This is a genomic window from Curtobacterium sp. UNCCL17, assembly GCF_000686685.1.
Lineage (GTDB): Bacteria > Actinomycetota > Actinomycetes > Actinomycetales > Microbacteriaceae > Curtobacterium > Curtobacterium flaccumfaciens.
In genome coordinates, this window is the sequence record NZ_KK366002.1 from 563,192 (window position 1) to 675,462 (window position 112,271).

The following is a 112,271-nucleotide window of genomic DNA, read 5'->3' on the forward strand; positions in this document are numbered from 1 at the left end:
GACGAGGCGTACCGGGGGCAGGGGTTCGGGCGTCGGTTGGTGCTCGCCGTCGCGCACGGGATCCGGGAGCGTGGGGAGATCCCTCTGATGCACGCGGCCGCCGGCAACACCGGGGCGATCGGGCTGTACCAGCACCTGGGGTTCCGCCTGCGGGACCGTGGGGCGCCGCGGTTCGTGCGGGTGCCGGACGGGAGCGATCGGCCGGCCGGGAGCGGCAGTTCGGGGGGTTGACTGCCCCGAGTGGCGCTCCGCACACTGTCTTGGTCGCCGGGGGACCTCGGCGCGTCATGACAGGAGAACCATCATCGTGAGGACGTCGTCGTGGACCGCAGGTGCGGTCACCCTCGGTATCGCGCTGGCCGCGGTCGTCGTCTCGACCGGCCCGGGTTCGCCGGCGGTCGCAGCGCCGGCGTGCAACGGGGACCGTGTCACCCTCGAGCAGCTCGCGAGCGGGTGCGCCGTGGCCACGCCGACGATCGTGCTGCCCGACGGCCGGCAGTTCGTCGTGCCGGAACCGGGCACGACGGTCTCCGCGTTACCGGTGGCCGCGTCGGGCGTCGACGACGGCGGGGACGTGTCGATCACGAACACCGGCCGTGCGGGTGTCGCGGTGCGCGTCGACGATGCCTGGTCCGGGTCGGCGGCCGCCGTCCGGCAGGAACGCCAGGCGCTGCGCGACCGGGTGGCCGCCGCGGTCGTGTCACGCGGAGCGGCAACCACGTCGGCCACGAAGGCGGCCACGAGCTGCACCAACACCTCGTACACCCGGCTCGGTTTCCGCTGGGCGGGCCCGGTGAACTGGAGCTACAACCCGAACAACCAGAAGGTCACCGGTCCGTCGGCGATCGGGGCCGGAGCCGACGCCTGGACCGGGCCGGTCTCGTCGTGCGGCCGGACGATCACGTCGACCGCCGACCAGAAGCACCTCGGGGTGCTCAAGCAGGCGATGGGCGTCACCGCGACCGGTGGCTGCGGAGCCGCGAACGCGTCGAGCGTGGTCGGGTGGGGGTCGCTGCCGAAGGACACCCTCGGCGTGACCTGCGTGTGGTCGCGCTCCGGCACGGCCGTCGAGACGGACCAGCGGTACTCGACGTCGGTCAACTGGTCCGCCGCCGCGACCTGCTCCGGGGCACGGTTCGACCTGCGTGGTGTCGCCACGCACGAGTGGGGTCACGCCTACGGGCTCGGGCACACGGCCGCGAACAGCGGCCTGGTGATGAAGCCGTCGGTGTCGACGTGCGAGACGAGTCAGCGCGGCCTCGGCCTCGGCGACCTGCTGGGGATCGACGCGATCTACTGATCGGGGCGCCTTCGTGGATTCTCTAGGATCGACCCATGTCCACGACCATGCCCGGCTTCGGGACGGAGCGCATCACGCAGCTCGGTCTGCGTGACCGCGTCTACGACCGGGTGCTCGAGGTCCTGATGGGCCACGACGTCGAACCGGGCATGCGGCTGTCGATCGACGGCCTCGCTCGCTCCCTCGGGGTCTCGCCGACCCCGGTGCGCGAGGCGCTGGTGCAACTCGAACGCACCGGCCTCGTCACCCGTGAGGCGAACAAGGGGTACCGGGTCTCCCCGCCCCTGGCCGGCGACCAGCTCGAGGCCCTGTTCGACGCCCGGCTCATCGTGGAGAGCGGCGCCGTCGAGCTCGCGGCCCGCGGTGACGTCGACGGCCTGCGCGAGCGACTCGCGGCAGCGCTCGACGAGCAGGCTGCGGTGGCCGTAGAGGTCGCGTCCGTCGGGGCTGCGCACGCCCCGGAGGAGCTGATGGCCCGCTTCTTCCGCAGCGACTGGCAGTTCCACCAGCTGATCTTCGACGCGACGCGGAACCCGTTCCTCGAGGAGATGTCCGAGATCATCACGACGCGCGTGCACCGCATGCGCCAGATCGTCGAGGGTGGTGGGGACGACACGGATCGCGCCGTGCAGGAACACCGGGCCATCCTGGAGGCGCTGGCTGCGGACCCGACGTCGGCCGTCGCCGCGATGCGGCTGCACATCGACGCCGTCCGGTTGCGTTCGCGCGCGGACGCGTCGCACACGAGCTGAGGAAGCGGGGTTGCGTTCCAGCGACGTGCGAGTATCTTTCCTATAGGAAAGAGGTTCAAAACTGAACCACCACGACATGCAAGGGAGCATTCCGTGACCACTCCACAGGACTGGGTCGACCAGGATTGGGACCCCACCACCTGGACGTCGGAGACCTGGCCGATCGCCGCGTGCCTGCACGGGTTCGCGCAGGTCACCCGCGACGGGACGGCCTTCCACGACGCCCCCGCCGAGGTGTGGGACGAGGTGTTCGGGCAGATCGAGGCCGTCGGCTTCTCGCTCGCCGAACTCGCCGACAGCCACATCCGCCCCGCAGACCTCGAAGCCTCGCGCCGCGACGAGCTGTTCGCCGTCGCGAAGTCGCACGGCGTCGGGATCCCGTCCGTGCACCTGCAGCGCAAGAGCGTCATCCAGCCCGGGCACGAGGACGAGAACCTGGCCTACGCCCACCGCACCATCGACGCGGCGGCCGAGTGGGGCATGCAGGTCTTCTCGACGGGGCTGCACCAGCCGTTCACGGACGCGCAGAAGCGCGCGCTGTGGTTCTGGACGGCACCGGGCCCGAAGGACCCCGACGACCCCGAGGTCTGGGCCGCCGCGGTCAAGCGACTGCGGGAGCTCGGCGAGCACGCTGCGAGCGTCGGGCTGCCGATGGCGCTCGAGCTGTACGAGGACACCTACCTCGGCACCGCCGACAGCGCGGTCCGCCTGGTCGAGGAGATCGGTCTCGACAACGTCGGGTTGAACGCGGACGTCGCGAACCTCATCCGTCTGCACCGTCCGGTCGAGGACTGGCGGGAGCTCTTCGCGAAGACGATGCCGTACACGAACTACCTGCACGTGAAGAACTACACGCGTGACGAGGCCGGCGACGGCAGCTGGGCGACGAGTGCGCCGAGCACCATGGAGACGGGCCTCATCAACTACCGCCAGGTCCTGCGCGACGCCGTCGCCGAAGGGTTCCGCGGGATCGTCATGACCGAGCAGTACGGCGGGGACAGCCTCGGCGTCTGCGCCACCAACCAGCAGTACATCCGATCGGTCCTCGCGACGACGAAGCTCGACGCGACGGCGACCCCGACTGCAGCAACCAGCACCGAAGGAGCAATCCGATGAGCACCCTCGACATCGCCGTCGTCGGGTCCGGCTACATGGGCGGTGGGATCGCCCAGGTCCTCGCCCTCGCCGGCCACACCGTCCGGATCGCCGACGTCTCGGCCGAGATCGCCCAGCAGAACCTGGAGCGACTGCTCACCGAGACCGCACAGTTCGTCGCCGACGGACTGTTCCCCGAGGACGCCGTCGAACGGGTCCGCGCACACCTGAGCGCCGCCGAGTCGATCGAGGCCGCCGTCGCCGACGCGGACTTCATCGAGGAGGCCGTGCCGGAGAAGCTCGAGATCAAGCACGCGACGCTCCGCCGCATCAGCGAGGCCGCCCGCCCCGACGCCGTGATCGGCTCGAACACCTCGACGATCCTGATCGAGTCGCTGGCCGAGGCGGTCGTGGGCCCGGAGCGGTTCCTCGGCGTGCACTTCTCGAACCCGGCACCGTTCATCCCCGGCGTCGAGCTCATCCCGCACCCGACCACGAACGAGCACGCGATCGAGGTCGGCGAAACCGTCGTCGCCGCGACCGGCAAGCAGTCGGCGCGGGTGAAGGACTCGACCGGGTTCGTCCTGAACCGCCTGCAGTACGCGCTGTTCGAGGAGGCCACGAAGATCGCCGACGAGGGCATCGCGAGCCCCGACGACATCGACACCATCGTGCGGACCACGTTCGGGTTCCGCCTGCCGTTCTTCGGCCCGTTCGCGATCGCCGACATGGCAGGGCTCGACGTCTACGCGTTCTGCTTCGAGTCGCTGCAGACCCGCTGGCCCGAGCGCTTCGCCACCCCGCCGTCGCTGCAGCAGCACGTGGACGCCGGTGAGCTCGGCACGAAGTCCGGCGCCGGGTACCTCGAGGTCCCCGCCGACCGCACGCCCGAGCTCGTCGCCTACCGGAACAAGGCGTACGTGGCGATGCAGAAGCTCCTCGACGAGCTCGGCCCGGCACCGATCCACTGAGGCGGGAGGGACACCATGAGCGACCAGAACCAGTCAGCCGGCCAGCACCGGGACCGCACCGTCGTCCTCACCGGGGCCGCCTCACCACGGGGCATCGGCCGCGCCACCGCCCACCACCTGGCCGAGGCCGGGTGGGACGTCGGGATCATCGACCTCGACCAGACGGCGAGCGAGCAGGTCGCCGCCGAGATCCGCGAACAGCACGGCGTGCGGGCCGTCGGCGTCGGGGCGAACGTCGCCGACGAGTCCGCCGTCCGTGCGGCCTTCGACACGATCGAGGCCGAACTCCGGCCGATCACCGCACTCGTGAACCTGGCCGGGGTCTCGTCCGCGCACGCCTACCTCGACCTGCCCGAGGGGGAGTGGCACCGGGTGCTGTCGATCAACCTCGACGGTGTGCACTTCGCCAGCCTGCGGGCGGCCGAGTCGATGGTGCGGTCCGGCTACGGGCGCATCGTGAACCTGTCGTCGGTCTCCGCCCAGCGCGGCGGCGGCACCTTCAGCAAGACCCCGTACACGGTGGCGAAGGCCGGCGTGATCGGCCTGACCCGTGGCCTGGCGCGCGAGTTCGGCCCGCGCGGCGTCACGGTCAACGCGATCGCCCCCGGTCCGATCGACACCGACATCATGGGCGGCACCCTGTCCGAGGAGCGGAAGGCCGAGATGGCCGCCGACGGCGTGCTGCCGCGCATCGGCACCCCGCGGGACATCGCCGCCGCCGTCGCGTACCTGATCAGCGAGGACGCCGGGTTCGTCACGGGCCAGACGCTCAACGTCGACGGCGGCCTGTACATGCACTAGGGCCAGCCGCCCACGGAACGCGCGCCGACCGGGCGACGCGATCCGAGCCTCCCATCCGGACGACCGAAACGACCGCCGGACGCCAGAACGACCGCACCGTGCTCGCAAAGGAGCGAACCCGTGTCACTACCCCCTGCCCCCGCGCTCGGGTCGACGAACGACCCCGGCCTGAAGTCCGCCATCGGCAAGGCGACGAAGCACCTCATGCCGATGCTCGTCATCCTGTACTTCGTCGCGTTCCTCGACCGCACGAACGTCGGCTTCGCCGAAGAGGCCCTGCGCGTCGACCGTGGCATCTCGGACGCCGCCTTCGCCCTGGGCGCCGGCATCTTCTTCATCGGCTACGCGATCTTCGAGATCCCGTCGAACCTGCTGCTCAAGCGGTTCGGTGCGCGCTTCTGGCTCGCCCGCATCGCCGTCACGTGGGGCATCGTCGCCGCACTGTTCGCCTTCACGACGAACGACACGATGTTCATCATCCTGCGCTTCATCCTGGGTGTGACCGAGGCCGGGCTGTTCCCGGGCGTGATCATGTACCTGTCCGAGTGGTTCCCGAACAAGGTGCGCGTGCGCATGTTCGCGATCTTCTACCTGGCGCAGCCGTTCTCGCAGATGATCGGCGCCCCGCTGTCCGGCGGCCTCATCAGCGTCGGTGACCAGGTCACGCCGTTCCACGGCTGGCAGGTCATGTTCGCCGGCGAGGGGATCCTCGCGGTGCTGGCGGGCATCGCGGCCCTGGTGTTCCTGACGAACAGCCCGCAGCAGGCGAAGTGGCTCGAACCGGGCGAGAAGGCGTCGCTCACCGCGGCCATGGAGCGCGAGGACACCGCCCGCAGCGAGGACGGCCCGAAGGGCATCTGGCGCGCGATGGCGAGCGGGCGCGTCTGGTACTTCACGATCATCTACTTCTGCCTGCAGGTCGCCGTCTACGGCACGACGTTCTACCTGCCGCAGCAGGTGTCCTCGCTGCTCGGGCAGGACGTCGGCTGGCAGGTCGGTCTGGTGTCCGCGATCCCGTGGCTCGTCGGGCTCGTCGCCTGCTACCTGATCGGGTCGCGTGCGGACTCCGTCGGTCGCCGTCGTCGCTGGGGCACCCTGTTCTACGTCACGACCGGCCTGTCGATCCTCGGCTCGGCGTGGGCGGGTGCGAACGGGCAGCCCGTGCTCGGCATCCTGTTCATCACCCTGGCCGTCGCGAGCTTCCTGGCCGTCGGCCCGATCACCTGGGCGTACCCGACGGCGTTCCTGACCGGTGCCGCAGCCGCCGCGGGCATCGGCCTGATCAACTCGCTCGGAAACCTCGGCGGGTTCGTCGCCCCGATCATGCGCACCGCGATCAACGAGGTGGTGCCCACCGACAGCGGTGCGTTCGGCATCGTCTCGCTCGGCGTCCTGGCGTTCGTCGCCGCGGTGATGATCTTCTGCACCAAGTTCTTCCGCGGGGCCAAGGCCGACGAACTGCTCGACACCTCGCACGTCCGCACCACCGACCCGAAGGGCAGCAAGCGATGACCAGACTGTTCAACGACCCGGCGGACTTCGCCGACGAGGCGACCGACGGCTTCGTCGCCGCGAACGAGCGGTGGGTGCGCGGGGTGCACGGCGGGGTCGCCCGTTCCACCACGAGCCCCGACGGCACGGTCGCGGTCGTGATCGGCGGCGGCTCGGGGCACTACCCCGCGTTCGGCGGGCTGGTCGGACACGGCCTGGCCGCCGGTGCCGCGATGGGCAACCTGTTCGCCAGCCCCAGCGCGCAGCAGGTCACCGGGGTCGCGAAGGCCGTGGAGCACGGTGGCGGGGTGCTGCTCAGCTACGGCAACTACGCCGGTGACGTCCTGAACTTCGACGCCGCGGCCCGCACGCTCGAGGCCGACGGCATCCCGGTCCGGACGGTCCGCGTCACCGACGACGTGAAGAGCGCCCCGGCTGACGACCGCGCGAAGCGCCGCGGCATCGCGGGTGACCTCTGCGTCTTCAAGGTGGCCGGCGCCGCCGCCGAGCGCGGGGACGACCTCGACACGGTCACCGCCGTCGCCGAACGGGCGAACGACCGGACGCGCAGCTTCGGCGTCGCGTTCTCCGGGTGCTCCCTGCCCGGCGCCGAGGAACCCCTGTTCACGGTGCCCGAGGGCCGGATGGCGGTCGGCATGGGCATCCACGGCGAGCGTGGCATCGACGAGACGGACGTGCCCACCGCCGACGGGCTGGCCGAGCTGCTGGTGTCCCGTCTGCTCGACGAACTGCCCGACGGCGTGGCACTCGAGGGCCAGCGTGTGGTCCCGATCCTGAACGGCCTGGGCTCGGTCAAGTACGAGGAGCTCTTCGTCGTCTACCGCTCGGTGCAGCGGCGCCTGGCGGACGCCGGGGTCGTCATCGTGGAGCCCGAGGTCGGCGAACTCGTCACGAGCTTCGACATGGCCGGGGTCTCCCTGACGCTGTTCTGGCTCGACGACGAGCTCGAGGAACTCTGGGCAGCACCCGCGGACACGCCCGCCTACCGCAAGGGCGGTGCGGTCGCCGAACAGCGGGTCGACCCGTCCACCGTGGCGGCGGACGCCGAGGGCGTCGGCATCGGCCCGGCGACCGACGAGTCCCGTGCGGTCGCCGAGCAGGTCGCCGCCGGCTTCGCCGCGGTCCGCGCCGTCCTCGACGAGCACGCCGACGAACTCGGGCGCATCGACGCCGTGGCCGGTGACGGCGACCACGGCATCGGGATGCAGCGCGGATCGCACGCCGCCGACGTCGCAGCCGCCGACGCGGTCACCCGCGGTGCCGGTGCCGGCACCGTCCTGCTGGTCGCCGCGGATGCCTGGTCCGACAAGGCCGGCGGCACGTCCGGTGCGATCTGGGGTGCCGCCCTGGAGGCACTGGGTCGCGTGGTCGGGGACGAGTCGCGTCCGTCGGGTGCCACCGTCGCGCAGGGGGTCCGCGCGGCCACCGAGGCCGTGCTCGCGTTCGGCGCCACCGTCGGTGACAAGACGATGGTGGACGCCCTGGTGCCGTTCGACGAGGTGCTCCGCACCCGGCTCGAGGCCGGGGCGGCGCTCGCCGAGGCCTGGGTCGACGCCGTCCGTGCCGCTCGCGAAGCCGCCGACGCCACCGAGTCCCTGGTGCCGAGGATGGGCCGGGCGCGCACCCATGCCGACCAGGCCGTCGGCACCGCCGACCCCGGTGCGCTGTCCTTCGCCCTCGTCGTGGAGACGGTCGCCCCGTGATCACCGTCGGGGTGTCGCTGAAGACGTACTTCTCGCACGCCCGGACGCTGTCGTGGGCGGCCGAGGTCGCCGACATCGCCCGGCGACACCCCGCGGTGCGCTCGGGTGCGGCGTCGCTCTTCGTGGCGCCGACGTTCCCGGCCCTCGTCCCGGTGCGTGAGCTGCTGACCGGCACCGGTGTGCAGCTCGCCGCGCAGGACCTGTCGTGGGCCGACGCGGGCGCGTTCACCGGCGAGGTCTCGGGCGCCGAACTGCGGGAGATCGGTGTCGACCTGGTCGAGATCGGGCACGCCGAACGGCGCTCCCTGTTCCACGAGGACGACGCGACGATCGCGGGGAAGGTGCACGCGGCCTTCCGCAACCACCTGCGTCCGCTGGTCTGCGTCGGGGAGCCGGACCGGGCCTCCGATCCGACGGAAGCGGTGGCGGCGGTGACCGCGCAGCTCGACCGGGCCGTCTCCACCGCCGTCGCGGACGGTCTCGCCGGACCCCTGACCGTCGCCTACGAACCGGTGTGGGCGATCGGCGCACCGGCACCCGCACCGGACGACCACATCGTGGCGGTGCTCGCCGGGATCGAGCAGCACCTCGCCACCCGGCCCGAGTTGCACGGCAGCACCGTCCTCTACGGCGGCAGTGCCGGACCAGGCCTGCTGACCCGGGGGCAGGGCCGGATCGGCGGGTTGTTCCTCGGACGGTTCGCCCACGACCCCGCAGCGGTCCGGGCCATCCTCGACGAGGTCGCGGCGCTCAGCTGAGCTGGTCGCGGACCGGCCGTGGGGCGCGACCGAGCAGTTCGCCGAGCAGCGGATCGGTGCCGGCGAACAGGCCCCGCTCGGCGGCCTGGTACATGCCGAGCAGGAACGCGACCATGTGCGGGTCCTGCCCCGCTGCCAGCGCACGGGCACGCCACTCGTCCTCGCCCAGGGCCTCGAACCCGATTTTCCGACCGGACACCTCGGACGCCTGCCGAGCCAGGTCGGCGAAGGTCGGCGCGTCCGGAGCGGTGAGCGTCACCGGCCCGTCGAACGGCTGGTCGGCGAGCAGGATCGCGGCGGCTGCCTCGGCGGCGTCCTCGCGGGCGGTCCACGACACCGGGCCGTCGACGGGGACGGACACCGTGCCGGTCTCCTGCCACGGGCCCGTCATCCAGGCGGCGCTGTGCGCGTAGAAGCCGTTCCGCAGGCTCGTCCACGGCAGCCCGGAGTCGCGGAGCAGGTCCTCGGTGGCGGCGTGGTGCGCTGCGGGCACGAAGGGCGAACCGTGCGCGGCGCCCTGGTGGCTCGTGTACAGGACCCGGCCGACGCCGGCGTCGACGGCTGCGTCGACCGCGGCGCGGTGCAGCGCGACGGCGTCGGCGGCCGGGTCGCTCGACGAGACGAGCAGGAGCTGATCGGCGCCCGCGAAGGCTGCCGGCAGGGTCTCCGGTTCGGCGTAGTCGCCGCGGCGGACCTCGACGCCGCGGTCGGCGAACCGCTGTGCTCGGGCCGGATCACGGGTCACCACCGCCAGGTCGGACGGCGCGAGGTGCTCGAGCAGGTGGTCGGCGGTGGCGCCGTTGAGGGCTCCGGTGGCCCCGGTGATGACGATCATGACTTCTCCGTATCGGTGGAAACAGTGTGCTGGTAGCGCTGGTAACACAGTGATAGCACAGATCCGTTATCGTTGTTCCGTGATCGAGCAGGGAAGCCAGCGCGACGAGACGCGTGCGCGCATCGTCGAGGTCGCCGGCACCATGCTGCGCGAACGCGGTGCCGCGGCCGTGACCACGCGGGCGGTTGCGGACGGCGCAGGCGTCCAGGCACCGACCATCTACCGGCTGTTCGGCGACAAGGACGGTCTGCTCGAAGCGGTCGCCGAGCACGCGATGGCGACGTTCTCGGCGATGAAGGCCGACGCCGTCCGGGCTGCTCGTGACGAGGCGACCGACCCCGTCGAGGACCTGCGCACCGGGTGGTCGATGACGATCGGCTTCGGGCTGGCGAACCCCGACCTGTTCGTGCTGTTGAGCGACCCGGAGCGCGGCCGTCGGTCGGCAGCCGCCCGCGCCGGTACCGCGCTGCTCGCCGAACGCATCCGGCGGGTGGCCGAGGCCGGACGACTGGCCGTGCCGGAACACCGCGCGGTCGAGCTCGTGCACGCGGCAGGCACCGGTGCGGTGCTCGCGATCCTGGCAGCTCCGGCGGACGAGCGGGACCCGTCACTCGCCGATGACGTCCTCGACGCGGTGCTCGGGCGGATCCTCGTGCCGAGCGGGCCGACGACGGACGACGGTGGCGCGGCCCCAGGTGGTCGCGGTCGGGGGACCGACGCCGTGGCGAGCGCCGCGATCACGCTCCGTGCCGCAGCGCCCCGGCTCGATCGACTGTCGGCAGCCGAGCGGACGATGCTCGCGGAGTGGCTCGACCGGATCGCCGCGGACTAGTCCTCGCGGGCGCCCGCCAGCCCGTGGTCGTGTGCGTAGACGACGAGCTGCACCCGGTCGCGCAGCGACAACTTGCCCAGGATGCTCGAGATCTGGGTCTTCACCGTCGACTCGGTCACGTACTCCCTGGTGGCGATCTCGGCGTTCGACAGGCCGCGGGACGCCCACCCGAACACGACGCGCTCCCGCTCGGTCAGGGTCGCGAACTCCGGCGGCTGCGGTGCGGGGGCCCGCGCCACGTCGGTGCCGAACAGCTGCGCGAGGTCGTTCGGTGCGATGACCGAGCTGCCCTCGTGCACGGCCCGCACCGCGGCGAACAGGAACGGCGGCGTGGTGTCCTTGAGCAGGAACCCGCTGGCGCCGAGCCGGATCGCGGTCGCCGCCGCCGGGTCGAGCCCGAAGGTGGTGAGCACGACGATGCGGGGCAGTGGGCCCGGGACGGCGCCGGAGTAGAGCTGCCGGACGGTCTCCACGCCGTCCATGCCGGCCATCCGCATGTCGAGCAGCACCACGTCGGGGCGCACCTCGGGGATGAGCGCGAGCGCTTCGGCGCCGTCGGAGGCCTCACCGACCACGCGCATGTCGTCCTGGGCGTCGAGCACCACCCGGAGCCCGGCGCGGAACAGCGCCTGGTCGTCGGTGAGCAGGATCCTGATCGGTTCGGTCATCGGACGGGTCCCCCTTGGACGTCGAACGGGATGCGGGCGCGTGCCGTGAACACGTCGTCCAGCACGGCGGCGTCGAACGACCCACCGAGGGCGCCGAGGCGCGAGTCCATGCCGTCGATCCCGCGGCCCGAGCCGGCGGTGGTGCCGTCTCCGGCGACGTTCTCGACCTCGAGCACCAGGTCGGCGTGCCGCCAGGTCTCCCGCACGACGACCGGGTTGCCGGGGGCGCCGTGGCGCAGGGCGTTCGTGAGCATCTCCTGCAGCACGCGGCGGGCGGCGGTGCCGGTGTCCGGGCGCAAGGCCAGCGGGACCCCGCGCACCGTGCGGTCGACGTCGACCCCGGCGTCGCGGATGCCCTGCACGATCTCCTCGAGCGAGCCCGGGCCGGTCGCCTCGGCGGAGCCGTCGATGTGCCCGAGGACCTGTCGGACTTCGACCAGGGAGCTCCGGGCGGTGCTCGCGATGGTGGCGCTGACCGCTCGGATGCGCGCCTCGTCGTCGAGGAACGGCACCGAGTCGGCCTGCGCGATGATGACCGCGAGTGAGTGGCCGACGACGTCGTGCACGTCGCGGGCGATGTCCGCGCGGATGCGTTCGGACTCGGCGACGTCGATGGCGCGGGTGGCGGTGGCCTCGGCCTCGGTGGCGACGGCCTCGGCACGTGATGCTGCGGCCTCGGCGTCGGCACGGCGCTCCGACTCGCGGTCGCGGGAGCGGAAGGCCCGGACGGCGACCCCGCCCGCCCAGACCCCGAGCAGCGCGGTCACCGGGGCGGCCATCGCCAGGAAGGCCTGGTCGCGCGGGCCGTTGATGAGCACGAGGAACCGGAAGCCGGTCGACGCCAGGTAGACCGTCGCACCGGCCCCGGCGACGACCGCGAGCACGCCGGAGACGACGACCTCGGTGCGGGTGCCCACGACGGCGGCGGTGCCGATCACGACGAAGAGCGCGAGGTCCACCAGCGACGGGCGCTCGCCGCCGCCGACCTGGATCACCCCGAGGACGACGACCATGGCCATCGCGGCGGACGGGGAGATGCGACGCAGGGCGATCGCCACCGAGGCCGACAGCACCGCGGCGAGGCTCGCGTGCTCGAGCTCGAGGTCGATGGGCAGCAGGAAGACGAACGCCGCCAGGGCCGCCCAGGCCACGTCGACGGCGATCGACCGGGTGGCGAGCGGCCGGAGGAACCTGCCCCGTTCGGTCACGAGAGCGATCCTCCCATGCCGTACCGGCGTCACGCGGGCGGGGTCATGGCCATGAGTGCGATGACGGTGGTGACCACGATCGCCGCGCAGAGCAGCAGGGTGGCGATCGTGTGCTTGGTCGAGGTCTGCATGCTCCCAGCCTGCGCAACCGGACGGCCGAGGGCATCGGGCGGTCGACCGAAGGGACTCGTCCTGCCGGGTGAAGCCGACGGTGGACCCCGATCCGTCGAACGGCGCATCCGGGACACCCTCTGCGTGATCCGGCCACCTTGGACGGCTGCTCAGTGCCCCCGGCGAACCATCGGCCGTGCAATCGCTCGATCGACACGAAGGAGCACGATTTGTACTTCCACAAGCAGGAACTCCAGTTCACGGCAACGCCCGACAAGCCCGACGCGATCTACGCCCGCAAGCTGCAGGAGGTGCTCGGCGGCCAGTACGGAGAGATCTCCGTCGCGCTGCAGTACCAGTTCCAGGCGTGGAACATGCACATCCCCGGCAAGTACCGCGACATGGTGTTCGGCATCGGCGCCGAGGAGATGGGCCACGTCGAGATGCTCGCGACGATGATCGCGCAGCTGCTCGAGAAGTCCCCGCTCGGCATCACCGAGGACGCGCTGCAGGACGACCCCACGGTCGCCGCGATCGTCGGCGGCACCGACGTCCAGCACGCGATCGTCGCCGGTGCGGGCGCCCGTCCGGTGGACAGCAACGGCAACCCCTGGCAGGGCTCGTACATCACCGCCAGCGGCAACCTGCTCGCCGACTTCACGGCGAACGAGAACGCCGAGATGCAGGGTCGTGTGCAGGCCGCCCGGCTCTACCACATGACCGACGACCACGGCGTGCGGGACCTGCTGTCCTTCCTCATCGCCCGCGACACCATGCACCAGAACATGTGGGCGACCGCTGCCGCCGAGCTGCGCGAGAAGGGCGTCGAGGGCTTCCCCGTGCCGAGCAACTTCCCGCAGTCGAAGGAGAACCAGGAGGTCAACTACCAGTACCTCAACTTCTCCGACGGTGCCGAGGCGAAGAACGGCCCGTGGGCGAGCGGCCCCTCGTTCGACGGCAAGGGCGAGTACTCGTACCACGACGGCCCGACCACCTCGGTCCCGATGCCCCCGCCCACGCACCCCGACGTCCGGCTCTACGGCACCACCGAGCTGCCGAACGTCGTCGAGAAGACGGCAGGCCTGGTGCAGGACAAGCTGAACAAGGAGTAGTCCCGACGGTCGCCCACGCGACCCACGGATGACAGGAGGCCCGGCGCACGACGTGCACCGGGCCTCCTGTCCGTCAGGTGGTCACCGCACCGACGGGGCGGGCCCGCCCACGGTCATCAGCGCCCCCGTCTCGGGTTCTTCGTCGCGGGGTGCCTCGAAGATGCCCGAGTAGGCGCGGACCGCGCTCCACCCCGCGATCAGCAGGGCCGTGCCGAGGACCGCCGCGACCCAGGGCGCCAGGAGCGACTGCTCGAACAGCCGGGGCACGGCGACCCAGGTCAGGAACGTGCCGGTCAGGCTGCCGGTCGCCCCGAGGAGCACGGCGGTGCGCCGGTCCAGGCTCGTCAGCGCGAGCGCCGCGGTGACGACGAGGACCGCGACCACCGCGTTCAGCAGGACGGACGTCATCGCTCAGCTCCTCACTCGGCGGCGGCGCCGGAACCGACCGCGAGCTGCTCGGACGCGCCACCGACGGTGACGGCGATCTTGCGCGGCTTCGCGGACTCCTTGACGGGGATCGTGACGCTCAGCACGCCGTTGTCGTACCCGGCGGTGATGCGCTCGGCGTCGAGGCCGTCGCCGAGCGTCAGCTGCCGGACGAACGTGCCGGGCTGGCGCTCGCGCGTGAGCCACTGCGAGCCCTCGGGGGCGCCCAGGGTGCGCTCGGCGCGGATGGTCAGGACGGAGCCGTCCACGTCGATGTCGACGGAGCCCGGGTCGATGCCGGGCAGGTCGACGTCGAGGACGTAGTGGTCCCCGGTGCGGTACAGGTCCATCGGCATCGAGCGCGGACCGGCTGCGGTGCCGAGGAGCGAACCCGCGAGTCGGTCGAGCTCGCGGAACGGGTCGAAGTTCATCGTCATCGAAATCAACTCCTTCGTGGTTCTCGTTGAGTCCCCTCGACTCAACTGCCACCGTTTTAGCACTCGACCCTGATGAGTGCCAAGAGATCGCTCGGAGGACGCCGAGAACTCAGCCGAGCAGGGGCTCGAGCCGCGCGACCGCCGTCCGCAGGTGCACCAGGGCCTCGCCGGGCGACTCCACCCGGGCCGCGGGCGCGGACAACGTCAGCCCCGCCACGAGCTCACCGCGCTCGCCGCGGACGGGCAGTGCCAGGCACCCGAAACCCCGCACGAAGGCACCGACCTGCGACGCCGAGGCGCCGCCGGCCGCGTGCAGCCGCCCCATCGCGCTCGACCCGGGTGCCGATCGCAGGGCGGTCGCGTCGAGGAGCGGGAAGTCCGGGTCGACGTCGACGTCGCAGATCCCGTCGGCGTCGTACCGGGCCAGGTGCACCCCGGCGCGGACTGCCGAGCGCACGTCGGACAGCACGGACCGGACGGCGCGGGGGAGTGGTGGGACAAACGGGGCCGCGGCCGGGGCGACACCGGCGAGCTCCGAGACCTTGTGCCCCAGTGCGAAGCCACGCAGGTCCGGCAGCCGCACCAGGTACTCGTCCTCCACGAGCAGCGTGATGAGCCGGTAGGTGGTCGCCCGCGGCATCCCGAGCGCGTCCGAGATCTGCTGGGCGGTGACGCCGGGCCCGGCGTGCGCGACCGCCTCGAGCACCGCGAGGGCGTTCTGGATCGCCTTCGGCTGCCGCGCGCGGAGACCGGGTTCGCTCACCGCACCCCCGTCCCGTGGCCGGGTCCGGCGGACGACCGGGAGGCGCCCAGCAGGTCCGCCTCGACCGGCACGTCGTACACCGCCCGGCTCCGACCCCGTCGCCAGGGTCGCCGACGGGTCGCCACCAGGAACGCGACGACGACCGCGGTGACCGCCCCGACGGCGAGGACGACGGCCGGCCACCGGGGCGATGCGGCCTCGACCCCGGCGTAGGTGAGCAGCACGGCGGTGAGCAGGACACCGGTCGTCACCGCGGTGGTCGCCACCCCGGTCGTCAGCTCGCCGATGCGTCGCAGGAACACCGGAGCCGCGAAGCACGTCATCGCGTACGCCGTCAGGTACCCGAGTGCCGCGACGACGAGTTCGGCCTCCATCAGGGACCAGGTCGGGATGCCGGTGAGGAGCCCGAGGACCGGCAGCGCGGTCAGCACCGAGCATGCCAGCACCCCCGCGACGAAGGGTGTCCGGAACCGGGGCGACGCCCGCCCGAGGGCGGCCGGCAGCACCCCTTCACGGCCCATCGCGAACAGCACCCGGACGAGCGCCGTCGTCGAGGCGATCGCGCACGCGGCGAACGAGGCGGCGATCCCGAGGTCGAGCGCCCACCCGACCCACTGCATGCCGAAGGCCGTGGCGAGCTCGTTGACCGGCGACGCGCTCGTGGCGAGGTCGGCGCCGATCGCGGCGAACCCGGTCTGCTGGGCGGCAGCGCTCACGACGTAGAGCACGCCCGCGACCAGGACGGTCCACGAGATCGCGCGGGGGATCGCCTGGAACGGACGCCGGGCCTCCACACCGAGCACCGACGCGCTCTCGAACCCGACGAAGGCGGTGACCGCGAGCGCCGTGCCCACCGCGAAGGGCGCCGGTGCGGTCGGGCCGAGTGCGAGGGCGGACGTGTCGACGGGCTGCAGCCGTGCGACCAGGGCGACGATCAGCACGACGATGACGGCGACGGACAGGGTCTCGACGAGCAGGGTGAGGCGCGTGGACAACCGGACCCCGAGGGCGATGACGGCGAACACCGCGGCACCCATGGCGGTGATCACCACGACCGTGACCAGGGAGCCGGTGCCGGCCGTCGGGACGAACCGGGACAGCAGGTAGTCGAGGTAGTAGCCGCTGCCGGTGAGCGAGAACATCGCGATGAACCCGTAGCCGAGCAGCAGTGCGGCGCCCGCGACCACACCGGCCGCCGGCCCCAGGCCGAGCGAGACGTAGGTGTAGAGCGAGCCGGTGCCCGCCACGCGTCGGACGAACTGGTTCACGGTGCGTCCGACCAGGAACGACAGCGCCATCGCGGCGAGCAGGGACCACGTCGCGCCCTGCCCGGCGACGGTCGCGACCAGCACCGGGATCGTGGTGGCCGCCGCCGACGGTGCGACCGCGGACACCGACTGCGCCAGCACGTCGACCGGGCCGATGCTCCGCCGGGACAGCCCGTCGACGGGGGAGCGCGTGCCGATGCCCGGCACCCGTGGCGGGTCGGCGATGGCACGGTCGAGCGCGGTCATGCGGCAACGGTACGGGGGCTGCGTTGCCCCGGTGTCTCGGTCGTGTTTCGCGGTGGTCTCGGGCAAATGAGACGCCTCGCCCGGGCCGTCCCATTCGGGTGCGTGCGGGTTTCACACCCGTGGAACGGGGGCGCAACCCCAGCGCGGGACCGTGGTCCCACCCCGACCCAGTCACCCGAACCGGAAGGCCACGATGTCCAGCATCACGAAGGACCCCGCGTCACTCGGAGCCGTACCCGCACCGCAGCGGACCATGCGCGGCTCGCTCGGCGTCACCGCGATCGTGTTCATGGTCGTCGCGGCCGCCGCCCCGCTCACCGTCGTCGGCGGTGCCGCCCCGCTGGGCATGCTGCTCGGCAACGGCGTCGGGTTCCCGTCGCTCTACGCCGCGTCCGCCGTGATCCTGCTGCTGTTCTCGGTGGGTCTGGCGGCGATGACCCGGCACCTGCCACGACCCGGCGCCTTCTTCACGTTCGTGGGCCACGGGCTCGGTCGTCCGGCCGGTGCGGGAGCGGCCACCCTGGCGCTGCTGACCTACACGACGATCCAGGTCAGCGTGCACGGCTACATCGGGTACCTGCTCGGGGTGACCGTCACGGGCCTCGGTGGGCCGGACATCCCCTGGTACGTGTGGTCCCTGGTCGTCGTGGCGCTCGTCGGGGTGCTCGGCTACCGGCACATCGACCTGTCGAGCAAGGTCCTCGGCGTCCTGCTCGTCGGCGAGGTCGGGATCGTGCTCGTCCTGGTCGCCGCGATCGTGTTCCGCGGCGGTGCCGACGGGCTCTCGCTCGCGCCGTTCGAACCGACCCACGTCATGTCCGGCTCACCCGGCGTCGGCCTCATGTTCGCGATCGCGGCGTTCATCGGGTTCGAGGCCACCGCGATCTTCCGCGACGAGGCGAAGGACCCGGAGCGCACGATCCCACGGGCCACCTACACCGCCGTCATCGGCATCGGGGTGTTCTACACGCTGGCGTCGTGGGGACTCGTGATGGCCTGGGGTCCGGACGGCGTGCTCGCCGAGGCCGCGAAGGACCCGGGCGCGCTCATCCTCACCACGGCGGCGCGGTACATCGGCACCGCGGGCGAGGCCGTGATGAACGTGCTGCTGCTCACGAGCATGTTCGCCTGCGTCCTGTCCTTCCACAACGTCATCACCCGGTACCAGCACTCGATGGCGAACGCCTCGCTCCTGCCCGGTCGTCTCGGCACCGTGCACCGCAAGCACGAGTCGCCGCACACCTCGAGCGTCGTGCAGACCGTCACCGCCGCCGTGCTCATGGTCCTGTTCGCCGTCCTCGGCCTCGACCCGGTCCTGCAGGTCTTCAGCTGGTTCGCCGGGGTCGCCACCCTGGGCGTGGCGATCCTGATGGCCGCGACGAGCCTCGCCGTCATCGTCTACTTCCGCCGGAACCGCGCCGACCGCCGCATCTGGAACACCGTCATCGCCCCGGTCCTGGGGTTCGTCGGGCTCGTCGCCTCGGCCGTCCTGATCTGGGCGAACTTCCCGACGCTCGTCGGTGACGTCGACGGTTCCGGAGCGAGCGTCTTCGGTGTCGTCAGCACCGTGCTCACCGGCCTCGTCGTGGTCGTGCCCGCCGTCGGCGTGCTGCAGGCCGTGGTGCTGCGACGGCGCGACCGCCGCCGCTACGACCAGATGCTCGACCGTCTCGCCAGCGACGGCTGACCGACCCACCCGACCCGCGCCTCCAGACCGAACCGAAGGAACCACCAGCATGACCCTCACCGATCCCGTCACCGCCACCACCCACCCGCTCGCGAACCTGAGCCCCGACGAGTTCACCGCCGTCCGCGACGTCGTCACGGCGCAGCCGGACTGGACCGACACCACGCGCTTCGTCTACGTCGGCCTCGACGAGCCGCACAAGCAGCAGGTCCTGGCCTGGCAGGCCGGCGACGGTCCCCTGCCGGACCGCCGTGCCCGCGTGATGCTCCTCGACATGGCGACCGGACGCTCCACCGACGGCGTCGTCTCGATCACCGACCGGATCGTCCTGTCCACCGACGTGCTCGACGGGTCCCGTGGACAGCTGCCCGTCCTCATCGAGGAGTTCGACGCCGTCGGCGAGATCGCGAACGCGGACGAGCGCTGGGTCGCCGCCCTGGCGAAGCGCGGCCTGACGCCGGACGAGGTGAAGTGCGTCCCGCTGTCGGCCGGGTACTACGACTACCCCGAGGAGGAGGGGCGCCGGATCCTCCGCGTGCTCGCCTTCCGCCAGGACCACCCCGCCGACCACGTCTGGGCGCACCCCGTGGACGGCCTGTCCGTGTACGTCGACGCCGCCAACCGCGCGGTGACCCGCATCGTGGACGTCGCGGAGATGCCCGTGCCCGCCACGTCCGGCAACTTCGACGACCCGGCGGTGCAGGGCGAACCGCTCGACCTCAAGCCGATCGTCATCACGCAGCCCGAGGGGCCGTCGTTCTCGGTCGACGGCGAGTTCGTCGAGTGGGCGAACTGGCGGTTCCAGGTCGGGTTCGACGCCCGAGAGGGGCTCGTGCTCCGGCAGCTGTCGTGGCAGGACGGTGCGCGGCTGCGGCCGATCGTCTACCGGGCCTCGATCGACGAGATGCTCGTGCCCTACGGCGACCCGTCGCCGGTGCGGTTCTGGCAGAACTACTTCGACACCGGCGAGTACCTGTTCGGACGCTTCACCAACTCGCTCGAGCTCGGTTGCGACTGCGTCGGCGAGATCAAGTACTTCGACGCCGTCCTGGCGGACGAGCTCGGCAACCCGCAGACCATCCGGAACGGCATCTGCATGCACGAGGAGGACTTCGGCACGCTGTGGAAGCACGGGGACATCTACACCGGGTCGCAGGAGGTCCGGCGCTCCCGTCGGCTGGTGATCTCGTTCTTCACCACCGTCGGCAACTACGACTACGGGTTCTACTGGTACCTGTACCTCGACGGCACGATCGAGTGCGAGGCGAAGCTCACCGGAGTCCTCTTCACCTCGTCGTACCCGGGTCGGACGGAGTCCGGTGCGGACTACCCGTACGCCTCCGAGGTCGCGCCCGGCCTCGGCGCCCCGTACCACCAGCACCTGTTCTCGGCACGGCTGGACATGATGGTCGACGGGCTGTCGAACGCGGTGGACGAGGTCGACGCCGTCCGGGTCCCGGTCGGCCCGGGCAACGAGCACGGCAACGCGTTCACGAAGTCGGTCACCCGTCTGTCGTCCGAGTCCACCTCCGGCCGTCTCGCCGACGCGTCGAAGGCCCGGACGTGGTTCATCTCGAACACCGAGGAGCGCAACCACCTCGACCGCCCGACCGGGTACGTGCTGTACCCGCAGGACGCTCCGGTGCTGCTCGCGGACGACTCGTCGTCGGTGGCCGCACGCGCCGAGTTCGCGCGGAAGCACCTGTACGTGACGCAGTACGACCCGGCCGAGCGCTTCGCCGCCGGTGACTTCGTGCACCAGAACCCCGGCGGGGACGGCGTCGCCCGGTACGTGCAGGGGGACCGTCCGCTCGACGGCGAGGACATCGTGCTGTGGCACACCTTCGGTCCCACGCACTTCCCCCGGCCCGAGGACTGGCCCGTCATGCCCGTCGACTACGCCAAGTTCACGCTCAAGCCGTACGGGTTCTTCCCGCGGAACCCGGCCCTGAACGTGCCGGCGTCGATCGGGGCGTCGGCCGGGTCGCACTGCTCGCACCACGTCTCCGGCGCCGTCGAGGCCGCACACGACGCAGCCGAGCACCAGCACGACCACGGGCACGACCACGGGGACGGGCACTGACGTGACCGACCTGCTCGGGCTCGCGGCCATCGTGCCGGCGTCGGCCGGGGCCTGCTGCACGGTCGGGGCCTGGCGCCCCGGCCGTGCGGTCGACGTCGTCGCCGCGGTCGCGATGGTGGCGGCGATGGTCGACGGAGCGTTCGGACCCCGGGTCCTGCCGGGTGTCCTGTGGTTCCTGGTGCTCGCGTTCCTCGCCGTGGTGGTCGCCGGGGTGCACCGGTTGCAGTCCACGTCCGCCTGGAGGCGCGGGTCGGCTCAGCCGCCCGGCGCGGCCTCGGCGCACGGCCGGTACGGGCGGCTGCACGCTGCCCTGGGCCTGCTGGTGATGGGTGCGACGGGAGTCGGCATGGCGCACGACGCCGGCGCCGCGGGGATGCACCAGCACCTCGGGGTGGTCGCGGTGACGTGGCAGGTGGTGCTCGGCGGGTTGACCCTCGGGTACCTGGTGCTCACTGTCCACATGCTCCGTGACGGCGTCCGGCGACGATCACGTGCGCTGCCGCTGGTCGAGACCCTGGCGATGGGTGTCGCGGTCGCGGTGATGTCCGCGGCGATGGTCTGAGGCGCTCGCCGGTCGCCGGGTGCCGCGTGCCGGTGGCGGTCCGTCCTGCTCAGCGCGCCAGGAACGGGTCGATGACCGCCCACGTCGCGTCGGGGGCCTCGAGGTGGGGCAGGTGCCCGGCCGCCGGGACCTCGGCGAACACCGCACCCGGCACGGCCGCCGCCACCGCGCGACCGTACGCCGGGGTCACGACCCGGTCGCTCGCGCCGAACACCACGAGCGTCGGCACCCGCACGGCACCGAGCCGACCGAGCAGCGTCGGGTCGCTCATCGAGCGGCCGGCGACGACCGCCATGGTCTGCCCGTTCGACCGCTGCACCGCGCGCTGTTCCTCTGTGACGGACGCCGGGTCCTGGTACCCCCGCTCGGGATCGTGCCAGGCGACCTCGGCCAGCCCGCGGGCATCGAGGGCGAAGAAGTCGGCGATCGGTTCGCCCTCGACCACCGCACCCACGCCGTCGATGTCGAGGACGGTGCCGACGACCCCGGCGAACCGGTCGTCGGCAGCTGCCTGCACGGCCATCTCGAGGGCGATCCAGCCGCCGATGGAGGACCCGACCACCACGACGTCCTGCTCCCCGGTGGCGACGAGCTGCTCGAGGTACGCGGTCGCCAGGGCCGGGACGGAGTCGATCCCATCGGGGCGCGGGGTGCCGTCCCACCCGGGGTGCGTGGGGGCGACGACGTGGAAGGCGGGTGCGAGGTGCGCGACGATCGGCGCGACGGTCCGGGGGCCGCCGCCGCCGTGCAGGACGAGCGCGGTGTGGGTTCGGGTGTCGGTCATGGGTTCTCCGTATCAACATGTTTATGTACGAGTGTTGATACCGTAGCACCATGCCGACCGACCTCGAAGCCCTGGGCCACGCCGTCAAGCGGGCGCAGTACCGCAACCACCGCACGATGGACGCCGCCCTGCGCGACCTCGGCGTGACGCTCGTGCAGTGGGACGCCCTGCGCGCGATCGACCGGATGCCCCGCGCCTCCGGGCACGACCTCGCCGTCGCGACGTTCCAGAGCGACCAGGCCTTCGGCACCCTCGCGAACCGGATGCTCGACCGTGGTCTCATCACCCGGACCGCCGGACGCGGCCGCCGGATCGAGCACACCGTCACCGAGGACGGGCGGCGGGTGCTCGACGAGGGGCACCGCATCGCCGAGGGGGTGCTCGACTCCCTGTTCGCACCCCTCGACGAGCCGCGACGGGCGGCGCTCCTGCAGCTCCTGACGACCCTGACGGATGCCGCCGAACCGTTCGGCGCGCAAAACGTACACAGTGCGAATGGTTCGTTGAACTGATCGTTCACTTCGTGAAAGAGTTCAGGCGTCCGCAGGGGACACACGGCAAGCAAGAAGGGCGGGACAGGACATGCACAGCACGTACTCCGGGATGCCTCGGACGGCACGGATCGGTGGCAGCCACACGCGCGTCGGTCTCACCGACCCGGCGATCATCGACGCGTACGTCGAGCGGCGCATCCAGGACCCCTCGCTGCTCGCCGGTCGTCCCGAACCGTCCTACGCGGACTTCTTCAGCACGCCTGCCGTTTAGCAAGGAGCGCATGACCCCATGCCGTTGACCGTCGTCCGTCGAGAGCACGTCCACCTCTACGCCCGCGAACCCGAGTCCGGGGTCGCGAAGACCGCCGTCGACGCGCTGCTGCGCCTGCAGCACGCCGAGGACCAGCAGATCGAGTCCGCCCGCATCGAGAGCGGCCTGTCGAAGAACGAGTTCCTCGCCGTCCGGTACATGCTCCAGGCGCACCGGGACGGCCGGACGATGGGCCCGAAGGACCTCGCCGTGATGCTCGCCGTCTCGAACGCCTCGGTCACCAAGATCGTCGACGGGCTCGTGCAGAAGGGCCTGCTGTCGCGCACGGCGCACCCCACCGACCGTCGTGCGCAGGTACTCGCCCCGACCGCCCAAGCCGCCGAGAAGATCGACGCCTCGTACGCGCGCTTCCACGCGGCCGTCGTCGACGTGCTCGAGCAACTCCCCGACGCGGACAACGCCGTCCTCGCCGACTCGCTCACGAAGATCGTCGACGCGCTCGCTGCGGGCACGCCCGCGCCGGTCGACGAGTACACGGTCGACGACCAGGACTGACGCGAGCGCGCCCGGCTGACGCGACCCGGCGGGTGTGACGCGACCCCGATACGGACGGGAGGCCCGTGGTGCGCCCGCCACGGGCCTCCAGTCCGGACGGTGGCGAGAAAACCTTCCAGCGGTAAGTTGGGTGCATGACCCACCCCGCGGACGACGCCGACGCGGCCCAGCCGCGCCGCGGCGGGTACCGCAAGGGCGCTGAGCGGCGCACGCAGATCCTCGACGAGATGATCCGCATGGTCGCGGAGCAGGGGGTCGACGCGTCGTCGCTCCGCTCGGTGGCCGAGGCCCTCGGGATCACGCACGCGGCACTCCGCCACTACTTCCCGAGCCGCGACGAACTGCTGCTCGCCGTCTACCGGGAGCACGAGGTCCGCGAGCAGGGCGCGCCCGACCGGATGAAGTCGGCGATCGGCGACATGCGCGAGAGCGCATCGCGCAACCGGGCCGTGCCGGGGCTGGTGCAGCTGTACACGACCCTCGCGGCCGACGCCGTGCAGGAGGGCCACCCGGCCACACGCGACTTCATGCGTGAACGCTTCGCCCGGCTGCGCGCCGAACTCGCCGAACTGATCGAGGCGGACCAGGCGAGTGGCCGGATCCGCGCCGACCTGGACCCGGTCGACCTGGCGAGCCTGAGCATCGCGGCATCCGACGGGCTGCAGGTCCAGTGGCTGCTCGACCCGGACGCCGTCGACGGCGAGCGGGTGCTGCGGCTGCTCGAGCAACTGGTCCCGCCGGTGCGCTGAGCGGCCACGGGGTACGCCCAGACCGCCGGTGGCACAGCGACCGGCCGGTAGAAGGGCAGCATGACCACTTCCACGCGCACCCCGCTCGGCGTCACGCTCGTCGACGGGGGCGCCAACGTCGCCCTGTTCTCGAGCACCGCCGAGCGGGTCGAGTTCTGCACCTTCGACGACGACGGCACCGAGCACCGCACCGAGCTCCGCAACCGCACCGGCTACACCTTCCACGACGTCGTCCCCGGCGTGAGGGTCGGCACCCGCTACGGCTTCCGTGTGCACGGCGCGTGGGACCCGGCGAACGGCCTCCGCCACAACGGCGCGAAGCTCCTGCTCGACCCCTACGCCACCGCCGTCGACGGCACCTACGAGTGGGGCCAGGCGCTCTTCGGTCACGACATGGACGAGCCCGAGCAGATCGACGAGACCGACTCGGCCAGCGCGATGCCCAAGTCGGTCGTCGCCGACCGATCCTTCGACTGGGACGGTGACACCCTGCTGCGGACCCCGCTCGCCGACACCGTCGTGTACGAGGTGCACGTCAAGGGCTTCACGAAGCAGCACCCGGACGTCCCCGAGGAGATCCGCGGCACCTACGCCGGCATGGCCCACCCGGCAGCGATCAAGCACCTCACCGACCTCGGCGTCACCGCGGTGGAGCTGCTGCCGACGCACCAGTTCGTGCAGGACTCGACGCTCCTCGACAAGGGCCTCCGCAACTACTGGGGCTACAACAGCATCGGCTTCTTCGCGCCGCACGACGAGTACTCGTCCGCAGGCACCGCCGGGCAGCAGGTCGCCGAGTTCAAGGAGATGGTGAAGGCCCTGCACGCCGCGGGGCTCGAGGTCATCATGGACGTCGTCTACAACCACACCGCCGAGGGCAACCACATGGGCCCGACGCTGTCCTTCAAGGGGATCGACAACCAGTCGTACTACCGGCTGGTCGAGGGTGACGAGGCGAACTACTTCGACACCACCGGCACCGGCAACAGCCTGAACGTCGGGCACCCGGCGGCCCTCGGACTCATCATGGACTCGCTCCGCTACTGGGTCGAGGAGATGCACGTCGACGGCTTCCGGTTCGACCTGGCCACGACGCTCACCCGCCAGGACGGCGAGGCCGAGAAGCACTCCGCGTTCCTCGACATCATCCACCAGGACCCCGTGCTGCGCGAGGTCAAGATGATCGCCGAGCCGTGGGACACCGCCGGCTACCAGGTCGGCGGGTTCCCGGCCGACTGGTCCGAGTGGAACGGCAAGTACCGCGACGACCTGCGGGCTTTCTGGCGCGGCGACGAGGGCGCCCTCGGCGACGCCGTGCAGCGGGTCCTGGGCAGCCCGGACGTCTACGAGGGCTCGCGGCGCTCCCCGCTGTGCTCGATCGACTTCGTGACCGCCCACGACGGTTTCACCCTGGCCGACCTGACGATGTACGCCGACAAGCACAACGAGGCGAACGGCGAGGACAACAACGACGGCGAGAGCGACAACACCTCGTTCAACGGCGGCATCGAGGGGCCGACCGACGACGGCGCGGTGAACGACTACCGCGACCGGCAGCGCCGCAACTTCCTCGGCACCCTGCTGCTCTCCGCCGGCGTGCCGATGATCCTGGGTGGTGACGAGCTCGCCCGGTCACAGGGCGGCAACAACAACGCGTACTGCCAGGACGACGAGATCTCGTGGTTCGACTGGGCCGCCGCCGACCAGGACCTGCTCGCCTTCACCACGGCGGCCATCGCGTTCCGTCGGCGGCACCAGGCCCTGCGCCCGGAGTGGTTCCGCACCGCGCCGGGTGACTCGGAGTCGACGGTGACCGTGCTCCGTGCCGACGCCGCCGGGTTCGAGGACAGCGACTGGGCGGACGGCGGCAACCGGGCCGTGACGCTCGTGCTGCACCAGGGCGACGACACCGTGGCCGTGCTGCTGAACGCGTCGGACACCACGGTCGAGTTCACGCTGCCGGAGCGTCCGGGTGGGGGCAGCTGGTCCCTCGGGCTGTCGAGCGACCCCGACCAGGCCGTGGTGGGCGACGCGGCGACGCTGCTCGTGCGCGACGCGTCCTTCACCGCGCTGGTCTGACGGGCGCGTTCGTTCGCGCGGGGGCGTCGTGATCGTCGCTCGTGTCGTGGTCTTCGCTTGGTGAGCAGCAATGGTCGGGTCCCCGTTCGGGACCCGACCATTGCTGCTCACGAAGTGGTGCGCGCGGCGCTCCTGGGTGCTCCTAGGCGTTCGCGCCCGCGGTCAGCACGGCTGCCGCGGGGTCGAAGTCCTCGGGGAGCGGCGGGATCGCGTCCACGGTCGACGTGATGTCGACGGCGGAACCCGACTCGGCGGCGTCACGGATGCCGAGCAGCACGTCGAGCACGTGCAGCGCGACGGCGCCGGAGGCACGCTCGGGGCGGTCCTCGGCGATGGCGCGGGCGAGCTCGACGACACCGGTGCCACGACCCCAGGTGGAGCCGACGGCCTCGAGCGTCTCGGGCTCGTCCTGCCCGTAGCGCCAGAGCTGCGACGAGCCCTCGAACGTGTTCGGGTCCGGCAGCGAGATCGTGCCGAGCGTGCCGTTGATCTCGACGAAGCCCATGCGCGGCAGGGCGTGCTGGAACGAGAACGTCGACTGGGCGGACTGCCCGCCGGCGAACTCGATCAGGGCCGCGTGGTGCGTCGGGACCTCGACCGGGAACGTCTCGCCGGCGCGGGGGCCGGACGCGATCGTGCGACGGTCGAGCGACTTCGACGAGACGGCCTGCACGCGCGAGGCGGTGCCGAACGCGTGCACCAGGGTCGTCACGTAGTACGGGCCCATGTCGAACAGGGGGCCGGCACCGGTGGCGAACAGGAAGTCCGGGTTCGGGTGCCACGCCTCGGGTCCGGGGACGTGGAACAGCGTCGTCGCGGACAGCGGCTCGCCGATGTCACCGCGGGCGATGGCCCGGAGCGCCGTCTGGATGCCCGCGCCGAGCACGGTGTCCGGAGCGGTCGCGACACGCAGGCCCTTGGCCTTCGCCGACTCGAGCACCGCGGCGGCCGACGCGTGGTCGGTCGCGATCGGCTTCTCGCTCCAGACGTGCTTGCCGGCGTCGATGATCTGCTGGTCGACCTCGGCGTGTGCGGCCGGGATCGTCAGGTTGATCACGATCGAGATGTCGTCGCGGGCGAGGAGCTCCTCGACCGATCCCGACGAGGCGACGCCGTACGCCGCCGCCTGCTCGGCGGCACGCTCGAGCAGCACGTCGGCGACGAAGCGGACCTCGACGTCGGCGAACTTGGTCAGGTTCTCGAGGTACTGGGTGGAGATGTTGCCGGCACCGATGATGCCGATCCCGACACGGCTCACTTGTCGTTGTCCTTGAGCCAGGCGAGGGACTCGGTGATGCCCTCGAAGACGTCGCCCTTGTACGCGTCGAACTCGACCACACGGATCGCCTGCGGTGCGGCGGCGAGGATCGCGGTCACGTCGACGTCGCCCTGACCGGCCGGCGTCTGGTTCTCGAAGGCGCGCTGCAGCGCCTCGGGCACGATGAGGGCGCTCTCGGACGAGGGCAGCGCGGTGCGGATGTCACCGTCGACCTTGCCGTCCTTGACGTGGATCGCGACGACACGGTCGCCCAGGCCCTTGAGCACGGCGGGGGCGTCGGCGCCACCGACGGTCGCCCAGAAGGTGTCGACCTCGAGGACGGTCTCCGGCGACAGCTGTGACACGAACAGGTCGTAGACGGTGCGGCCGTCGACCTTGTTCGTGAACTCCCACTGGTGGTTGTGGTACCCGAACTGCAGGCCACGGCCGGCGGCCTCGGCGGTCAGCTCGTTGACGCGCTCGGCGATCTTCGCGACGTCGTCGGCGGTCTGCCAGCGGTCGGTCGGGATGAACGGGTCGATGACGGTGCGGATGCCGAGGCGCTCGGCGGCGTCCCAGATCGGCGCGGTGTCCTCGGCGTCGATCACGGCGACGTGGCCGGACGGAGCCTTGAGGCCGGTGGCCGCGAACGCACGCTCGAGGTCGGTGGCGCGCTCGACGAACGCGTAGGGCTCGACGTTCTCGTACCCGATCTCGGCGACACGGGCGATGGCCTTGTCGAGGTCTTCGGCGATGGCGTCGCGCAGCGAGTACAGCTGCACAGAAGTGGTGGGCATTGCAGAGGCTCCTTCGATCCTGTCTGGGTGTCGCGGCCCGTCGAGGAGCGATGCTCCGCGGCGAGATCGATGACGACGCTACCCCAAAAACCACCCGGTGTGTAGTTTTTGCTGCCCCGTGTGACGCGGCCTGGATGGCCCGCGCATCACGGCCTGCGACGCGACCGGTGTTGCAGACAACACGTGTCGATGTATGCTCGCGTCGGAAAAACCTTGTCAGGCAAGGTTTTCATCGACTCAAGGAGGCGTCATGAGCACACCCGAACCCGGCAGCCCGGCACTGCTCAACCCGGAAGAGGGCATCACCCAGCCCGTCAGCACGGTCAAGGTGGGCATCGGCTACCAGATCGCCCTGTTCCTCGGGCAGTTCGGCCTCTTCGTCGCGCTCATGGCGCCCGTCTACGTGAGCATGCAGCTCAAGGCGCAGGCCCTGGTCGGCGACGACGCTGCGAACGTCATCGGCTCGGTGCTGCCGATCGGCGCGTTCGGTGCGCTCATCATGAACCCCCTCGCGGGTGCCCTGTCCGACCGCACCCGCACGCGCTGGGGCCGTCGTCGCCCCTGGCTGCTCAGCGGTGTCGTGGTCTTCGCGATCGCCCTCGCCTGGATCGCCTACTCGCCGGACGTCCTCAACCTGACGCTGGCCTGGCTGCTCGCCCAGCTCGCCGCGAACGCCACGCTCGCCACCCTGCTCGCGAGCTTCGCCGACAACGTGCCGCAGCTGCAGCGTGGCCGGTCCTCGAGCATCATCGCGCTCGCGCAGAACATCGCCGTGCTCGCCGGCACCTACCTGTCGGTCTTCTTCGTCGCGAACCTGCCCGTGCTGTTCATCGCGCCCGGCATCCTGGCGATCATCCTGGTCGCCGTGTACGCCGTCGTCGCGCGGGACGACCTGCCCACCTACAAGCTCAAGAAGTTCACGTTCCTGAACCTCATCGCGTCGTTCTGGACGAACCCGGTCAAGAACCCGGACTTCGCGTTCGCGTGGTGGTCGCGCTTCCTCATCATCTTCGCGACCTTCATGTTCACGACGTACCGCCTGCTCTACATGGAGCAGCACCTCGGCATCGAGAGCGCGAAGGAGGCGACGGCCGCCGTCGCCTTCGGTGTCCTGCTCTACACGATCGCGCTGCTGGTCAGTGCGGCGCTGTCCGGCTGGGCCTCGGACAAGCTCGGTCGCCGCAAGGTGTTCGTCGGTGGCTCCACGGCGATGTTCGCGGTCGGACTCATCGTGCTGGCGCACGCCGACACGGTCAACGGCTTCTACGTCGCCGAGGTCATCATGGGCTTCGCCTACGGCATCTACTCCGCGATCGACACCGCACTCGTCGTCGACGTCCTGCCGAACGCGGACCGTCCCGGCAAGGACCTCGGCGTCATCAACATCGCCAACGCGCTGCCGCAGTCGCTCGCCCCGGCCGTCGCCCTGTTCTTCCTGAAGATCGGGTCCGGGGACGCCGCCGACAACTACACGCTCATGTGCTGGGCCGCCGGCGCGATCGCCATCATCGGCGCACTCGTCGTGATCCCCATCAAGCGGGTGCGGTAGCGCCCGTCGCGCAACGCGACCAGGAGACGGACTGGAGGCCCGTGGCGACGCCGCCACGGGCCTCCCGTCCGTCTGCCTGGTTGCGTCAGCGGGCCCCGATAGCGTGACCCACATGCTCGACGCCACGCCTGCCCCGTTCGACACCCCCGCCGGCCGCATCGTCGGGACGGTCGACGGCGACGTGGTGCGGGTGCTCGGGATCCCGTACGCGCAGGCCGAACGGTTCGCTCCGCCGCAACCGATGCCACCGTTCGCGGGAGAGCTGCACGCGTCCACCCCGTCGCCGGTCGCACCGCAGCCGCACGAGGAGTTCGTCGACCTGCTGCTCAACCCGATCCAGGGCATCGAGGTCGACGAGCACTGCCAGCGACTCTCGATCACGCTGCCCGCCGACGTCCGGCCGGGCGAACAGCTGCCCGTGATGGTCTGGATCCACGGCGGCTCGTACGTCATCGGCGGCGGCGACCTGCCGATCTACGACGCGCGCGACCTGGTGACCGAGCAGCGCGTCATCGTGGTGTCGGTCACGTTCCGGCTCGGCGTGCTCGGGTTCCTCGGTGACGGCGAGAAGATCCCGGCCAACCTCGGGCTCCTCGATCTGGTCGAGTCGCTCCGCTGGGTGCGCGCGAACATCGCGCCGTTCGGCGGCGACCCCGACCTGGTCACCGTCTTCGGGCAGTCGGCCGGCGGGGACGCGGCCGCGCACCTGATGATCAGTGCCGGTGCCGAAGGGCTCTTCCGCCGCGCGATCATCCAGAGCGCGCCGCTCGGGCTGTCCCGTCGTCGGGCCCGGATGAACCGCGCGATGGTCCGGGCGGTCGGCACCGTGCACGCCGACACCCCGCTCGAAGACCTGCTCGACCGGCAGGCACTCGGTACCCGGGCCGCCGCGCCGTACGGACTCGCCGCCGGCATGCCGTTCGGCACCCAGTACGGGTTCGCGCCGCTGCCCGCCGAGCGTGACCTCGACGCCGCGTGGAGCCGGGTCGCGCCCGACGTCGACGTCCTGATCGGGTCCGGTTCGGACGAGGCCGGCATGTACGTGCCGCTCGTGCCCGGCCTGCGTCGGGTCACCCGGTCGCGGGTGCTGCGGTCGGCCCTGCGGTGGTGGGTCGTCCGTCCGCTGTCCGACGTCATCTACGGACGCGACGCCCGACGGTTCACCGAACGGCACCGACGCGCCGGCGGCCGCGCGACCTCGTACCGACTGCACCGCGGTGTCACGAGCGCCCCGACCGGAGCCGTGCACATGAGCGACCTGCCGCTGCTGCTCGGTGGCCGCGAGGCCTGGGCCGGCACCCGGTTCGTCCCCGAACGCGACTGGCCCGAGGTCGAGCGCCGCGGCCGGGCCTTCCGGGCGATCTGGGTCGACTTCGCCCGCACCGGCGAGGTCCGGGCCCCCGACGACGAAACGCTGACGTTCGACCGCGGCTGACCCAGAGCGGGTGACGGTGGCCGCGCCCCCTGAACTGGCGGTCGCGGGCCGCTGACCGGCCCCGCACAATCGTCAGCATGCCCACGACCGACGTCGACCTCCGCGCACGCATCGTCGCCGGGGCGATCAGTGCCTACCGAGCCGGGGACTTCCACCGTGTCGGGCCCGACGAGGTCGCCGAGCACGCCGGGGTCACCGCCGACGAGTTCCATCGGGCGTACCCGACGTGGGAACTCCTGGTGGTCGCGGTCATGGACAAGTGGAACAACGGCAGCCGGCGCCAGCTCTGGCCGATCGCGGAGCGGGACGGCACGGTCGCCTACCTGCGAGCCCGGCTCGCCGCGGGCGTCGAGGACCCGGCCCTCGTGCGGCTCCGGGTCGCGGTGCTCAGCGCCGCCTCGAACCCCGACCACCCCGCCGCCGGGTGGTTCCGCGCGCAGTACACGCGGGCGTTCGAGGACGTCACCCTCGCCCTGGTCCGTGACGTCGTCGCTGGCCGGGAGTCCCGTGGCGCCTCGCCCCGGCACGCCGCCGAGCAGCTCATGGCGCTGTACGAGGGGCTCCAGCTGCAGTCCGTCATCCGGGACGACGGGGAACCGCTCAGCGCCTTCGACCGGGCGGTCGCCCGGATGCGCGTGGGCTGGGCGGCGGCACGCGTCGACGCCTGATCCGGGTCGGGCGACCACGTCGGGTCCGGTCGGCACCATGCGGGCCCGGGGCCTCGAGCGGCGAGCGGTCACGACTCCCCGCGCGTGCAGCGTCGCGTGGTCGTGTTGCGGCGTCTGGCGGTGCCGCAAGCAACGGTTCGTGACCGCTCGGCGGGCAGCCATCGGGGTGTCCTGACCGCGCGTCGGCGTGGACGTCCCGGTGGCACGCCGGACGGCCGGGAGGCCCGTGGCGGCGGCGACTCGCGCCTCCCGGCCCGCGGGGTGGTCGCGACACACCGCGCGGGCTGCCTCGCGTGGTCACGTTCCGTCGTTCGCGGGCGGCGGGGCCGACGGTCGGTGACCGCTCGGCGTGCGGGACGCGGGGGTCGTGACCGGTCGGCGGGCTGGTGGAGCGTCCGCCCCACCCCGGTCCACGGCCTGGAGGCCCGGCGCGGCTGGCAGACGTCGGTGCACCCACCTGGCATGGTCGGCCCATGGAGTACACGGACTACGACACCCGGCTCGCCGCCTACGGCGTGATCACGGACGGTGACCGTGTGCTCCTGGCGAAGCTGCGCCACCCCGATGCGGGCACGTGGACGCTGCCGGGCGGCGGGGTCGAGTTCGACGAGACCGTCGAGCAGGCCGTCGTGCGGGAGATCCGCGAGGAGACCGGGTACGAGGCCCAGGCCGGTGCCCTGCTCGGGGTCCGGCACCACATCGTCCCCGCGGAACGCCGCATCCACGCCAACGGCCGGCCGATGAAGGCCGTGCAGGTGGTGTTCCGGGCGACCATCACCGGGGGAGCCCTGCGGCACGAGCTCGACGGCTCGACCGACGAGTCACGGTGGATCCCCGTCGCCGAGCTCCCGCACCACCGCCACGGCCTGCTCGTGCCGATCGCCCTCGGCTGGGCGGGTGCCCTGTCCCGCTGATCGCATCACCCGGCCGTCAGGACGGCGAACTGCGATGGGACGTCGGCCGGTTGCTGCGCCGCCGACTCGGCCTGATCGTTCATCGCTCACCCAGCAGGGCGGAGATGCTGTCAAGCCAGTTCTGCGTGAGGTACTCGTCGGTGAACAGGTCGCGCCACTGCTCGGTCGGCGCGAACTCCCGCTCGTCCAGGTTCCACTCTGCGCGGACGCGTTCGTGCTCGGCGAGGAGTTCCTCGCGGGTCCATTGCCGTCCCAGCACCTTCGTCATGGCCGTCCTCTCGTCGGTGAGAGGACGGTAGGACGATCAGCAGCGCCGACGCGAGCTTTCGGAATACAACATGTTCACTCCTCGATGACGCTGAGGACGTTGCCCGACGGGTCGGTGAACCAGGCGATGAGCGGGCCGCCCTTCCGGTTCACACCCCGGTCGTCGGTCATCCCCTCGTACTGCAGGAACACGACGCCCTTCGCGGTGAGTTCGTCGACCGCGGCGTCGATGTCCGGCACCGGGAAGTTCAGCACCGTGAAGGCCGCCGGTTCGTGACCCGGCCCCTTCGGGTAGACGAGCACCTGGTGTCCGCCGCCGAGCTGCAGGAAGAGCATGCCGTGGTCCTCGGTGACCTCGACCCCCAGGACGTCCTCGTAGAACGCCTTCGCCTCGGACACGTCGCGCACCGAGAACCCGCTGAACGCCTTCGTCGCATCGACCATGCGGCAAGTGAACCACTGCGGTCCGGCGTCGGTGCGCTCTGCGAGGATGAAGCCGTGAGCGACTCCGGCACGACCGTCGACCAGGCCGTCGAGCGCGCCGTCGAACTGGCCCGTTCGAGCCACCGCACCGTGCTCGGGATCGCCGGAGCACCGGGCGCCGGCAAGTCCACGCTCGCCCGCCGCATCGTCACCGCCGTCGACGACCGCCTGGGTGCGGGCACCGCGGTGCAGGTCCCGATGGACGGCTTCCACCTGTCGAACGCGGCGCTCGACGCCCTCGGCCGGCACGACCGCAAGGGCGCGGCGGACACCTTCGACGCCGACGGGTACGTCGCGCTCGTCCGCCGACTCGTCGCCGCCGCCGAGGACGTGGTGTGGGCACCGGACTTCGACCGTCGCGTGGACGAACCCGTCGCCGGCAGCATCGCGGTGCCCCGCGCAGCCCGACTCGTGGTGTCCGAGGGCAACTACCTGCTCGACGACACCGCTCCGTGGTCGGCGCTGCCGGCGCTCTTCACCGAGACCTGGTTCTGCGCCGTCGCCGACGACGTGCGGCTCGACCGCCTGGTCGGCCGGCACATGCGGCACGGCCGCGACCACGACGCCGCCCGCGCGTGGGCGGTGGAGGTGGACGGCGTGAACGCCGCGAGGGTCGCGCCCACGGTGATCCGGGCCTCCAGGACGGTGTGGACGTGACCACCGACCACCACCACGCGACACGACACGAGGAGCGACCATGACCATCGCCATCACCGGAGCGACCGGCAACATCGGGGGCGCCGTGAGCGCGGCACTCGCCGCGGACGCCGTGCCGTTCCGGATGCTCGTGCGCGACGCCTCGCGTGCGCCGGAGCTTCCGGGCACCGAGGTCGCCGTCGCGACCTTCGCCGACGCCGACGCAAGTCGAGCGGCGCTGCAGGGCGTCGAGGTGCTGCTCATGGTCTCAGCGGCCGAGGCCCAGGACCGCCTCGACCAGCACCGGGCGTTCGTCGCCGCGGCGGCCGACGCGGGCGTGCGGCACGTCGTCTACACGTCGTTCCTCGGCGCGGCTCCCGACGCGACCTTCACGCTCGGACGCGACCACTGGGCGACGGAGCAGGCGATCCGCGAGAGCGGGATGGCGTTCACGTTCCTGCGCGACAGCTTCTACCTGGACTTCGTCGAGGACCTGGTCGGCGAGGACGGCGTGATCCGCGGCCCGGCCGGCGACGGTGCCATGGCCGCGGTCGCCCGCGCCGACGTCGCCCGTGTCGCGACCGCGGTGCTGCACGACCCGGACGCCCACCGCGACCAGACGTACGAGCTGACCGGCCCCGAGGCGATCACCCTCGCCCAGGCGGCGGCGATCGTGTCCGAGGTCCGCGGCCGCACGGTCAGCTACCACCCGGAGACCCTGGACGAGGCGTACGCATCACGTGCGCGGTGGAACCCGGAGCCGTGGCAGGCCGACGCCTGGGTGAGCACCTACACGGCCATCGCCGAGGGGGCGCTCGCGCACGTGTCCGGCGACGTCGAACGCATCACCGGCCGTCCGCCGATGTCCCTGCGCGAGGTGCTCGCCGCGGGCTGATCCGCGCGCGCGGCGCCCGTGCCGACGTCCTCGGTCAGGACACCCGTCGCGCGGCGAACGTCCCGACGACGCCGAGGGTGAGCACCGCGACGAGCACGACGAGCAGCGGTGCCGTCCAGGTCCCCGTCGCACCGTGCAGGGCACCGGCGACGAGCGGCCCGGCCGACCCGAGCAGGTACCCGCCGCCCTGCACGAACGCGGACATCCGGCGGGCGTCGGCGTCGCTCGAGACGATCCGCACGATCACGATGAAGATCACGGTGATGCCGCCACCCTGGGCCGCACCGCCGAGCACCGACCACAGCAACCAGAGCTCCGGGGCGAACAGCAGCCCGAGCGGCATCGCCAGCCACAGCGTGCCGACCAGGGCGATGATCGCCGCCGGACGCCACCGGGTCGCGAGCAGCGGGACACCGAGCGCCCCCACGACGGCCAGGATCTGGAACACCGACGAGCTCGCGCCCGACGACGCCTTCGAGAAGCCGATCTCGTCGTGCAGCAGCGTCGGGATCCACGCGGTGAGGGCGTAGTACGAGAACGCCTGACCGCCGAAGGCGAACGTCAGGCCCCAGGTGATGAGCCGTCGTGCCGGTCGGATGGGCTCGGCGGCGGCGACCCGTGCGGCCTCGGCGGCGCGGGCGGTCCGGATCGCCCCGGTGTCGAGCACCTGGTCGATGGGGCCGGTGACGGGCAGCGGTTCGTCCCGCTCGGACGGCAGCGGGCGACGCCAGGCGTCCCGAGCGCCGACCGCGTAGGTCCAGGCAGCGGCGGCGATGAGTGCGAAGACCGCCCAGATCGCGATCGCGACCGGCCAGCCCCACAGGGCGGCCAGGGGAGCGGTGCCGAGCGACGTGATCATCGACCCGACGTTGAGCGCCGACGTGTACACGCCGGTGACCAGGCCGACGCGTTCCGGCGAGGTGTCCCGCCGGATGACCACCGGGATCACCACGTTGCCGATCGTGATGCCGATGCCGATGACCGCGGTGCCGATCAGCAGCGCCGCCGACGAGGGCATCGAGCGCACCACGGTGCCGGCGAGCACGATGACGAGCGACAGGGACACGGCGCGCTCGGGGTCCGCCTTCGCGATGACCCAGCTGGCGAACGGCGTCGCGAGGGCGAAGCACAGCACCGGGATCGTCGTCAGCAGCCCGGCGATCGTCGCGGTCAGGCCGAGGTCGGCGCGGACGTCGCTGATGACCGGGGCGGTCGCGACGATCGGGCCGCGGAAGTTCAGTGCGATCAGGACGATGGCCGCCGGCAGCAGCCAGGCGGCACCGCGGAGCCCCCGCCGGACGACGTCGCCGCTCATGCGGACGGCGTCGCGGACGGCAGCAGGATCGGCAGCAGGTCGAGCGGGGTGGCGGCGCGGGCGATGGTGCCCTCGGCCTCGTCGGGGGAGCCGTAGCCCCACTCGGCGAAGACGACCGGGACGCCGTGCACGGTCGCGCCCTCGACGTCGTGCTTCCGGTCGCCGATCAGCACCGGGCGGCTGGTGTCGAAGCCGTGGGCCTCGAGTCGTCGCAGTGCCTCTTCGACGACGTCGGCCTTGCTCGACCGCACCTCGTCGTCGCTCGCGCCCGTGATGATGTCGATGTCCCCGGTGAGCCCGTAGTGCTCGAGGATGTAGGTCGCCGGGGTCTCCGGCTTGCTCGTCGCCGTCGAGATCGGCAGCCCCGCCTGGTGCAGGGTGCGCAGCACGACGTCGATGTCCGGGAACATCTCGGAGTCGAGCGCCCCGTGCGAGAAGTAGTGCTCGCGGTAGACGGCGAGGGTGCGGTCGGCGAGCTCCTCGTCCATGCCCATCGCGACCCGGAACGTGTCCATGATCGGCGGGCCCACGAACGACATCAGGGTGTCGTGGTCCGGCACCGGGACGCCGACGGTGCGGAAGGTGTGCGTCAGGCTCTCGAGGATGCCCGGCGCGGAGTCGCTGATGGTGCCGTCGAGGTCGAACAGGATGGCGGAGAACGGGCTGGTCATGTCCTGTCCACCCTAGCCGGGCCGTGGCGGCGACCATCCGGGATCCGTCGGCGGCGGGGCGGGGGTGTGCCGTGCCTCCAGGCCGGACGGTCCGCCGCGGCTCAGAACAGGCGGGTGTGGCCGCCCTCGATGCCGCGCATCGCGTCGTAGTCGAGCACGAGGACGCGGATACCGCGGTCCTCGGCGAGGGTTCGTGCCTGCGGTGCCACCGTCTGCGCCGCCAGCACGCCCTGCACCGGACGCAGGTGCGGGTCGCGGTTCATGAGCTCGAGGTACCGGGTGAGCTGCTCGACCGCGTCGATGTTGGCGTTGCGCTTCATCTCGACCGCGACGCTCGCCCCTGCGTCGTCGCGGGCCAGGATGTCGACCGGCCCGATCGCCGTCATGTACTCGCGGCGGACCAGGGTGTGGCCGTCACCGAGGAGCTCGATCTGCTCGGCCAGGAGCTGCTGCAGGTGCGCCTCGACCCCGTCCTTCACCAGGCCCGGGTCGACGCCCAGGTCGTGGGTCTCGTCGGACACGACCTCGTACAGGGAGACGATGAGCTTGTCCTGCGTCTTCTTCTGCGTCACCGTCCACACCTGCGTGATGCCGGCGCTCGACTGCTCGTCGTCCGGCTCGGTGATCTCGATCGAGCAGGGCGGGCTCATCCAGTTCAGCGGCTTGTAGCTGCCGCCGTCGGAGTGCACGAGCAGGGAGCCGTCCGCCTTGAGCATGAGCAGGCGGGTCGCGAGCGGCAGGTGGGCTGAGAGCCGGCCCGCGTAGTCGACGGAGCACCGGGCGATGACGAGACGCACCCCGGAAGCCTAACCGGCGTGGTGTCGTCGACCGGACGAGGCGCGCGGCCCGTGCAGCGTGCACGGATTCACATGGCTGTAACGACGTTCTGCACATGTACCGCAAACCGATGCCGTCCTACCGTGGCTGACACCCCGATCGGCCCACGCCGACACCCCTCCCCGAGGAGCCACGATGGCCAGCGAGACCGCAGTGTCAGCACCACGAACCCCCCGTTCCGAGTCGGTCGCCGTCGACGACTACTCGCTCAGCCGAGTCCCGATGTCCGCACGCTACGGCTGGTTCCAGGTCGCCGTGCAGCGCTTCGGGCAGATCTCGGCCCTGTCCCAGTTCCTGCTCGGTGCGACGCTCGGCTTCGGCATGAGCTTCTGGGACGCCTTCTGGGCGATCACCCTGGGCGCCGTGATCCTGGAGATCGTCTCGGTGCTCGTCGGCGTCATCGGCGTCAAGGAGGGCCTGAACACCTCGGTCATCGCCCGCTGGACGGGCTTCGGCAAGGCCGGCTCGGCGCTGGTCGGGCTGGCGATCGGGCTGAGCCTGATCGGCTGGTTCGGCATCCAGTCGGGTGTCTCGGCGGCCGGCCTCGTCTCGATCCTGCCGATCCTGCCCGCCTGGGCGTGGTCGCTCGTGTTCGGGCTGCTCGTCACCGCCATCGTCCTGCGCGGGTTCCACTCGATGCAGTGGCTGGCGAACGTGACCGTGCCGCTGTTCCTGGTGCTCGTCGGCTGGGCGGTCATCGTCGAGCTGAGCCGGCACTCGATCGCCGAGCTCGCGGCGCGTGCCCCGGCCGGTCCGGAGCTGAGCTTCGTGGCCGGCACCACCCTGGTGGCCGGCGGGTTCATCGTCGGTGCCGTGATCACGCCGGACATGACCCGCTTCAACCGGTCGGTCGGCGACGTCGTGAAGCAGACGCTGCTCGGCGTGACGCTCGGCGAGTACGTCATCGGCCTGGCCGGTGTCCTGCTCGCCCACGCCGTCGGCTCCGCGGACATCACCCGCGTGATCACGTCGAGCGTCGGCTGGGTCGGCATCCTCGTGATCCTGCTCGGCACGTTCAAGATCAACGACTGGAACATCTACAGCTCGAGCCTCGGCGTCACGAACTTCATCGACGCGGTGTTCGGCAAGCAGGTGAACCGCGGGCTCGTGACGCTCGTGATGGGCGTCGTCGGCTCGGTGCTCGCCGCGGTCGGGTTCCTCGGGGCCCTCACACCGTTCCTGTCGGTGCTCGGGGTCGTCTTCCCGCCCATCGCCGGGATCATGGTGGCGGAGTACTTCGTCGTGAAGCGCTGGCGCCGCGAGCTGAGCGACGCCGAGAACATCCCGGCGACCTCGCCCACCTGGGTGCCGGCCACCCTGGTCATCTGGGCGATCGCATCGCTCATCGGGTACTTCGTCGCCGTCGGCATCCCGTCGATCAACTCCGTGGTCATCGCCTTCGTGCTCTACGTGGTCGCCGGCAAGGTCGGGCTGATCCGCGGCGTCGGTGTCAGTCGGACCGAGGCCGTGCCGGCTGCATCGTCCGCCCCGGTCGCCGCAGCGCCCGCCGCCCCGGCCACCCCGGCCGCCTGACCCGGGCGCTCCCCGAACGGCCGGTCGCGTCGCCGCACCCCTGATCCGCGCGACGGCGCGGCCGGTCCCCACGAACAAGCACCACCTCACGACCAAGCACCACCCCGCGAACACCGCACCACCGCACCCCGCACCCGCACCACCGAAGGGAACCCCCATGCGCATCGGCATCGACGTCGGCGGCACCAACACGGACGCCGTCCTGATGGACGGCAGCACCGTCCGTGCGGCGGTCAAGCGGTCCACCACCCCCGACGTCACCTCGGGCATCGTCGCCGCACTCGACAGCCTGCGCGAGCAGCACGCCTTCGGCCCCACGGACATCGACGGCGTGATGATCGGCACCACCCACTTCATCAACGCCCTGGTCGAGGCACGCGGCCTCGCCCCGACCGCCGCGGTCCGCCTGGGCCTGCCGGCGACGGCGTCACTGCCCCCGTTCACGGACTGGCCCGGGCACCTGGTGTCGGCCGTGCACGCCCAGCCGTTCCTGGCGCACGGCGGCCACGAGTTCGACGGCCGCGTCATCTCCGAGCTCGACCCCGAGGAACTCAAGCGGCACGCCGGTGCCATCGCGGCCGCGGGCATCCGTTCCGTCGCGATCTCGTCGGTGTTCTCCCCGATCAACGACGAGTTCGAGCAGCGCGCGCAGGAGATCATGGCTGCGGAGCTCGGGCCGGACGTGGCGTTCTCGCTGTCGTCCGAGATCGGTCGCATCGGCCTGCTCGAGCGCGAGAACGCGACGATCATCAACGCGGCGCTCCGTGAGCTCGCCGACCGCATCGTGGACGGCCTGTCCGGGTCGGTCACGGGCAGCGGCATCGACGCACCGCTCTTCCTGAGCCAGAACGACGGCACCCTGATGGACGTCGAGTACGCCCGTCGCTACCCGGTCGCGACGTTCGCCTCGGGCCCGACGAACTCGATGCGTGGTGCAGCCGTGCTGTCCGGCTTCGACACCTGTGCGGTCGTCGACGTCGGCGGCACGACGAGCGACGTCGGCGTCCTGACCGCGGGCTTCCCGCGTGAGGCCACGGGCGAGGTCGCCGTCGCCGGCATCCGCACGAACTTCCGGATGCCCGACGTCCTGTCCGTCGGCATCGGCGGCGGCTCCCGCATCCGCGAGGACGGCAGCGTCGTCGGGCCGGACTCCGTCGGGTACCGCCTGACCGAGGAGGGCCTGGTCTTCGGCGGTACCACCCTGACCGCCACCGACGTGGCCGTCCGCCGTGGCCGCGGCGCGATCGGGGACCCGTCGCTCGTCGCCGGGGTGCCGGCCGAGGTCGCCGCCCGCGCGCTCGACGTCATCGCGGAGCGCGTCGCCGACATCGTCGAGCGGATGCGCACATCGTCCGACCCGCTGCCCGTCGTGGCGGTCGGCGGCGGCTCGGTGCTGCTGCCCGACACCCTGCCCGGACTCGGCACCGTGCACCGCCCGGAGCACTACTCGGTCGCCAACGCCATCGGTGCGGCGATCGCGCAGGTCAGCGGCGAGGTCGACAAGGTCTACGCGATCAGCGACGGCCGCCGGTCAGCCGTGGTCGACGAGGCCCGGCAAGAGGCCGTCGACCGTGCCATCGCGGCCGGCGCCGACCCCGGCTCGGTGGACATCGTCGACTTCGACGAGGTCCCGATCCCGTACCTGCCGGGCAACGCGACACGGATCCGCGCCAAGGCCGTCGGCGACCTGGCACTCGGGGCGCTGGTCCGATGAGCGCCACGCAAGCCGCGCCCCGCGCCGCAGCCGCGCAAGCCGCCGCCGCAGCCGCGCAAGCCGCGCCCACAGCTCCCCTCCTCACCGCCATCGGCGCCGACTGCTCCGCCCTCGCCCGCGGCGCAGCGATCCTCGGCACCGGCGGCGGCGGTGACCCCTACATCGGGCGCCTGCTCGCCGAGGCCGCCGTCCGCGCCCACGGCCCGGTCGAGATCGTCCAGGTCGAGGACCTGCCCGACGACGCCGTGGTGCTCTCGGTCGCGATGATCGGCGCTCCCACGGTGATGGTCGAGAAGCTGCCGTCCGCCGGCCAGTTCGCCGAGGCCATCCGCAGCCTGTCGGCGTTCCTCAACGTGACCCCGACCCACCTGGCCTGCATCGAGGTCGGCGGCGTGAACTCGACGACCCCGATCGTCGCCGCTGCCGAGCTCGGCCTGCCCCTGGTCGACGGCGACGGCATGGGGCGCGCCTTCCCCGAGGTGCAGATGGTGCTGCCGACCCTGTCCGGGGTCAGCGCGACACCGATGGCCCTGGCCGACGAGAAGGGAAACACCGTCGTCTTCGACACGGTCGACAACCGGTGGGCGGAACGGCTCGCCCGCACGGCGACGGTCGAGATGGGCTGCTCCGCGATCACGGCGCAGTACGCCATGTCCGGCGCGCAGGTGAAGGAGTCGTTCGTCCGCGGCAGCCTGTCGCTGAGCGTCCGGCTCGGCGAGACGCTGGTGCGCGCACGCAGCGAGAACGCCGACCCCGTCACGGCGGTCACCGAGGTGCTCGGCGGCACGGTCGTGTTCGAGGGCAAGGTCGCCGACATCGAGCGCAAGACCGTCACCGGGTTCGCCCGTGGCACGGCCCGCATCACCGGTTCCGGCAGCGACACCGGCCTGGAGGCGGTGCTCCGGTTCCAGAACGAGCACCTGCTGGTCGAGGTGGCCGGCCAGGTCCGCACCACGGCTCCCGACCTCATCATCACCTTGGACGCCGAGACCGGCGAGCCGATCACCACCGAGGCCCTGCGGTTCGGCGCCCGCATCCGGATCGTCACGGCACCGGCCGACGAGCGTTGGCACTCCCCGGACGGCCTGCGCCTGGCCGGCCCGCGGTACTTCGGCTACGACACCCCCGCGGTCCGCCACGACGGCACCACGAGCGCGGGGGAACCGAGCACGGGTGGAACGAGCACGGGAGAGAACCGATGAGCTGGATCCTCGACGTCGACGACCTGCCCGACCTGGCCCGCGGCGCCGCGCTGCTCGGCACCGGCGGCGGAGGCGACCCCACCATCGGGATGCTCCTGGTCCGTGCCGCGATCGAACAGCACGGCCCCGTCACGATCCTCGACCCGTCCGAGGTGCCCGACGACGCCCTCGTCATCCCCACCGCGCAGATGGGCGCACCGACCGTGGTGCTCGAACGCATCCCGGCCGGACCGGAACCGCTCGGCGCCCTCCGTCGGCTCGAGGCCCACCTGGGCCGGACGGCGACCGCCACGATGCCCATCGAGTGCGGCGGCATCAACTCGATGATCCCGCTGCTCGTCGGTGCCACCGGCGGCCTGCCCGTGGTCGACGCGGACGGCATGGGCCGCGCGTTCCCCGAGCTGCAGATGGAGACGTTCTCGGTCTACGGGGTCCCCGGCAGTCCGCTCGCGATCAGCGACGAGAACGGCCACGGCGTCATCATCGAGACCGGCACGGACAACAAGAAGATGGAGTGGCTCGCCCGCGGGGTCACCATCCGGCTCGGCGGCGTCGCCTACATCGCCGAGTACGCCATGTCCGGCCGCCAGGTGCAGGAGACCGCCGTCCCGCGCACGCTCTCCCTGGCACTCGCCGTCGGTCGGGCCATCCGGCTCGCCCGCGAAGCCCACCGCGACCCCATCGACGCGCTCGCCGAGGCCCTCGGCACGACGATCTACACGCACCTGCGCGAGCTGTTCGACGGCAAGGTCGTCGACGTCGAGCGCCGCACGGTCGACGGGTTCGCCCGCGGTCGTGCCACCGTGCAGGGGACCGACGGCTCCGAGCTCGAACTCCGGTTCCAGAACGAGAACCTGGTCGCCCGGCGGGACGGCCGCCTCGTCGCCGTCGTGCCCGACCTGATCTGCGTCCTCGACGCCGAGACCGCCGAGCCGATCACCACCGAGCGCCTGCGGTTCGGGCAGCGCGTCCGGGTCATCGGCATCTCGACGCCCGACCTGATGCGGACCCCGGAGGCGCTCGCCGTGTTCGGGCCGTCGTGCTTCGGGCTCGACGAACCGTTCGTCCCGGTCGAGGACCTGCACGAGCACGTCCGCCCGGCCGCCCCGGCGGCCGGCTGACGAGCGGGCCGCGCGCCGACCCCGGCGCCCGGCCCGTGCACCCGACCCCCGGCCCCCGGCCCCGAGACGCGACCACGGCAGCAGAATGGACCCATGGACCAGGGTGAGCGGCGGGGCGGCGGTGTGGCGGGCCTCCAGGCCGACGACGCGACCGTCTTCGGACGCGGCACCGCCCTGCTCGGCTGCGGCGGTGGCGGCCGCGTCGACCACATGGTCAGCGCACTCCGCTTCGCGCTCGGCGACCACAGCGTGCCGGTCGTCGACCTCGACGACCCCGCGCTCGGATCGGTGGTGGCCGTCGGGCTGATCGGCTCGACCACCGTGCTCGAGGAGAAGATGCCGAGCGGTGAGGAGCTGCCGGCCGCGCTCGCGGCGGTCGAACGCTGGACGGGCACCCGTGCCGACGCCGTCGTCGCCGCGCAGATCGGCGGCGTGACCGGACCGGCCGCCGCCCTCACCGCACACGCCGCCGGACTGCCGCTCGTCGACGCGGACCTGGTCGGCCGCGCGGTCCCGCGCATCGACCAGCTGTCGGTCTTCGTCGGCCCGACCACGACGGTCACGGCAGCGGCGGCCACCACGAGCGGCCTGCGAATCGTCGTCGACGCCCGGCACCCCCACGACGTCGAGACCGTCTGGCGCGAAGCCGTCTCGCACAGCGGCGGCTGGGCGGCCTTCGCGATCGGCCCGGTCCCGGTGCCCCTGCTGCGCGAGCGGGCCGTCGTCGGCAGCGTGCAGCGCGCCCTCCGGATCGGACGCGCAGCGGGTGGCGCACGCGACGCGGCGGAACTCGCCGCGCTCATCGGCGGCCGGGTCGTCGCGCAGGGCCGGGTCATCGACGTCCAGCGCGAGGGGGACGCGCTCGCGTTCGTCCGCAGCAGCCTGGCCATCCGCGACGCCGGCACCGGTGCGGTCGCCCGGGTCGAGGCGGGCAGCGAGTACGTGCACTGCCTGGTCGACGGCCTGCCGGTCGCCAGCACCCCGAGCGTCATCACCGTCGTCGACGCACGCTCGCTCGCGCCGGTGGCGACCGACCGCACGCGGGTCGGCAACGAGCTCGCCGTGCTCGTGCTGCCGTCGGCGCCGTGGTGGTGGGCGGACCCCGACCGCACCGCGCGCATGGGACCGAGGGCGTTCGGCATCGACGCGGACGTCGTCCCCGAGGCCGTGGGCCAGGTGCTCGCGTGAACGCCGTCGGCGACCTGCTCCCGCTCCTGCCGCCCGGCACCCGCCTGCTCGTCGGCGCCGGCAGCACCGCGGTCCGGAGCGTCCGCGGGGTGGTGGGGACCCCCGACCAGGTCGGCCGGTCCCTGTCGCAGGGCGACGACGTCGTCGTGCTGCTCACCCCCGTCGACCGCGCGGACGCGCGCTTCGACGTGCTGCTGCGCCGGGCGTCCGCGGCCGGCACCACCCTGCTCGTCGTCGACGGGGCACTGGAACTCGGCCCCGGCACCACGACGCTCGCCGACCGGCTCGGTGTCGCCGTGCTCGCCACCCCGGACCCGTGGGCGACCTCGGTCCGCCTGCACGAACTCATCGGCACCGGGATGGGTCCGGCGGCCCGGGCAGCCCTCGACGCCTCCCGCGTCGCGCTCGACGCCGGCCCCGAACTCGACGACCTGTTCGCCCGGCTCGACCGCTCGCTCGGCCACCCGGTGCGGTTCCTCGACGCCTCGGGCCTGGCGCTCCGCGGAGCCGCCGTCGACGACGCGGCCCGCGCCGTGCTCGTCCGCCGCGCCGGCACGAGCGACGTGCTGACCGCCGAGGGCGTCGACGAGACGCTCGTGGCGATCCCGGTCGGCACCGGCATCGGACCGCGCGCCTGGCTGGCAATCGGCCTGCCCGTCCCGATCGCCGCCGAACAGCAGGTGGTCGCGAGTGCCCTGCAGGTGGCCGCCGTCGCCGTCGGGCACCGGCTGCTGCTCACCCGGCTCGACGACGAGCGTGACGCCCGCTACCGGATGGCGATGCTCGACGAACTCCGTGCGGCCGACGGGGCGCCCGCCCCGCAGCTCGTGCAGCGGACGATCGCCGCCGGGTGGCGGCTGGACGCCTGGCACGTCGGTGCGCGCGTGGTCGCGCGGCAGGGCGTCGACCTGGTCGCGCTCCGCCAGCAGGTCGACGCCGCGGTGCGCGCCGAGGGACTCGACGCGGTCGTCGTCGAACAGGCGGACGGCTGGGTGCTGTGGCTGTCGGAACCCGACGAACCCGGCCGGGAGGCAGTGGCCGACATCGCGGGTCGGCTGCGGCGCGCGCAGAACACGCTCCGCACCACCGTGGAGACCAACGTGGGTGTCGGCAGTCTGCAGGCGGGCCCTGCCGGGCTGGTCCGGACGCTCGGCGAGGCGGGCGACGCCGCCCGTCTGGCCGCGAGCCGTCCGGAGTCCGGGCACTTCGTGCACGTCGACCGGCTCGGGCTCGCGCAGCTGCTGCTCGCGTGGACGCAGACGGACACGTTCCTGCCGGCCTCACGGCAGTTGCTCGCACCGCTCGAGCGCGGTGGCGGCGCGCTCCTGACGACGCTCGCTGCCTACCTGGACGCGGAGTCGTCGATCGCCGAGACCGCCGCGGTGCTCGGGGTCCACCGGAACACCGTGTCCGACCGCATCGCGCGGGTGGAGCGGCTGCTCGGGGTGGACCTGTCCGACCCGGAGACCCGGCTCGCCCTGCACTTGGCGACGCGGGCGCGGGCGGGCGACGGCGGCTGAGGGCGGGTTGCGTCAGCTGCGGCTGGTCTCGCTCGTCTTGTCGGTCTGGCTGGCCTTCTCGGTCTCGCGCTTCGTTGTCCCGCTCGTCTTGGCTGTCCCGCGGGCGGGCCGGGCGGCGGCGCCGGTCTCGCGCGCCGCACCCGAGGCCAGGCCGGCCGCGATGATGAACACGAAGACGATCAGCAGCGCGCCGAGCAGGCCGATCTCCTCACCGAGGAACCCGATCAGCGGCGGCCCGGCCAGGAACGCCACGTAGCCGATCGTCGCGACCGCGCTGACCTTGGCGGCCGCGGTGCGGGGGTCGTCGGCCGCGGCGGACATGCCCATCGGGAAGCCGAGGCTGGCACCGAGGCCCCAGAGCACGACGCCCACGATCGCGAGCGGCACGTTGTCGATGAAGATGAGCATCCCGAGGCCGACCACCGCGACGGCGGCGCTGATGCGCAGGATCGGCACGCGGCCGAACTTGTCGATCAGCGGGCTGCCGGCGACGCGGCCGGCGGTCATCGCGGCGAGGAACACCGTCAGCACGGCAGCACCGCCGGCGTTGTCGAGCCCGTGGCCGTCGATCATCGCGAGGGGCAGCCAGTCGTTCGCGGACCCCTCGGCCAGCGCCATGCCGAGAACGATCACGCCGATGAGCAGGGTGTGGGGCTGTGCCCAGACCTGCCAGCGGGTGAGCGGGGTCGCGACCGGGCTGGTGTCGGTCGACACCGGCTGCTCGAAGCGGTGCTCGTCCTGGAACTTCGTGACGGCGACGAGCATGGCGGCGCTCGTGATGACGACGAGCACGATGAAGTGCCACGACACCGGGATCTCGAGCTTCTCGGCCAGCGCACCGAGGCCTGCACCGGCGAGCGTGCCGAGGCTGAACGCGGCGTGGAACAGCGGCATGATCGTGCGTCCGCCGGCCTTCTCGGCGGCGGCACCGGAGACGTTCATCGACACGTCGCACAGGCCGTTGCCGAATCCGAACGCGATGAGCGCGATCCAGATGGCGGCGAAGCCCCACCCGAGCGTGACCGCGACGCCGGCGAAGATCATCCCGACCGCCAGGCACGCCGCAGCCACCTGCACGCCCCGACGGGCACCGAGCTTCGCGACGATGTGCCCGGCGAACGTCAGACCGCCGATGGAGCCGACGGCCATGCCGAGCACGAGCAGACCCATCTCGAACGTGCTCGCCCCGAGGGAGTCGCGGACGCTCGGGATTCGCCCCAGCCACGTCGCGATGTCGAGCCCGGACAGGGTGAACACCACGAACACCGCGATGATCCAGGCCTTGGTGGTCGGGAGGGTGCGGGTGGACGGCGTCGTCATGGTGGTTCCCATCGTGCTGCGGCGCGCGCGGTGCTGCGCGTTCTGGTGCGTGTCGGTGCTGGTCTTGCGGCTGTCGAATCGATTCGACTGCTCGTTCCGGCTACGCTAACGGGCGATGGACGAACCGGCAACAGGACCCGGCGCGTCGCCTTCCCGCGGCGGCGCCACCCGTCCGTCGCGCCCGACGCTGGCAGCGGTCGCCCGTGCTGCCGGTGTCGCGCCGTCGACGGCCTCGCTCGCCTTCAGTGGTCTCGGCCCGGTGTCCGAGGACGCCAAGGCCCGCGTGCTCGCCGCCGCCGCCGACCTGGGTTACGGCGGCCCCGATCCCCGTGCCCGTTCGCTGCGCCGCGGTCGTTCCGGTGTCATCGGCGTCGTGATGGACGAGCGCCTGAGCGACGCCTTCCGTGACCCGGTCAACGTCCTGACGCTCGACGGCATCGCCGAGGTCGCCGGCGCCGCAGGTGCCTCACTGCTGCTCGTCCGGAGTCCGCTCGACGACGAGCAGGGCGCCGGCCCGCTGGTGGATGCGCCGATGGACGCCGTCGTGCTCGTCGGGTGCAACGTCCGGATCGACCCGGCCGTCGCGGTGCTGCGGCGTCGGCAGATCCCCGTCGTCGCGATCGAGGCGGACGAGATCGAGGGTGCTGTCCCCGTCCAGCTCGACAACCGCGATGCCTCACGCCGTGCTGCGGAGTACCTGCAGGGGCTCGGCCACCGGGACGTGACCGTCGTGACCCTGCCCCTCGATGCCGCGCGCCGCCGTGGCCCGATCGACGCAGCCCGGCAGGCCGAGGGCATCGCCTTCACCACGCTCGAACGTCTGCGTGGTGTGCGCCAGGTCTACCCGGGCGCCGTCGCGATCGAGACCGCCGGCAGCTCGGTGGAAGAGGGACGTCTCGCCGGCACGGAGCTCTTCGCGCCGGACGGCCCCCGCCCCACCGCCGTCATCGCGCAGAGCGACCTGATCGCCGTCGGGGTGATCTCGGCCGCGCTCGATGCCGGACTCCGCGTACCCGAGGACGTCAGCGTCGTCGGGTTCGACGGCATCACGGTCGACGACAGCCTGCTCCACCGCACTCCGATCCGGCACCTGACCACCCTGGTGCAGCCGTTCGTGCAGAAGGGCCAAGCCGCAGCCCGTGCCGCCCTTGCCATGCTCGAGGGTGCGGAGCCGCAGCCGGCGTCGTTCACGTCGGAGTTGCGGGTGGGGGACACGACGGGGGCGCCGCCAGCTTCAGGTACCGACTAACGCAGGCATCCTGCCTGGGTGCGTGTGGCAGCGGGTCTGGACCCTTGCACGCTTCTGTGGCGAAAGCGGTGTGACGTAGCCCAGAACAACACGCGTCAGGGCTTCTGACGCCGTGGTGTTGAGGTATACCCCAGAGCTACATGGGCGGTGCGACAGCCGCGAGTGACTCCTCGTCCCGCAAAGTGGAGACGTCAAATGAACCTGAGAGGGCTTCATCTGCAATAGCGTCTGTCTAGACAGAGGAGGAACAGTGGAGTTCGAAGAGCGTCTCGCAGCGCTGGCGACGAAGGTGCAGAACCAGCGCGAGGCCATCCAGACCGAAGAAGCGACGAAGAACGCGTTCGTCATGCCGTTCATCTCGACGATCCTCGGATACGACGTGTTCAACCCGCTGGAGGTAGTGCCCGAGTTCACGGCGGACGTGGGCGTGAAGCGCGGCGAGAAGGTCGACTACGCGATCATGCGCGACGGTGAGGTGCAGATCCTCATCGAGTGCAAGAAGTCGACCGAGCCGCTGAAGATCGAGCACGCGTCGCAGCTGTTCCGGTACTTCTCCGTCACGAACGCCCGCATCGCGGTGCTCACGAACGGCGAGGTCTACAACTTCTACACGGACCTCGATGCGCCGAACAAAATGGACGACCGTCCTTTCCTCGTCCTCGATCTCGCCGACATCGACGAGACGTTGCTGCCGGAGCTCAGCAAGCTGACGAAGGACGTCTTCGACCTGGACTCGGTCATCAGCGCCGCCGAGGAGCTGAAGTACGTCGGGTCCATCAAGCGCGCCATCGCTGCGCAGTTCCGTGAGCCGGAAGAGGACTTCGTGCGCCTCTTCACAACTCGCGTCTACGACGGTCGCTTCACCCAGGAGGCCCGTACCCAGTTCACGACGCTGGTCGCGAAGGCATCGAAGCAGTTCTTGAACGAGCAGGTCAACGATCGGTTGAAGACCGCCCTCGGCGCTTCGTACAGTGCTCCGGTCGGCGCCGAAGCCCCGGCTGAGGCCATGACGAGCGCGGCGGTGGCTGAGGACGACCTTGATCGCGACACCGAAATCGAGACCACGCTCGAGGAACTCGAGGGCTACCAGATCGTCAAGGCGATCGCCTGCAGCGAGGTCAAGCCAGACCGCATCGCCCACCGCGACCAGAAGTCGTACTTCGCCGTCCTGCTCGACGACAACAACCGCAAGCCCATCGCGCGCCTCTGGTTCAACGGCAAGAAGCAGAAGTACCTCGGCCTGTTCGACGAGAACAAGGTCGAGACGAAGCACCCCATTGAGAACGTGGATGATATTTACCTAAACGCGGAATATATTCGAGCTACCGTGGCCCGGTATGAGTCATGACCGATTCGCCTTACGAAGACCCAGTGCTGGCGCTCCAACTCAATAGTGATATCGACCAGCAAGGCGTGCTGAGTGTTACACATGTTCAGGTCAAACGCGGCCCTAGAGCTTGGAAGACGGCATCGTTGTTCCGCTATGGCGATGGTGACACGGGTGAGATCACTAACGAAAAGCTCACTGTTAAAACCTGGACCCGCAAGGCGGACAACGATAGTTATCACTTCGAGGAGCAGCCCAAATATACTTGGACTTGCGAAGGCGCTGAGATTGAGGCAGTTCTAGCTCTAATCACGGCTGAGTTACCCCACGACGGAACGTTCTACTTCACTCCCAATCGAGCTTCCGCGTTGCTTGCGCGAACCTTGGCCAGTGAAGGTGATACCGCGGTTGCGGTGGTGAGTGAGTTGCTGCAAAAGCCCGCAGTTCGCGCTGCACTGGTCGGGAGCGATGCGGTGTCTTCCGCCACGGCGCTTTTGACCCATCAGAGTAGGTCAGCGGCGCTGGACCGATTGGAGGCAGTCGCCCTCGATCCAACAAGTATCGAGAACGACTTGCAAAAGGCTTTAGAGGGTCAATGGTGGTTGTTCGGCGGGCAGTACATTGGTGAGGCTGGCCGGCGCTCCTTTCACGTGCTAGACCAACTCGATATTCCTCTGCTCCGCGCCGACGGATCGCTTCACGTCGTAGAGCTCAAGAGGGCGCAGATACCCGCCCTCATCAAAAAATACAGAAATCATTATATGTCGGGTCCGAAGTTCATGACGCCGTTGGGCAGGCAATGAACTATCTTCGCTCCTTTGATGAGAGCGCCCCGCTGATTTTGCAGGATTTCGGAGTTGATGTGAGGCGATCGTCAGCGACGGTCGTGATCGGGCACAGCGACTTTGTCGCTGGCGAGGCCTCCCGCAAAGATGTGTCTACTACACTCCGGACCTACAATAGTCATCTGTCGCGCGTACAGGTCATTACGTTCGACGACCTCATCGGTGGGGCCCGCGCTGCTCTCAAAGCTTCCGATTTGGCCGGTGAACCTGAGCTGACATAAGAGCGCCGTATCGGCGTGAACGAGAACAGCCGGCAACCCGAGGGGGGCCGGCTGCTTTCGTTGGGGGAGTGGCGTCAGTGTGCGGCGTCGTACGCGTCGCGGACAGCCTGGCTGATGCGGCCTCGGGAGGAAACCTCATGGCCGTTCGCGTTCGCCCAGTCGCGGATCTTCGCGGTTGCACAACTGCCCTGGGGCCACATCACGGTCCTCCTTGACCGGCTCGATGACCACGACCTCCGCGACTGGTACGCCGGACGGGCCGCCGCGCACGGATGGTCGCGGAACGTGCTCGAGCACCAGATCCGTACCGCACCGCACACCCGGCTGCGGGCGGCGCCGACGAACTTCGCCGAGGTCCTCCCGCCGGGGGACTCGGATCTGGCGCAGCAGATCACGAAGGACCCCTACTTGCTGGACTTCCTCGCCCTCGACGGGGACGCGAAGGAACGCCACCTCGAGCAGGCACTCGTCGACCGGATCATCGACACCCTCCGCGAACTCGGAGAAGGGTTCGAGTTCGTCGGCCGACAGGTGCACTTCGACGTTGACGGGGACGACTTCTCCGTCGACCTGCTGTTCTTCCATGTCGAGCAGCTCCGGTGCGTTGTGATCGAGCTCGAGACGGGAAGTTCAAGCCGGAGTACCTCGCCCAGCTCGGCTTCTACGTCGCCCTCGTCGACGACAAGCTCCGCCGACCCCAGCACGCCGACACGGTCGGCCTGCTGCTCGTCGCGGACAAGAACGACGCCGTCGTCCGGTACTCCCTCGCGGAACAGCAGACCCCGATCAGTGTCGCCAGCTACGACCTCCTCCCGCCCGAGGTCCGAGCGGCTTTGCCTTCGGAAGTCGACCTCGCAGCCGCACTTGCTACGGAGACCGACACCCTCCAGTCCTGACCAGGGGCACGTGCCACCAAAAGCCCCCGCCGTGTCTCACTGAGAAAACCGTCGGGCGGGTCTGCTGAGACACCGAGATTCCCGGATCCTGGCGGGCTACAGAAACGGCCGTACGTGTGCGGTAGCCGATCGGCTGAACGAACCAGGTCAGTCGCAGCGGGTAGCGCCGTGATACCGTCCGGGCGCTCGATGAACAACGAAGGATGAGTATGCGCGTCAAGGTGGCAACGGTCGGTTTAGGCGTCGTGGCGATGGCGTGTGCGGCACTGTTGGCGGGATGCTCACAGTCTCCGGATCCGTTACCGACGGCGACGCCGTCTGAAGCGGTGTTGAACGGGGATGCTGAAGCGCGCCAGCTTGCTGTGGGGGATTGCTTCGACGCGGCCGCGCTGAAATCGCGCGCGAAGAGCGCGGTGCGGTCGTGCTCGTCGGGGCACCAGAATGAGGTCTACGCGCGGCTGTCTCTGGGGGAGGCGTCGACGAGGCCGGATGATGACCATCTCCAATTGGACGCGTCGAAGCAGTGCTTGGCGGCGTTCGAGCCGTACGTTGGACGTGACTTCGATCACTCCGCAGTCGGGTACTCCTACTTGTATCCATCTGTCGACGCGTGGCCTGCTGGGGACCACGACGCAGTCTGCTACCTCGTCAATCATGGCAAGCACGCGCTTACCCGATCGCTTCGCCACTCCAAGGTCTGAGGAACGGCTCAGACTCGCCGTTGACGACAAGTTGGTGACCGCAACAGGCATTACTTTCAGATTGCCCATGAACCAGGTATGGGCAGTCTGTAAGGGGATCTGGTGGGTCGTCACACCTATGCGTCGTTGTCTGCTGTCGTTATCGGGGTGGTGCTCGCTGCAAGCGGCCTCGTCGCCCCACCAGCGCTAGCCGTCTCAACGCCGACCCCTGAGGTTGGCGGCATCGCCGCGACGGCGACGCCCACGGCATCCGCAACGCCGACAGCTCCGGCGACGCCGACGGCACCGGCGACCCCGACGGCACCGGTCCCGTCACCGCCAGCCGTACCGACTCCCAGCGCAATGCCCGCGGCACCTGACGCGACCATGGCGGCGCCGGTTACGTCGACCGCTAGTTCGCCGCCGCCCCGGGCCACTGATCGAACTGCGCATGCCGGTACGCGGGTGAAGCCCGCTCCGGTGCAGCAGCAGCACACCACGCATCTGTCCGAGCCGCAGCGCGGCGTGGTTCCGTGGGGGGCAGCATCTCGGGGGAGTGCGCGGACGCAGCGATCGGACGTCCCGGCGATGGCGGCTGCAGTAAAGCCAGATGGCCGGATGGCTATCGCTGATGTGCCGATGGTGGTGGAGGCGGATGGTTCGACGCAGACCGTCATGCAGTCGGTGCAGGCGAACATGGTGCCCGCGAAGGCGGACGCGGTTCCGAACACTCCCGGGGACGGTTCGCTCAATGTGGGGACGACGCCGACGTTGACGGCGTCGTCGTCGGGTACCGATCAGTTCGACGCTCCGATGTATCGGTTCTTGGTGTGCCAGGCGTACGACGTCAGTTTTTTCTTCAGTGTGTCGTGCGGCAAGACCACGATTGCCGATTCCGGGTGGATTTCGGCGAAGTCGTGGAAGGTGCCGCCGGGGAAGATGGCGGCGAACCACACCTACAGCTGGACCGTTTCGGTGAAGGATGCCGGCGATACGCCTCTGCTTGTGTCTGGCACGGTCGCGAAGGTGATGTCGGCGGGAGCGACGCGTCAGAACCCTGACTCGGCGGACTTCATGACCGAGCTGATCGGCCCGTCGAACGGTTCCACGACGACGTCGTTGACGCCGAAGCTGACCGGTCACGCCACGATGGCGATGACGCAGGACTACCAGTACAACTTCAAGGTCTTCACGTGTGCGTCTGCGGCATCGTGCGCGGACGGGACGCAGGTCGCTGACTCAGGTTGGTTGAGCGCTGGGTCGTACACGATTCCGGCGAAGGTGCTGCGGCGAGGCGTGAACTACGTCTGGTCGATGGACATGCGCAACAACCCGTACGTCTCCGAGACCGGGCGTCAGCATTGGGCGTTCGGTGAAATCGTTCCGCTGCCGACGGGCACTAATTATGGATCGTCGTCGGCGACGACGGCGATCGACGGTGTGGATCTTGGCGACCGCCACTACAGCACGGCAGAGACTGATGCGTCGGTGACCGCTCCCGGTGGGAACCTGGCACTGGTCCGGACGTACAGTTCTTCCAACCCGACGGCGACCGCTTTTGGGACCGGCTGGTCGAGCGTTGTGAACATGACCATCGCCGCGAACAGTGTGGGCGAGACCGTCCGCATGGGTGACGGGCATGAAGTCGCGTTTGGATTGAACCCGGATGGCTCGTTCGGTGTCGACTCCCGGAACGCCGGAATGACGTTGACCGGCTCGGGCGGGAATTTTGTCCTCACGGACGTCGCCGGTAACAGGTACACGTTCACAGCCAACGTCCTGACGGCGATGACGAACGCGCAGGGCCTGGTCACCGACGTGAAGCAGGCCTCCGGCAAGGTGTTCGCGCTGACGGATCGAACCTCAGGTCGCTCTGTTGGGTTGGTGTGGAGTGGAGCCCACGTGGCCGCGGCGTTCACGAGTGCGACAGCGATCACGGCGGCGCCGAGCGCGGTGCCTACGATCACGGCACCGGCTGCGTCGTGGACGTATACATACTCCGGAAACACGCTGACGAAGGCGTGCCGGTCGGGCACACACGGCGGATGCCGCTCGTACGGGTACAGCACCGACGCGACACCGCTGCTGACATCGACCCGGAACACCGCCGGCGCGGTACAGACCCAGATCGGCTACTCCAGCGGATCGGTGAACGTGGTCGCAGATGAAGGCGGGTCAACCCGTTTCGCGGCGACCACTGGCTCCAAGGGGGACAGGGTCACTGTCACCAAGCAGAGCGGCGAGGTTGACACATATACGACCAACCTCTTCGGCGAGCCCGTCGGACTGCGCACCAGCTTGGGTGCGGCGACGAACTGGGAGTACAACCTCGCCGGGCAGATGACGTCGATGAAGTCCGACTCAAGCTCCCTGTATGTGGAATACGACATCGCAGGTCGCGTCATACAGCACCGGGATGCGCTTGGGTCGCAGTCGTACACGTACGTCGCTTCGGGCAACGGAGCGGGCAAACTCGCGACCGCGTCGCTGCGTGGATTTTTGACGGGCTCCGTCCCCGGGCAGGCTTATCAGTACGACGCGTCGGGGCGGATTACCGCGATCGTTGCCGGCGCTGCCGGCTCTACGCAACGCACCACGAAGTATGCGTACACGACCGGGAAAGAGGCGGCAGTCGGGGGCGGGACCGTCCCGGCAGGGTTGACGTTGAGCACCACGAACGCTGCCGGAAAGACCCAATCGTTTGGGTACGACAAGCTCGGGCAGCTCACCACCGAGACCGATCTGCGGGGACTGGTCCGCATCTTTGGGTATGACGGCCTCGGCAACCTGTCCGGGAGCACGGTGACGATGCCGGGCGCGAGCAGCCCGTACCAGACCAGCACCTACCGATACGGCGCCGACGGTCGCCTCGCGTCTGCGACTGGACCCGCTTCCGTGGATGTGGTCTCCGGTGACACCCGGCAGCTCACACAGCAGTACACGTACGACGATGACGGCAACGTGCTGACCAGCACCGACGTCACTGCCGTTGGAAACACGCACACCACCACGTACACGTACGACACGCACGGCCGGCCGTTGACGGTCACCGGACCCAGCGGCACCCTGACGCACACGTTCACCTACGACACGTCCGGCAACCTCGCCACGGACACCGACGCTCGCGGTACCACGAACCGGTTCACATACGATCCCGCCGGGCACCGACTCACCACGACCGCTGACTACCACTCGCCCACCGGGTTTGGGTCGACCACCCGAACGTTGGAAACGAACACGTACGCACCGTCCGGGCAGCTCTCGACTCGCGTGGATGCGGCCGGGCAGACATACGCGTACACGTACCGGACCGACAACTTGGTCGCGACGATCACCGCGAAGAACGTCCCCGCCGGTAACGGAACCCGGGAAGACCTCACCGTCGCCTCGTACCTGTATGACGAATACGGGCTGATCGCGGAAGCGTCGATGGACGACGCCAAGCATGTCGTCACGATGACCTACGACCAGTTCCAACAGGTCACGGAGGTCAAGGATGCCTCCCAAGCACAGGGTCCGGGCGCGATCATCCGCGACACCGCGTACACCTACGATGCGCTCGGGAATCGGCTCACCGCGACCGACCTCGACGGATCCAGGGCGGCTGTTCGGGTGGAACAGTTCGCGTACGACCCTGCGGGCGCGCTGACCAGCGACACAGTCCGCAGCACGGCGACGAGCACCGACGCGACAACCACCTGGTATCAGCGGGATGGCGCCGGTCGCCTCACCGGTGTCACGGACCCGAACGGCGCTGCTGCCGGTGACACCGCGCACACCACGACCTACACGTACGCAGCAGATGACCTCCCGGTCCGACAGGCCGGCCCCGCAACTGCTGCGGGCTCGGCGACGACAACGATCGGATACGACGGCTACGGGCGCCAGAACGCGCTGCAGGATCCCGCGGGTGCGATCACAACGGTCACGTTCGACAAGAACGGCAACGTCCTCACCCAGGCCGACCCATCCCACGACGTGGACGGCAAGCCCGCAATCACGACGGCGACATACGACGCTGCGGGTGACGTCACCGCCGTCACCGACCCGGCCGGAGCGACGACAACGTACGAGTACGACTCCGCCGGCAACCGGGTGCGCACCACTGCGCCTGCGTTTGCTGAAGGTGGTGACTCCCGTGTCACAACGGCCGAATACGACGCCGCCAGAAACCTGACCAGCAGCACCAGCGCCGCCGGTGTGAACACCACCGCTACCTACGACACGTTGGGCCGGCTCACGTCGAGCACCCTGCACGTCCGGGTGCCGTTCGGCACCGACGACCGCACCACCAGCGTCGACTACTTCGACGCCGGGTACGGCCGCACCACCACCGCACCCGGCGGTGGGAGCACCACCGAGCTCTCCGACGCATTCGGACAGCTGGTATCCGTCGCCGACGCGGACAAGGTTGCCACCACATACGGCTACGACCTGCTCGGGAACCAGACCACCGCATCGGATAGTGTCGGTACCACCGAAACGCGCAGCTACAACCCTCGCGGCGAAGTCACCGCAACCTCAGTTGCGGCGGCTGATGGCACGGTGCTGCGCACCGGAGCATTCGGGTACGACAACGCCGGGAACCAAACATCGGTCACCGATCCCCGCGGAAACACCACCGACCTCGGGTACGACGCGGTCGGGAACCTGACCAGCATCACCGATCCCGGCCTGCCTGCGGCAACGGCCACGTATGACCTCGTCGGGCAGCAGACCGGGTACACCGACCCCACCGGCGCGGCGACCACCGCCACCTACACGCCCGCCGGCGACCTGGCGACCCTCACCGCGCCGGCAACCCCGCAACAGCCCGACCCCGCAGCACGCACCCGCAGCTACGGCTACGACGCGGACGGACGGCAAACGAGCACCGACGAGCCCGGTGACGTGCACCTGACGAACACGTACGACACCGCCGGGAACCTCACCGCCGAAAAGGCAACCCACGGGTCTGCGACCGGGAACCGCTCCTTCGGGTACGACGCCGACAACCGGATGATCACCTTCAGCACCGGTGCCGGCAACGAGACGCTCAGCTACGACGACTCCGGGGCCGTCACCCAAGCATCCGGGCCCGCCGGCGACGCCACGTTCGGATACGACCCGGACGGCAACGAAACCAGCCGCGCCGACCCGTCCGGCAACTCCACCAGCACCTACACGCCGGCCGGACGAATCAAGACGCTCACCGTCGCGGGGGTGAGCAGCAAGCTCACCTACGCCTACGATGCCGCCGGCCGTACCCGCACCATCACGGCCGGGACGGCCACGCAACGCACTATTGGATACGACCCGCTCGGGCAGCTCCTCACAGACACGGTGAAGAACGCATCCGGTGCCACCGTGTACGGGCAGAGCAACACATGGGATGCCGCCGGCAACCTCACCGCTGCGACCGTCAGCCCGGACACGTCTGCGGGAGCCGGCACCACGGCATACACGTACGGCGCAGACGAGCAGCTCACCTCCTGGACCGCTCCCGGCAAGCCGCAGCAGCAGATCACATGGGATGGGGCCGGCCGCCCGACACAAGTCGGCGACGAGGCACGCACCTACAACGGGCAAGGCCAGCTGCTCACCGCCGGCACCCGTACCTACACGTACTCCAACGCTGGCGCGCTGACCGCAAGCGCCGACGGTGATACCACCACGAACTACAGCTACGACGAGTTCGGGCAGCTCACCGGCGACGGCAGCAGCACCTACAGTTACGACGCACTTGGCCGCCTCACGGCATCCGGTAGCGACGACCTCACCTACGCCGGAACCAGCACGGAACCCGCAACGGTCGGGAAGACAGCGCTGCACCGCACCACGCAAGGTGCGCTCGCGTTCATCGACGGTGCCGAAGCGATCACGAACAGTCACGGCGACCTCACCGCCGAACTCACCGGCGCGACGCTGACCGGCAGCAGCAGTTACGACCCATTCGGGACTGTCACGAGCACCAGCGGCACGATGAGCACCGCGATCGGTTTCCAGTCGCAGGTCACCTCCGGCACCGCAACCCACATGGGTTCCCGTTGGTACGACAGCAGCACCGGCGGTTTCCTCACCCGCGACACCGGCGCCGTGCCGCTCAACCAACAATCCAGATACAGCTACGGTGCGGCGAACCCGATCACCAACGCTGACCCGAACGGCACTTGCGTGGGCCCCGTCGCGGTCGTCTGCGCCGGAGGAGCCATCGGCGCTGAGGTCGGTACGGCGGTCGAGCCTGGCGGCGGGACAATCATCGGTGGCGCCCTTGGCGCTGCGGTCGGAGGGATCGCGTTGGGCGCGGGTGTCCGGTGCGCGACGATGACCGCCTGCACCAGCGCCGTCAGCAAGTGGACAAAGGACACGTTCCAGTACGGGTCCGGGGCGCGCGGTGTCACCATGCACCTCAACCTGCCGGACCTGCCGGTCGCCTCCCACGGCAGCTGGGGCAGCATCGGAGCGGTCAACATCCCGAAAATGGGACCGATCAACATTCCGAAGATCGGCCCGATCAACATCCCCACGATCGCTCCGATCAACATCAACATCGACCTGTCAGGCCTGACGGCCTGGTCGGCGAACTTCGACGCGTACATGCCGCAGCTGCAGAAATCAATGGCAGCGCTCACCACTTCGATGGCCGCGTTGAACGTCTCGATGACGCAGTTCGCGGCGTATCAGGCGAAGATCGAGAAGGGCCCGCCCGCGTGGGTGCGGACCGGCGTGGTCCCGGTCGGGACCGCCGTCGCTGGAACGTGTGCTGGCATCGGCGGCAGCGGGCTGACATCCTGCTCGCCGGTCGCTGCCGCGCCGACTCTCACCACCGCGGTCCTGCCTGAGGCGCAGCAGAGCACCACGGTGCTGCAAGCCGCAGCACAAGCAGGAACGCAAGCGCCCGCGACCAGCGGCGGCACCAGCTCAGCCGACAACGGCGGCTGCCAGCCCGGCCAGGTGCAAACCTCTGTCGGCTGCGAAACCCTCACTCAACTGCTCCAACGCATCGTCACCCGCGAATCCGAACGCCTCAGCGGGGATCCTTCCGCGATCGAAGAGGGGCTGAGTAGCGAAGAGATGGGCGCTGTGGCGCGTCGACCGTTCCTCGGACGGGTGAACGTCGGCAAGGCGATGGAACGTGCAGTCAAGCGAGACGCGGACGTCGCTGAGCACTTCGAGCACATCGGGGGAAATTCACCGGTGGACTTCATCGGCCGGTCCGACGGTCTCGGTTATGAGATGACCACCGACACTCCCAGCACCCTTGCCCGCCATCTCGCCCGTCCCGGTGTCGATGCGACACGGATCGCCACGTACTCGATGCGCCGCTTCGCCAGGTACCTGGCGCAGCTGTTCGGAAAGTAGGGTCAACAGATGCCTGCAGCACGAAACGTGATCCGTGACGTCTGGCTGGAGCCTGGAACGGTGATCCAGGACCGGGAGTGGGCCAAGACCACGTTCCACAAGATCCACGCCCGCCGGTCCGCGGACCTTGCACTGCGCCCACGGTTGGAACGGTTGACGTTCACCGACGTGAAGCTGGAGTGGAGCCCCGCAGACGCGAGTGTCCTAACCGACATCCGGGTGCACAACATCCGCAAGGACGATTCCTCGATGTTCTTCACAGGGTGCACCTACGACCGTGTGGCGTTCAGCGGGGATTGCGGCACCACAATCTTCGATCCGTCCCTGCTGATCGGTGGGGATCTCAACGAGATCTACCGTGAAGCCACCTTGCAACATGATCGGGACAGCCGTGTCTTCTCGATCGACATCTCCGACGCGCGGGGCAACTTCGAAGTCCGCGGTTACCGTGCCGCGCGCATGATCATCAACCCCGAGCTGCACGCAATCGTGCGGCGTGATGACGTGCTGGGCCGTGATGTTTCTTGGCTCGACGCCGATTACAGCTCGTTCGCGTTCCCGATCAAACGGGTGCTGGAGCGTGGCGGGGAGGACGCACTGTTGTGCGCGTATCCGAAGTCGAAATACTTCGACGCCCAGCTCGCAGCGATCGCGCGTCTCCGCGCGGACGGTATCGCGGACACCGTTGCACCCAACACGTACGCGGGCCGGTAGGAGGGACATCGATGTTTGTTCGGTTCTTGCTGCCGGCTGATCCGCCGGAGCTGCCGGTACCGCTGCCGGTATTGCTGCTGTTGACGCCCATTGTTTCGGGGGTCGCGGAGCAGTTGCGTCGTGCCGGGTGGGTTGCCGGCAGTGGTGCCGAGTTCACCGAGACCGCCACCTCCCTCCGGTTCGACGAGAGCGGTGGCACGGTCACCGTCACGGTGGATGGTGCGCCGGTGTTCACCGAGCCCTCTGCCGACGCGTCGAGCTTTGCCGCGTGGGAGTCCGCGGTGACGCAGTTCGACGGTGAGGTGCTGCTGATCGCGACCAGCCCGGACGCTGCAGCGTCGCTACTTGCCGGGGGAACGGTTGATCCGAGTGCGCTGATGCGTGGCGGTCACGGCACGTTCGCCCGGATCGCTGTGGAGGTATCCGATGCCAGTCGCTGATCGCAGCGACGAGTGCGGCGTTCAGGATGATGTGTACCGGGTCCGCGCCTACCGGCGGCGCACAGCGTGGTTGTAGTGGTTTGCGGTGGCCCTCATCACAGTTAGCGGCTTCAGTATCGTGCGCGGTCGTGTCGGACTGCACGATCTCCTGCTCCTCTGGACAGGCCCGAGCACGGTTCGATCCGGGAACGTGACGGCGTGCTCGAACTGGTCCCGTAGCGGCGCAGCAGCGACCCCATGACCGGCGGGGTCGAGGGAGCTCGCCGCACCACGTCCACGGGCTCCCGCGCACGAAGCGGGTGCGGCCTAGTCGTCGTCGGCGGACAGTTCAGCCGCCATGCTCCACCCTTGACCTTCTGTCCACGACAGCGTGACCCAGCAGTCCTTCGCCCGCTTGTCGGCAGGGTGCACGAAGACGCCGACGATGGTCGTCACCACCGCGTCGTTCGAGGTGACCTTCGCACCCGGTGTCAGGAGCGGTTCGCAGACCTTCCACGCCGTGACCGCGCCGGTACGCTGATCCTGTCCCACCGCCGACACGAAGCGGTGTTCGTCGTGCTCCTCGAGACCCTCGACCGCTGCCTGTCTCGCGGCGGTCTCCGAGGCGTCGGAGGGTTCGCCTCCGACATCGGTCGGGACGTTGTGTCCGGAGCAGCCGGCCAACGCGACCGCGGCGACGATCCCGATGCTCGTGAGCAGCGGGGTCCGCGAGTGGTTCCGTGCGAGCTTCATGCGACATTCCCTACGGATTGTCGAGGCACGGCGCTGATGCGCACCCCGAGCCCCACCACCGCAACCAGGTTCACCACGCTCCCGACCAAGAACCCCGTCGTCCCACCCGCGACTCCCGCGACCGGCCCGAGCACAGCCATGAGCACCGCCCCGACGACGAACCCGGCGACCGAGGCGAGGGCGACCTGGCGCGAGCGTCCGGCGGCGAGCAGCAACGCCGCCGGCACGAGCCCGACGGTGAACACCCACACCGCGACCATCAGGTACCGCAGGTCCGCGACGGCAGCGGCGCCCTCGGCGGGGTAGACGATCGGCAGGAACCACCCGGCGAGCAGGGCGACCAGGCCGAACACGACGGCGGAAGCAGCAGCGAACCCGACGACGAGCAGCAGCGCCCCGCGGGAGCGCAGCGATCCACCATCGGTCCGGTGCGCGAACGCCGGCACGAGCACCTGCCCCAACGCCTGCCCGAGCATCGACGCCGGCGTCGCCAGGGTGAACGCAGCGGCGTAGACACCGGCATCGTGTGCCGACGACGTCACCTGCGCCGAGATCATCGTCAACTGCAGCAACCCGTTCGAGGTCACCACCGCCAGCACGTTCCACGCCGCGAACCCGAGCACCCCGGCGGCGGGTTCGCGCGAAGCCGGCGAGAAGCCGTTGCCCCGCGGCCAGCACGCGATCGCGAACACCGTGTACCCGATGGCCAGGGGCAGCAGCACGAAGGGCTCGAGGCGGGCGACGCAGGCCACCACGAGCAGCCCGAGCGCCAGCACGCTCGTCACGGAGTCCCAGAGCGCGACGCGGGGCGCGCGGTCGTAGCCGAGCTGCGCGCCGCGGGCGTAGCAGTAGAGGCCGTAGCCGACGACGACCGCGGCACCACCGAGCAGCATCCCGGGGCCGTTGCCCCAGGCCAGCGCGATCGGCACGGTGACCGCCGCGAGCACCACGCTCGAAACCAGCATGGACACCCCGAGCAGCCGGTTCACGGAGGCATCGGACCGCCGACCCCGCAGTGCGATGGCCAGGAACCGTGACGCGGTGTTGCCCGCGGCGTTCGGCCAGAGCAGGGCGACGAACACCGAGAGCGACAGCAGCGCGGTGGTCTGCCCGAGGGTCTCGGTCCCGAACACCCGCCCGACGACGACGGTCACGAGCAGCTTCGCGACGCCCTGCACCCCGATGCCGACCGTGGCGAGCACGGCCGACGAAGCCACCGAGGACGACGGTGCTGCAGGAGAATCAGGCCCGGCGGACGAAGCGGGCCCAGCCGGAGAAGACCCGCTCACCGCGCCAACGCCTGTTCCACCCAGCCGCGCCGGTGCGCCCGCACCCCGAGCGTCACCGCCCGGACCCCGATGTACCCGAGGGCGAAGGCCGCCCACAACCCCGCGAGCGTCCCACCGGCCCACCAGAGCAGCGGCAGGTACACGACGAGGTTCAGGCCTCCGGCGATGGCCAGGTACCGCGCGTCCCCGGCGCCGATCAGCACCCCGTCGAGCACGAAGACGTACCCGGCGACGGGCATCCCGACGGCGATGAGCACCAGCACGACGGGCAGGGCGTCCCGCACCGCCTGCGAGTCCGAGAACACCGGCCCGAGCACCTCGCTCACGGCCAGGGTCAGCACCCCGAGCACCACTCCACCGGCGATCCCGAGCAGCACGAGCCGTCGCGTCACCAGTCGCACCCGCTCCGGGTCGCGTCCGCCGAGTCCGTGTCCGACGAGCGCCTGCCCGGCGATCGCCAGGGCGTCGAGTGCGAACGCCAGCGTCGAGAAGACGGTCAGCCCGACCTGCGTCGTCGCCAGCCCGGTGGTCCCCAGCCCGGCGGCTGCCCCGACGGTCGCGAGCATCGCGATCCGCAGCGACGCGGTCCGCAGGAACAGCCACGCCCCCGACCGCAGGGCCCGGGCGACGCCCGAGGCGCCGGGTCGCAGCGGCGCCCCCGACGACCGAGCGGCCCGCACCGCGATGCGCACGTAGACGACGGCCATCGCCCACTGCACGATGACGGTGCCGGCGGCGGATCCCTCGACACCCCAGCCGGCGCCGTAGATCAGGACGGCGTTGAGCAGCCCGTTCGCGACGAACCCGATGGTCGCGACGACGAGCGGGGTCTTCGTGTCCTGCAGCCCACGCAGCAGTCCGGTCGAGGCCGTCACGACCAGGATGCCGGGCAGCCCGACCAGCGAGATGGTCAGGTACGCGGTCGCGGCGGCCGACACCTCGGCCGAGGCGCCGAACAGGTCGACGAGCGGTCCGGCGAGCGGCCACCCGACCAGCGCCAGCACCACCCCCAGCACGAGCGCGAGCCACATCCCGTCGATGCCCGCGTGCACGGCTCCGCGACGGTCGCCACCACCGAGCGCCCGTGCCACGGCCGGGGTCGTCGAGTACGCCAGGAACACCAGCAGCCCGGTCACCGTCGACAGCACGGCGCTCGCGAGCCCGACGGCCGCCAGCGGCGTCGCGCCGAGGTGCCCGACGAGCGCGGTGTCGGTCAGCAGGAACAGCGGCTCGACCACGAGCGCTCCGAGCGCGGGCACCGCCAGCCGCACGATGTCGCGGTCGACCGCGCGCCGCTCGGCAATCACTGCGGCTGTCATCGTTCGGGGCACCAGGCCATTCTGGCGGGGGTGCGGTACGGGCGTCGTCCGCACACCCGGTGATGGTCGCCGTCGTCGACTTGGCCGGTCTTGCGGGATGGCTCGGTGTCCCGGCTCCTACGCTGTTCGGATGCGTTCTCTCGTCAAGCTCGATGACTGGTCTGCATCTGACGTCGATGCGGTCTTCGACCTGGCTGACGCATTCCGTGCGGGCCGGGGGCCCGTGACGGAGGGCGCGGCGGTCATGTTCTTCCCGCCGACGAGTCTGCGCACCAGGGCCACGTTCGAGCGGGGCGCTTCGCTCATGGGGCTCGAACCGATCGTGTTCCCGGACACGACACTCGACAAGCCGGAGGCGCTGTCAGATGTCGCTCGCTACCTCGAGAACTGGGTCGACATCGTCGTGGTGCGCCACCAGGACCTCGCCGTGGTCGACGCCTTGGCTGCGGCTCACGCGCTGCCAGTCGTGAACGCGATGACGGACGACAACCATCCGTGCGAGGTGCTGTCCGACCTCCACGCCTTGCAGCAGCGGGGCGACATCACCGCGATGCGCTTCCTCTTCGTGGGCGCGGACAGCAACATCGCCAGGGCGTGGCAGGAAGCCGCTCGCGTCTTGCAACTCGACCTCATCCAGTGCTGCCCGGCCGAACTCGCGACCGCGGGGGCTGCGTGGACCGACGACCTCGAGGCAGCTGTGCGGTCAGCGGACGTGGTCCTCACCGACGGTCCCGGTGCGCACGCTGACGCTCTCGAGCAGTATCGGATCACGGCGGCTCTCCTCGACCTCGCGCCGCCGGGAGTCCGCTTCAACCCGTGCCCGCCGTTCCTGCGCGGCCGTGAGGTCAGCGTCGACGCTGTGGAACACGCCGCATTCGTCGGACACGACTTCAAGGCCGGACTCCTGCCGGTGCAGCAAGCCGTCATGGCGTTCTGCCTCGGCCTCGGCTGAGCAGGCGTCCCGCCCACCGGATTGAGTGTGTCGGACGATGCGCGCCTCGCTGGCGATCAGGTTCAGGTGAGGTGGTGTTCGTGGGCGTAGATCGCTGCGGCGATGCGGTTGCGGAGGCCGAGCTTGGTGAGGACTCCGGCGACGTGGGTCTTGACAGTGACCTCGCCGATGCCGAGCCCCGCGGCGATCTCGGCGTTCGACTGGCCCTTCGCGACGAGGAGGAGCACCTCGTTCTCACGCTGGGTGAGGTTCGGGAGTGCGCGCCCGTCCGGTGCCTGCAGCGGCCCGGTGGGGAGTTGCGGTGCGAAGCGGTCGAGAAGGAGCCGCGTGATGCGGGGCGCGGTCACGGCATGGCCGGCAGCGACGGCGCGGACGCCCGCGAGGAGCTCGGCGACCGGCGCGTCCTTCAACAGGAATCCGCTGGCACCGGCACGGAGCGCCCGGTAGGCGTACTCGTCGAGGTCGAAGGTGGTGAGGATCAGGATCTTCGCGTCGGGGTCATCGACGAGGAGTCGTCCGGTGGCTTCGAGGCCGTCCATGCCGGGCATCCTGATGTCGAGGAGGATCACGTCCGGGCGAAGTGCGTTCGCCCGACGGATGGCGGTCAGCCCGTCCGGGGCCTCGCCGACGACCGTGATGTCCTCTGTGTCGTCGAGGATGAGCCGGAACCCCATCCGGATGAGGGCCTGGTCGTCGACCAGGAGCACGCGGATGGTCATGCTCGTGCTCTTCCTGGCTGGACGGCGAGGGGGATCGAAGCAGCGATCCGCCATCCGCGGGTGCCATCGGGTCCCGCATCGAGGATGCCGCCGAGCTGGGTGACGCGTTCTTCCATCCCGACCAGCCCGAAGCCTCCGGCTTGGGTCTCGAGCGTGCCTCCGGTGCCGTCGTCCTCGATGCTGAGGACGAGCTCGTCTCGCGAGCCCGTGATGGTCACGGTGAACGTGGTCGCACTCGCGTGCTTGAGGGTGTTCGTGATGGCCTCCTGGGTCACCCGGTAGACGGCGACCCCGATCGCTGCCGGAACTCGGTCGACGGCGCCGTGGGTCTGCAGTGTGGCGCGCAGCCCGGCTGCGGTGACGAGTTCGAGCAGCGCCGGTACCCCGTCGATGCTTGGCGTGGGCAACAGTCCATCGTTCGCTCGGATCGTCCCGACCGCGTGACGGGTGTCGGCAAGGGCCGTGCGGGCGGTGCGTTCGATCAACTCGACGGCCTCGTCCACGCGCTCTGGTTGCCGAGTCGCCCTGCCGGTGCTGGCCGCCGCGAGGGTGACGATCACGGCGAGGCCGTGGGCGATGACGTCGTGCATGTCCCGCGCGATCCGGTCGCGCTCGTCGGCGACCGCGAGCAGCGTCTGCTGTTCACGTTCACGCTGTGCCCGAGCGCTCTGCTCCTGCAGAACCGCGACCACGCGGCGGTGGTTGCGGACCGAGGCACCGCAGGCGGTCGCCGCGAGGACGAACACGGTGAGGACGGTCAGCATCTCGGTGACGTGGAGCCCGTGCGGCCACGTGACGGACGCGGCCACCGCACCCACCTCGGCGATCCCGACCGCGACCGCGGTGTCCCGCACCGGGCGGTGGGCGGCGACCGTCGCCAGCGCCACCAGCACGCTAGCGTCCGCAGCGAGCTGCACCCCGATCGACCACTGCACGGCAGCGACGACGCTGATGCCGAGGAAGACAGCCATCGGCCATCGTCGACGCACACTCAGCGGCGCGATCATCGCCAGCGACAGCGTGACGTACGCCACGAGCAGCGGGTCACCGGCCCGGGCGTGGAAGACGAGCTGCGGTGTCACCGCGACGGCGAGAGCACCGGCGATGACGGTATCCGCGACGACAGGGTGCGCCCGCCACCACTGCCGCACCGTGCGGTCGTGACCGAGGACCATCACATTCCGCTGCCGTCGAAGAACGCGGCCAGGGCGGGTGCCGTGTTCGCGACAGTCGACAGGTTCGCCAGGAGCACGATCCCGAGGAACAACAGCATCCCGGGGAGCAGGATCCCACCGCCGGCGAGCACCCGGCGGAGACGCCGATCGGCCTTCGGGGTCCGGGCCCGCTGCACCCAGATCGCCGCTGTCCCGGCGACGACCACGACGATCGCGGCAACCGCGGTCACGACGAGCGCCGCGTGGTAGCGGCGGAAGTCCTCGATGAGCGCGGCCAACGGCGGGGTCATCGTCCCGGACGCGAGCTCACTGCGGACCTGGAGCACCGAGGCGCCGTCCATCGGGAGGAAGGTCAGCACAGATGACAGCGGCGCCACTGCACCCTGCACGTTCGCCATCACGACCAGCAGCACGACCGGGGCGATCGGAGCGCCCAGGACACCGACCAGGAACAGCCCGAAGCAACGCCTCCGCGATCGTGCCCGTGCGAACGCGGTCCAGGCACGTTGCCCGACCGGGACCAAGACGACCAGCAGGGCGACCGCGACGATCGCCTTCACGATGTGGAACACGGTCCAGTACGACACCGCGCCGGCCAACGGCGAACTCGACGTCCGCCCGGACCCCACCCACTTCGCGAACCCCGAGGCCACGGCTCCGGGAAGCGCCGCGACGGACAGGTGTGTCCCCGAGGCCCAACCGGCGATCGCCGCCGGCCAGACGACCACTGCGATCGTCAGCGCTCCTGCCAACGTGAACCAAACCACCCCACGGCGATCCACAGTTGCCGGCGTGTTCGTCATCGTCATCATCACCCTCCACCACGTCGGGCGCATCCCGACGAGACAACGGTAGGGAGCGCGACCACACCGCCGCGTCCTCCCCGGACACGAGGTATGACGTCGGCGAACCTCCTCCTCGAGGAGGACCCGGCGGACGGAACCTGCGCGTTCCAGACGCCCGGCACCGGTTCCGGGGTTCAGTCGCGGACGACCTCGTTGATCGCGGCCCAGCCGAGCGTCGGCGGTACCGAGACGACAGCACCCGGCGCACCGAACATCTGTGCAGCCCAGTCGCCGGCGACGCTGTACGCGGCTTCGGCGATGGCCGATCCCGCGCGGACCCGGCTCGCCCCCGCCCGTGCGAGGTCACCGACCGACAGGGTCCCGGGCCCGAACGCGACGTTGAGGGGCAGCTCGATCGCGTCCACGAGCATCGAGATCGTGGCGGCCGACAGCGCTCCGAGCACGAAGACGCCACTGGCGCCGGCACTGGCGTAGGCGGTCGCACGGGTGAGCGTCGCCTCCGCCCAGCCGTCGCTGCCGGGCGCGCCCAGCAGGTGCGTGTCGATCCGAGCGTTGACGAAGAGTGGGATGCCGGCGTCATCCGCAGCCTGGCGGGCTGCGCGGATGCGGTCCTCCTGTTCCGCCACCGGACGGAGAGAATCCTCGATGTTCACGCCGGAGACGCCCAGCCCGAGGAACGCGGACACGGTCGAGGCGACGTCGCCCGGTGTCTCGCCGTACCCGCGCTCGATGTCGGCGGTGAACGGGACGTCGACTGCCGCCGCGATCGGCCGCACGGCGTCCAGCGCGCCGTCCCGGGTCAGATCGTTGCCGTCCCGGTGACCGCGTGACCAGGCGACACCGGCGCTCGTCGTCGCGATCGCACGCGCTCCGGCCGAGAGGACAATGCGTGCGGACGCGATATCCCACACGTTCGGCAGGACGACCGGTGCCCCGGGGACGTGCATCGCGGTGAAGGTGCGCGTGCGCTCGAGGTGCGTGCTCATCGTGCAATCTCAGCACACCGGCTCAGAACGGCCAGTCCGACGGGTGGGTCAGCGGCACTGCCACGATCTGCACGTCGTCTTGGTAGGCGATCCGTCCAGGGCTGTTGGTCCGCAGCTCCACCCACGCGACTCCGTACCGGTCGAGCAGGTCGAGGTAGTCCGCGCTCATCGTGAGCAGGGCCGTGGCACTCGTCCGGAACCAGGATCGCGCTCCTGGATTGCGTGCCTCGTCGAAGAGCCGCGTCTCCACGGTCGAGGGGTCCACGTACAGCCCCTCTGCTCGCTGGTTCGCGGCGACCAGCCAGCGGTCGTCGGTGTCGGAGAGAGCTCCGGCCGCGCGCAGACCGTTGGCCAGCGCGAAGATCCCGGGGAAACGACCACGCCGGTTGGGCACCGCGCTCTGGTAGCGGACGAAGTCGGTCACGGTCCGAAGCTAGCCCCGTCACGGTCGTGACCGCATGACTGGGCGTGGGCGCCAAGGCAGGCCCACGTCGTCGACGTGCGCCACGACGGACTGGAGGCCCGTGGCGGCGCCGCCACGGGCCTCCAGTCCGGTGGTCCCACGTCGTCAGCCCGGACGCGCGTTCCGGCCGACCACTCGCGTCAGTCGGCGCGCGGTTCCGCGGGGACGGCGCCGGTGGCGGCGTGTGCGGGGTCGGCGACCTCGGTCGACGGCTCGTCGGTGCCACGGACCCGGCCGATGACGTCCATCACGTGGTAGACGACGATCGCGGCGATCGTGCCGACGATGATGCCGCCGAAGCTCGCCTGGCCGAAGCGGAACGTGAAGTCGGCGATGCCGATGATCAGGGCGATGCCGGCCGTCAGCTGGTTCTTCGGCTTCGAGAAGTCGACGCGGTTCTCGACCCAGATGCGGATGCCGATGACGCCGATCAGGCCGTAGAGCGCGGTGGTGGCGCCGCCGAGCACGCCGGCCGGCACCGAGGAGATGACGGCGCCGATCTTCGGCGACAGACCGAGCAGGACGGCCGCGATGGCGGCGACCCAGTAGGCGGCGGTCGAGAAGACGCGAGTGGCGGCCATGACGCCGATGTTCTCGCCGTAGGTGGTGGTGGCGGAGCCGCCGCCGACGCCCGCCAGCACGGTCGAGATGCCGTCGGCGAAGAGCGCGCGACCGGTGAGCGGCGTGAGGTCACGGCCGGTCAGCTGCCCGACGCCCTTGACGTGGCCGACGTTCTCGGCGACCAGTGCCAGGACGACCGGCACGAACGCCAGGTAGATCGCGAGCTGCGAGGGGTCGAACGCGGGAGCGGTGAACTCCGGCAGACCGATCCACGGTGCTGCGTCGACCTTCGAGAAGTCGACCTGGCCGCCGATGAGCGCCGCGACGTAGCCGACGAGCACACCGATGACGATCGACAGGCGGCCGATCAGGCCCTTGAACAGGACCGTGACCAGGATGATCGCCGCCAGGGTGATGAGCGCGATGACCGGGGCCGCCGTGAAGTTGTCGCGGGCCGCCGGAGCCAGGTTGAAGCCGATCAGGGCGACGATCGCGCCGGAGACCACCGGGGGCATCAGCCGGTCGATCCACCCGGCGCCGGCCAGGTGGACGACGAGCCCGACGATCGCGAGCAGCGCACCGACGACGATGATGCCGGACAGGGCGAGCGGGATGCCGCCGATCTTGGTCGCCGCACCGATCGGGGCGATGAACGCGAACGACGAGCCGAGGTAGCTCGGCAGGCGGTTGCCAGTGATGAGCAGGAACAGGATCGTGCCGATACCGCTGAACAGCAGCGTCGTCGACGGCGGGAACCCGGTCAGCAGCGGCACCAGGAACGTGGCGCCGAACATCGCGACGACGTGCTGCACCCCGAGGCCGATCGTCCGGGGCCAGGTGAGCCGTTCGTCGGGTGCCACGATCGTCGTCGCGGAGACGGTCTTGCCGTCTCCGTGCAGCTTCCACGGAAGTCCCATGCGATGACCGTACCGGCAGCCATGCGCCGGTGACGACCCGGATCGACCTGCCCCATGGGGTCGGTGGCTATCGTGGACCGCATGACCGACGTCGCACGTGCCTCCGGCATCCACACTGACGAACTCGACCCCGCGGTGCGCCCCCAGGACGACCTGTACCGCCACGTGAACGGGACCTGGATCGAGGCGACGCCGATCCCCGACGACAAGGCCCGGTACGGCTCCTTCACGGTGCTGGCCGAAGCCGCCGAGATCGCCGTGCGCGACATCATCGAGCGCTCGCAGCAGGCCGCCCCCGGCACCGAGGAGCGCAAGGTCGGTGACCTCTTCACCTCGTTCACCGACGAAGCCCGACTCGAGGAGCTCGGCACCGCACCGATCGAGCACCTGCTCGCCGAGATCACCGAGATCCAGTCCGTGCCCGAGGTCATCGCCGCCGTCGGCCGCTTCGAGCGCGTCGGCCTGCCGAGCTTCCTGCAGCTCTTCGTCGACAACGACCCGGGCGACCCCGAGTCCTACGTCGTGTTCCTGGAGCAGTCCGGCCTCGGGCTGCCCGACGAGTCGTACTACCGCGAAGAGCGCTTCGCCGACATCCGCGAGAAGTACCGCGAGTTCGTCGCGGCGATGTTCCCGCTCGCCGGCCTCGACGACGGCGGTGCCCGCACCGAGCACGTCATCGCGCTCGAGACGGCGCTCGCCGCCCAGCACTGGGACAACGTCACGACCCGCGACAGCCAGAAGACCTACAACAAGCTGCCCTGGGCCGAGGTCGCCGCGCTCGCGAAGGGCGTCGACCTGCAGACCTGGTGGCAGGCCATCGACGCCCCGGCCGGCGCGTTCGAGACCGTCGTGGTGCGCGAGCCCTCGTTCATCACCGGCCTGGCCGACCTGCTGAACGACCAGCCGCTCGAGGTCTGGAAGGACTGGCTGCGCTGGCAGGTCATCCGTGGCTCCGCCGCGTACCTGACGAGCGCGTTCTCGGCCACGAACTTCTCGTTCTACGGCACCGCACTCACCGGCGCGCCCAAGCAGCGCGACCGCTGGAAGCGCGGCGTCTCGCTGGTCGAGGGCGCGATGGGCGAGGCCGTCGGCCGCATCTACGTGCAGGAGCACTTCGACGAGACCTCGAAGGCCAAGATGGACGACCTCGTCGCCAACCTGGTCGAGGCGTACCGGCAGAGCATCACCGCGCTCGACTGGATGACCGACGAGACCCGTGCCCGTGCGCTCGACAAGCTCGACAAGTTCACGCCGAAGATCGGCTACCCGGTGAAGTGGCGCGACTACTCGGCGCTGCCCGTCCGGGCCGACGACCTGGTCGCGAACGTCCGCGCGGTCGCCTCGTTCCAGGTCGACCGCGAGCTCGGCAAGATCGGCAAGCCGATCGACCGCGACGAGTGGTTCATGACCCCGCAGACGATCAACGCGTACTACAACCCCGGCTTCAACGAGATCGTGTTCCCGGCCGCCATCCTGCAGTTCCCGTTCTTCGACGCGAACCGCGACGCCGCCGCGAACTACGGCGCGATCGGTGCCGTCATCGGGCACGAGATCGGCCACGGCTTCGACGACCAGGGGTCGCAGTACGACGGCGACGGCAAGCTCGAGAACTGGTGGACCGAGGCCGACCGCGCAGCGTTCGAGGAGCGCACGAAGGCCCTCATCGCCCAGTACGACGCCCTGGTGCCGACCGAGGTGCCCGACAGCCACGTGAACGGTGCCCTGACGATCGGCGAGAACATCGGTGACCTCGGTGGCCTGTCGATCGCGTGGAAGGCGTACCTGCTGTCGCTCGACGGCCAGGAGCCCCCGGTCGTCGACGGCCTCACCGGTGCCGAGCGCTTCTTCCTGAGCTGGGCACAGGCCTGGCGCATGGCGATCCGCCCGGAAGAGGCGGCTCGTCTGCTGAGCATCGACCCGCACTCGCCCAACGAGTTCCGCTGCAACCAGGTCGTGCGGAACATCGACGTCTGGTACGACACCTTCGGCGTGACCGAGCAGGACGCGATGTACCTCGACCCCGCCGAGCGCGTCGCGATCTGGTGATGACGGAGCCGGACGCGGCCCGGTCGTCGCGCCGCCGGCGACCGGACGACCGCCCAGCCGGTGGCGGCCGCGGTCGTGGGCGGCACAGCGGCCGGTCCGACGACCGCTTCACCGCCACCACCGAGGCCCTCGGCACCCTCGCGCTCGAGGGCGCCGGGGTCAGCGCCTCGGTGATCGACACCTCCAGCGGCAAGGCCCTGCTCGCGATCGACGACACCCTGGTGCAGCCGGTCGCGAGCCTGGGCCGCGTCCTGCTGCTCATCGAGGTCGCCGCCCAGCTCGAGGACGGCCGCCTGCACGGTGACCGACTGCAGCGCATGGCCCGTGACACCGCGACCGGTGCCGGCCTGTGGCAGTTCCTGCAGGAGCCGACCATGCAGGTGCCCGACCTGGCGACCCTGGTCGGGGCCACCGCCGACGCCTGGGCCATGAACGCACTGCTGTCGACCGTGGGCATCGACGCCGTCCGCGAGCGTGCGGAGTCCCTGGGCATCGAGCGCACGGCGTTGATCGACCGTGTGCGGGACCGCCGCGGACCGGACGACGCCCCCGACGCCTCCGTCGCACCGACCGGCGAGCTGTCGTGGGTGATGCGCGGACTGGCGCTCGGCGAGGTCGTCGACGAGGCGGTGTCGAACCGGGTGCTCGGATGGTTGTCCCTGGCGAGTGACCTGAACCTGGTCGCCGGGTCCTTCGGGCTCGATCCCCTGGCACACCGTGCGCTCGACCACGGGCTGCAGGTCGTCGCAGTCACCGGGTCGAGCACCGGTGTGCGGGCCGAGGCGGGGATCCTGCGGGGGCCCGGGTCGTCGGTCAGCTACGCCGTGACCGTCACGTTCGACGACGCCTCGTTGCAGCGGCGGTTGGCCGTCGTCGAGGCGCTGCGGACCATGGGCACCGAGGTGCTCGAGGCGGTGCACGCCCCGGCTCGTCGCTGAGGAGCATGATTCTGGGCATGACCCGGTACCTGATTTCCTTCGACGAGGGCACGATGGTGTTCCCCATGGCCGACCTACCGGCCGTCTCCGAGGCGTCGCACGCCGTCGTCCGACAGGCGAAGTCCGCCGGTGTGTGGGTGTTCGGCGGCGGGATGCTGGAAGCGTCGGGCGGCGCGGTCGTCGAGACCGACGGCACCGTCCGCGATCCCGCCACACGCCCCGGTAAGGACACCTTCATCGGGGGTTTCTCGGTGATCGAGGTCGAGAGCCGGGCAGATGCACTGGCCTGGGCCGCCCGAATCGCCGAGGCCTGCCGCTGTGCGCAAGAGGTGCGCGAGATCATGGACGACCCCGAGTCCTGACCGCGTGTGGTCAGGGGGCGCCGCCGAGCGCGGTCGCCACGGCTGCCGCTGAACGTGTCCGTGCGCGAGCCCCCATGCGTCCGAGTCCAGGAAGGGCGTCGTGCCGCACGGAATCGGTCGCGAGACCCATCAGTGCTCAGCGCAGGAGCACGAAGGAGCGCAGCGGCTGCGGTCCGATGTCGTGGGCCTCCACGAAGCCACGTGACTCGTAGAACGCCCGCTGGCCCGGCTCGTCGTCGGTGAGCAGGATCGTTTGGCGAACGCCGGCGTACCGCTGCAGGACGGCGTCGAGCAGTGCGCCGCCGATGCCGGACCGATGCGCGGACGGCAGGACCAGGACGTCCTGCACGTACATGATCGTCACCCCGTCGGAGACCGTGCGGAGCAGGCCGAGCAGGTGTCCGTCGCCGTCGCGGGCGGTCAGCACGGTGTGCGAGCCGGCGATCGCCGCGGTGAGGACTGCGGGGTCCCGCGTGTACGCGGTCCACCCGACGGCGTCGTACAGCGCCACCAGCTCATCGGTGTCCGGGCGTTCGTCGCTGATCGTGGTGGTCACGGTGCCCATCGTGCCCGAGCTCAGGGGGATGCGCGCGCCCGGCGAGTCGCGACCACGCCGCGTTCGTTCCCCACATCGACGTGATCAGGTCGGGGGGAAACCCTCGATCCGCGAGGTCGACTGCGGCGCCGCGAGGATGTGGAACCCGCCGCCCTCATCGCCGTCGAACAGCTGCCAGCCCTCGACGAAGGGCTCGCCGCTCTGCCCGACAGTCGTCGTTGAACGTCCGACCGCTACGAGGTCGCCTGCTCCTCCGGCACGAACGCCTGCCCGGACTGCAGCGAGGTGCCGATGGATCCCCACGCGTGGAACCACTGCGTGGACGGTGCGACGAGGACCCCTGTTGCGGCGATCATCGTGCCCGAGACGTGCGGTCGCGAGGCAGCGGGAACTCGAACGGGGCCCACCGATGGTGCGGCGGGCCCCATTCGGGCGGAACTGATGGTGCCTTACTGGTAGGTGAGACCGGTCTTGACACCGACCGCGACGACGAACGCGAGTCCGACCGTGAGAAGTGCTCCGATGACCACACCACCGAGGGCAAGGCCATCGTTCGGATTGCCCGAGCGCTTCACCTGTACAAGTGCGACGATGCTGACGACGAGGCCGACCACAGGAGTGACGATCGCCAAGATGAAGCCGACAACGGAGAGCGCCGGGGTCTTCTGGTGCGCGGGTGCACTTGATCCTGTCGTCATTGCATCCTCCTGGTCAGGCTCGCGATTGATCGTTCTGGTTGCGTCGGCTCGGTTGCAGCGGAAGCAGGCTACACGTTGATGAGGCCCTTCACGCAGCCCCAAGCGCCAGCCTTGACGACCTGGATCGCCACCTTCTTGGCGTTCCCCTTACTGAGCTTGCCCTTCGTCAGGTACTTCGCGATCCCGATGCCGGCCCCCTTGTAACACGCAAGCTCGGCCTTGCCTGGTGTCTTGGATTTCGCGAGCGTGACGATGCAGTCCTTGTAGCTCTGCGGCTGGTTCTTCCCCTTTGACGGCTGGTACAGACCAGCGCACAGCGATTCCAAGCTGTCGATCGCGTGGGCGGGCGCCGGCGCGGCAACGACCGGAACGGTGACTGCCGCAGAAGCCGCGATGACGCCTGCCAGTGCCAGTGCCATGCCTCTGGACCGGACGTTCGAAACGATGCTCATGGTGTTCCCCCTCGTGATTGCACCGCAGACTTGCGAAGCGCTGCAAACGTACAGAGCAGCGTCACGTGCATCTCATCACGTTGGTGTATTGCGAAACATAGAAGAAGACGCTAATCGCGCGCAAACAAAACCGTGAGGCCGGTTGTCCCGCATGCTTGACGACCTCGTGAAGTTCCGACCATCGGATGATCTTGTGCGCCGCGTGTCGTCCTCGCCTCGGCCAGCGCGATCGCCTGGAGAACCCTCAACGGGTTGCCGTCCTGCACACGCGGTCTGGACGGTGACCAACCCGGTCACGACGAGCAGGAGCGTCGATCGGGTGCCGACAGCCACCGAACGCCGCATCCGGCTCGGTCGGCGTCCAGGGACCACGGGCACACTCCGAGGCAAGCAACCCGAGCAGCGGAGGTCGGACATGACGGGCAAGCACGAACAGGCACGAGGCGACGAAGGTCGCGCGGACGGGGTCGAACCCCGCGCCGGAGCCTTCACGGACAGCGAGATCCCGGGCGAGGAGCACGTCGAGTCGACGGAGCCCGTCGGCGAGTTCGTCTCGAGCGACATCCCCGGTGAGACGCGTCCGACCGGAGCCGGACCCGACGGCGAGTACGTCGATTCGGACATCCCCGGCGAGGCCGAGCCGGCCCAGAACGGCGAGGTCGGCGAGTACACCGACACCGACAAGGTCTGACGAACCCGAGCGGAAGCGAGCCCATGCTCAAGGATGAGTACTCATCCTTGAGCATGGGCTCCTCTGCGTTGTCGCTCCGCGCCTGACGGTCAGTCGATGAGCTCCGCCGCCACCAGGCGGCGGAGCGTCTCCACGCCCGCGGGCGGGCAGCGGTCCGCGTCGGCGGAGGTGACCCACTCGACCTCGTCCACCTCGGCGGAGGCGACGGGCGTGGCGGAGTCCAGCGGGCCTCCCGGCCGGACCAGGAACAGCGTCATCGCGACCATGGTCCCCGGAGCCTGCCCGTGGGCGGGCTCGAGCACGACGCCGAACGGGTCGACGTCGTCGGCGGTGAGCCGCAGGCCGGTCTCCTCGTACGCCTCGCGCACGGCGGCCTGGACGTCGGTCTCGTGCGGCTCCGCCTTGCCGCCGGGCAGGTAGAGCACGTCGCGCGCCCGGGCGCGCACCATCAGGACGCGTCGGTCACGCACCAGCAGGAGCGCACTCACGCGCAGCGTGGGTGGTTGCGGAGCGGTCTGGAGGCTCAGCTCGCGTCCGCCTGGTCGTCGCGATCCGAGGCGGTCGGGTCCAGTGCCGTGCGGTCGGCCAGCGGGACGACGGGCGACGGCAGCTCCGGCTCGGCCGCGGGCCGGACTCCGTACAGGGAGTCGATCGCCCCGACGAACTCCTCGCCGCGACCGGCGCGACCGAGCTCACGAGCGCGGACCGAGGGACGGTGCAGCAGGACGCCGACCAGGTGCCGGAGCGCCCGCTCGGTGTGCTCGACGGACTCGCCGTCGGCGTCCGCGCGGCGCTTGGCCCGCTCGATCTCGTCGTCGAGGATGTCGAACACGTGCTTGCGGAACGCCACGAGCGCCGGGGTCGTCGACTGCTCCATCGCCTGGGCGCGGAACCGGGACACGGCGTCGTCGACCATCGCGCGGGCCTCGGACTCGGCGTTCAGCTCGGAGATCGGGGCGTGGATGCTGATCGTCTCGAGGTCGAGCAGTTCGACGCCGTCGACGCCGGCGGCCGCGGGGTCGACGTTGCGGGGGAGCCCGAGGTCGATGACGATGCGGCGGACCCCGTCGTCGAGGTCGGCCGGTGCGACGACCGGGACCTCGCTCGAGGTGCAGGTGATCAGGACGTCGCTCTCGCCGATGGCCTGGCGCAGGTCGCGGGCGGCGACGAGGTCGTGCTTGGCGGCGAACCAGGGTGCCCGGCCCGAGGGCGAGAACACCTGGATGTTCGTGGCGCCGCGGTCACGCAGTGCGGCGATGGTGGTGGCCGCGTAGCTGCCGGTGCCGACGAGCAGCACGCGGGTGCGGGCCCAGTCGGTGACCCGCGACGAGGCGAGTTCGAGGCCGAGGCGCACGAGCGACCGGCCGGCGGCGCCGATGCGGGTGCGGGTCTTGACGCCGCGTGAGGTGTGCGCGGCCTCTTGGAACAGGCGCTCGAGGTCCGAGGTGGTGGTGCCGTTCGACCGGGCGTCCTCGAGCGAGCGACGGACCTGCCCGGAGATCTCGGTCTCGCCGACGACGACGGACTCGAGTCCGCTCGACACGGCGAACAGGTGCTGCACGACGTCCTTGCCGTCCAGCACGTTGACGGAGTCCAGGACCTCGGTGGCGTCCAGGTCGCTCGCGGCGGCCACGGCCTGCACGGTGGCAGAGACGGCGGAGTCGCTCTCGTCGCCCGCGATGTCGAGGTACGCCTCGAAACGGTTGCAGGTGGCGAGCACCACGGCACCGTCCAGGACGCCGGCATCCGTGACGAGTCGGCTGGCTGCCGCGGGTGCACCGATGCTCAGTCGCTCCAGGAGATCGAAGCTGGCGTTGCGATGCGACGCCGTGAGACAGATGAGCACGTAGTCAATGGTAACGCGCTCGATGGGAGAATCATCCGGTGACCGAAGCGACGACCACATCCCTCCCCGACTCCCACCCCCTGGCATCAGGGCGGACGAGTGGTTCCCGCCTGGTACGGGCCCTGCGGGGTGACCGTCCGGAGACGCTCCCGGTGTGGTTCATGCGGCAGGCCGGACGGTCCCTTCCGGAGTACCGGGAGCTTCGGATCGGCACAGCCATGCTCGACGCGTGCCTCGACCCGGAGATGGCGTCGGAGATCACCCTGCAGCCGGTCCGCCGGCACGGGGTCGACGCGGGCATCTTCTTCAGCGACATCGTCGTGCCGATCAAGCTCGCCGGTGTGGACGTCGAGATCGTGCCCGGTCGTGGACCGGTGCTCTCGTCGCCGATCCGCACCCCCGCCGACGTCGACGCCCTCGAGCAGCTCGACCCCGCGGCCCTCGCCCCGATCGAGCAGGCCGTCCGACGCACGGTCGAGCAGCTCGGCGACACCCCGCTGATCGGCTTCGCGGGGGCGCCGTTCACCCTCGCCGCCTACCTGGTCGAGGGTGGCCCGTCCAAGGACCACATCCGCGCCCGCACGCTCATGCACGCCGACCCCGAGACCTGGTCGCGGCTGCTCGCCTGGGCCGCCGAGGTGTCCGGGATGTTCCTCCGGGCACAGGTGCTCGCCGGGGCCTCGGCCGCGCAGCTCTTCGACTCGTGGGTCGGGTCGCTCTCCCGCGCCGACTACGTCCGGTCCGTCGCACCGCACTCCGCCCAGGCGATGTCGCACGTCGCCGAGCTCGGGGTGCCTCGGATCCACTTCGGCGTCGGCAGCGGCGAGGTCCTGGCCGACATGACGACCTTCGGCACGGACACCGTCGGCGTCGACGCGGTCGGTGTCGACTGGCGTCTGCCGCTCGACCAGGCGGTCCAGCGCGTCGGCACCGGCGTCAGCGTGCAGGGCAACATCGACCCGGCGATGCTCTCGGCGCCGTGGGATGTCCTCGAAGCGCACGTCCGCGACGTCGTCCGTCGGGGCGGTGCCGCACGGGCCCACGTCGTGAACCTCGGCCACGGGGTCCCGCCCGAGACCGACCCGGCCGTCCTGACCCGGGTGGTCGAACTGGTCCACTCGCTCGGCGACGGCCGCGCGGACGACGGTGCAGCGCAGGCCGGAGCCGACGCGTGACCGACGTCGTCGTGGTCGGCGGCGGGGTCGCCGGGCTCGTCACCGCCCGTGACCTCGCCAAGGGCGGCGCCCACGTGGTGCTCGTCGAGTCCTCGGGCGGGCTCGGCGGCATGATCCGTCGGCACACCGTCGGCGGGATCGACCTGGACATGGCGGCGGACTCCTTCGCCACCCGCACGGACGCCGTCGGCCGCCTGGCGATCGAGCTCGGGCTCGGCAACGATGTCGTCGCCCCTGACCCGCGCGGCGCCTGGCTGATGACCCGCGACGGCCGGACCTCCCCGATCCCGACGACCGGGCTCCTCGGCATCCCGAGCACCCCGATGGCCGCCGACGTGCTGGCTGTGGTCGGCCAGAAGGGCAGCCTGCGCGCCCAGATGGACTCGCTGCTGCCCGCACCGGTGGGCGCCAAGGCCTCGTCGCTCGGCGAACTCGTCCGCCGGCGCATGGGGGAGCGGGTGCTCGACGACCTCGTGGTGCCGATCGCCGGTGGCGTGCACTCCACGCACCCCGACCAGCTCGACCCCGACCGGGTGGCTCCGGGCCTGCGTGCCGCACTGCTCCGCGAGGGCTCACTCGCCCGGGCCGTGCTGTCGCTGCGGGCGCGCGCGGCCGCCGGCACCCCGGTGCAGGGGATCCGCGGTGGGACGGTGCGCCTGGTGGACGAGCTCGTCGCCGACATGGAGACCTACGGGGTCGACGTCCGGCTGCACACCCGGGCAACCCGCATCGAGGCGCACGCGGTCGAGGTCGTCAGCGCCGACGGCTCCACCGAACGGCTGCCGGCCCAGCACACCCTGTCCTCCGTTGCCGACCCGGAGCGCACCGCAGCCCCCGACCGGACGGGCATCCAGCTCGTCACGCTCGTCGTCGACCAGCCGGAGCTCGATGCCGCCCCGCGCGGCACCGGGATGCTCGTGCACCCCGACGCCCAGGCGGTGGCGGCGAAGGCCCTCACGCACGCGACCGTGAAGTGGCCGTGGCTGGCCGACGTGGCGGACGGACGCCACGTCCTGCGGCTCAGCTACGCGACCACCGGGACGGACCCTGCGGGCGTCGCCACGAGCCTCCCGGTCGACCCGACCGACCCCGTCGGCAGCCGCGCGCTGCAGGACGCGTCCACGCTGCTCGGTGTGCCGATCACGGCCGACCGCGTCAGCGGCGCCGCACGCGTCGGCTGGTACGGACCGGACCTGGCCGCGGCCGGGTTGGCCGAGGGCGTCGTCGGCATCGGTGAGGCCTCGACCGGACGGGGCCTGGCGGGCATCATCGCCGCCGCTCGGACGGCAGCCGACGAGATCCTCGGTTCCTGAGCGGACCGCGCAGCCCCTGAGGGCTACTGTTGGTGAGACCGCCGGACGTATTCCGTTCGGTGCATGACCACCGCACAACCAATGCACGGAGGAATCGCACATGCGCGGAAAGCTCCTGTTCGTCGCCGGCGCCGCACTCGGGTACGTCCTGGGATCGCGAGCCGGACGGGCGCGGTACGAGCAGATCAAGACCGTCAGCGGCAAGGTCTGGAACAGCAACGGCGTCCAGAAGGGCGTGCACGTCGCCGAGGACTTCATCGCCGACAAGACCCCGGACGTCGCCGAGTTCATCGGTGAGACGACCAAGAAGGCCGTCCGCAAGGTCGGCCAGAAGAAGGACACCACCACCTCATGACCGACACCCGCGATCGCAAGTCGCGTTCGCTGTTCGGCCTGGTCGGCGACGTCCCGAAGCTCGTCAAGGGCCTGGTCAAGGGCGAGATCGACCTGCTCAAGGCCGAGATGCTCGCGAAGGCGAAGATCTTCGGCCTCGCAGCCGGTCTGCTGGTCGGTGCGCTCGTCGTCGTGCTCTACGCGATCGGCGTCCTGCTGACCGCAGCCGTGATGGGCCTCGCGACCGTGATGCCGGCGTGGCTGGCCGCACTGGTGGTGGCCGTGGTGATGCTGATCATCGCCGCGATCCTCGGCCTGATCGGCTGGAAGCGCCTGAAGAAGGGCCTGCCGATCATGCCGAAGCGCACGATCGCCAGCGTCAAGGACGACATCAACGCGGTGAAGGGCCTCGGCAAGAAGCCGACCCCGCCGACGCAGTACGGCAGCCGCAAGCCGGACGTCGACGGCCGCTCCTGAGCGCCGACAGCCCCGACAGCCGCACCACCGACGGAGGAACCGTGACCGACCCGCACGACGATCTCGCTGCTCGCGTCGCCGCGACCCGCGCCCAGCTGTTCGACACCCTCGACGCGATCGAGGACAAGCTCAACGTCCCGAAGCAGATCGGGATCGCGGCGTCGAAGTTCAAGCGCGGTCTCGACGAGAAGCCGGTGCCCTACCTGGCCGGTCTCGCAGCCGGCGTGGCGGTGGTCGGGGGTATCGTCGTGATGGTGCTCCGACGGCGGTAGACCGCCCGAGCGCGGTCCACCGGGGGCGGGGCGGCCAACACCCTGGCAACCGATAGGACAATGGATCCATGAGCTCCGACGCGCCCACGAACACCGGGCTCGTGCCCGCGCACGACCACCCCCACACGGAACCCGCCGAGACCGGTCACCCGGACTCCGGGATCGACCCGAACCTGCTGACGGCCTACGCCCTCTGGGCAGTGTTCCGCCGGCCCCTCGGTCCGGTCCACCGCGTCGGCGACGACGCCGTGGCCGAACTCGACACCGTGATCGCCAGCGCCGCCGAGCGCGGGGTCACGATCCGTGGCTTCTACGACGTCTCGGCCTTTCGCGCCGACGCCGATGTCATGGTCTGGTTGCACGGCGACGACGCGCAGGCCATCCAAGCCGTGCTGCGCGAGATCCGTCGCACCGGCCTGTTCCAGGACGCCGAGCCGGTCTGGCACGTGATGGCCATGCACCGCGAGGCCGAGTTCAACAAGCGGCACACCCCCGCGTTCCTGCGCGGCAAGGACCCCGAGGCGTGGATCACGGTGTACCCGTTCGTCCGCTCCTACGAGTGGTACCTGCTGCCGGAAGAGGAGCGCTCGAAGATGCTCCGCGACCACGGCGTCGCCGGCGCGAAGTACCGCCGCGTGCTCACGAACACCATCGCGACCTTCGCCCTGAGCGACTACGAGTGGATCCTGCCGCTCGAGAGCCCGGACCTCGTCGACCTGGTCGACCTGATGCGCGATCTCCGCTACACCGAAGCGCGCATGCACGTGCGCGAAGAGGTCCCCTTCTTCACGGGTCGTCGCGTGACGACCGCCGAACTCCCGGAGGTGCTGTCATGACCGACACCAGCATGATCACGAACGGCCAGGTCCTCGCCGCCACCCCCGCGGCGGCGTCCGGTCCCGAGCACGTCGAGACCCCGACCGCCTACGACGCGATCCTGCTCGCCGGTTTCGGTGGCCCCGAGGGCCAGGACGACGTCATCCCCTTCCTGCGCAACGTCACCCGCGGCCGTGGGATCCCGGACGAGCGTCTCGAAGAGGTGGCGCACCACTACCGCCACTTCGGCGGCGTGAGCCCGATCAACGCGCAGAACCGTGCGCTCAAGGCCGCGCTCGAGGCCGAGCTGGCGTCGCGCGGCATCGACATGCCGGTCCTCTGGGGCAACCGCAACTGGGAGCCCTACCTCGAAGAAGCCTTCACCGAGGCGGCGGACAAGGGCTACACGAAGCTCGTCGCCATCGCCACGAGCGCGTACTCGTCGTTCTCGAGCTGCCGGCAGTACCGCGAGGACTACGCCCGCGTGCTCAACGAGACCGGTCTGATCGACACCATCCAGATCGACAAGATCCGCCAGTTCTTCGACCACCCGGGCTTCGTCCGCCCGTTCATCGACGGCGTCCGTGACGGCATGGCCCGCGCGATCGCCGAGAACGAGGGCCTCGACGTCGCGACCGAGCTGCAGGTGCTCTTCTCGACGCACTCCATCCCCTCGACCGACGCCGCCCGCTCGGGCCCCGACTACCGCGGGTTCGACGAGCACGGCGCGTACGAGGCGCAGCACCTGGCCGTCGGCGAGGTCGTCCTCGACCAGGCCTGGGCCGAGCTCCTCGAGCAGCCCGAGCACGCCCACCTGCAGGGCACGTCGAAGCCCGCCTGGAAGCTGGTCTACCAGTCGCGCTCCGGCCCCCCGACGCAGCCGTGGCTCGAGCCCGACATCAACGACTACATGAACGAGGACCTCAAGGGCGGCCCGACGCGTGCCGTGCTGATCGTCCCGCTCGGCTTCGTCAGCGACCACATGGAGGTCATGTGGGACCTCGACGAGGAAGCCACCGAGACCGCCGGTGAGCTCGGCTTCTGGTCGCTCCGCACGCAGACCCCCGGCATCGACCCGGCCTACGTGTCCGGTCTCGTCGACCTGGTGCTCGAGCGGGTCAACGGCACGCCCAAGGCCGAGCGCCCGCACATGACCGACATCGGCCCCTGGTACGACGTGTGCCGTCCGGGGTGCTGCGAGAACGTGCGAGCGGGGTTCAAGCCCGCCGCCGCGGGCGTCGCTCCGTGACCGACAAGACCGTGAACGACCCCAGCGCCACCGGGCCCGACGGCCCGACCCCGATCCGGCTCGGCACCCGTGCCAGCCGGCTCGCGGTCGCGCAGTCGCAGGACGTCGCCGACCGCCTGGCGAAGGCGGCCGGTCGCCCCGTCGAACTCGTCACCGTCACGAGCGAGGGCGACACGAACCGTGCCTCCCTGGCGTCGCTCGGCGGCACCGGTGTCTTCGCCAGCGCCCTGCGTGAAGCGCTCGTCGCGGGCGAGGTCGACGTGCTCGTGCACTCGCTCAAGGACCTGCCGACCGCGCCGTACCCGGGCCTGACGATCGGTGCCGTGCCGAAGCGTGCGGACGCCCGTGACGTCCTCGTCGCCCGGAACGGCGCCACCGTCGACACCCTGCCCGAGGGTGCGAAGGTCGGCACGGGTTCGCCTCGCCGTGCCGCGCAGCTCCGTGCGCAGCGCCCCGACCTCGACGTGGTCGACATCCGCGGCAACATCGACACCCGCCTCGGCCGGGTGGACGACGACCTCGACGCCGTGGTGCTCGCCGCCGCCGGCCTCGGGCGCATCGACCGCCTCTCGGCCGCCACGGAACTGCTCGACCTCGGCTTCTGGCCCAGTGCTCCCGGACAGGGCGCGCTCGCGGTGGAGATCCGCTCGGACGAGACCGACCGTGGGCTGCTCGCCGCACTCCGCAAGATCGAGCACGCCCCCACCCGCCTGACGGTGACGGCCGAGCGCGAGGTCCTCGCCAAGCTCGAGGCCGGCTGCTCCGCCCCGATCGGTGCGACGGCCGTCGTGGACGCCGAACTGCTGCTCGTGTCCGCGACCGTCTACCGCCCCGACGGCACCGAGTACCGCACCGCGTCGCACGCGGCCGTGCTCGACGGGTCGGCGCAGGAGCGTCTCGACGAGGCGCTCGCAGTCGGCGGCCGCGTGGCGACCGAGCTGCTCGAGAACGGCGCTGCCGACCTCGCCGACCTGGCGACCACCGTCGCCGAGGACACCACGGACGGGCCGTACACAGCGGGTCCCGGCCTCGCGACGCCGGCCGAGTAGGCGGTCACCACGGAACCCTCCACCACCGCGACGGACGAGGCGCGACCCCCGGTCGTCCTCGTCCCGCGTGGCGGTGCGTGGGGGGACCGGGTCGCCGAAGCGGCGCGGGCCCGAGGGCTCGCGCCCGTCGTCGTCCCCCTCATCACGGACGCTCCGCCGTCCGATCCCTCCGCACTCGACGCTGCGGTCCGCCGCCTGGTCGCCTCCGGTGCGGTCGGGAGGAACGGATCACCGAATTCCGTCGGTGACCGAACCCCTGTGGCTGGTTACGCATGGGTGGTGGTGACCAGTGCGACGGCCGTGACGGTCCTGTCGGAACGCGTGGCGGGCCTCCCGGCCGGGGTGCGCGTCGCTGCGGTCGGCGAGCCGACCGCCCGTGCCGCGCGCGCTGCGGGCTGGGTCGTCGACCTGGTGCCGACCGAGACGTCCGCAGCCGGCCTGGTGCAGGAGTTGCCGGACACCGACGGCACCGTGCTGTTCCCCCGCTCCGAGATCGCGGCACCGACGCTCGTCGACGGCCTCCGTGCCCGCGGCATCGACGTGGACGACGTGGTCGCGTACCGTACCGTGGGGACCGGCGACGAGCCGATCACCCTCGAGACGGCGCCCGCTGCGGTGCTCGTGACGAGCGGCAGCGTCGCCCGCGAGATCGCCCGCCGGATGACCCCGCTCGACCCCCGCACCATCGTGGCCTGCATCGGCCCCGGGACCGCGACCGACGCCCGTGCGGCCGGACTGCCCGTGCACGCCGTCGGACGCACCCGGTCCGCAGAAGCCCTGCTCGACGCCGTCGTCGAGGCACTGAACCCAACCACCCCCCACCAGGAAGGTCACCCGTGACTGGACGCTTCCCCCAGGTCCGCCCCCGTCGGCTCCGCGCCACCCCCGCGATGCGACGACTCGTGGCCGAGACCCGGCTCCACCCGGCCGAGCTCGTGCTGCCGATGTTCATCCGCGAAGGCGCGACCGACGCCGTGGACATCTCGAGCATGCCGGGGGTGCAGCAGCACTCCCTCGACTCGTTCCGCCGCGCGCTGGTCGACGCCGCGTCGGTCGGTGTGGGTGGCGTGAACCTGTTCGGCGTGCCGACCACGAAGGACGCCGAGGGCTCCGGCGCGACCGACCCGGACGGCATCCTCAACGTGGCGATCCGCGTCGCTCGCGAGGAGGTGGGGGATGCCCTCGTGGTGCAGTCCGACCTGTGCCTCGACGAGTTCACCGACCACGGACACTGCGGTGTGCTGGCAGCCGACGGCTCCGTCGACAACGACGCCACCCTGCTGCGCTACCGCGACATGGCGGTCGCGCAGGCCGAAGCCGGTGCCGAGCTCGTCTGCATGAGCGGCATGATGGACGGCCAGATCGCCGCCGCACGTGACGCCCTCGACGGCGCCGGGCACAGCGGCACCGCGCTGCTCGCCTACGCCGCCAAGTACGCCTCGGCGTTCTACGGACCCTTCCGCGAGGCCGTGTCGTCGTCGCTCGTCGGCGACCGCCGCACGTACCAGATCGACGCCGCGAACGGTCGGCAGGGGCTCCGCGAGGTCGAGCTCGACGTCGACGAGGGCGCCGACATCGTGATGGTGAAGCCCGCGATGAGCTACCTCGACGTGCTCGCCGAGACCGCGGCCACCTCGCCGGTCCCGGTCTGGGCGTACCAGATCTCCGGCGAGTACGCGATGATCACCGCAGCAGCGCAGAACGGGTGGATCGACCGCGACGCCGCCGCGATGGAGTCGCTCGTCGGCATCAAGCGCGCCGGTGCCGACGCGATCCTGACCTACTTCGCCGTCGACATCGCGCGGAAGCTCAACGAGGAAGCGGGCCTCCGCACCTCGGGCAGCACCGCGGACGTCGCCGGCATCGCCTCGACCGGGAAGGCCCCCGAATGACCACGAACGACCAGCTGTTCGGCCGTGCCAAGAACGCGATCCCGGGTGGTGTGAACTCCCCGGTCCGCGCCTACGGGTCGGTCGGTGGCACCCCGCGGTTCCTGGTGTCCGCGAAGGGCGCCTACGTCACCGACGCCGAGGGTCGCGAGTACGTCGACCTCGTCGCGTCGTGGGGCCCCGCGATCCTCGGGCACGCGCACCCCGGCACGGTCGAGGCCGTGCAGCAGGCCGCCGCGCGCGGGCTGTCGTTCGGGGCGTCGACCCCCGGTGAGACCGAGCTTGCCGAACTCGTGAAGCAGCGGGTGTCGGTGGACGGCGACGGCCCCATCGAGAAGCTCCGGATGGTGTCGACCGGCACCGAAGCCACGATGACGGCGATCCGGCTGGCCCGCGGCTACACCGGTCGCGACCTGCTCGTGAAGTTCGCCGGGCACTACCACGGGCACTCGGACTCCCTGCTGGCCGAGGCCGGCTCCGGCGTCGCGACCCTGGCCATGCCGGGCAGTGCGGGCATCACCGCCGAGACCGCCGCGCAGACCCTCGTGCTGCCGTACAACGACCTCGATGCCGTCCGCCGGGCCTTCGACGAGCACTCCGAGCGCATCGCCGCCGTCATCGTCGAGTCCGCCGCGGCGAACATGGGCGTCCTGGCACCGGAGCGCGGCTTCAACCGTGCCCTGGCGCAGATCACCCGGTCGCACGGGGCGCTGCTCATCGTCGACGAGGTCCTGACCGGGTTCCGCGTCGGAGCGGCCGGCTGGTGGGGCCTCGAGGCGTCGAAGGTCGTGCCGGACGGTGCCGGGTGGAAGCCCGACCTCATCACGTTCGGCAAGGTCATCGGCGGTGGTATGCCCCTCGCCGCACTCGGCGGTCGGCGCGAGGTCATGGACTTCCTCGCCCCGCTCGGGCCGGTGTACCAGGCGGGAACCCTGTCGGGGAACCCGTTGGCCGTCGCCGCCGGCATCGCCACGCTGCGGGCCGCGACGCCGTCCGTGTACGAGTCGCTCAATCGCACGGCTGCGGTCATCTCCGCGGCCACGTCGGACGCCCTGTCTGCCGAGGGCGTCGCCCACACCGTGCAGCGCGCCGGCAACCTGTTCTCGTTCGCGTTCACCGAGCAGGCGCCGCGGAACTACGACGACGTGCGGGCGCAGGACGTGTTCCGCTACGCGCCGTTCTTCCACGCGATGCTCGACGCCGGGGTGACCCTGCCGCCGAGCGTCTTCGAGGCGTGGTTCGTCACGGCCGCGCACGACGACCGCGCGGTCGGACGGATCCTCGACGCCCTGCCCGCGGCCGCGAGGGCTGCTGCCGCCGCGACCGCGTGACGGGCGCGGAGGCTGCTGCCGCCGCGACCGCGTGACGGGCGTCGGGGCTCAGGAGCAGTCGGCCTTCGTGAAGGTCGTGTCGACGGTCTTCGACGAGCCCTCGAACTTGTAGGTGTACCGCATGTCGACGTCCTCGTCGAGGAGCTTCTTCGTCTCGCTGTTCGAGCAGAGGTTCGGCCCGACGGCGTCGCGGATGGCCCCCTCGGTGATCGAGGCCGGGTCGACGTTCGCCGACACCGTGTAGTCGTAGTGGATCGCTGCGCCCTCGGCCTCGATCCCGGTCCACGTCGTGACGGAGTCGACCTGCTTGGGCAGGTCGCTCTGCTCGCGGATCTGCTCGACGGCCTTCGAGACCTTCTCTTCCGTGGAGTCGCTGAAGGCCGCGTTGAGGCCCTGACGGACGAGGAACGCCACCACCACGGCGACGACGACGCCGAGCACCGAGATCAGGACGCGCTTGCCGCGGGACGACGACTTGGGCGGGGGTGCGTAGGGAGCGGCTCCGGCCGGGGCCTGGTAGGGCTGGCCGGCGGGCGGCTGCTGCTGCTGCGCGTACGGCTGGCCGGCGGGCTGCTGCTGCTGCGCGTACGGCTGGCCGGCGGGCTGCTGCTGGGGCTGGCCGGCGGGCTGCTGCGGGTACTGCTGGCCGGTCGGCTGGCCCGTGTTCGGCTGCCCGTCGTTCGGCTGCGGCTCGGACCCCGGGTAGGGCGGCGGCGTGTTCGTCATGGTTCCCCCTGGTGACGGTCCGCGGCGTGACACCGTGGTGCGGTGCCGGGGTCCCTCCCCGACACGGGCCGCGGACACTGAACGGCCATTCAAGCACGCGTCAGGCGGATCGGCGTGCCGCCCAGCGCCCTTCCGACCGCAGGATCGCGAGCGGGAAGTCGAACGCGTGCGACACCGCCGACGACGTGATGACCTCGTCCGAGGTGCCCTGGGCAACGACGGCGCCGTCACGGAGCAGCATCGCGTGCGACGTCGAGGCCGGCAGGTCCTCCAGGTGGTGGGTCACCATGACGCTGCCCAGCTCGGGGTGCCGGTGCCGCAGCGTGTCGACGGTCTCGAGCAGGTGCTCCCGTGCGGCGACGTCGAGGCCGGTCGCCGGCTCGTCGAGCAGCAGCAGCTGGGGTTCGGACATCAGGGCACGGGCGATGAGGGCGCGTCCCCGCTCGCCCTGCGACAGCACCGGCCAGCGGGCGTCCCGTCGTGCGCTGAGTCCGACGTCGGCGATGTGCTGCTCGGCCAGCGCGACCTGCTCAGCCGAGGGCTCCCACCGCATCATGAGGTCCGTCGTGCCGGTCAGCCCGGTGAGCACCGTCTCGAGCACCGTGAGCGGCGACAGCATCCGGTGCCGAGGATCGACGTGGCCGATGTGCTCCCGGAGTTCGCGGACGTCGACGCGTCCGAGGCGGCGGCCCAGGACCTCGACCGTGCCGGCGGTGGGGTGTCCGGTCGCGCCGAGGACGGCGAGCAGCGTGGACTTCCCGGCACCGTTCGGTCCGAGCAGCGCCCAGTGCTCCCCGCGCCGGACGGTCAGGTCGACGTCGTGCAGCAGGTCGCGGCCGGAGCGCGTGACGCGGACCCCGGTGGCGTGGATCAGGACGTCGTCGTGCGCGTCGGTCATGACCCCATCGTGCCCCACCGCGCCGTGACGTCGTCCACGTGCGCCCGTGCGACGTCGACGAACAAGCGAGCTGCGAGCCGAGCGGTCCCGACGGCACCGCTGCCGGCGGTGGCGTCGAGCGAGAGCCAGAGTGCCTCCGCGTCCCACTGCCGGAACGCCGGAGCCTCGGGCAGTGCGTACGCGAGCCTGGACATCACGAGGCGCAGCGCCGCACGCGTCCAGCGGTTGCCGGACTGCTCGGACAGGAACCGGGTGACGGCGAAGGCGCTCTCGGTGTAGCGGTGGTCGCGGACCTGGCCGTCGGCGCGGGCGCGTTCCACCAGCCGGTGGAACTCGTCGAGCGCCGGACCGTCGAGGCCGGGCAGGACGCGGACGGTCGCGTGGGCGAACACCCCGCTGATCAGCTCCATCGTGTCGCGCCAGGTGGTGAGCGACGGCTCGACGACACGGTACCCACCGCCGCCGCCCTCGACCAGGCCGAGGTCGTGCAGCCACCGGACCGCTTCGAGCACCGCCTGGGGCGGGGCTCCTGTCCGGACCACCAGGCCCTCGAGCGAGTGCGTCGAGCCCGCTGGCAGCGAACCCGAACGCACGTCGCGGAGGAGCGCGCGGTGCACGGCACCCGCGCGCCGTTCGGAGGCGTCGTCGGCCGGTCGACTGGTCCGGGGGACCCCGATGTTCCGGCGGTGGACGTCGAACAGTTCGTCCAGTACCTCGGCTGCCGCGGTGGCGTCGGCCGGGTCGCCGGTGTCCAGCGCCCGGGTGGACGTGGTGAACCAGGCGTCGACGTCGTGGACCGACCAAGCCCGGGTCGGCACGCGGGCCCAGCGCAACCGCTCGAACGCCCGATGGCCGAGGTCGCGGACCAGGGCGTTCGGGCAGTGGTCGAACCAGAACTGGCAGGTGGCGGAGAAAGCCGTGGGGCGCTCCGGCAGCCGCAGGGCCGCGGTCAGTGCGGCACGTGCGACCAAGCGCTCGTACTCGCCGCGCTGCTCGGCGGTGAGCGTCGGGATCGTGGTCCGGAGCGCCGGGCCGATCAACGCGATCCAGTCGTCGAGCGCATCCGACAGGTCGGCGTCGGACAGTTCCTCGTACAGCCACGTGTCGTCCGGACGTCGGGTCAGTAGCCCCAGGTCCTCCAGACGTGCGGCCGCACCCCGCACGTGGCCGCGCGGGACGGCCCATGCCCAGCGCATCGCGTCGAGGTCGACGGCGACGGGTCCGCGGGGCCCGGCGCGGACATGGGCGAGCAGCGCCTCGTACGCGTCGTCGTTCGACGCCGCCCACGGGTCGGCGTCACCCCACTCGCCGACGACCATGGGTCAGCCGCGGTCGGCGCGGACCGCCTCGATGTGCTGTTCGAAGTTGCGGGTGAGGGCTCGTCCGGCCTCGGCAGCGCCTTCGCCGTCGCGCTCGGTGAGCGCTTCACGCAGGATCGAGAAGAACGCCTCGGACCCGTACTGCTCGAACGCCGGCGTGGGGTTGAGCGTGAAGCGGACCCGCTCCATGGCGCCGACGGCCGCGTTCTGCACCAGGGGGTTGCCGGAGTGCTCGACGGCGAACTCGATGATCTCGGTGAGGGCGCCGCTGAAGCCGTAGTCCCGCACCTTGCGCATGCGGTCGGCCTTGTCGAGCAGGTCGGTGAGGGCTTCGACGTCCTCGTCGCTGTACTCGGGGACGCCCCAGCGCAGGCTGAGCTCGAAGAACCCGGCGGTCGCGCGGGTCGCGATGACCCAGTCCTCGAACGTCGGGGTGGCGACGCGGGTGTACCGGTTTGCCTCCATCTCGACCAGGCCGATGTCGACGAGCTTCGCGATCGCCTCGCGGATCGGGGTGCGACTCACACCCAGCCACTGGACCAGCTCGTCGTCGTTCAGGCGCTCGCCGTGCTGCAGTGTGCCGTCGCGCAGGGCCGCGAGCATCTTGTCGTAGACGACGTCGCGCAGGAGCTTCCGGGGAGAACTCTCCACGGTGGACTTGGGGACCGGCATGTCATCTCCTCGAGGACGAAATCGACACTCGAAATCCTAGCGTGCCAATATGCAAACGTTTGCTAAATCAACCGCTGGAGAAGCTTTCCGGATCAGCCCGCCACGGCGACGACCGTCCGGCCGTGCACACGGCCTGCGACGACCTCGGCTCCCACCGCGATGGCCTGCTCGGGCGTGACCGTGCGGGTGACGTCGGCCAGGAGCGCCGCGTCGAGGTCGGTCGCGAGCCGGTCCCACGCTCGACGTCGGAGCTCGAGCGGGGCATCGACGGAGTTGATCCCGAGCAGCGAGACCGACCGCAGGATGAACGGCAGCACGGTCGTCGGCAGCGCTGCGTCCTGCGCCAGCCCGCACGCGCTCACCGCACCGCCCCACCGGATCGAGGCCAGGACGTTCGCAAGCGTGGCCCCGCCGACGCTGTCCGCCGCTCCGGCCCAGGTGGCGCGCTGCATCGGCTTGCCCGGCTCGGACAGGGTGCCGCGGTCGATCACCTCGGTTGCCCCGAGTCGGCGGAGCGAGTCCGTGTTGGCGGCGCGACCGGTCGACGCCGTGACCCGGTACCCGCGGGCCGCCAGCAGTGCGATCGCCACGGTGCCGACGCCGCCGGATGCCCCGGTCACCAGCACCGGCCCGTCGTCCGGTGCGACGAAGCGCTCGAGCGCCAGCACACTGAGCATCGCCGTGAACCCCGCGGTGCCGATGGCCGCCGCGAACGAGTCGTCGATCGCCTCGGGCAGCACGACGAGCGACCCGGACGGCACCACGGCGTGCGTTGCCCAGCCCCCGTGCCGGGTCTCACCCAGGCCAGCGCCGTTCAACACCACGCGGTCACCGATCGCGACCTCGTGCACGCCCGGCCCGAGCCCCGACACCGTCCCGACGACGTCGATCCCCGGCACGAGTGGGTCGAGCCGGGCGACGCCGGGGTTCCGCGCGAGGGCCAGGCCGTCCTTGTAGTTGACGCTCGAGTACGTGACGTCGACGAGGGCCTCGCCCTCGGCCGGATCCGGCAGGTCGACGTCGGTGACGGTGGGCGGGGCTGTACTGGACACGAGGACGGCGCGGGTCATGCGCCGGACGCTACCCCGGGCCTCCCGGCGGCCTGCCCGTTCTTTCCCAGAACGCGTGCGATGCCTGGTGGATTCGGGCGTACCGGGGCGGAACAACCGACCAGGTACGCCCGATTCGACCAGGTACGCCCGATCTGACTCGGCGCAGAGTCGGCGGGCGCCGTGCCCTGTCCGTTCTTTCCCAGAACGCGTGCGATGCCTGGTGGATTCGGGCGTACCGGGTCAGAACATCCGACCAGGTACGCCCGATTCGACCCGGTACGCCCGAAACCGCCCAGCCCAGCCCAGCCCAGCCCAGCCCAGCCCAGCCCCGCCCCGACCCCGCCCCACTCAGCCGAACATGATGGCGGCCTCGTCGAACCGCGCCTGCGGCACGGTCTTGAGCTCGCCGAGCGCCTCCTCGAACGAGACGTGCTCGATCTCGGTACCCCGGAGCGCCACCATCCGGCCCCAGCGCTCCTCGACGACCGAGTCGATCGCCGCCAGCCCGAGCCGGGTCGACAGCACCCGGTCGTACGCGGTCGGCGTGCCACCGCGCTGGATGTGCCCCAGGGTCGTGGCCCGCGTCTCGATGCCCGTCATCTCCTCGATGAGGGGCGCGAGGCGCTCGCCGATGCCACCGAGTCGCGGGCGCCCGAAGGCGTCGAGTCCGCGCTCGGTGTGCGCCGTGTCCTCGTGGTCGGGGACGAAGCCCTCGGCCACCACCACGAGCGGTGCGCGACCGCGGTCGTACGCGGCCCGCACCCACTTCGCGATCTGTTCCATGCTCGTCTTCTGCTCGGGGATGAGGATCGCGTGCGCGCCCGCGGCCATGCCGGAGTGCAGCGCGATCCAGCCCACGTGCCGACCCATCACCTCGGCGACCATGCAGCGCGAGTGCGACTCACCGGTGGTGCGCAGGCGGTCCATGGCCTCGGTCGCGATGGCGACGGCGGTGTCGAAGCCGAAGGTGTAGTCGGTCGCGCCCAGGTCGTTGTCGACCGTCTTCGGGACGCCGACGATCTTCAGGCCGGCGTCGGTCAGGCGCTTCGCGGCGGCCAGGGTGCCCTCGCCGCCGATCGCGACGATCGCGTCGATCCCGTGCCGCTGCAGGGTCGCGGAGATGTTCTCGACCCCGCCGTTGGGGCCCTCGAACGGGTTGGTGCGGCTGGTGCCGAGGATCGTGCCGCCCTGCTTCGCGATGCCCTGGATGTCCTTGCGGCCGAGCGGGACGATGTCGCCGTCGACCACCCCGCGCCACCCGTCGCGGAACCCGACGAAGTCGTGTCCGTAGATGGCGATGCCCTTGAGGACGATCGCGCGGATGACCGCGTTCAGGCCGGGGCAGTCGCCTCCGGAGGTGAGGATGCCGATGCGCATGGTGAACTCCGTCGTCGGGTGGTGGGGATCAGTGCCCATCATGACTGACGGTGGTTCCGCATTACCATCCCCGTGTGTCCCTGCTCGCTTCCGCCGCCGCCGTCGACGCCGCTGGTGCGTCCGGTGACGCGTCTCGCGTCGACACGGTGTACCGGCCTGGAGGCGCGGTGGACGTCGCGTCGACCCTGCGGCCCCTGCAGCGCGGCTCCGGCGATCCGGCCTTCCAGGTGGTCGGCGGCGTCGTGTGGCTCGCGCTGCGCACGCCCTCCGGTCCCGCTTCCGTGGCGATCCGGCGGGCCGGCGACACCATCGCGGTGTCGGCGTGGGGCAGCGGAGCCCCGTGGGCGGTCGAGCACGCCCCCGATCTGCTCGGACGCGGCGACGACTGGTCGTCGTTCGACGTCTCCGGCAACGAGTTCCTCGCCGCGGCACGACACCGGCAGCCCGGGCTCCGGCTGCTCCGCACGAACACCGTGGTCGCGATGCTCGTGCCGGCGATCATGGAGCAGAAGGTGACCTCGCGCCAGGCGTGGGGCGCGTGGCGGTACCTGCTCCGTCGGCACGGCACCCCGGCGCCCGGTCCGGCACCCGCGGGCATGATGGTGCCGCCGGACGCTCCGACGTGGGCGCGGATCCCGAGCTGGGAGTGGCACCGGGCGGGCATCGAACCGGGGCGCTCGGCCACCGTGATGCGCGCCGTGAAGCTCGCGCCGGCACTCGAACGGACCCTGGTGCACGGCCGCGGCGGCGAGGTCGTGTCCGCCAAGCTGCGGTCGATCCCCGGGGTGGGTCGGTGGACCGCCGCCGAGACCGCGCAGCGCTCCCACGGCGACCCGGACTCGCCGAGCGTGGGGGACTTCCACGTGCCGGCGCTCGTCGGGTGGGCACTGACCGGTGCCCCCGTGGACGACGACGGGATGCTCGAGCTGCTCGAACCCTGGCGCGGGCACCGGGAGCGGGTCGTGCGGTTGATCGGCGGCTCCGGCTTCCGGAAGCCGTCGTTCGGGCCGCGGATCACGATACAGGACCACCGGGGGCACTGAGCACGTCTGTCGGGCGGGTGTGTGGGTCCGCGGAACACCGGTGTTCGCGCTTTGCACACCGGCACGTGGGTGTTCGGAGTGCGAACACCGGTGTCCCGCAGGGCGTCAGGGGTGGCGGGTGCCCTCGCCCGCCAGCACGGCGCGGTAGCCCTCGCGGAACGTCGGGTACCGCGGTGTCCATCCCGTCGACCGGAGCAGCGCGTTCGACAGGCGCTTGTCGCCGCCGGCCTGCCGCGCGTCACCGTCGCCCGTCGACGGCTCGGCGACGTGGAGTTCCTCGGCCAGGAACCGCAGCACGTCGTCCAGCCGACTCGGCTCGTCGTCGGTGCCCAGGTAGAGCGGTGCCGGGTCCGGCAGCGCCGCCAGGTGCACGAGCGCTGCTGCGGCGTCGTCGCGGTGGATGCGGTTCGTGTGCGGTGAGGTCCCCGGCGCCAGCCGTGCGGCACCGGACCGGACCTGGTCGATGAGCCGCTCGCGGCCCGGACCGTAGACGCCCGACAGCCGGACCAGCACGGCGCCGGGAGCGCGCTCGCGCAGCAGGACCTCGGCCTCGACCAGGACCTCGGCGGTCGGGGTCGCACCGCGCGCGGGTGTCTCCTCGGTGACCTCGCTGCCGTCCGAGACGTCGTACACGGCGGTCGAGGACACGACGAGCACCCGGGGATCGGCCTCCGATGCGTCGATGCCGTCGAGCACGTTGCGCAGGCCGTCGACGTAGGTGGCGCGGTACTCGTCGACGTCGCGGCTGCCGGCGGCGAAGGCCACGACGACGACGCTCGTGTCGGCCGGGATCTCGGGGACCTCGTGGCGCAGGTCGGCGCTCCGGCCGGTGATCGGTGCGGGGATCAGCTCGGCACGGCGGCGAAGCCCGATCACGTGGTGACCGAGGTCGGCGAAGCGCAGGCCGGCTTCGGTCCCGAGGTCGCCGCAACCGGCGATGACGACTGTCGTGGAGTTCTGCACGGCTCGACCTTGGCACGGTCTCATGGTGGAAGGCGGGGAGCTTGGTGATAATGGTTCTCAACTGGATGATCACCGTCCGGTCTTCTCGACAGGAGTTCCATGTCCCCTCGATCCCTGCGTCTCCTCCCCGCGCTCGTCCTGGCCGGGCTCGTCCCGCTCGTCGGCACCGCGATCGCCGTCCCCGCCTCGGCCGCTCCCGCCGTGACCCGGACCGCCCACCACAGCTGGCTCGTCACGGCTGACCCGACGGCGAAGCGCGTGTACGTCAACGACGCCGTCACGGGCAGGCGGACCGCCACCCTGAGCGGGATCGAGTTCGGGACCCACGCGGGCTCCGTGCAGCTCGGCCATGGGCAGATCGCGTTCATGGACGAGTCGAAGCCGCAGCTCGACGTCCTCGCCATCGGCCCCCGCGGCACCGCGCGGATCGCGCAGCACTACGCGATCTCGAACGCCGACAAGCGCTGGGAGCGTGCCGGCTGGCTGTCGACCGACACCGCGCGCCGGCACCTGGCGGTCGGCTCCGACTTCGACGGCTCCGAGCGGCAGCGGGTCACCGTCATCGACCTCCGACGGAAGACGGAGCGCACCGCACAGATCGACACCTCGGCGGTGCAACTCGCGACCACGGGCAAGCGCGGCACCGAAGAGGTCGAGACGTTCCTGGTCGGCAGCCCCCTGCGCCTGGTCGTCACCGCGGGCGGACGCCTCGACGCCTACTCCGTGTCCGCGATCATGCGCGGCGCGACGCACCCGCGCCCCGTCGCGACCACGCCCCTCGGTGCCTACCCGCACGGCCCGATCGTGAACGCCACCGGGACCGTGATCGGTTCCGACCTGGCCGCCGGCGTGCAGACCGTCCGGGTGACGCGGACCGGCTTCACGGGATCCCGGTCCGTCGCGTACCCGAAGCCGAGCGTGCAGAGCTACCGCCCCCGCATGGCGCCGGACGGGACGACCGTGGTCGGCACGCAGGCCGGCAGCGCGGCTGCGGGCACCCCGTGGAACGCCGTCCCCGCGTACCTGACCACCTCGTCGACGTCCTCGAGCAGGATCCGCAGCGTCGACCTCGGCACCGGGTCCTTCACCCGGGTCGCCGTCACCGTCCGGTTCGCCGCCGTCGCGCTGACGTCGGGCACCGGGGACTCGCTCGTCCTGGTGCGGAAGCAGACCGACGGTGTCTACTCCGGCCGGACGACATCGGTCCCGCTCACGCCGTTGCGCAAGGGTCCCGTCGCCGGACAGTCCGCCGCCGGGGCCTCGGTGCGGTTCGCCGCGGCGACCGACGACGGCCGCAGTGTGTTCGTGACGCGGGGTGACGAGGGGGAGATCACCCAGATCGACACCACCGGTGCGAAGCCCTCCGTGCTCCGCACCATCACGCTGCCGACGGCGCTCGCCGGGGGCGGGTACCTGACGACGGTCGACTCGACGGTGCGTCCGTACGACCTCAGCGGTCGCTGACCGACTTGCCGGCGGGCCGAACCGCTGACTGACCGCCCGACCAGCCGCCGACCGCCCCACGGGGTGGTCGGCGGCTAGGGTCCTGGTGTGATCGTCTGGCTGAACGGAACCCACGGGGCGGGGAAGACGACGACGAGCCGACTGCTCCAGCCGCTGCTGCCCGGTTCGCGGATCCTCGACGCCGAGAAGGTCGGCGAGGTGCTGATGGACGTCACACCGGGGCTGCCGGCCAACGACAACTTCCAGCACTGGGACCCGTGGCGGCCGCTCGTGGTCGAGACCGCTCGTCGGGTGCACGACTACGTGGGCGGGCCGCTCATCATGCCGATGACGGTCCTGGTCGAGGCGTACTGGCGTGAGATCGCCGCGGGGCTCGCGGACCACGGGATACCGATCCGGCACTTCGTGCTGCACGTCGACGAGTCGACGCTCCGCGACCGGATCCAGAACGATCAGATCGTGGGGCCGTCGACGTTCCGGTTCGCGTACGTCGACGCCTACGCCGAGGCGGCGCGCGGCTGGCTGCACGCCGAGGCCGAGGTCATCGACGCGACCGAGGCTCCCGCCACCGAGGTCGCCCGGGCCGTCGCGGACGCGGTGACGTCAGAGCGCTGACAGCACGAGCGCCCGGAGACCAGGGGCCTCCGGCTGCGCGTGGTCGACCAGCACCGCCAGCATCCCGGCTGCCCGGGCACCGGCCACGTCGCGCTCGGGGTCGTCACCCACGAAGAGACAGTCCGCCGGGTCGACGTCGAGCTGTGTTGCCAGGGCGTGGAAGGCGCGGACGTCCGGCTTCTGGAACCCGATGCGTTCCGAGACGCAGACGACGTCGAACGCGTCGGCCAGGCCGGTCCGAGCGAGCTTGTCGACCTGCTGGCTCTCCGTGCCGTTCGTCAAGAGACCGAGGCGGTGTCCGTTTGCGCGCAGCTCGTGGAGCAGCGGCAGGCTCTCGGGGAAGAGCCGCCAGGCCTCGCGGTACGCGTGCAGGTAGTCGTCGAACACGGCGTCCAGGCCGGCATCGTCCCCGGGGACCGCGACGCCCAGTTGCGGCAGGACCGTGCGGAGCCGTGCGCGTCGCTGATCCTGGAAGCCGATCACCCCTGATCGCCAGCGCTCGAACTGCTCGTCCTCGGCGGTGAACCAGGTGCCGATCGCTGCCTCCGTGACCTCGACGCCCAAACCCTGGAGGAACCGGGTCACGCCCACGCGAGCGGACCCGCGGTGGTCGAACAGCGTCCCGTCCAGATCGAAGCAGATCGCTCGCGGAGTCGGCACGCGCCCAGGCTACGGCCCGTTCGACCAGCGGGAACGGCCGGGAGCTGCACGGCTCTGTCCGCCGCACGCAGCCCCGGGGTTCGCCACCGCCCGGATCATGCCGGAGACTGGTGCGGGTCGCTCACGAAGCCGCCCGCCCCACCACCAGCAAGGAAGGCTCCGCATGCCCGAGCTCCCCGTCGTGTTCGAAGTCGGCTCGATGATCGCCCTGGTCGCGATCCTGCTCGCCGACCTGCTCATCGTCGCGCGTCGCCCGCACGTGCCGACGCTGCGCGAATCCGGCATCTGGGTGGGCATCTACGTCGGGCTCGCACTGATCTTCGCGGTGCTCATGCTGGTCTTCGCCGGTGGCGACTCCGCCGGGCAGTTCCTGGCGGGCTGGTTGACCGAGTACAGCCTGAGCATCGACAACCTGTTCGTGTTCGTCATCATCATGGCGCGCTTCTCGGTGCCGAAGAAGATCCAGCAGGAGGTGCTGCTGCTCGGCATCATCATCGCGCTCGTGCTCCGCGGGATCTTCATCCTGGTCGGCGCGCAGCTCATCGAGAACTTCTCGTGGATCTTCTACATCTTCGGTGCCTGGCTGATCTGGACGGCGATCCAGCAGCTCCGCGGCGAGGACGAGGACGAGCAGAAGGACACCTTCATCGTCCGGCTGCTCCGCCGTCGGGTCCGTCTCACCGACACGTACGACGGCATGAAGTTCCGCACCCACCACGACGGTGTCCGGCACTTCACGCCGCTGCTCATCGTGCTCATCGCGATCGGCACCACCGACCTGCTGTTCGCGCTCGACTCGATCCCGGCGATCTTCGGCATCACCGAGAGCCCCTTCATCGTGTTCACCGCGAACGTCTTCGCGCTGATGGGTCTGCGCCAGCTCTACTTCCTGCTGGGCGGACTGCTCGAGCGTCTGGTCTACCTGAAGTACGGCATCGCCGTGATCCTGGCCTTCATCGGCGTGAAGCTCGTCCTGCACGCGCTGCACGACAACGAGCTGCCGTTCCTGAACGGCGGCCACCACATCGAGTGGGCGCCGGAGATCAACACGTGGGTGTCCCTGCTGGTGATCGTCGCCGCGATGGCCGTGTCGACGCTGGCGAGCCTCGTCCGGATGCGCGGCGAGACCCCGGCCGCCGACGCCGTGACCGCGGACGACACAGCCGCGGACGACGACCGGGCGGACCAGGACCGAGCCGACCAGGACCGAGCCGACCAGGACCGGGCCCGCACCTCCGACTGAAACCCGTTTGAACGATCTGCCCTGCTGCCTCGTCGTTCAGGGTATGGCACTCCGCAAACGCACCAAGGTCATCATCGGGATCTCCGCCGGCGTCGTCGTCGTGGCGGCAGCAGCCGTCATCGCCGGCCCGGTCATCTACGCGAACACCGTCAACGGCCAGGCCGCCGCAGCACCCTCGCTGTCGGCGTCCTCGTCCGGCACCCTCGACGCGAAGGACGCCGACGGCACCTGGACCAGCACGAGCAGCTCGTACGCCGGGTACCGGGTGCACGAGGTCCTGCAGGGGAATGATGTGAACGTGGTCGGTCGCACGAAGGACGTCAAGGGCACCGCCGTCGTCGACGGCGGCTCCCTCACCAAGGCGACCGTCACCGTCCAGGTCGGCAAGATCAGCACCCCCGAAGCGGCCCGCGACGAGTACTTCCGCTCCACCGCGCTGCAGACCGACAAGTACCCCACTGCCACGTTCGAGCTGACGAAGCCCGTCGACGTCACGAAGGCGCTCGACGGCTCCACGCAGGACGTCACCCTGACCGGCACGATGGACCTGCACGGCGTCGAGAAGCCGGTCACGGCCGACGCGCAGGTCGCGGTCGGCAAGGGCGGGACCGTCCAGGTCGCCGGCACCGTGCCGATCACCTTCGCCGACTACGGCGTGAAGGCCCCCTCGCTCGGCTTCGTCACCGTGGACGGGAAGGGCTCCGTCGAGTTCTCCCTCGACCTCGGGAAGTGACCGTGACGAGTCGTTCCGCGGACGAGCTGCTCGCGACGCTGTACCGCGAGCACGGTGACGCGCTCACGCGGTACGTCCGGCACCTCACGCGGGACGGCTCGACGGTCGAGGACGTCGTGCAGGAGACGATGGTCCGCGCCTGGCAGCGTCCGGCCGTGCTCGAACGGGCACCCGACAGCGCACGCGCGTGGCTGTTCACGGTGGCGCGCAACCTGGTGGTCGACGACGCGCGGTCGGCGCGCAACCGCCGCGAGCACGGCACCGAGCACCAGGTCGAACGGTTCGAGTCGGACAGCACGGACGCCGTGCTGGACCGGATCGTGGTCGCCGACGCACTCGCGTCGCTGACCCCGGACCACCGCCGCGTGGTGGTGGACGCGTACTGGCTCGGCCACACGGTGCCGGAGATCGCGCGGCGACACGACATCCCGGAGGGCACCGCCAAGTCGCGGTTGCACTACGGGCTGCGAGCCCTCCGGCTCGCACTGCAGGAACGAGGAGTGACCCGATGAGCGACGACAAGTACGCGGAGTGGGATGCGGCGTACGTCCTGGGGTCGCTCCCGGCCGGTGAACGACTGGAGTACGAGCGGCACCTCGAGACGTGCGACCGCTGTGCGGCCGCCGTCGCCGAGCTGGTCGGTCTGCCGGGGCTGCTCGGCAAGCTGCCGGCCGACCAGGCGATCGAGATCGCAGAACCGGACGGGAGGCCCGACACCCGTTCCGAGAGCGACCTCGCCTCCGTCGCGCACCGCGTCCGACACCGTCGCCGCCGTCGCCGGGTCTGGGTCGCCGCCACCGCGGGGCTCGCGGTGGTCGCCGCCGTCCTGGGCGGGCTCGCGGTCGGTGCCGCGGGGGAGCGCACCACGGTGCAGGCCGGTGCCGCTCCGACGGCAGCTGCCACCGCCGACCGCTACGACATGACCGGGGTGCAGGGACTCGACGTCCAGCTCGCCATCAGCGGCGAGCAGTGGGGCACCCGCTTCGACTGGGGGTGCTCGTACGGCGGCAAGGAGTGGTCGCCGGACGGGTCGATCCTCTACGACCTGGTGGTCGTCCGGACCGACGGCACGACGCAGACCGTGGGGTCGTGGACTGCTGCCGGCGCGGACGCACGAGGGCTGTCGGCGTCGACGGACATCCCGCGGGACGAGATCGAGAGCGTGCAGGTCCGGCTGCGCGGTGAGCGCGGCGCGCTCGCCGTCGTCACGCTCTAGCCGACGTCGGCCTCGTCCGAGGCGTCGTCGGGGCCGATGGCGTCCTGGACGCGCGCACTGACGGACCGCAGCGTCTCGGCGTCGGTCCCCACGGGCCTCCAGAACAGGTCCTCGAGCGCGCCGGTGTGTGCGCGGATGCCGGCGAGCACCGCGCGACGGCCGTCCGCGGTCATCACCACCCAGCTGCCGCGGGCGTCGCTCGGGCAGTCCGCCCGCTCGACCAGGCCGCGGGAGACCATCCGCGTGACCTGGTGGCTGACGCGCGACTTCTCCCAGCCGATCCCCGCGGCGATGTCCCGGACGCGCAGACGGTGGTCGGGGTCGCGGTGCAGGCCGATCAGGATCTCGAACTCGGGGACGGAGATGCCGGCGCCCGCCTGGACGGCTCGGTCGAGCGCCCGGTCGAGTCGTCGCCAGGCGTCGTGGTACGCGTCCCAGGTGACCCAGTCGTGGCCACCGTTGCCCTCCGTCGACATGCCGACCAGCGTATCCACCGGGCGGACGGTCGGTCCGCCCAGCGACCCCTTTCATCCGCTCGGATGACTCCTGGCCGACGTACGGCGTGCTCCGAGGTCGCGTCGGACGTGCGGCATACGATCGGGGGATGCCGAGTGCTCGCCTCCAGGACACCACCGATGACGCCGTCGTGCTCGTGCGCCGGTGGCTGGCGGCGTCCGCCGGGGTGAAGCCCGACCCGGGTGCGGTCCGTCTGGCCGAGGTCCTGCGCGACGAGCAGGGCCTCGACTTCACCCGGGGTTTCGTGGACAAGGTCGTCCGCCCCGAAGACCCCCGCGTGGCGGCACGGAACCTCGAGCAGCTGAGCCGTGACGTCCCCGACTTCCTCGCCTGGTACCTGCGCGGGGCGGTGACGCTCGGCGGTGGGTTCGCCACCATGGCACCGTGGGCCGTGATCCCGACCGCACGCCGGATCCTGCGCCGGATGACCGGGCACCTGGTCATCGACGCGAGCACGAGCAAGCTCGGCCCGGCCCTCGCCAAGGTCCGCGGTCCGGGCACCCGACTGAACGTGAACCTGCTCGGCGAAGCCGTCCTCGGCAGCGCCGAGAGCGACCGACGCCTGCAGGGCACCATGGACCTGCTCGCCCGCGACGACGTCGACCACGTGTCGATCAAGGTGAGCTCCGTCGTGCCGCAGACCTCGCCGTGGGCCTTCGACCAGACGGTCGAGCGCGTCGTCGACCGGCTCGTCCCGCTCTACCGCCTGGCCGCGGCGCCGACGGCCGCCGGACGCCCGGCCAAGTTCATCAACCTCGACATCGAGGAGTACCGCGACCTCGACGTCACCCTGGCCGTGTTCCGGGCGCTGCTCGACCGTGACGAGTTCGCCGACCTGCAGGCCGGCATCGTGCTGCAGGCCTACCTGCCCGACGCCGCGGGAGCGCTCGACGCGCTGACCGAGTGGGCACAGGAACGCCGGGCGCGCGGCGGTGCCCCGATCACGGTGCGGCTCGTCAAGGGCGCGAACCTCGCCATGGAGCACGTCGACGCGATCCTGCACGGGTGGCCCCTCGCCACCTGGGGCAGCAAGCGCGAGACCGACACCGCCTACCTCCGGATCCTCGACACCGCACTGACGCCGGAGCGCACCGACGCCGTGCGGATCGGGGTCGCCGGGCACAACCTGTTCGACCTCGCCACCGCGTGGGTGCTCGCGCAGCGCCGCGGGGTCACCGACGCCGTCGACGTCGAGATGCTGCTCGGCATGGCGTCCACCCACGCCCAGGCCGTCCGGGCCGACGTCGGCCAGATCCTGCTCTACACGCCCGTCGTGCAGCCGGACGAGTTCGACTCGGCCATCGCGTACCTCGCCCGTCGCCTGCAGGAGAGCGCGAGCCCCGAGAACTTCATCGCCGCCGCAGCCGACATCGACCACGACGCCAGCGTCTTCGAGCGGGAGCACAGCCGGTTCCTGGCGTCCGTCGCCGCACTCGACGAGCCCGTCCCCGCCACCCACCGCACGCAGGACCGCCACCGTGCCCTCGGTGAACCCGTCCTGCGCGACGCGTTCCGCAACGCCCCCGACACCGACCCGTCCGTCGCCGCGAACCGGGCCTGGGCGCTCGACGTCCTGCGCCGGGTGCCGCGCTCGCAGCTCGGCGCACAGACGATCCGCGGCGCGAAGGTCGCCGACCGGTCCAAGCTCGAGCGGATCATGGCGCGGACCGCCCAGGCCGGCGTGAACTGGGGGCGGCAGGACCCGTCCGACCGCGCCGAGCTCCTCGACCTCATCGGGCACGAACTCGAGACCCGCCGCGCCGACCTGATCGAGGTGATGGCCGCCGAGACGGGCAAGACCTTCGCCGAGGCCGACGCCGAGGTGACCGAGGCCGTCGACGCCGCCCACTACTACGCCGAGAGCGCCCGGCGCCTCGGTGACGTCGAGGGCGCGCAGTACGTGCCGCCGCGGCTGACCGTCGTCGTGCCGCCGTGGAGCTCCCCGGTCGCGATCCCCGCCGGTGGCGTGCTGGCGGCGCTCGCCGCGGGCAGCGGTGTCGTGCTCAAGCCCGCGCCCGAGGCGAAGCGTTCCGGTGCCGTGCTCGCCGACGTGCTCTGGGACGCCGGGGTGCCGCACTCGCTGCTGCAGCTCGTCGACCTGGCCGAGGACGAACTCGGCCGCGACCTCATCGGCCACCCCACGGTCGACCGCATCATCCTGACCGGCTCGTCCGACACCGCCCGCTCGTTCCGCTGGTGGCGTGCCGGACTGCCGCTCACCGCCGAGACGAGCGGCAAGAACGCCATCGTCGTCACGCCGAGCGCCGACCTCGACCTGGCGGTGCAGGACATCGTGCAGTCTGCCTTCGGGCACGCCGGACAGCAGTGCTCGGCGGCGTCCCTCGTGATCCTGGTCGGGTCCGTGGGTGAGAGCGAGCGCTTCCAGCGGCAGCTCGTCGACGCCACCCGCACGCTCCGGGTCGCGTGGCCGGACGACCCCACGGCGCAGGTCGGCCCGCTCGTCGCCGAACCGCAGGGCACGCTCCGCCAGGGTCTGACCGAGCTCGGGCCGGGGGAGTCGTGGCTCGTGCAGCCCGAGGCGGTCGACGACTCCGGCCGGCTCTGGTCGCCGGGCATCCGGGACGGCGTCCGACCCGGCAGCGACTTCCACCAGACCGTGTACTCCGGCCCGGTGCTCGGCATCATGCGCGCCGAGACCCTCGAGCAGGCGATCGCCATCCAGAACGGCACCGACTTCGGGCTGACGGCGGGCATCCATTCGCTCGACGTCGACGAGGTGTCCGAGTGGCTGGCCCGGGTCCACGCCGGCAACCTGTCCGTCAACCGCGGCATCACCGGTGCCGTCGTGGGGCGCCAGCCGTTCGGTGGCTGGAAGGGTTCCTCGGTCGGCACCGGCACCAAGGCCGGCGGCCCGATGTACGTCGCGACCCTCGGCCGCTGGCAGCCCACACCCCGGACCGTGCACAAGAGCATCCAGCTGCACGGCCTGCCCCCACGCGTCACCGCGGTGATCGAGGCCGCGCGCAGCGGGTTGTCGTTCGAGGAGTTCGACCGTGTCCGCGCCGGAGCCCTGAGCGACGTGCATGCACGAGAGACGCTCTTCCGGTCGCGGGACCTGTCCGGGCTCGTGGTGCAGCGGAACGTGCTGCGCCACCGACCCCAGTCCGTCATCGTGCGCCAGGCCGAGGACGCCTCGACCGTGGACCTCGTCCGGACGCTCGTCGCCGCGACCTCGGCACGCGCGCACATCCTGCTCAGCACGGCTCGGCCGCTGCCGGGCCCGCTCACGCAGCTGCTCGCGTCGAACCGGTCCCCGCTCGACGTCGTCGACCACCTGGTCGAGTCCGACCAGGAGTTCCACGCCCGCGCGTCGTCGGGAGCCGTGTTCCAGGCGGACTGGTCCACCGACCAGGACGACCAGCCGGTCGACGCGCTCGAGGCCGTCTTGTCGCAGGGCCAGGACCGGCCGGCCCACACGGCGTTCGGTGGTCCCGGTGCCCGGATCCGGTTGCTCGGCGGTGACCCGCTCGCCCTCGAAGAAGCCCTGGGTGCGAGCATCGACGTCGCGATCCACGATGCCCCCGTCGTCGAGGCCGGCGTGATCGAGATGCTGCCGTACCTGCGCGAGCAGTCGGTGTCGATCACCGCGCACCGGTTCGGCGACGTCGACAGCGACTTCTCCGAGCTGCGCGTCTAGGCGCGTCGCGCGTCGCGCGTCGGGTATTGCGCTTCGTGAGCAGAAGAGGTCGGGTTCCCAGACGGGACCCGACCTCTTCTGCTCACGAAGTGACCCGAGGATCAGTCCTCGGCGTCACCCGCGTCTTCGTCCTCGACACCGGTCTCGTCCATGCGGTCGCGCAGGTGGTCCGCCATCGCGCCGGCGCCCTCACCGGCGTGGTCGTGGTCGACCTGCTCGATCAGGCCCTGCAGCTTCTCGTGGTTCGTGGCATCGGTGGCACCGTCCATGACGGGCTCGGTCTGCTCGTTGTCGCTCATGCTCCGGACGCTACGCCGCGGTTGCTGCGGAACGGTAGTGGAGCTCGACCGCCCCGCCGTCGAACTGCGTGGTGCCGACGAGCTCGAACACCGGGGTCGGTGCGGCGACCGGCAGCAGGGGCGCTCCGCCGCCGAGCGCGACCGGCATCACGGTGACCCGCAGCTCGTCGAGGATGCCCGCCTGCTGGTACTGCGCTGCGAGCAGTCCGCCGCCGACGACCCAGACGTCACGCCCGGCGGCCTCGCGCTCGAGGTCGGCCTGGTGGTCGCCGACCTCGCCCGAGACGAAACGCACGTCGGCACCGTCGGGCACCGGAAGGTCTCGGGTCGTGAACACCCACGTCGCCAGGTCCGGGTACGCCCACGTGTCGTCGTGCTCGAGCAGCCACTCGTACGTCGTCGAGCCCATCGCGATCGCGCCGACGCCGGCGAAGAACCGGTCGTGGTGCTCCTGGAACGGCTCGAACCCGAACTGCAGCAGCCAGTCGAGGTCGTCGTCGGGCGCAGCGACGAAGCCGTCCAGCGAGGACGCGACGGAGTAGATCGTGCTCATGCCGGCGACGCTACCGAGCACCCCCGACAGGAGTCAGCGCCGACCGCCGCGACCGACGACCGTTGCCTCGGCGCCCGCGAGCACCGCGGCGATCCAGAACTGGTCGAGCGCGAACCGGCGTCGACGGGGGTCGGCGACGGCCAACGGCACCATCGTCGCGCCGTGCAGGGCGTCCACGACGGCGCTCAGGGTGTGCGCGTTGCCGGAACCAGCCCGCGCGACGAGCGCAGCCTGTGCGAGCTGACGGACCCCGAGCACGCCGTGCAGCACGGCCTGGTCCGACCCTCGGGCCGCACGGCTCAGGTGCCACAGGCCGAGCCCGGCACGCGCCAGCTCGACGACGGCTGCCCCGTTACCGGCGGACGACCGGCGGCTCATCGTCGGCGTCCCGCGACGAGTGCAGCGGCACCGGCCGCACCGAGCACCGCCCCGATGATGCCGTTGCCGACCCGGCGGTGCTCCACCCACCAGGTCTGCGGCGACCAGGCATGCGCTGACTCGTCGAAGACCCCGTGCGCGCCGTGGTCGCCCGGAACCGGCTCGTACAGGTTGTCCCGCATCTCGAGGCCGTCCTTGTCCGGTGCCTGCTGCCCGTCGACCAGGGTCTTGGCGGCGTACCAGTCGGCGAAGCGTCCGCTGATCCGGTTGCCGAGGATCGTGTAGACCGTCGACTCGCCCACCCAGGTGCGGCTGCGCGGTCGTTCGGCCACGGCGGCGATGGCGCGGGCGCCGACCTCGGGCTGGTAGATCGGGGCGACCGGCTGCGGGTGGTGCGGCAACTTCGACTTCACCCACTGGAACTGGATCGTGTTGAGGGCCGGCATGTCCACGCGGGACACCTTGACCTTGCTGCCCTGTTCGCGCAGCTCGGAGACGACGGACTCGGTGAACCCGACGATCGCGTGCTTCGCGCCGCAGTACGCGGCCTGCAGCGGGATCCCGCGGAACCCGAGCGCCGAACCGACCTGGATCACGTGCCCACGACCGCGGGGGACCATCCGCGACAGCGCCGACCGGGTGCCGTTCACGAAGCCGAGGTAGGTCACGTGCAGCGCTCGCTCGAAGTCCTCCGGGGCGGTGTCGAGGAACTTCCCGAACACTCCGACCATCACGCCGTTCACCCAAAGGTCGATCGGTCCGAGCTCCCGCTCGACCCGGTCGGCCGCGGCCTCGACGGCGTCGCGGTCGGAGACGTCGGCGACCAGGGCCAACCCGCGTCGCCCGGCTGCCTCGACCTCGGCGACGGCGGCGTCGACGCCCTCCTGCCCGCGGGCCAGGACGGCCACGTCCCACCCCCGTGCGGCGAGCTCCCGGACGGTCGCCCGTCCCAGTCCTGCGGATCCACCGGTCACCACTGCCACTCGAGTCATGGCTCCCTTGTACCTGCGGCCGGCCGTGCACCACTCAGCCGCTGTCCCCCGAAGTTGCCGTACCGAACGACGCACGCACCGATCGGACATCATGGCCAGGTGGAGACCCGAGTCCCCGATACCGACGACCCCGCAGAGGAGGCGCCGCCCGGTTGGGTGCTCAACACACCGACCCGGCCGCTCGAGGTCTGGCTGTACCCGGTCCTCACCCTGCTCCTCGCCGCCGCACACGTCGCCCTCGGCATCGCCTTCGGTGGTGCGTTGGCGCTCGTCGTCGGGGTGTCCGCCGCGGTGGTGACGACCGTCGGTGCCGTTGCTCTGTTCGTGACGGGTCGGCACGCGTACGACGAGCAGAGCCGCGACGCCTCGTGGCGGTCCCACGTCACGCGTGTGCTCGTCGGCGCATCGGCCGCCACCGTCGTCGCCCTGACGACCACCCTGGTCGGGTCCCGGATCGGCATCTTGGTCGGGGCGGGCGCTGCGGTGATGCTGTACACGACCGCACGCGCGGTACCCCGGCTCGACCACATCGTGGCCGCGTGGGCTGCAGCGGTCGTCGCCGTCGCGTGCGCGGCACTCGCCGTTACCGGGCTCACGGTGGAGAGCGTGCCGGAGTACCTGCGGGCCGCCTGGATCGCCGGCGGCGTCACGGCACTGCTCTCGGCGCTGCTGGCTGTCCACCAGTTCCGGGCAGCGGCCCGGGCCCGCGAGACCAGCCGGAGTCCCGCCCTCAGCGCCCCCGACCGAACCGCGTCGTGACCCCCGGCGAGTAGAGCACCGAGTCCGGCTCGAGTTCGGTCAGCCCGAAAGGCAGCCCGGCAGCTCCGACCAGGTCGTCCCGCAGCGACACGACCGAGGCCCGGTGCAACGGCCACGACTCGTGCTCGTTCGGCCAGAACCGCGTCCGTCCGGCCCGGTGCACGTGCATGCCCCACCGCGCCGTCAGGAACGTCTCGAGCGGCCCCGGCTCGTCGAGCACCTCGCCCACACGGACGTCGAGCATCGACCGCAGGTGGGTGCCGTGCCGCCGCATCGCGTACCCCACGCGGGCGTCACCGCTGCGTGACTCCGCGATCGCCCACCGGTACGGCAGTCCGGTCGCGACGCGTGCACCGATGGTCGGCAGGAGCTTGCCGGCGTCGAGCGACAGGAACACGACCCCGCGCTGCCCCTGCTCGTCGACCGTGTAGACGCGGACGTTCAGCTCGACGAAGTCGCCGATGCTCCCGGTCGAGAACGGCGGGAACCGGGTGTCCTCGAACCGGAACGCGATGAGGCCCACCCAGGTGGTCACCCCGTCGTCGGTGCCGTCGAGCGCCATCGTGTCGGGCCGCGTGCCGGCCGGCAGCAGCGGGGCCACCGCCGACACGTCGACGCGCCAGTGCACGAAGACGACGTCGAGCCAGTCCTGCGAGATCCAGGGGCGGCCCGGCAGGCCGGGGGCGACGGCCTGGAGGCCCGGGGTGCTCTGGGTGGGTCGGGTGTCGGTCACGATGTGGTCGCCTCCGGTTCGATGTGGGCTGCGACGGGTGCGTCGTCCCACCCGCGCTGCGGGGTGTCGCAGGTGCCGCGGAACACGTACTGCGAGGGACGCTTCCGCTCGCTCGACGTCCAGTCGATGGCCGGCCGTCGTCGTTCCGGGGGCAGGTACCCGATCCGGTAGACGGCCATCAGCTCGAGCGACTCGGGCACGCGGAGCAGTCCCTCGATCTCCTCCCACGCGCCGGGGGTCTCCATCGGGAAGGACACGAACTGGATCCCCAGACCGAGCTCGGTCGTCGCGAGCCAGATGTTCTCCATCGCCGCGCCCATGCTGAACACGGAGTAGAAGCCGGAGAGCTCCTCCTTCCGGTACTCGTGGCGGTCGAGCATCACGCCGAGCAGCAGCGGTGACCCGGCGACGAGCTTCCGGTTCTCCTCACCCAGGGTCTGCGGCACCCGGAGCGTGTTCATGAGCAGCTGCCCGCGCTTCGTGAACACCTGCTTCGTGAACGGCCGCAGCGGCCCGGGGAGCTTGTCGAACAGCATGCCGTCCCGCCGCTCGTCCATCTCGGCCTTGGAGAACCGGAAGTACGGCTTGTACCGCTCGAAGAACGTGCCCTCGGCCATGGTGCGGGTCATCGAGCTGCCGCTGATCTCGGCGACGCGGTCGATCGTCTGGCGTTCCTCGATCAGCACGAAGCGCCACGGCTGGCTGTTGAGCTGCGACGGCGCCCGGCCGGCGAGCTCCATGAGAAGCCGCTGGTGCTCGTCCGACACCGGATCGGGCAGGAACGGCCCGTTCGTCGTGCGTCGTCGTCGGATGGCCTCGAACAGCTCCACTGCTCACCTCTCTGATCGCCTGCGTGCGAGCACGGCCCCCAGGTAGGACGGTGCGGCGGCGACCGCGACCCTCCAGTGTGCTCCGGAGCGCGGGTTCGTGCGTGGAGCGACCGCCAGCGGCACGAGTGCCGGCAGCAGGAACAGTGCGGTGCGGTCGCGCGTCCACGCGGGTGTGGTCGCCGCGACGCCGGTCAGGGTCGCGGTCACGACGAACAGGCCGTGGTGCACGACGCGGAGCTTCTTCGTGCGTATCAGCCGCACGGCGACCGCGGTGCCCCACAGGCAGTTCGCGACGTAGGCGACGCTCGCAGCGGTGACCAGCTGCCGGGCCGGGCGCGATCCCGTGGGTGCCGAGCCGCGCCTCCAGACCGTCTTCCGTCCCATGCGTGGGACGTTACGCGGTCTCTCGACTGACGAGCTTGGAGAGCACGATCGCGGAGCGGGTGTGGTCGACCTGGGGTGCGAGGCGGACCTTGTCGAGCGCCTCTTCGAGCGCGGACAGGTCCTTCGAGCGCATGTGCACGACGGCGTCGGCGCTGCCGGTGACCGTGCCGGCGTCGATGACCTCGGGGACGGTGTCGAGCAGGGCACGCAGCTCGTCGGGCGAGACGGTGCCGCGACAGTAGAGCTCGACCCAGGCCTCGGTGCCGCGGTCCTCGACGGCGGGGTCGACCTTGATCGTGAAGCCCTGGATGACGCCGTCACTGACCAGCCGGTCGACGCGGCGCTTGACGGCCGAGGCCGAGAGTCCGACCACCGACCCGATGTCGCCGTAGCCGGCGCGGGCGTTGTCCCGGAGCTGATCCAGGATGCGGTGGTCGAGCGTATCCATTTGTCCCCATCGTACGCGGACTTGTTGCGAAGCTGGTGGGTCTGGCGCACGAAACGTGCGTCACCCGAACGGGTGTCACGGTCCCGCAGGCGGGGGACTGCACTCGTCGGACGGTTCATGCCAGACCTCTGAGTGGCGTCGATGCTTGAGTGTCACTGTTCCGCTGCGGTGAGTCTGTGGAAGGATCGACTCGGCGTCGACCTGGTCCGCTGCGGTGAGTGAGCCTGCAT

Annotated in this window: 113 protein-coding genes and 1 pseudogene (1 of these 114 cut by a window edge); 65 read left to right on the top strand and 49 right to left on the bottom strand. The window is 70.9% G+C overall.

The window, feature by feature from the left end; genetic code table 11:
- The 9 genes from BR70_RS21460 to BR70_RS0116575 all read left to right on the top strand — a co-directional run.
- A protein-coding gene (locus BR70_RS21460; RefSeq protein ID WP_155896912.1) for a GNAT family N-acetyltransferase crosses the window boundary here: on the top strand, positions 1-231 show its final stretch. Its footprint begins 729 nt before the window's first position; the window shows 231 of its 960 coding nt (coding positions 730-960); its start codon lies beyond the left edge, outside the window; the stop codon is at positions 229-231.
- Positions 232-307: 76 nt separating this feature from the next.
- Positions 308-1,300 (top strand): matrixin family metalloprotease, encoded by a 993-nt coding sequence (locus tag BR70_RS22600; RefSeq protein WP_051597036.1) that lies wholly within the window; start codon positions 308-310, stop codon positions 1,298-1,300.
- A gap of 35 nt (positions 1,301-1,335) precedes the next feature.
- Positions 1,336-2,052: a GntR family transcriptional regulator gene (locus BR70_RS0116545; protein ID WP_027466961.1), complete on the top strand. Its 717-nt coding sequence runs from the start codon at positions 1,336-1,338 to the stop codon at positions 2,050-2,052.
- Positions 2,053-2,145: 93 nt separating this feature from the next.
- A complete protein-coding gene (locus BR70_RS0116550; RefSeq protein WP_051597037.1) occupies positions 2,146-3,168 on the top strand; it encodes a sugar phosphate isomerase/epimerase family protein in 1,023 nt (340 codons plus the stop codon).
- The gene (locus tag BR70_RS0116555) at positions 3,165-4,118 is read left to right on the top strand and encodes a 3-hydroxyacyl-CoA dehydrogenase family protein (RefSeq protein ID WP_027466963.1); all 954 of its coding nucleotides are present in this window, start codon (positions 3,165-3,167) and stop codon (positions 4,116-4,118) included. Before BR70_RS0116550 ends, BR70_RS0116555 begins: the two co-directional genes overlap by 4 nt.
- A gap of 15 nt (positions 4,119-4,133) precedes the next feature.
- Positions 4,134-4,919 carry an SDR family NAD(P)-dependent oxidoreductase gene (locus BR70_RS0116560; RefSeq protein ID WP_027466964.1) on the top strand — a complete coding sequence of 262 codons (786 nt, stop codon included), beginning with the start codon at positions 4,134-4,136 and terminating at the stop codon, positions 4,917-4,919.
- Positions 4,920-5,039: 120 nt separating this feature from the next.
- Positions 5,040-6,431, top strand: coding sequence for an MFS transporter (locus tag BR70_RS21465; RefSeq protein ID WP_035809316.1), 1,392 nt, complete (start codon positions 5,040-5,042; stop codon positions 6,429-6,431).
- Positions 6,428-8,134: a dihydroxyacetone kinase family protein gene (locus BR70_RS0116570; RefSeq protein ID WP_027466965.1), complete on the top strand. Its 1,707-nt coding sequence runs from the start codon at positions 6,428-6,430 to the stop codon at positions 8,132-8,134. The genes BR70_RS21465 and BR70_RS0116570 overlap by 4 nt, the downstream gene beginning before the upstream one ends.
- Positions 8,131-8,892 (top strand): triose-phosphate isomerase family protein, encoded by a 762-nt coding sequence (locus BR70_RS0116575; RefSeq protein WP_027466966.1) that lies wholly within the window; start codon positions 8,131-8,133, stop codon positions 8,890-8,892. The genes BR70_RS0116570 and BR70_RS0116575 overlap by 4 nt, the downstream gene beginning before the upstream one ends.
- Here BR70_RS0116575 and BR70_RS0116580 read toward each other — a convergent pair.
- The gene (locus tag BR70_RS0116580; RefSeq protein ID WP_027466967.1) at positions 8,885-9,727 is read right to left on the bottom strand and encodes an NmrA family NAD(P)-binding protein; all 843 of its coding nucleotides are present in this window, start codon (positions 9,725-9,727) and stop codon (positions 8,885-8,887) included. The genes BR70_RS0116575 and BR70_RS0116580 overlap by 8 nt on opposite strands.
- A 79-nt stretch (positions 9,728-9,806) precedes the next feature.
- Here BR70_RS0116580 and BR70_RS0116585 point away from each other — a divergent pair, with 79 nt between their 5' ends.
- The gene (locus tag BR70_RS0116585; protein WP_027466968.1) at positions 9,807-10,559 is read left to right on the top strand and encodes a TetR/AcrR family transcriptional regulator; all 753 of its coding nucleotides are present in this window, start codon (positions 9,807-9,809) and stop codon (positions 10,557-10,559) included.
- On the opposite strand, the gene BR70_RS0116590 is transcribed toward BR70_RS0116585, so the two are convergent.
- Both BR70_RS0116590 and BR70_RS21470 read right to left on the bottom strand, forming a co-directional pair.
- Positions 10,556-11,227, bottom strand: coding sequence for a response regulator (locus BR70_RS0116590; RefSeq protein WP_027466969.1), 672 nt, complete (start codon positions 11,225-11,227; stop codon positions 10,556-10,558). The two genes, BR70_RS0116585 and BR70_RS0116590, sit on opposite strands and share 4 nt — an antisense overlap.
- Entirely contained in the window at positions 11,224-12,435 is a 1,212-nt protein-coding gene (locus tag BR70_RS21470; RefSeq protein WP_051597038.1) for a sensor histidine kinase, read from the bottom strand. Before BR70_RS21470 ends, BR70_RS0116590 begins: the two co-directional genes overlap by 4 nt.
- A gap of 341 nt (positions 12,436-12,776) precedes the next feature.
- Between BR70_RS21470 and BR70_RS0116605 the strand changes: the two genes are divergently transcribed.
- The gene (locus BR70_RS0116605) at positions 12,777-13,658 is read left to right on the top strand and encodes a manganese catalase (RefSeq protein ID WP_027466970.1); all 882 of its coding nucleotides are present in this window, start codon (positions 12,777-12,779) and stop codon (positions 13,656-13,658) included.
- Between the two features lie 81 nt (positions 13,659-13,739).
- On the opposite strand, the gene BR70_RS0116610 is transcribed toward BR70_RS0116605, so the two are convergent.
- From BR70_RS0116610 to BR70_RS21475, 4 genes are all read right to left on the bottom strand, one after another.
- Positions 13,740-14,066: a hypothetical protein gene (locus BR70_RS0116610; RefSeq protein WP_027466971.1), complete on the bottom strand. Its 327-nt coding sequence runs from the start codon at positions 14,064-14,066 to the stop codon at positions 13,740-13,742.
- A gap of 11 nt (positions 14,067-14,077) precedes the next feature.
- Positions 14,078-14,521: an Hsp20/alpha crystallin family protein gene (locus BR70_RS0116615; protein ID WP_027466972.1), complete on the bottom strand. Its 444-nt coding sequence runs from the start codon at positions 14,519-14,521 to the stop codon at positions 14,078-14,080.
- A 109-nt stretch (positions 14,522-14,630) separates the two neighbouring features.
- Positions 14,631-15,284: a helix-turn-helix domain-containing protein gene (locus BR70_RS0116620; RefSeq protein WP_027466973.1), complete on the bottom strand. Its 654-nt coding sequence runs from the start codon at positions 15,282-15,284 to the stop codon at positions 14,631-14,633.
- Positions 15,281-16,798 (bottom strand): APC family permease, encoded by a 1,518-nt coding sequence (locus tag BR70_RS21475; protein ID WP_051597039.1) that lies wholly within the window; start codon positions 16,796-16,798, stop codon positions 15,281-15,283. Before BR70_RS21475 ends, BR70_RS0116620 begins: the two co-directional genes overlap by 4 nt.
- Before the next feature lie 193 nt (positions 16,799-16,991).
- On the opposite strand from BR70_RS21475, the gene BR70_RS0116630 reads away from it, so the two are divergent.
- The 3 genes from BR70_RS0116630 to BR70_RS0116640 are packed head-to-tail and all read left to right on the top strand — an operon-like array spanning position 16,992 to position 21,130.
- Positions 16,992-18,485: an APC family permease gene (locus tag BR70_RS0116630; protein ID WP_027466974.1), complete on the top strand. Its 1,494-nt coding sequence runs from the start codon at positions 16,992-16,994 to the stop codon at positions 18,483-18,485.
- Positions 18,486-18,534: 49 nt separating this feature from the next.
- Positions 18,535-20,568 (top strand): primary-amine oxidase, encoded by a 2,034-nt coding sequence (locus BR70_RS0116635; RefSeq protein WP_027466975.1) that lies wholly within the window; start codon positions 18,535-18,537, stop codon positions 20,566-20,568.
- Position 20,569: 1 nt separating this feature from the next.
- A complete protein-coding gene (locus BR70_RS0116640; protein ID WP_027466976.1) occupies positions 20,570-21,130 on the top strand; it encodes a hypothetical protein in 561 nt (186 codons plus the stop codon).
- Between the two features lie 49 nt (positions 21,131-21,179).
- Here BR70_RS0116640 and BR70_RS0116645 read toward each other — a convergent pair whose 3' ends face one another.
- Complete coding sequence (locus BR70_RS0116645) at positions 21,180-21,914, bottom strand: alpha/beta fold hydrolase (RefSeq protein WP_027466977.1); 735 nt, start codon at positions 21,912-21,914, stop codon at positions 21,180-21,182.
- Between the two features lie 50 nt (positions 21,915-21,964).
- Between BR70_RS0116645 and BR70_RS21480 the strand changes: the two genes are divergently transcribed.
- The 5 genes from BR70_RS21480 to glgX all read left to right on the top strand — a co-directional run bounded on the left by BR70_RS21480 (position 21,965) and on the right by glgX (position 26,062).
- Positions 21,965-22,426, top strand: a complete 462-nt coding sequence (locus BR70_RS21480) for a MarR family winged helix-turn-helix transcriptional regulator (protein WP_051597040.1) — start codon at positions 21,965-21,967, stop codon at positions 22,424-22,426.
- Positions 22,427-22,496: 70 nt separating this feature from the next.
- The gene (locus BR70_RS0116655) at positions 22,497-22,679 is read left to right on the top strand and encodes a hypothetical protein (RefSeq protein WP_027466978.1); all 183 of its coding nucleotides are present in this window, start codon (positions 22,497-22,499) and stop codon (positions 22,677-22,679) included.
- An 18-nt stretch (positions 22,680-22,697) separates the two neighbouring features.
- Positions 22,698-23,234 (top strand): MarR family winged helix-turn-helix transcriptional regulator, encoded by a 537-nt coding sequence (locus tag BR70_RS21485; RefSeq protein WP_051597041.1) that lies wholly within the window; start codon positions 22,698-22,700, stop codon positions 23,232-23,234.
- A gap of 134 nt (positions 23,235-23,368) precedes the next feature.
- On the top strand, positions 23,369-23,983 hold the full coding sequence (locus tag BR70_RS0116665) for a TetR/AcrR family transcriptional regulator (RefSeq protein ID WP_027466979.1): 615 nt from the start codon (positions 23,369-23,371) through the stop codon (positions 23,981-23,983).
- A 60-nt stretch (positions 23,984-24,043) separates the two neighbouring features.
- Positions 24,044-26,062 (top strand): glycogen debranching protein GlgX, encoded by a 2,019-nt coding sequence (gene glgX, locus BR70_RS0116670; RefSeq protein WP_027466980.1) that lies wholly within the window; start codon positions 24,044-24,046, stop codon positions 26,060-26,062.
- 142 nt (positions 26,063-26,204) lie between these two features.
- Here the strand turns inward: glgX and BR70_RS0116675 are convergent, their stop codons facing one another.
- Together BR70_RS0116675 and BR70_RS0116680 are read right to left on the bottom strand one after the other, a co-directional pair.
- Positions 26,205-27,320 (bottom strand): Gfo/Idh/MocA family protein, encoded by a 1,116-nt coding sequence (locus tag BR70_RS0116675; protein ID WP_027466981.1) that lies wholly within the window; start codon positions 27,318-27,320, stop codon positions 26,205-26,207.
- Positions 27,317-28,117 carry a sugar phosphate isomerase/epimerase family protein gene (locus BR70_RS0116680; protein WP_027466982.1) on the bottom strand — a complete coding sequence of 267 codons (801 nt, stop codon included), beginning with the start codon at positions 28,115-28,117 and terminating at the stop codon, positions 27,317-27,319. The genes BR70_RS0116675 and BR70_RS0116680 overlap by 4 nt, the downstream gene beginning before the upstream one ends.
- Before the next feature lie 250 nt (positions 28,118-28,367).
- Between BR70_RS0116680 and BR70_RS0116685 the strand changes: the two genes are divergently transcribed.
- From BR70_RS0116685 to BR70_RS0116700, 4 genes are all read left to right on the top strand, one after another.
- Positions 28,368-29,666 (top strand): MFS transporter, encoded by a 1,299-nt coding sequence (locus BR70_RS0116685; protein ID WP_051597042.1) that lies wholly within the window; start codon positions 28,368-28,370, stop codon positions 29,664-29,666.
- Positions 29,667-29,778: 112 nt separating this feature from the next.
- Positions 29,779-31,101, top strand: a complete 1,323-nt coding sequence (locus BR70_RS0116690) for a carboxylesterase family protein (RefSeq protein ID WP_027466984.1) — start codon at positions 29,779-29,781, stop codon at positions 31,099-31,101.
- A 77-nt stretch (positions 31,102-31,178) separates the two neighbouring features.
- Positions 31,179-31,769, top strand: a complete 591-nt coding sequence (locus BR70_RS22605) for a TetR/AcrR family transcriptional regulator (protein WP_027466985.1) — start codon at positions 31,179-31,181, stop codon at positions 31,767-31,769.
- Positions 31,770-32,242: 473 nt separating this feature from the next.
- Entirely contained in the window at positions 32,243-32,683 is a 441-nt protein-coding gene (locus BR70_RS0116700; RefSeq protein WP_027466986.1) for an NUDIX hydrolase, read from the top strand.
- Positions 32,684-32,762: 79 nt separating this feature from the next.
- Here BR70_RS0116700 and BR70_RS0116705 read toward each other — a convergent pair whose 3' ends face one another.
- A complete protein-coding gene (locus BR70_RS0116705; protein ID WP_027466987.1) occupies positions 32,763-32,951 on the bottom strand; it encodes a hypothetical protein in 189 nt (62 codons plus the stop codon).
- Between the two features lie 74 nt (positions 32,952-33,025).
- Positions 33,026-33,394 (bottom strand): VOC family protein, encoded by a 369-nt coding sequence (locus BR70_RS0116710; RefSeq protein ID WP_027466988.1) that lies wholly within the window; start codon positions 33,392-33,394, stop codon positions 33,026-33,028.
- A gap of 54 nt (positions 33,395-33,448) precedes the next feature.
- Between BR70_RS0116710 and BR70_RS0116715 the strand changes: the two genes are divergently transcribed.
- Positions 33,449-34,090 (top strand): nucleoside/nucleotide kinase family protein, encoded by a 642-nt coding sequence (locus tag BR70_RS0116715; RefSeq protein WP_027466989.1) that lies wholly within the window; start codon positions 33,449-33,451, stop codon positions 34,088-34,090.
- A 40-nt stretch (positions 34,091-34,130) separates the two neighbouring features.
- Complete coding sequence (locus tag BR70_RS0116720) at positions 34,131-34,964, top strand: SDR family oxidoreductase (protein WP_027466990.1); 834 nt, start codon at positions 34,131-34,133, stop codon at positions 34,962-34,964.
- Positions 34,965-34,998: 34 nt separating this feature from the next.
- Here BR70_RS0116720 and BR70_RS0116725 read toward each other — a convergent pair whose 3' ends face one another.
- The 3 genes from BR70_RS0116725 to nucS form a co-directional block, all read right to left on the bottom strand.
- Entirely contained in the window at positions 34,999-36,279 is a 1,281-nt protein-coding gene (locus BR70_RS0116725; protein WP_027466991.1) for an MFS transporter, read from the bottom strand.
- Positions 36,276-36,950 (bottom strand): HAD hydrolase-like protein, encoded by a 675-nt coding sequence (locus BR70_RS0116730; RefSeq protein ID WP_027466992.1) that lies wholly within the window; start codon positions 36,948-36,950, stop codon positions 36,276-36,278. Before BR70_RS0116730 ends, BR70_RS0116725 begins: the two co-directional genes overlap by 4 nt.
- Before the next feature lie 101 nt (positions 36,951-37,051).
- Positions 37,052-37,747 carry an endonuclease NucS gene (gene nucS, locus BR70_RS0116735; RefSeq protein WP_027466993.1) on the bottom strand — a complete coding sequence of 232 codons (696 nt, stop codon included), beginning with the start codon at positions 37,745-37,747 and terminating at the stop codon, positions 37,052-37,054.
- 175 nt (positions 37,748-37,922) lie between these two features.
- Here nucS and BR70_RS0116740 point away from each other — a divergent pair, with 175 nt between their 5' ends.
- From BR70_RS0116740 to BR70_RS0116765, 6 genes are all read left to right on the top strand, one after another.
- Positions 37,923-39,320, top strand: a complete 1,398-nt coding sequence (locus BR70_RS0116740) for a purine-cytosine permease family protein (RefSeq protein ID WP_051597043.1) — start codon at positions 37,923-37,925, stop codon at positions 39,318-39,320.
- 157 nt (positions 39,321-39,477) lie between these two features.
- Entirely contained in the window at positions 39,478-41,034 is a 1,557-nt protein-coding gene (locus BR70_RS0116745; RefSeq protein WP_027466995.1) for a hydantoinase/oxoprolinase N-terminal domain-containing protein, read from the top strand.
- On the top strand, positions 41,031-42,236 hold the full coding sequence (locus BR70_RS0116750; RefSeq protein WP_027466996.1) for a DUF917 domain-containing protein: 1,206 nt from the start codon (positions 41,031-41,033) through the stop codon (positions 42,234-42,236). The genes BR70_RS0116745 and BR70_RS0116750 overlap by 4 nt, the downstream gene beginning before the upstream one ends.
- Positions 42,233-43,357, top strand: coding sequence for a DUF917 domain-containing protein (locus BR70_RS0116755; RefSeq protein ID WP_027466997.1), 1,125 nt, complete (start codon positions 42,233-42,235; stop codon positions 43,355-43,357). The genes BR70_RS0116750 and BR70_RS0116755 overlap by 4 nt, the downstream gene beginning before the upstream one ends.
- Positions 43,358-43,450: 93 nt before the next feature.
- Entirely contained in the window at positions 43,451-44,545 is a 1,095-nt protein-coding gene (locus BR70_RS0116760; protein WP_051597044.1) for a DUF917 domain-containing protein, read from the top strand.
- Positions 44,542-46,065, top strand: coding sequence for a helix-turn-helix domain-containing protein (locus BR70_RS0116765; protein WP_035809322.1), 1,524 nt, complete (start codon positions 44,542-44,544; stop codon positions 46,063-46,065). The genes BR70_RS0116760 and BR70_RS0116765 overlap by 4 nt, the downstream gene beginning before the upstream one ends.
- 12 nt (positions 46,066-46,077) lie before the next feature.
- On the opposite strand, the gene BR70_RS0116770 is transcribed toward BR70_RS0116765, so the two are convergent.
- Complete coding sequence (locus BR70_RS0116770) at positions 46,078-47,385, bottom strand: MFS transporter (protein ID WP_027467000.1); 1,308 nt, start codon at positions 47,383-47,385, stop codon at positions 46,078-46,080.
- Between the two features lie 115 nt (positions 47,386-47,500).
- On the opposite strand from BR70_RS0116770, the gene BR70_RS0116780 reads away from it, so the two are divergent.
- From BR70_RS0116780 to BR70_RS23950, 4 genes are all read left to right on the top strand, one after another.
- Positions 47,501-48,634: a substrate-binding domain-containing protein gene (locus BR70_RS0116780; RefSeq protein WP_027467001.1), complete on the top strand. Its 1,134-nt coding sequence runs from the start codon at positions 47,501-47,503 to the stop codon at positions 48,632-48,634.
- Between the two features lie 250 nt (positions 48,635-48,884).
- Positions 48,885-49,982: a type I restriction endonuclease gene (locus BR70_RS0116785; RefSeq protein WP_027467002.1), complete on the top strand. Its 1,098-nt coding sequence runs from the start codon at positions 48,885-48,887 to the stop codon at positions 49,980-49,982.
- Complete coding sequence (locus tag BR70_RS23405; protein WP_155896913.1) at positions 49,979-50,764, top strand: hypothetical protein; 786 nt, start codon at positions 49,979-49,981, stop codon at positions 50,762-50,764. The genes BR70_RS0116785 and BR70_RS23405 overlap by 4 nt, the downstream gene beginning before the upstream one ends.
- Positions 50,761-51,027, top strand: coding sequence for a Shedu immune nuclease family protein (locus BR70_RS23950; protein ID WP_442854652.1), 267 nt, complete (start codon positions 50,761-50,763; stop codon positions 51,025-51,027). Before BR70_RS23405 ends, BR70_RS23950 begins: the two co-directional genes overlap by 4 nt.
- Before the next feature lie 74 nt (positions 51,028-51,101).
- Here BR70_RS23950 and BR70_RS23910 read toward each other — a convergent pair whose 3' ends face one another.
- Complete coding sequence (locus tag BR70_RS23910; protein WP_442854653.1) at positions 51,102-51,227, bottom strand: Lsr2 family DNA-binding protein; 126 nt, start codon at positions 51,225-51,227, stop codon at positions 51,102-51,104.
- Between BR70_RS23910 and BR70_RS21495 the strand changes: the two are divergent.
- The 5 genes and pseudogenes from BR70_RS21495 (at position 51,226) to BR70_RS0116820 (ending at position 61,098) form a co-directional block, all read left to right on the top strand.
- Positions 51,226-51,923 (top strand): annotated as a pseudogene (locus BR70_RS21495) (PDDEXK nuclease domain-containing protein). The gene BR70_RS23910 and the pseudogene BR70_RS21495 overlap by 2 nt on opposite strands.
- Positions 51,924-52,132: 209 nt before the next feature.
- The gene (locus BR70_RS0116805; RefSeq protein ID WP_197019663.1) at positions 52,133-52,624 is read left to right on the top strand and encodes a septum formation family protein; all 492 of its coding nucleotides are present in this window, start codon (positions 52,133-52,135) and stop codon (positions 52,622-52,624) included.
- 597 nt (positions 52,625-53,221) lie between these two features.
- Positions 53,222-59,944, top strand: coding sequence for an RHS repeat-associated core domain-containing protein (locus BR70_RS0116810; protein WP_197019664.1), 6,723 nt, complete (start codon positions 53,222-53,224; stop codon positions 59,942-59,944).
- A 9-nt stretch (positions 59,945-59,953) separates the two neighbouring features.
- Positions 59,954-60,658 carry a hypothetical protein gene (locus BR70_RS0116815; RefSeq protein WP_155896914.1) on the top strand — a complete coding sequence of 235 codons (705 nt, stop codon included), beginning with the start codon at positions 59,954-59,956 and terminating at the stop codon, positions 60,656-60,658.
- Between the two features lie 11 nt (positions 60,659-60,669).
- On the top strand, positions 60,670-61,098 hold the full coding sequence (locus BR70_RS0116820; RefSeq protein ID WP_027467008.1) for a hypothetical protein: 429 nt from the start codon (positions 60,670-60,672) through the stop codon (positions 61,096-61,098).
- Between the two features lie 306 nt (positions 61,099-61,404).
- On the opposite strand, the gene BR70_RS0116825 is transcribed toward BR70_RS0116820, so the two are convergent.
- The 3 genes from BR70_RS0116825 to BR70_RS0116835 all read right to left on the bottom strand — a co-directional run bounded on the left by BR70_RS0116825 (position 61,405) and on the right by BR70_RS0116835 (position 64,438).
- On the bottom strand, positions 61,405-61,830 hold the full coding sequence (locus tag BR70_RS0116825) for a hypothetical protein (protein ID WP_027467009.1): 426 nt from the start codon (positions 61,828-61,830) through the stop codon (positions 61,405-61,407).
- Positions 61,827-63,047: a lipopolysaccharide biosynthesis protein gene (locus BR70_RS0116830; RefSeq protein WP_027467010.1), complete on the bottom strand. Its 1,221-nt coding sequence runs from the start codon at positions 63,045-63,047 to the stop codon at positions 61,827-61,829. The genes BR70_RS0116825 and BR70_RS0116830 overlap by 4 nt, the downstream gene beginning before the upstream one ends.
- 68 nt (positions 63,048-63,115) lie before the next feature.
- A complete protein-coding gene (locus BR70_RS0116835) occupies positions 63,116-64,438 on the bottom strand; it encodes an MATE family efflux transporter (RefSeq protein WP_035809326.1) in 1,323 nt (440 codons plus the stop codon).
- Between the two features lie 130 nt (positions 64,439-64,568).
- On the opposite strand from BR70_RS0116835, the gene BR70_RS0116840 reads away from it, so the two are divergent.
- Positions 64,569-65,390: an ornithine carbamoyltransferase gene (locus tag BR70_RS0116840; protein ID WP_027467012.1), complete on the top strand. Its 822-nt coding sequence runs from the start codon at positions 64,569-64,571 to the stop codon at positions 65,388-65,390.
- A gap of 62 nt (positions 65,391-65,452) precedes the next feature.
- On the opposite strand, the gene BR70_RS0116845 is transcribed toward BR70_RS0116840, so the two are convergent.
- The 6 genes from BR70_RS0116845 to BR70_RS0116870 form a co-directional block, all read right to left on the bottom strand.
- Positions 65,453-66,109 (bottom strand): response regulator, encoded by a 657-nt coding sequence (locus BR70_RS0116845; protein WP_027467013.1) that lies wholly within the window; start codon positions 66,107-66,109, stop codon positions 65,453-65,455.
- Positions 66,106-67,284, bottom strand: a complete 1,179-nt coding sequence (locus BR70_RS21500; protein ID WP_051597045.1) for a sensor histidine kinase — start codon at positions 67,282-67,284, stop codon at positions 66,106-66,108. Before BR70_RS21500 ends, BR70_RS0116845 begins: the two co-directional genes overlap by 4 nt.
- Positions 67,284-68,051, bottom strand: a complete 768-nt coding sequence (locus BR70_RS21505) for a hypothetical protein (RefSeq protein ID WP_155896915.1) — start codon at positions 68,049-68,051, stop codon at positions 67,284-67,286. The genes BR70_RS21500 and BR70_RS21505 overlap by 1 nt, the downstream gene beginning before the upstream one ends.
- Positions 68,052-68,263: 212 nt before the next feature.
- Entirely contained in the window at positions 68,264-69,076 is an 813-nt protein-coding gene (locus BR70_RS0116860; protein ID WP_027467014.1) for an isocitrate lyase/PEP mutase family protein, read from the bottom strand.
- A gap of 22 nt (positions 69,077-69,098) precedes the next feature.
- The gene (locus BR70_RS0116865; protein ID WP_027467015.1) at positions 69,099-69,500 is read right to left on the bottom strand and encodes a hypothetical protein; all 402 of its coding nucleotides are present in this window, start codon (positions 69,498-69,500) and stop codon (positions 69,099-69,101) included.
- Between the two features lie 179 nt (positions 69,501-69,679).
- Positions 69,680-71,017, bottom strand: coding sequence for a uracil-xanthine permease family protein (locus tag BR70_RS0116870; protein ID WP_027467016.1), 1,338 nt, complete (start codon positions 71,015-71,017; stop codon positions 69,680-69,682).
- 81 nt (positions 71,018-71,098) lie between these two features.
- Between BR70_RS0116870 and BR70_RS0116875 the strand changes: the two genes are divergently transcribed.
- From BR70_RS0116875 to BR70_RS0116885, 3 genes are read left to right on the top strand one after another with little or no spacing between them, the layout of a single operon-like run.
- Entirely contained in the window at positions 71,099-73,063 is a 1,965-nt protein-coding gene (locus BR70_RS0116875; protein WP_027467017.1) for a M13 family metallopeptidase, read from the top strand.
- Positions 73,063-74,001 (top strand): serine hydrolase, encoded by a 939-nt coding sequence (locus BR70_RS0116880; RefSeq protein WP_027467018.1) that lies wholly within the window; start codon positions 73,063-73,065, stop codon positions 73,999-74,001. The genes BR70_RS0116875 and BR70_RS0116880 overlap by 1 nt, the downstream gene beginning before the upstream one ends.
- Before the next feature lie 17 nt (positions 74,002-74,018).
- On the top strand, positions 74,019-74,363 hold the full coding sequence (locus BR70_RS0116885) for a YciI family protein (protein ID WP_027467019.1): 345 nt from the start codon (positions 74,019-74,021) through the stop codon (positions 74,361-74,363).
- A gap of 136 nt (positions 74,364-74,499) precedes the next feature.
- Here the strand turns inward: BR70_RS0116885 and BR70_RS0116890 are convergent, their stop codons facing one another.
- The 4 genes from BR70_RS0116890 to BR70_RS0116910 form a co-directional block, all read right to left on the bottom strand.
- Positions 74,500-74,919 (bottom strand): GNAT family N-acetyltransferase, encoded by a 420-nt coding sequence (locus tag BR70_RS0116890; RefSeq protein WP_155896916.1) that lies wholly within the window; start codon positions 74,917-74,919, stop codon positions 74,500-74,502.
- A 233-nt stretch (positions 74,920-75,152) separates the two neighbouring features.
- Positions 75,153-75,275 (bottom strand): hypothetical protein, encoded by a 123-nt coding sequence (locus BR70_RS23885; RefSeq protein ID WP_269319960.1) that lies wholly within the window; start codon positions 75,273-75,275, stop codon positions 75,153-75,155.
- Positions 75,276-75,368: 93 nt separating this feature from the next.
- Entirely contained in the window at positions 75,369-75,617 is a 249-nt protein-coding gene (locus BR70_RS23415) for a DUF4190 domain-containing protein (protein ID WP_155896917.1), read from the bottom strand.
- Positions 75,618-75,685: 68 nt separating this feature from the next.
- Positions 75,686-76,069, bottom strand: a complete 384-nt coding sequence (locus tag BR70_RS0116910) for a hypothetical protein (protein ID WP_027467021.1) — start codon at positions 76,067-76,069, stop codon at positions 75,686-75,688.
- Positions 76,070-76,484: 415 nt separating this feature from the next.
- Between BR70_RS0116910 and BR70_RS0116915 the strand changes: the two genes are divergently transcribed.
- Positions 76,485-76,760, top strand: coding sequence for a hypothetical protein (locus BR70_RS0116915; protein WP_027467022.1), 276 nt, complete (start codon positions 76,485-76,487; stop codon positions 76,758-76,760).
- An 89-nt stretch (positions 76,761-76,849) separates the two neighbouring features.
- Here the strand turns inward: BR70_RS0116915 and BR70_RS0116920 are convergent, their stop codons facing one another.
- Both BR70_RS0116920 and BR70_RS0116925 read right to left on the bottom strand, forming a co-directional pair.
- A complete protein-coding gene (locus tag BR70_RS0116920) occupies positions 76,850-77,248 on the bottom strand; it encodes an NUDIX hydrolase (protein ID WP_081827431.1) in 399 nt (132 codons plus the stop codon).
- A 35-nt stretch (positions 77,249-77,283) separates the two neighbouring features.
- Positions 77,284-78,606, bottom strand: a complete 1,323-nt coding sequence (locus BR70_RS0116925; protein WP_027467024.1) for a glutamyl-tRNA reductase — start codon at positions 78,604-78,606, stop codon at positions 77,284-77,286.
- A 38-nt stretch (positions 78,607-78,644) separates the two neighbouring features.
- Between BR70_RS0116925 and hemE the strand changes: the two genes are divergently transcribed.
- The 11 genes from hemE to hemL all read left to right on the top strand — a co-directional run bounded on the left by hemE (position 78,645) and on the right by hemL (position 88,510).
- Entirely contained in the window at positions 78,645-79,781 is a 1,137-nt protein-coding gene (gene hemE, locus BR70_RS21515; RefSeq protein WP_051597048.1) for a uroporphyrinogen decarboxylase, read from the top strand.
- A complete protein-coding gene (locus BR70_RS21520) occupies positions 79,778-81,094 on the top strand; it encodes a protoporphyrinogen/coproporphyrinogen oxidase (RefSeq protein WP_035809331.1) in 1,317 nt (438 codons plus the stop codon). Before hemE ends, BR70_RS21520 begins: the two co-directional genes overlap by 4 nt.
- A gap of 100 nt (positions 81,095-81,194) precedes the next feature.
- Positions 81,195-81,449 carry a hypothetical protein gene (locus BR70_RS21525; protein WP_017887727.1) on the top strand — a complete coding sequence of 85 codons (255 nt, stop codon included), beginning with the start codon at positions 81,195-81,197 and terminating at the stop codon, positions 81,447-81,449.
- Positions 81,446-81,904: a phage holin family protein gene (locus BR70_RS0116945; RefSeq protein ID WP_027467025.1), complete on the top strand. Its 459-nt coding sequence runs from the start codon at positions 81,446-81,448 to the stop codon at positions 81,902-81,904. The genes BR70_RS21525 and BR70_RS0116945 overlap by 4 nt, the downstream gene beginning before the upstream one ends.
- A 41-nt stretch (positions 81,905-81,945) precedes the next feature.
- On the top strand, positions 81,946-82,176 hold the full coding sequence (locus BR70_RS0116950) for a DUF3618 domain-containing protein (RefSeq protein ID WP_027467026.1): 231 nt from the start codon (positions 81,946-81,948) through the stop codon (positions 82,174-82,176).
- Between the two features lie 68 nt (positions 82,177-82,244).
- Positions 82,245-83,012, top strand: a complete 768-nt coding sequence (gene hemQ / locus BR70_RS0116955; RefSeq protein WP_231495721.1) for a hydrogen peroxide-dependent heme synthase — start codon at positions 82,245-82,247, stop codon at positions 83,010-83,012.
- On the top strand, positions 83,009-84,241 hold the full coding sequence (locus tag BR70_RS0116960; protein WP_027467028.1) for a ferrochelatase: 1,233 nt from the start codon (positions 83,009-83,011) through the stop codon (positions 84,239-84,241). Before hemQ ends, BR70_RS0116960 begins: the two co-directional genes overlap by 4 nt.
- Positions 84,238-85,290: a hydroxymethylbilane synthase gene (hemC, locus tag BR70_RS0116965; RefSeq protein ID WP_231495722.1), complete on the top strand. Its 1,053-nt coding sequence runs from the start codon at positions 84,238-84,240 to the stop codon at positions 85,288-85,290. The genes BR70_RS0116960 and hemC overlap by 4 nt, the downstream gene beginning before the upstream one ends.
- A gap of 258 nt (positions 85,291-85,548) precedes the next feature.
- A complete protein-coding gene (locus BR70_RS21530) occupies positions 85,549-86,130 on the top strand; it encodes a uroporphyrinogen-III synthase (RefSeq protein ID WP_269319961.1) in 582 nt (193 codons plus the stop codon).
- Entirely contained in the window at positions 86,127-87,182 is a 1,056-nt protein-coding gene (gene hemB / locus BR70_RS21535) for a porphobilinogen synthase (RefSeq protein ID WP_258372698.1), read from the top strand. Before BR70_RS21530 ends, hemB begins: the two co-directional genes overlap by 4 nt.
- Positions 87,179-88,510: a glutamate-1-semialdehyde 2,1-aminomutase gene (gene hemL, locus BR70_RS0116980; protein WP_027467030.1), complete on the top strand. Its 1,332-nt coding sequence runs from the start codon at positions 87,179-87,181 to the stop codon at positions 88,508-88,510. Before hemB ends, hemL begins: the two co-directional genes overlap by 4 nt.
- A gap of 48 nt (positions 88,511-88,558) precedes the next feature.
- Here the strand turns inward: hemL and BR70_RS23660 are convergent, their stop codons facing one another.
- The 6 genes from BR70_RS23660 to BR70_RS0117015 form a co-directional block, all read right to left on the bottom strand.
- Positions 88,559-89,236 (bottom strand): hypothetical protein, encoded by a 678-nt coding sequence (locus tag BR70_RS23660; protein WP_051597051.1) that lies wholly within the window; start codon positions 89,234-89,236, stop codon positions 88,559-88,561.
- Between the two features lie 100 nt (positions 89,237-89,336).
- Complete coding sequence (locus BR70_RS0116995) at positions 89,337-90,134, bottom strand: ABC transporter ATP-binding protein (RefSeq protein WP_027467031.1); 798 nt, start codon at positions 90,132-90,134, stop codon at positions 89,337-89,339.
- On the bottom strand, positions 90,131-91,453 hold the full coding sequence (locus tag BR70_RS0117000; RefSeq protein WP_027467032.1) for a GntR family transcriptional regulator: 1,323 nt from the start codon (positions 91,451-91,453) through the stop codon (positions 90,131-90,133). Before BR70_RS0117000 ends, BR70_RS0116995 begins: the two co-directional genes overlap by 4 nt.
- Positions 91,454-91,456: 3 nt before the next feature.
- Positions 91,457-92,125 (bottom strand): GntR family transcriptional regulator, encoded by a 669-nt coding sequence (locus BR70_RS22615; RefSeq protein ID WP_051597052.1) that lies wholly within the window; start codon positions 92,123-92,125, stop codon positions 91,457-91,459.
- A gap of 92 nt (positions 92,126-92,217) precedes the next feature.
- On the bottom strand, positions 92,218-93,195 hold the full coding sequence (locus BR70_RS0117010) for an MDR family oxidoreductase (protein ID WP_027467033.1): 978 nt from the start codon (positions 93,193-93,195) through the stop codon (positions 92,218-92,220).
- A 330-nt stretch (positions 93,196-93,525) separates the two neighbouring features.
- Positions 93,526-94,554, bottom strand: coding sequence for a 6-phosphofructokinase (locus BR70_RS0117015; protein WP_027467034.1), 1,029 nt, complete (start codon positions 94,552-94,554; stop codon positions 93,526-93,528).
- Positions 94,555-94,628: 74 nt separating this feature from the next.
- Here BR70_RS0117015 and BR70_RS0117020 point away from each other — a divergent pair, with 74 nt between their 5' ends.
- On the top strand, positions 94,629-95,597 hold the full coding sequence (locus BR70_RS0117020; RefSeq protein ID WP_027467035.1) for a DNA-3-methyladenine glycosylase family protein: 969 nt from the start codon (positions 94,629-94,631) through the stop codon (positions 95,595-95,597).
- A 105-nt stretch (positions 95,598-95,702) separates the two neighbouring features.
- Here BR70_RS0117020 and BR70_RS0117025 read toward each other — a convergent pair whose 3' ends face one another.
- The gene (locus BR70_RS0117025) at positions 95,703-96,560 is read right to left on the bottom strand and encodes an NAD-dependent epimerase/dehydratase family protein (protein ID WP_027467036.1); all 858 of its coding nucleotides are present in this window, start codon (positions 96,558-96,560) and stop codon (positions 95,703-95,705) included.
- Positions 96,561-96,659: 99 nt separating this feature from the next.
- Between BR70_RS0117025 and BR70_RS0117030 the strand changes: the two genes are divergently transcribed.
- Both BR70_RS0117030 and BR70_RS0117035 read left to right on the top strand, forming a co-directional pair.
- On the top strand, positions 96,660-98,024 hold the full coding sequence (locus BR70_RS0117030) for a hypothetical protein (RefSeq protein WP_027467037.1): 1,365 nt from the start codon (positions 96,660-96,662) through the stop codon (positions 98,022-98,024).
- 87 nt (positions 98,025-98,111) lie between these two features.
- On the top strand, positions 98,112-98,639 hold the full coding sequence (locus BR70_RS0117035) for an AAA family ATPase (RefSeq protein WP_027467038.1): 528 nt from the start codon (positions 98,112-98,114) through the stop codon (positions 98,637-98,639).
- On the opposite strand, the gene BR70_RS0117040 is transcribed toward BR70_RS0117035, so the two are convergent.
- The gene (locus tag BR70_RS0117040; protein ID WP_027467039.1) at positions 98,628-99,299 is read right to left on the bottom strand and encodes an HAD family hydrolase; all 672 of its coding nucleotides are present in this window, start codon (positions 99,297-99,299) and stop codon (positions 98,628-98,630) included. The two genes, BR70_RS0117035 and BR70_RS0117040, sit on opposite strands and share 12 nt — an antisense overlap.
- Before the next feature lie 163 nt (positions 99,300-99,462).
- Here BR70_RS0117040 and BR70_RS0117045 point away from each other — a divergent pair, with 163 nt between their 5' ends.
- Genes BR70_RS0117045 through BR70_RS21555 form a run of 4 tightly spaced genes read left to right on the top strand, consistent with a single transcriptional unit; the run spans position 99,463 to position 102,491 of the window.
- Entirely contained in the window at positions 99,463-100,542 is a 1,080-nt protein-coding gene (locus BR70_RS0117045; RefSeq protein WP_027467040.1) for a TerC family protein, read from the top strand.
- Positions 100,543-100,585: 43 nt separating this feature from the next.
- Positions 100,586-101,275, top strand: coding sequence for a YceI family protein (locus BR70_RS0117050; protein ID WP_027467041.1), 690 nt, complete (start codon positions 100,586-100,588; stop codon positions 101,273-101,275).
- A complete protein-coding gene (locus tag BR70_RS0117055; RefSeq protein WP_027467042.1) occupies positions 101,272-101,787 on the top strand; it encodes a sigma-70 family RNA polymerase sigma factor in 516 nt (171 codons plus the stop codon). The genes BR70_RS0117050 and BR70_RS0117055 overlap by 4 nt, the downstream gene beginning before the upstream one ends.
- Positions 101,784-102,491 (top strand): anti-sigma factor, encoded by a 708-nt coding sequence (locus BR70_RS21555; RefSeq protein WP_035809335.1) that lies wholly within the window; start codon positions 101,784-101,786, stop codon positions 102,489-102,491. The genes BR70_RS0117055 and BR70_RS21555 overlap by 4 nt, the downstream gene beginning before the upstream one ends.
- On the opposite strand, the gene BR70_RS21560 is transcribed toward BR70_RS21555, so the two are convergent.
- Positions 102,488-102,967 carry a MarR family winged helix-turn-helix transcriptional regulator gene (locus BR70_RS21560; protein WP_155896918.1) on the bottom strand — a complete coding sequence of 160 codons (480 nt, stop codon included), beginning with the start codon at positions 102,965-102,967 and terminating at the stop codon, positions 102,488-102,490. The two genes, BR70_RS21555 and BR70_RS21560, sit on opposite strands and share 4 nt — an antisense overlap.
- Positions 102,968-103,095: 128 nt before the next feature.
- On the opposite strand from BR70_RS21560, the gene BR70_RS0117070 reads away from it, so the two are divergent.
- A complete protein-coding gene (locus BR70_RS0117070) occupies positions 103,096-106,665 on the top strand; it encodes a proline dehydrogenase family protein (RefSeq protein ID WP_027467043.1) in 3,570 nt (1,189 codons plus the stop codon).
- Between the two features lie 101 nt (positions 106,666-106,766).
- Here BR70_RS0117070 and BR70_RS21565 read toward each other — a convergent pair whose 3' ends face one another.
- The 4 genes from BR70_RS21565 to BR70_RS0117090 are packed head-to-tail and all read right to left on the bottom strand — an operon-like array spanning position 106,767 to position 108,887.
- The gene (locus tag BR70_RS21565) at positions 106,767-106,964 is read right to left on the bottom strand and encodes a hypothetical protein (RefSeq protein WP_035809337.1); all 198 of its coding nucleotides are present in this window, start codon (positions 106,962-106,964) and stop codon (positions 106,767-106,769) included.
- Between the two features lie 10 nt (positions 106,965-106,974).
- Positions 106,975-107,517 (bottom strand): dihydrofolate reductase family protein, encoded by a 543-nt coding sequence (locus BR70_RS0117080; protein WP_027467044.1) that lies wholly within the window; start codon positions 107,515-107,517, stop codon positions 106,975-106,977.
- 33 nt (positions 107,518-107,550) lie between these two features.
- A complete protein-coding gene (locus BR70_RS21570) occupies positions 107,551-107,895 on the bottom strand; it encodes a hypothetical protein (RefSeq protein ID WP_051597055.1) in 345 nt (114 codons plus the stop codon).
- Positions 107,892-108,887 carry an SDR family oxidoreductase gene (locus BR70_RS0117090; protein ID WP_027467045.1) on the bottom strand — a complete coding sequence of 332 codons (996 nt, stop codon included), beginning with the start codon at positions 108,885-108,887 and terminating at the stop codon, positions 107,892-107,894. Before BR70_RS0117090 ends, BR70_RS21570 begins: the two co-directional genes overlap by 4 nt.
- A 99-nt stretch (positions 108,888-108,986) precedes the next feature.
- Between BR70_RS0117090 and BR70_RS0117095 the strand changes: the two genes are divergently transcribed.
- Positions 108,987-109,646, top strand: a complete 660-nt coding sequence (locus BR70_RS0117095) for a hypothetical protein (RefSeq protein WP_155896919.1) — start codon at positions 108,987-108,989, stop codon at positions 109,644-109,646.
- Here BR70_RS0117095 and BR70_RS21575 read toward each other — a convergent pair.
- From BR70_RS21575 to BR70_RS0117115, 4 genes are read right to left on the bottom strand one after another with little or no spacing between them, the layout of a single operon-like run.
- On the bottom strand, positions 109,618-110,379 hold the full coding sequence (locus BR70_RS21575) for a YqjF family protein (protein WP_051597056.1): 762 nt from the start codon (positions 110,377-110,379) through the stop codon (positions 109,618-109,620). The genes BR70_RS0117095 and BR70_RS21575 overlap by 29 nt on opposite strands.
- The gene (locus BR70_RS0117105; protein WP_027467047.1) at positions 110,376-111,209 is read right to left on the bottom strand and encodes a nitroreductase family protein; all 834 of its coding nucleotides are present in this window, start codon (positions 111,207-111,209) and stop codon (positions 110,376-110,378) included. Before BR70_RS0117105 ends, BR70_RS21575 begins: the two co-directional genes overlap by 4 nt.
- A gap of 3 nt (positions 111,210-111,212) precedes the next feature.
- Positions 111,213-111,593 (bottom strand): hypothetical protein, encoded by a 381-nt coding sequence (locus tag BR70_RS0117110; protein WP_051597057.1) that lies wholly within the window; start codon positions 111,591-111,593, stop codon positions 111,213-111,215.
- Between the two features lie 10 nt (positions 111,594-111,603).
- Positions 111,604-112,041 carry an Lrp/AsnC family transcriptional regulator gene (locus BR70_RS0117115; RefSeq protein ID WP_027467049.1) on the bottom strand — a complete coding sequence of 146 codons (438 nt, stop codon included), beginning with the start codon at positions 112,039-112,041 and terminating at the stop codon, positions 111,604-111,606.
- Between the last annotated feature and the right edge of the window lie 230 nt (positions 112,042-112,271).

What these genes read in the sequence shown, in the direction of transcription:
- BR70_RS0116570 (WP_027466965.1), top strand. Translation starts at nt 6,428, where the DNA reads ATGACCAGACTGTTCAACGACCCGGCGGACTTCGCCGACGAGGCGACC.
- BR70_RS0116870 (WP_027467016.1), bottom strand. Translation starts at nt 71,017, where the DNA reads ATGGGACTTCCGTGGAAGCTGCACGGAGACGGCAAGACCGTCTCCGCG.
- BR70_RS0116720 (WP_027466990.1), top strand. Translation starts at nt 34,131, where the DNA reads ATGACCATCGCCATCACCGGAGCGACCGGCAACATCGGGGGCGCCGTG.
- BR70_RS0117045 (WP_027467040.1), top strand. Translation starts at nt 99,463, where the DNA reads ATGCCCGAGCTCCCCGTCGTGTTCGAAGTCGGCTCGATGATCGCCCTG.
- BR70_RS21475 (WP_051597039.1), bottom strand. Translation starts at nt 16,798, where the DNA reads ATGACCGCGCTCGACCGTGCCATCGCCGACCCGCCACGGGTGCCGGGC.
- BR70_RS0116885 (WP_027467019.1), top strand. Translation starts at nt 74,019, where the DNA reads ATGACCCGGTACCTGATTTCCTTCGACGAGGGCACGATGGTGTTCCCC.
- BR70_RS0116750 (WP_027466996.1), top strand. Translation starts at nt 41,031, where the DNA reads ATGAGCGCCACGCAAGCCGCGCCCCGCGCCGCAGCCGCGCAAGCCGCC.
- BR70_RS21555 (WP_035809335.1), top strand. Translation starts at nt 101,784, where the DNA reads ATGAGCGACGACAAGTACGCGGAGTGGGATGCGGCGTACGTCCTGGGG.
- BR70_RS0116665 (WP_027466979.1), top strand. Translation starts at nt 23,369, where the DNA reads ATGACCCACCCCGCGGACGACGCCGACGCGGCCCAGCCGCGCCGCGGC.
- BR70_RS0116825 (WP_027467009.1), bottom strand. Translation starts at nt 61,830, where the DNA reads ATGAAGCTCGCACGGAACCACTCGCGGACCCCGCTGCTCACGAGCATC.
- BR70_RS0116655 (WP_027466978.1), top strand. Translation starts at nt 22,497, where the DNA reads ATGCACAGCACGTACTCCGGGATGCCTCGGACGGCACGGATCGGTGGC.
- BR70_RS0116725 (WP_027466991.1), bottom strand. Translation starts at nt 36,279, where the DNA reads ATGAGCGGCGACGTCGTCCGGCGGGGGCTCCGCGGTGCCGCCTGGCTG.
- BR70_RS0116545 (WP_027466961.1), top strand. Translation starts at nt 1,336, where the DNA reads ATGTCCACGACCATGCCCGGCTTCGGGACGGAGCGCATCACGCAGCTC.
- BR70_RS0116710 (WP_027466988.1), bottom strand. Translation starts at nt 33,394, where the DNA reads ATGGTCGATGCGACGAAGGCGTTCAGCGGGTTCTCGGTGCGCGACGTG.
- BR70_RS0116770 (WP_027467000.1), bottom strand. Translation starts at nt 47,385, where the DNA reads ATGACGACGCCGTCCACCCGCACCCTCCCGACCACCAAGGCCTGGATC.
- BR70_RS0117110 (WP_051597057.1), bottom strand. Translation starts at nt 111,593, where the DNA reads ATGGGACGGAAGACGGTCTGGAGGCGCGGCTCGGCACCCACGGGATCG.
- BR70_RS0117050 (WP_027467041.1), top strand. Translation starts at nt 100,586, where the DNA reads ATGGCACTCCGCAAACGCACCAAGGTCATCATCGGGATCTCCGCCGGC.
- BR70_RS23950 (WP_442854652.1), top strand. Translation starts at nt 50,761, where the DNA reads ATGAACTATCTTCGCTCCTTTGATGAGAGCGCCCCGCTGATTTTGCAG.
- BR70_RS0116845 (WP_027467013.1), bottom strand. Translation starts at nt 66,109, where the DNA reads ATGACCATCCGCGTGCTCCTGGTCGACGACCAGGCCCTCATCCGGATG.
- BR70_RS0116745 (WP_027466995.1), top strand. Translation starts at nt 39,478, where the DNA reads ATGCGCATCGGCATCGACGTCGGCGGCACCAACACGGACGCCGTCCTG.
- BR70_RS0116560 (WP_027466964.1), top strand. Translation starts at nt 4,134, where the DNA reads ATGAGCGACCAGAACCAGTCAGCCGGCCAGCACCGGGACCGCACCGTC.
- BR70_RS21500 (WP_051597045.1), bottom strand. Translation starts at nt 67,284, where the DNA reads ATGGTCCTCGGTCACGACCGCACGGTGCGGCAGTGGTGGCGGGCGCAC.
- glgX (WP_027466980.1), top strand. Translation starts at nt 24,044, where the DNA reads ATGACCACTTCCACGCGCACCCCGCTCGGCGTCACGCTCGTCGACGGG.
- BR70_RS21570 (WP_051597055.1), bottom strand. Translation starts at nt 107,895, where the DNA reads ATGAGCCGCCGGTCGTCCGCCGGTAACGGGGCAGCCGTCGTCGAGCTG.
- BR70_RS0116860 (WP_027467014.1), bottom strand. Translation starts at nt 69,076, where the DNA reads ATGAGCACGCACCTCGAGCGCACGCGCACCTTCACCGCGATGCACGTC.
- BR70_RS22615 (WP_051597052.1), bottom strand. Translation starts at nt 92,125, where the DNA reads ATGCCGGTCCCCAAGTCCACCGTGGAGAGTTCTCCCCGGAAGCTCCTG.
- BR70_RS0116645 (WP_027466977.1), bottom strand. Translation starts at nt 21,914, where the DNA reads ATGACCGACACCCGAACCCACACCGCGCTCGTCCTGCACGGCGGCGGC.
- BR70_RS0116590 (WP_027466969.1), bottom strand. Translation starts at nt 11,227, where the DNA reads ATGACCGAACCGATCAGGATCCTGCTCACCGACGACCAGGCGCTGTTC.
- BR70_RS0116910 (WP_027467021.1), bottom strand. Translation starts at nt 76,069, where the DNA reads ATGAGCATCGTTTCGAACGTCCGGTCCAGAGGCATGGCACTGGCACTG.
- BR70_RS23405 (WP_155896913.1), top strand. Translation starts at nt 49,979, where the DNA reads ATGACCGATTCGCCTTACGAAGACCCAGTGCTGGCGCTCCAACTCAAT.
- BR70_RS0116995 (WP_027467031.1), bottom strand. Translation starts at nt 90,134, where the DNA reads ATGACCGACGCGCACGACGACGTCCTGATCCACGCCACCGGGGTCCGC.
- BR70_RS0116915 (WP_027467022.1), top strand. Translation starts at nt 76,485, where the DNA reads ATGACGGGCAAGCACGAACAGGCACGAGGCGACGAAGGTCGCGCGGAC.
- BR70_RS0116840 (WP_027467012.1), top strand. Translation starts at nt 64,569, where the DNA reads ATGCGTTCTCTCGTCAAGCTCGATGACTGGTCTGCATCTGACGTCGAT.
- BR70_RS0117115 (WP_027467049.1), bottom strand. Translation starts at nt 112,041, where the DNA reads ATGGATACGCTCGACCACCGCATCCTGGATCAGCTCCGGGACAACGCC.
- BR70_RS0116875 (WP_027467017.1), top strand. Translation starts at nt 71,099, where the DNA reads ATGACCGACGTCGCACGTGCCTCCGGCATCCACACTGACGAACTCGAC.
- BR70_RS0116705 (WP_027466987.1), bottom strand. Translation starts at nt 32,951, where the DNA reads ATGACGAAGGTGCTGGGACGGCAATGGACCCGCGAGGAACTCCTCGCC.
- BR70_RS0116610 (WP_027466971.1), bottom strand. Translation starts at nt 14,066, where the DNA reads ATGACGTCCGTCCTGCTGAACGCGGTGGTCGCGGTCCTCGTCGTCACC.
- BR70_RS0117015 (WP_027467034.1), bottom strand. Translation starts at nt 94,554, where the DNA reads ATGCGCATCGGCATCCTCACCTCCGGAGGCGACTGCCCCGGCCTGAAC.
- BR70_RS0117000 (WP_027467032.1), bottom strand. Translation starts at nt 91,453, where the DNA reads ATGGTCGTCGGCGAGTGGGGTGACGCCGACCCGTGGGCGGCGTCGAAC.
- BR70_RS0116780 (WP_027467001.1), top strand. Translation starts at nt 47,501, where the DNA reads ATGGACGAACCGGCAACAGGACCCGGCGCGTCGCCTTCCCGCGGCGGC.
- BR70_RS0117010 (WP_027467033.1), bottom strand. Translation starts at nt 93,195, where the DNA reads ATGACCCGCGCCGTCCTCGTGTCCAGTACAGCCCCGCCCACCGTCACC.
- BR70_RS0117030 (WP_027467037.1), top strand. Translation starts at nt 96,660, where the DNA reads ATGTCCCCTCGATCCCTGCGTCTCCTCCCCGCGCTCGTCCTGGCCGGG.
- BR70_RS23885 (WP_269319960.1), bottom strand. Translation starts at nt 75,275, where the DNA reads ATGATCGCCGCAACAGGGGTCCTCGTCGCACCGTCCACGCAGTGGTTC.
- BR70_RS0116740 (WP_051597043.1), top strand. Translation starts at nt 37,923, where the DNA reads ATGGCCAGCGAGACCGCAGTGTCAGCACCACGAACCCCCCGTTCCGAG.
- BR70_RS0116730 (WP_027466992.1), bottom strand. Translation starts at nt 36,950, where the DNA reads ATGACCAGCCCGTTCTCCGCCATCCTGTTCGACCTCGACGGCACCATC.
- BR70_RS0116835 (WP_035809326.1), bottom strand. Translation starts at nt 64,438, where the DNA reads ATGACAGCCGCAGTGATTGCCGAGCGGCGCGCGGTCGACCGCGACATC.
- BR70_RS0117070 (WP_027467043.1), top strand. Translation starts at nt 103,096, where the DNA reads ATGCCGAGTGCTCGCCTCCAGGACACCACCGATGACGCCGTCGTGCTC.
- BR70_RS0116700 (WP_027466986.1), top strand. Translation starts at nt 32,243, where the DNA reads ATGGAGTACACGGACTACGACACCCGGCTCGCCGCCTACGGCGTGATC.
- hemQ (WP_231495721.1), top strand. Translation starts at nt 82,245, where the DNA reads ATGAGCTCCGACGCGCCCACGAACACCGGGCTCGTGCCCGCGCACGAC.
- BR70_RS0116630 (WP_027466974.1), top strand. Translation starts at nt 16,992, where the DNA reads ATGTCCAGCATCACGAAGGACCCCGCGTCACTCGGAGCCGTACCCGCA.
- BR70_RS0116615 (WP_027466972.1), bottom strand. Translation starts at nt 14,521, where the DNA reads ATGACGATGAACTTCGACCCGTTCCGCGAGCTCGACCGACTCGCGGGT.
- BR70_RS23660 (WP_051597051.1), bottom strand. Translation starts at nt 89,236, where the DNA reads ATGACGAACACGCCGCCGCCCTACCCGGGGTCCGAGCCGCAGCCGAAC.
- BR70_RS0117090 (WP_027467045.1), bottom strand. Translation starts at nt 108,887, where the DNA reads ATGACTCGAGTGGCAGTGGTGACCGGTGGATCCGCAGGACTGGGACGG.
- BR70_RS0116680 (WP_027466982.1), bottom strand. Translation starts at nt 28,117, where the DNA reads ATGCCCACCACTTCTGTGCAGCTGTACTCGCTGCGCGACGCCATCGCC.
- BR70_RS0116820 (WP_027467008.1), top strand. Translation starts at nt 60,670, where the DNA reads ATGTTTGTTCGGTTCTTGCTGCCGGCTGATCCGCCGGAGCTGCCGGTA.
- BR70_RS0116960 (WP_027467028.1), top strand. Translation starts at nt 83,009, where the DNA reads ATGACCGACACCAGCATGATCACGAACGGCCAGGTCCTCGCCGCCACC.
- BR70_RS0116685 (WP_051597042.1), top strand. Translation starts at nt 28,368, where the DNA reads ATGAGCACACCCGAACCCGGCAGCCCGGCACTGCTCAACCCGGAAGAG.
- BR70_RS23910 (WP_442854653.1), bottom strand. Translation starts at nt 51,227, where the DNA reads ATGTGGCCCCAGGGCAGTTGTGCAACCGCGAAGATCCGCGACTGGGCG.
- BR70_RS0116805 (WP_197019663.1), top strand. Translation starts at nt 52,133, where the DNA reads ATGCGCGTCAAGGTGGCAACGGTCGGTTTAGGCGTCGTGGCGATGGCG.
- BR70_RS0116815 (WP_155896914.1), top strand. Translation starts at nt 59,954, where the DNA reads ATGCCTGCAGCACGAAACGTGATCCGTGACGTCTGGCTGGAGCCTGGA.
- BR70_RS0116810 (WP_197019664.1), top strand. Translation starts at nt 53,222, where the DNA reads ATGGCTATCGCTGATGTGCCGATGGTGGTGGAGGCGGATGGTTCGACG.
- BR70_RS21565 (WP_035809337.1), bottom strand. Translation starts at nt 106,964, where the DNA reads ATGAGCGACAACGAGCAGACCGAGCCCGTCATGGACGGTGCCACCGAT.
- BR70_RS21480 (WP_051597040.1), top strand. Translation starts at nt 21,965, where the DNA reads ATGCCGACCGACCTCGAAGCCCTGGGCCACGCCGTCAAGCGGGCGCAG.
- BR70_RS0116580 (WP_027466967.1), bottom strand. Translation starts at nt 9,727, where the DNA reads ATGATCGTCATCACCGGGGCCACCGGAGCCCTCAACGGCGCCACCGCC.
- BR70_RS0116945 (WP_027467025.1), top strand. Translation starts at nt 81,446, where the DNA reads ATGACCGACACCCGCGATCGCAAGTCGCGTTCGCTGTTCGGCCTGGTC.
- BR70_RS0116690 (WP_027466984.1), top strand. Translation starts at nt 29,779, where the DNA reads ATGCTCGACGCCACGCCTGCCCCGTTCGACACCCCCGCCGGCCGCATC.
- BR70_RS0116760 (WP_051597044.1), top strand. Translation starts at nt 43,451, where the DNA reads ATGGACCAGGGTGAGCGGCGGGGCGGCGGTGTGGCGGGCCTCCAGGCC.
- BR70_RS21525 (WP_017887727.1), top strand. Translation starts at nt 81,195, where the DNA reads ATGCGCGGAAAGCTCCTGTTCGTCGCCGGCGCCGCACTCGGGTACGTC.
- BR70_RS21560 (WP_155896918.1), bottom strand. Translation starts at nt 102,967, where the DNA reads ATGTCGACGGAGGGCAACGGTGGCCACGACTGGGTCACCTGGGACGCG.
- BR70_RS0116880 (WP_027467018.1), top strand. Translation starts at nt 73,063, where the DNA reads ATGACGGAGCCGGACGCGGCCCGGTCGTCGCGCCGCCGGCGACCGGAC.
- BR70_RS0116635 (WP_027466975.1), top strand. Translation starts at nt 18,535, where the DNA reads ATGACCCTCACCGATCCCGTCACCGCCACCACCCACCCGCTCGCGAAC.
- hemL (WP_027467030.1), top strand. Translation starts at nt 87,179, where the DNA reads ATGACCACGAACGACCAGCTGTTCGGCCGTGCCAAGAACGCGATCCCG.
- BR70_RS0116755 (WP_027466997.1), top strand. Translation starts at nt 42,233, where the DNA reads ATGAGCTGGATCCTCGACGTCGACGACCTGCCCGACCTGGCCCGCGGC.
- BR70_RS22605 (WP_027466985.1), top strand. Translation starts at nt 31,179, where the DNA reads ATGCCCACGACCGACGTCGACCTCCGCGCACGCATCGTCGCCGGGGCG.
- BR70_RS23415 (WP_155896917.1), bottom strand. Translation starts at nt 75,617, where the DNA reads ATGACGACAGGATCAAGTGCACCCGCGCACCAGAAGACCCCGGCGCTC.
- BR70_RS0116555 (WP_027466963.1), top strand. Translation starts at nt 3,165, where the DNA reads ATGAGCACCCTCGACATCGCCGTCGTCGGGTCCGGCTACATGGGCGGT.
- BR70_RS21485 (WP_051597041.1), top strand. Translation starts at nt 22,698, where the DNA reads ATGCCGTTGACCGTCGTCCGTCGAGAGCACGTCCACCTCTACGCCCGC.
- BR70_RS0117080 (WP_027467044.1), bottom strand. Translation starts at nt 107,517, where the DNA reads ATGAGCACGATCTACTCCGTCGCGTCCTCGCTGGACGGCTTCGTCGCT.